The 115,343-nt window shown below is 70.8% G+C and carries 90 protein-coding genes, 1 tRNA gene, 3 rRNA genes and 1 pseudogene (2 of these 95 cut by a window edge); 56 read left to right on the top strand and 39 right to left on the bottom strand.

Features of this window, described 5'->3' with window-relative positions; translation table 11 throughout:
• A protein-coding gene (locus OG332_RS17575; RefSeq protein ID WP_327419270.1) for an ABC transporter ATP-binding protein crosses the window boundary here: on the bottom strand, nt 1-352 show its start. 413 nt of this gene lie to the left of the window's left edge; the window shows 352 of its 765 coding nt (coding positions 1-352); the start codon lies at nt 350-352; the stop codon falls past the left edge of the window.
• Nucleotides 353-765: 413 nt separating this feature from the next.
• On the opposite strand from OG332_RS17575, the gene OG332_RS17570 reads away from it, so the two are divergent.
• A tRNA-Leu gene (locus tag OG332_RS17570) sits at nt 766-847 on the top strand.
• Between the two features lie 146 nt (nt 848-993).
• Entirely contained in the window at nt 994-1,845 is an 852-nt protein-coding gene (locus OG332_RS17565) for a Bax inhibitor-1/YccA family protein (RefSeq protein ID WP_327414363.1), read from the top strand.
• A 118-nt stretch (nt 1,846-1,963) separates the two neighbouring features.
• Here OG332_RS17565 and OG332_RS17560 read toward each other — a convergent pair whose 3' ends face one another.
• The gene (locus tag OG332_RS17560; protein WP_319721871.1) at nt 1,964-2,194 is read right to left on the bottom strand and encodes a DUF4287 domain-containing protein; all 231 of its coding nucleotides are present in this window, start codon (nt 2,192-2,194) and stop codon (nt 1,964-1,966) included.
• A 101-nt stretch (nt 2,195-2,295) separates the two neighbouring features.
• Here OG332_RS17560 and OG332_RS17555 point away from each other — a divergent pair, with 101 nt between their 5' ends.
• Nucleotides 2,296-2,640 (top strand): hypothetical protein, encoded by a 345-nt coding sequence (locus tag OG332_RS17555; RefSeq protein ID WP_327414362.1) that lies wholly within the window; start codon nt 2,296-2,298, stop codon nt 2,638-2,640.
• Here the strand turns inward: OG332_RS17555 and OG332_RS17550 are convergent.
• The 3 genes from OG332_RS17550 to OG332_RS17540 all read right to left on the bottom strand — a co-directional run bounded on the left by OG332_RS17550 (nt 2,624) and on the right by OG332_RS17540 (nt 6,281).
• Nucleotides 2,624-3,439, bottom strand: a complete 816-nt coding sequence (locus tag OG332_RS17550) for a hypothetical protein (protein ID WP_327419269.1) — start codon at nt 3,437-3,439, stop codon at nt 2,624-2,626. The two genes, OG332_RS17555 and OG332_RS17550, sit on opposite strands and share 17 nt — an antisense overlap.
• Nucleotides 3,440-3,763: 324 nt before the next feature.
• Entirely contained in the window at nt 3,764-4,984 is a 1,221-nt protein-coding gene (locus tag OG332_RS17545; protein ID WP_327414361.1) for an acetyl-CoA C-acetyltransferase, read from the bottom strand.
• A gap of 262 nt (nt 4,985-5,246) precedes the next feature.
• On the bottom strand, nt 5,247-6,281 hold the full coding sequence (locus OG332_RS17540) for an SGNH/GDSL hydrolase family protein (protein WP_327414360.1): 1,035 nt from the start codon (nt 6,279-6,281) through the stop codon (nt 5,247-5,249).
• Between the two features lie 128 nt (nt 6,282-6,409).
• On the opposite strand from OG332_RS17540, the gene OG332_RS17535 reads away from it, so the two are divergent.
• Nucleotides 6,410-7,795, top strand: coding sequence for a cystathionine beta-synthase (locus OG332_RS17535; RefSeq protein WP_327419268.1), 1,386 nt, complete (start codon nt 6,410-6,412; stop codon nt 7,793-7,795).
• Nucleotides 7,796-8,133: 338 nt separating this feature from the next.
• Here the strand turns inward: OG332_RS17535 and OG332_RS17530 are convergent, their stop codons facing one another.
• Complete coding sequence (locus OG332_RS17530) at nt 8,134-8,469, bottom strand: hypothetical protein (protein ID WP_327414359.1); 336 nt, start codon at nt 8,467-8,469, stop codon at nt 8,134-8,136.
• A 170-nt stretch (nt 8,470-8,639) separates the two neighbouring features.
• Here OG332_RS17530 and OG332_RS17525 point away from each other — a divergent pair, with 170 nt between their 5' ends.
• Both OG332_RS17525 and OG332_RS17520 read left to right on the top strand, forming a co-directional pair.
• Nucleotides 8,640-9,803, top strand: coding sequence for an IS701 family transposase (locus tag OG332_RS17525; RefSeq protein ID WP_327419097.1), 1,164 nt, complete (start codon nt 8,640-8,642; stop codon nt 9,801-9,803).
• 243 nt (nt 9,804-10,046) lie between these two features.
• The gene (locus tag OG332_RS17520; protein ID WP_327414358.1) at nt 10,047-10,889 is read left to right on the top strand and encodes a MurR/RpiR family transcriptional regulator; all 843 of its coding nucleotides are present in this window, start codon (nt 10,047-10,049) and stop codon (nt 10,887-10,889) included.
• Nucleotides 10,890-10,892: 3 nt separating this feature from the next.
• Here the strand turns inward: OG332_RS17520 and OG332_RS17515 are convergent, their stop codons facing one another.
• Both OG332_RS17515 and OG332_RS17510 read right to left on the bottom strand, forming a co-directional pair.
• Nucleotides 10,893-11,345, bottom strand: a complete 453-nt coding sequence (locus tag OG332_RS17515) for an FAD-dependent oxidoreductase (protein ID WP_327414357.1) — start codon at nt 11,343-11,345, stop codon at nt 10,893-10,895.
• Between the two features lie 33 nt (nt 11,346-11,378).
• Complete coding sequence (locus tag OG332_RS17510) at nt 11,379-12,734, bottom strand: diaminopimelate decarboxylase (protein WP_327414356.1); 1,356 nt, start codon at nt 12,732-12,734, stop codon at nt 11,379-11,381.
• A gap of 104 nt (nt 12,735-12,838) precedes the next feature.
• Here OG332_RS17510 and hutU point away from each other — a divergent pair, with 104 nt between their 5' ends.
• The 8 genes from hutU (at nt 12,839) to OG332_RS17470 (ending at nt 22,653) form a co-directional block, all read left to right on the top strand.
• Complete coding sequence (gene hutU, locus OG332_RS17505) at nt 12,839-14,524, top strand: urocanate hydratase (protein WP_327414355.1); 1,686 nt, start codon at nt 12,839-12,841, stop codon at nt 14,522-14,524.
• 11 nt (nt 14,525-14,535) lie between these two features.
• A complete protein-coding gene (locus OG332_RS17500; protein ID WP_327419267.1) occupies nt 14,536-15,726 on the top strand; it encodes an allantoate amidohydrolase in 1,191 nt (396 codons plus the stop codon).
• Complete coding sequence (locus OG332_RS17495; protein WP_327414354.1) at nt 15,717-17,057, top strand: formimidoylglutamate deiminase; 1,341 nt, start codon at nt 15,717-15,719, stop codon at nt 17,055-17,057. The genes OG332_RS17500 and OG332_RS17495 overlap by 10 nt, the downstream gene beginning before the upstream one ends.
• A gap of 164 nt (nt 17,058-17,221) precedes the next feature.
• Nucleotides 17,222-18,400: an imidazolonepropionase gene (gene hutI, locus OG332_RS17490; RefSeq protein WP_327414353.1), complete on the top strand. Its 1,179-nt coding sequence runs from the start codon at nt 17,222-17,224 to the stop codon at nt 18,398-18,400.
• 113 nt (nt 18,401-18,513) lie between these two features.
• Nucleotides 18,514-19,191 carry an LPXTG cell wall anchor domain-containing protein gene (locus tag OG332_RS17485; RefSeq protein ID WP_327414352.1) on the top strand — a complete coding sequence of 226 codons (678 nt, stop codon included), beginning with the start codon at nt 18,514-18,516 and terminating at the stop codon, nt 19,189-19,191.
• 17 nt (nt 19,192-19,208) lie between these two features.
• Nucleotides 19,209-20,249 (top strand): hypothetical protein, encoded by a 1,041-nt coding sequence (locus OG332_RS17480; RefSeq protein ID WP_327414351.1) that lies wholly within the window; start codon nt 19,209-19,211, stop codon nt 20,247-20,249.
• Nucleotides 20,246-21,388: a hypothetical protein gene (locus tag OG332_RS17475; protein ID WP_327414350.1), complete on the top strand. Its 1,143-nt coding sequence runs from the start codon at nt 20,246-20,248 to the stop codon at nt 21,386-21,388. Before OG332_RS17480 ends, OG332_RS17475 begins: the two co-directional genes overlap by 4 nt.
• 14 nt (nt 21,389-21,402) lie before the next feature.
• On the top strand, nt 21,403-22,653 hold the full coding sequence (locus OG332_RS17470; RefSeq protein ID WP_327414349.1) for a hypothetical protein: 1,251 nt from the start codon (nt 21,403-21,405) through the stop codon (nt 22,651-22,653).
• A gap of 80 nt (nt 22,654-22,733) precedes the next feature.
• On the opposite strand, the gene OG332_RS17465 is transcribed toward OG332_RS17470, so the two are convergent.
• On the bottom strand, nt 22,734-24,254 hold the full coding sequence (locus OG332_RS17465; protein WP_327414348.1) for a peptide MFS transporter: 1,521 nt from the start codon (nt 24,252-24,254) through the stop codon (nt 22,734-22,736).
• 499 nt (nt 24,255-24,753) lie between these two features.
• Here OG332_RS17465 and OG332_RS17460 point away from each other — a divergent pair, with 499 nt between their 5' ends.
• Together OG332_RS17460 and OG332_RS17455 are read left to right on the top strand one after the other, a co-directional pair.
• Entirely contained in the window at nt 24,754-25,431 is a 678-nt protein-coding gene (locus tag OG332_RS17460) for a response regulator transcription factor (RefSeq protein WP_327414347.1), read from the top strand.
• A gap of 64 nt (nt 25,432-25,495) precedes the next feature.
• Nucleotides 25,496-26,761 carry an ATP-binding protein gene (locus OG332_RS17455; RefSeq protein WP_327414346.1) on the top strand — a complete coding sequence of 422 codons (1,266 nt, stop codon included), beginning with the start codon at nt 25,496-25,498 and terminating at the stop codon, nt 26,759-26,761.
• Between the two features lie 9 nt (nt 26,762-26,770).
• On the opposite strand, the gene OG332_RS17450 is transcribed toward OG332_RS17455, so the two are convergent.
• Nucleotides 26,771-27,301: a GtrA family protein gene (locus OG332_RS17450; protein ID WP_327414345.1), complete on the bottom strand. Its 531-nt coding sequence runs from the start codon at nt 27,299-27,301 to the stop codon at nt 26,771-26,773.
• 196 nt (nt 27,302-27,497) lie between these two features.
• Between OG332_RS17450 and OG332_RS17445 the strand changes: the two genes are divergently transcribed.
• Entirely contained in the window at nt 27,498-28,637 is a 1,140-nt protein-coding gene (locus OG332_RS17445) for a 5-(carboxyamino)imidazole ribonucleotide synthase (RefSeq protein ID WP_327414344.1), read from the top strand.
• Here the strand turns inward: OG332_RS17445 and OG332_RS17440 are convergent.
• Complete coding sequence (locus OG332_RS17440) at nt 28,610-29,851, bottom strand: RNA-guided endonuclease InsQ/TnpB family protein (RefSeq protein WP_327419266.1); 1,242 nt, start codon at nt 29,849-29,851, stop codon at nt 28,610-28,612. The two genes, OG332_RS17445 and OG332_RS17440, sit on opposite strands and share 28 nt — an antisense overlap.
• Nucleotides 29,852-30,012: 161 nt before the next feature.
• On the opposite strand from OG332_RS17440, the gene purE reads away from it, so the two are divergent.
• From purE to OG332_RS17425, 3 genes are all read left to right on the top strand, one after another.
• Entirely contained in the window at nt 30,013-30,552 is a 540-nt protein-coding gene (gene purE, locus OG332_RS17435; RefSeq protein WP_327414343.1) for a 5-(carboxyamino)imidazole ribonucleotide mutase, read from the top strand.
• Nucleotides 30,549-31,727: a dipeptidase gene (locus OG332_RS17430; RefSeq protein WP_327414342.1), complete on the top strand. Its 1,179-nt coding sequence runs from the start codon at nt 30,549-30,551 to the stop codon at nt 31,725-31,727. The genes purE and OG332_RS17430 overlap by 4 nt, the downstream gene beginning before the upstream one ends.
• 142 nt (nt 31,728-31,869) lie before the next feature.
• Nucleotides 31,870-32,940, top strand: a complete 1,071-nt coding sequence (locus OG332_RS17425; RefSeq protein ID WP_327414341.1) for a membrane dipeptidase — start codon at nt 31,870-31,872, stop codon at nt 32,938-32,940.
• A gap of 57 nt (nt 32,941-32,997) precedes the next feature.
• Here OG332_RS17425 and OG332_RS17420 read toward each other — a convergent pair whose 3' ends face one another.
• Nucleotides 32,998-34,341, bottom strand: a complete 1,344-nt coding sequence (locus OG332_RS17420) for a UDP-glucose dehydrogenase family protein (RefSeq protein WP_327414340.1) — start codon at nt 34,339-34,341, stop codon at nt 32,998-33,000.
• 206 nt (nt 34,342-34,547) lie between these two features.
• Between OG332_RS17420 and OG332_RS17415 the strand changes: the two genes are divergently transcribed.
• The gene (locus OG332_RS17415) at nt 34,548-35,720 is read left to right on the top strand and encodes an acyl-CoA dehydrogenase family protein (protein ID WP_327414339.1); all 1,173 of its coding nucleotides are present in this window, start codon (nt 34,548-34,550) and stop codon (nt 35,718-35,720) included.
• A gap of 200 nt (nt 35,721-35,920) precedes the next feature.
• On the opposite strand, the gene OG332_RS17410 is transcribed toward OG332_RS17415, so the two are convergent.
• Entirely contained in the window at nt 35,921-37,096 is a 1,176-nt protein-coding gene (locus tag OG332_RS17410; RefSeq protein ID WP_327419265.1) for a tyrosine-type recombinase/integrase, read from the bottom strand.
• A gap of 126 nt (nt 37,097-37,222) precedes the next feature.
• On the opposite strand from OG332_RS17410, the gene OG332_RS17405 reads away from it, so the two are divergent.
• Together OG332_RS17405 and OG332_RS17400 are read left to right on the top strand one after the other, a co-directional pair.
• Nucleotides 37,223-37,762, top strand: a complete 540-nt coding sequence (locus OG332_RS17405) for a hypothetical protein (RefSeq protein WP_327414338.1) — start codon at nt 37,223-37,225, stop codon at nt 37,760-37,762.
• A gap of 32 nt (nt 37,763-37,794) precedes the next feature.
• On the top strand, nt 37,795-38,010 hold the full coding sequence (locus OG332_RS17400; protein WP_327414337.1) for a helix-turn-helix domain-containing protein: 216 nt from the start codon (nt 37,795-37,797) through the stop codon (nt 38,008-38,010).
• Nucleotides 38,011-39,134: 1,124 nt separating this feature from the next.
• Here OG332_RS17400 and OG332_RS17395 read toward each other — a convergent pair.
• The 5 genes and pseudogenes from OG332_RS17395 to OG332_RS17375 form a co-directional block, all read right to left on the bottom strand.
• Nucleotides 39,135-39,701, bottom strand: coding sequence for an ATP-binding protein (locus OG332_RS17395; RefSeq protein WP_327414336.1), 567 nt, complete (start codon nt 39,699-39,701; stop codon nt 39,135-39,137).
• A complete protein-coding gene (istA, locus tag OG332_RS17390) occupies nt 39,701-40,969 on the bottom strand; it encodes an IS21 family transposase (protein WP_327414335.1) in 1,269 nt (422 codons plus the stop codon). Before istA (OG332_RS17390) ends, OG332_RS17395 begins: the two co-directional genes overlap by 1 nt.
• A 100-nt stretch (nt 40,970-41,069) precedes the next feature.
• Nucleotides 41,070-41,843, bottom strand: a complete 774-nt coding sequence (gene istB, locus OG332_RS17385; RefSeq protein ID WP_327411911.1) for an IS21-like element helper ATPase IstB — start codon at nt 41,841-41,843, stop codon at nt 41,070-41,072.
• Nucleotides 41,840-43,258, bottom strand: a complete 1,419-nt coding sequence (istA, locus tag OG332_RS17380; protein ID WP_327411910.1) for an IS21 family transposase — start codon at nt 43,256-43,258, stop codon at nt 41,840-41,842. The genes istB and istA (OG332_RS17380) overlap by 4 nt, the downstream gene beginning before the upstream one ends.
• Before the next feature lie 1,056 nt (nt 43,259-44,314).
• Nucleotides 44,315-45,942, bottom strand: a pseudogene (locus tag OG332_RS17375) (IS4 family transposase).
• Between OG332_RS17375 and OG332_RS17370 the strand changes: the two are divergent.
• The 4 genes from OG332_RS17370 (at nt 45,868) to OG332_RS17355 (ending at nt 50,105) form a co-directional block, all read left to right on the top strand.
• Nucleotides 45,868-46,371, top strand: coding sequence for a transposase (locus tag OG332_RS17370; RefSeq protein WP_327411595.1), 504 nt, complete (start codon nt 45,868-45,870; stop codon nt 46,369-46,371). The pseudogene OG332_RS17375 and the gene OG332_RS17370 sit on opposite strands and share 75 nt — an antisense overlap.
• Nucleotides 46,368-47,288 carry an IS3 family transposase gene (locus OG332_RS17365; protein ID WP_327411594.1) on the top strand — a complete coding sequence of 307 codons (921 nt, stop codon included), beginning with the start codon at nt 46,368-46,370 and terminating at the stop codon, nt 47,286-47,288. The genes OG332_RS17370 and OG332_RS17365 overlap by 4 nt, the downstream gene beginning before the upstream one ends.
• Nucleotides 47,289-47,641: 353 nt before the next feature.
• Nucleotides 47,642-48,745, top strand: a complete 1,104-nt coding sequence (locus OG332_RS17360) for a helix-turn-helix domain-containing protein (RefSeq protein ID WP_327414334.1) — start codon at nt 47,642-47,644, stop codon at nt 48,743-48,745.
• Nucleotides 48,746-49,022: 277 nt separating this feature from the next.
• A complete protein-coding gene (locus OG332_RS17355) occupies nt 49,023-50,105 on the top strand; it encodes an NDP-sugar synthase (protein ID WP_327414333.1) in 1,083 nt (360 codons plus the stop codon).
• Nucleotides 50,106-50,135: 30 nt separating this feature from the next.
• On the opposite strand, the gene OG332_RS17350 is transcribed toward OG332_RS17355, so the two are convergent.
• Nucleotides 50,136-51,449 (bottom strand): LCP family protein, encoded by a 1,314-nt coding sequence (locus tag OG332_RS17350; RefSeq protein WP_327414332.1) that lies wholly within the window; start codon nt 51,447-51,449, stop codon nt 50,136-50,138.
• A 106-nt stretch (nt 51,450-51,555) separates the two neighbouring features.
• On the opposite strand from OG332_RS17350, the gene OG332_RS17345 reads away from it, so the two are divergent.
• Nucleotides 51,556-52,092 carry an acyl-CoA thioesterase gene (locus tag OG332_RS17345; RefSeq protein ID WP_327414331.1) on the top strand — a complete coding sequence of 179 codons (537 nt, stop codon included), beginning with the start codon at nt 51,556-51,558 and terminating at the stop codon, nt 52,090-52,092.
• Between the two features lie 38 nt (nt 52,093-52,130).
• Here OG332_RS17345 and OG332_RS17340 read toward each other — a convergent pair whose 3' ends face one another.
• The gene (locus tag OG332_RS17340) at nt 52,131-53,624 is read right to left on the bottom strand and encodes an LCP family protein (protein WP_442816164.1); all 1,494 of its coding nucleotides are present in this window, start codon (nt 53,622-53,624) and stop codon (nt 52,131-52,133) included.
• A 176-nt stretch (nt 53,625-53,800) separates the two neighbouring features.
• Here OG332_RS17340 and OG332_RS17335 point away from each other — a divergent pair, with 176 nt between their 5' ends.
• Nucleotides 53,801-54,826, top strand: coding sequence for a glycosyltransferase family 2 protein (locus tag OG332_RS17335; RefSeq protein ID WP_327414330.1), 1,026 nt, complete (start codon nt 53,801-53,803; stop codon nt 54,824-54,826).
• Between the two features lie 95 nt (nt 54,827-54,921).
• Here the strand turns inward: OG332_RS17335 and OG332_RS17330 are convergent, their stop codons facing one another.
• From OG332_RS17330 to OG332_RS17315, 4 genes are all read right to left on the bottom strand, one after another.
• Entirely contained in the window at nt 54,922-56,631 is a 1,710-nt protein-coding gene (locus tag OG332_RS17330) for an LCP family protein (RefSeq protein ID WP_327414329.1), read from the bottom strand.
• A gap of 59 nt (nt 56,632-56,690) precedes the next feature.
• Nucleotides 56,691-58,430, bottom strand: coding sequence for an LCP family protein (locus OG332_RS17325; RefSeq protein WP_327414328.1), 1,740 nt, complete (start codon nt 58,428-58,430; stop codon nt 56,691-56,693).
• Between the two features lie 222 nt (nt 58,431-58,652).
• Nucleotides 58,653-59,945, bottom strand: a complete 1,293-nt coding sequence (locus tag OG332_RS17320) for an LCP family protein (RefSeq protein ID WP_327414327.1) — start codon at nt 59,943-59,945, stop codon at nt 58,653-58,655.
• 194 nt (nt 59,946-60,139) lie between these two features.
• The gene (locus tag OG332_RS17315; protein WP_327414326.1) at nt 60,140-60,892 is read right to left on the bottom strand and encodes a TIGR03089 family protein; all 753 of its coding nucleotides are present in this window, start codon (nt 60,890-60,892) and stop codon (nt 60,140-60,142) included.
• A gap of 140 nt (nt 60,893-61,032) precedes the next feature.
• Between OG332_RS17315 and OG332_RS17310 the strand changes: the two genes are divergently transcribed.
• Both OG332_RS17310 and OG332_RS17305 read left to right on the top strand, forming a co-directional pair.
• A complete protein-coding gene (locus tag OG332_RS17310) occupies nt 61,033-62,439 on the top strand; it encodes a peptidoglycan recognition protein family protein (RefSeq protein ID WP_327414325.1) in 1,407 nt (468 codons plus the stop codon).
• Between the two features lie 244 nt (nt 62,440-62,683).
• Entirely contained in the window at nt 62,684-63,676 is a 993-nt protein-coding gene (locus OG332_RS17305) for a DNA-3-methyladenine glycosylase family protein (protein ID WP_327414324.1), read from the top strand.
• A gap of 9 nt (nt 63,677-63,685) precedes the next feature.
• Here OG332_RS17305 and OG332_RS17300 read toward each other — a convergent pair whose 3' ends face one another.
• From OG332_RS17300 to OG332_RS17290, 3 genes are all read right to left on the bottom strand, one after another.
• On the bottom strand, nt 63,686-64,999 hold the full coding sequence (locus tag OG332_RS17300; protein ID WP_327414323.1) for a coenzyme F420-0:L-glutamate ligase: 1,314 nt from the start codon (nt 64,997-64,999) through the stop codon (nt 63,686-63,688).
• The gene (gene cofD, locus OG332_RS17295; RefSeq protein WP_327414322.1) at nt 64,996-65,955 is read right to left on the bottom strand and encodes a 2-phospho-L-lactate transferase; all 960 of its coding nucleotides are present in this window, start codon (nt 65,953-65,955) and stop codon (nt 64,996-64,998) included. Before cofD ends, OG332_RS17300 begins: the two co-directional genes overlap by 4 nt.
• A 108-nt stretch (nt 65,956-66,063) precedes the next feature.
• Nucleotides 66,064-66,642, bottom strand: a complete 579-nt coding sequence (locus OG332_RS17290; RefSeq protein ID WP_327414321.1) for a cysteine dioxygenase — start codon at nt 66,640-66,642, stop codon at nt 66,064-66,066.
• A gap of 647 nt (nt 66,643-67,289) precedes the next feature.
• On the opposite strand from OG332_RS17290, the gene OG332_RS17285 reads away from it, so the two are divergent.
• The 3 genes from OG332_RS17285 to OG332_RS17275 all read left to right on the top strand — a co-directional run bounded on the left by OG332_RS17285 (nt 67,290) and on the right by OG332_RS17275 (nt 72,932).
• Nucleotides 67,290-67,553, top strand: a complete 264-nt coding sequence (locus tag OG332_RS17285; RefSeq protein WP_003983763.1) for a WhiB family transcriptional regulator — start codon at nt 67,290-67,292, stop codon at nt 67,551-67,553.
• A gap of 244 nt (nt 67,554-67,797) precedes the next feature.
• Nucleotides 67,798-71,451 carry a glycosyltransferase family 2 protein gene (locus OG332_RS17280; RefSeq protein WP_327414320.1) on the top strand — a complete coding sequence of 1,218 codons (3,654 nt, stop codon included), beginning with the start codon at nt 67,798-67,800 and terminating at the stop codon, nt 71,449-71,451.
• The gene (locus tag OG332_RS17275) at nt 71,448-72,932 is read left to right on the top strand and encodes a DUF5719 family protein (RefSeq protein WP_327414319.1); all 1,485 of its coding nucleotides are present in this window, start codon (nt 71,448-71,450) and stop codon (nt 72,930-72,932) included. The genes OG332_RS17280 and OG332_RS17275 overlap by 4 nt, the downstream gene beginning before the upstream one ends.
• A gap of 56 nt (nt 72,933-72,988) precedes the next feature.
• Here OG332_RS17275 and OG332_RS17270 read toward each other — a convergent pair whose 3' ends face one another.
• Nucleotides 72,989-73,465, bottom strand: coding sequence for a metallopeptidase family protein (locus OG332_RS17270; protein ID WP_327419263.1), 477 nt, complete (start codon nt 73,463-73,465; stop codon nt 72,989-72,991).
• Nucleotides 73,466-73,558: 93 nt separating this feature from the next.
• On the opposite strand from OG332_RS17270, the gene OG332_RS17265 reads away from it, so the two are divergent.
• From OG332_RS17265 to OG332_RS17240, 6 genes are all read left to right on the top strand, one after another.
• The gene (locus OG332_RS17265) at nt 73,559-73,933 is read left to right on the top strand and encodes a DUF3499 domain-containing protein (protein ID WP_327414318.1); all 375 of its coding nucleotides are present in this window, start codon (nt 73,559-73,561) and stop codon (nt 73,931-73,933) included.
• A 78-nt stretch (nt 73,934-74,011) separates the two neighbouring features.
• On the top strand, nt 74,012-75,382 hold the full coding sequence (locus OG332_RS17260) for a phosphomannomutase/phosphoglucomutase (RefSeq protein WP_327414317.1): 1,371 nt from the start codon (nt 74,012-74,014) through the stop codon (nt 75,380-75,382).
• Between the two features lie 304 nt (nt 75,383-75,686).
• Nucleotides 75,687-75,872 (top strand): Trm112 family protein, encoded by a 186-nt coding sequence (locus tag OG332_RS17255; protein WP_319733427.1) that lies wholly within the window; start codon nt 75,687-75,689, stop codon nt 75,870-75,872.
• Nucleotides 75,873-75,965: 93 nt separating this feature from the next.
• Nucleotides 75,966-77,099 carry an SIS domain-containing protein gene (locus tag OG332_RS17250; protein ID WP_327414316.1) on the top strand — a complete coding sequence of 378 codons (1,134 nt, stop codon included), beginning with the start codon at nt 75,966-75,968 and terminating at the stop codon, nt 77,097-77,099.
• A gap of 40 nt (nt 77,100-77,139) precedes the next feature.
• Nucleotides 77,140-78,300 (top strand): mannose-6-phosphate isomerase, class I, encoded by a 1,161-nt coding sequence (gene manA / locus OG332_RS17245; RefSeq protein ID WP_327414315.1) that lies wholly within the window; start codon nt 77,140-77,142, stop codon nt 78,298-78,300.
• 72 nt (nt 78,301-78,372) lie between these two features.
• On the top strand, nt 78,373-79,296 hold the full coding sequence (locus OG332_RS17240; protein WP_327414314.1) for a cation diffusion facilitator family transporter: 924 nt from the start codon (nt 78,373-78,375) through the stop codon (nt 79,294-79,296).
• On the opposite strand, the gene OG332_RS17235 is transcribed toward OG332_RS17240, so the two are convergent.
• On the bottom strand, nt 79,272-79,658 hold the full coding sequence (locus OG332_RS17235) for a hypothetical protein (RefSeq protein WP_327414313.1): 387 nt from the start codon (nt 79,656-79,658) through the stop codon (nt 79,272-79,274). The two genes, OG332_RS17240 and OG332_RS17235, sit on opposite strands and share 25 nt — an antisense overlap.
• Nucleotides 79,659-79,949: 291 nt before the next feature.
• Here OG332_RS17235 and ahcY point away from each other — a divergent pair, with 291 nt between their 5' ends.
• Nucleotides 79,950-81,386, top strand: a complete 1,437-nt coding sequence (ahcY, locus tag OG332_RS17230) for an adenosylhomocysteinase (RefSeq protein ID WP_327414312.1) — start codon at nt 79,950-79,952, stop codon at nt 81,384-81,386.
• A gap of 138 nt (nt 81,387-81,524) precedes the next feature.
• The gene (locus tag OG332_RS17225; protein ID WP_327414311.1) at nt 81,525-82,145 is read left to right on the top strand and encodes a hypothetical protein; all 621 of its coding nucleotides are present in this window, start codon (nt 81,525-81,527) and stop codon (nt 82,143-82,145) included.
• Nucleotides 82,146-82,149: 4 nt separating this feature from the next.
• Here OG332_RS17225 and OG332_RS17220 read toward each other — a convergent pair whose 3' ends face one another.
• Nucleotides 82,150-83,082, bottom strand: a complete 933-nt coding sequence (locus OG332_RS17220) for an RDD family protein (RefSeq protein ID WP_327414310.1) — start codon at nt 83,080-83,082, stop codon at nt 82,150-82,152.
• Nucleotides 83,083-83,193: 111 nt separating this feature from the next.
• On the opposite strand from OG332_RS17220, the gene OG332_RS17215 reads away from it, so the two are divergent.
• The 4 genes from OG332_RS17215 to rrf all read left to right on the top strand — a co-directional run bounded on the left by OG332_RS17215 (nt 83,194) and on the right by rrf (nt 89,934).
• The gene (locus tag OG332_RS17215; protein ID WP_327414309.1) at nt 83,194-84,201 is read left to right on the top strand and encodes a stage II sporulation protein M; all 1,008 of its coding nucleotides are present in this window, start codon (nt 83,194-83,196) and stop codon (nt 84,199-84,201) included.
• 605 nt (nt 84,202-84,806) lie between these two features.
• A 16S ribosomal RNA gene (locus tag OG332_RS17210) occupies nt 84,807-86,331 on the top strand.
• Nucleotides 86,332-86,618: 287 nt separating this feature from the next.
• Nucleotides 86,619-89,741 (top strand): 23S ribosomal RNA (locus tag OG332_RS17205).
• A 76-nt stretch (nt 89,742-89,817) separates the two neighbouring features.
• Nucleotides 89,818-89,934 (top strand): 5S ribosomal RNA (gene rrf, locus OG332_RS17200).
• The 16S, 23S and 5S rRNA genes sit together here, the layout of an rRNA operon.
• A 101-nt stretch (nt 89,935-90,035) precedes the next feature.
• Here the strand turns inward: rrf and OG332_RS17195 are convergent.
• The 6 genes from OG332_RS17195 to OG332_RS17170 form a co-directional block, all read right to left on the bottom strand.
• On the bottom strand, nt 90,036-90,632 hold the full coding sequence (locus OG332_RS17195; RefSeq protein WP_327414308.1) for a Uma2 family endonuclease: 597 nt from the start codon (nt 90,630-90,632) through the stop codon (nt 90,036-90,038).
• A gap of 106 nt (nt 90,633-90,738) precedes the next feature.
• Nucleotides 90,739-92,049 (bottom strand): DUF58 domain-containing protein, encoded by a 1,311-nt coding sequence (locus OG332_RS17190; RefSeq protein ID WP_327414307.1) that lies wholly within the window; start codon nt 92,047-92,049, stop codon nt 90,739-90,741.
• Nucleotides 92,049-93,035, bottom strand: coding sequence for an AAA family ATPase (locus tag OG332_RS17185; protein ID WP_327414306.1), 987 nt, complete (start codon nt 93,033-93,035; stop codon nt 92,049-92,051). The genes OG332_RS17190 and OG332_RS17185 overlap by 1 nt, the downstream gene beginning before the upstream one ends.
• Complete coding sequence (locus tag OG332_RS17180) at nt 93,032-94,489, bottom strand: DUF4350 domain-containing protein (RefSeq protein WP_327414305.1); 1,458 nt, start codon at nt 94,487-94,489, stop codon at nt 93,032-93,034. The genes OG332_RS17185 and OG332_RS17180 overlap by 4 nt, the downstream gene beginning before the upstream one ends.
• 83 nt (nt 94,490-94,572) lie before the next feature.
• Entirely contained in the window at nt 94,573-95,208 is a 636-nt protein-coding gene (locus OG332_RS17175; protein WP_327414304.1) for a DUF4129 domain-containing protein, read from the bottom strand.
• A complete protein-coding gene (locus tag OG332_RS17170) occupies nt 95,208-96,455 on the bottom strand; it encodes a glycerophosphoryl diester phosphodiesterase membrane domain-containing protein (protein ID WP_327414303.1) in 1,248 nt (415 codons plus the stop codon). Before OG332_RS17170 ends, OG332_RS17175 begins: the two co-directional genes overlap by 1 nt.
• Before the next feature lie 261 nt (nt 96,456-96,716).
• On the opposite strand from OG332_RS17170, the gene mtrA reads away from it, so the two are divergent.
• From mtrA to OG332_RS17140, 6 genes are all read left to right on the top strand, one after another.
• Nucleotides 96,717-97,406 (top strand): two-component system response regulator MtrA, encoded by a 690-nt coding sequence (gene mtrA, locus OG332_RS17165; RefSeq protein WP_189747360.1) that lies wholly within the window; start codon nt 96,717-96,719, stop codon nt 97,404-97,406.
• Nucleotide 97,407: 1 nt separating this feature from the next.
• Nucleotides 97,408-99,363, top strand: a complete 1,956-nt coding sequence (gene mtrB, locus OG332_RS17160; protein WP_327414302.1) for an MtrAB system histidine kinase MtrB — start codon at nt 97,408-97,410, stop codon at nt 99,361-99,363.
• A complete protein-coding gene (locus OG332_RS17155) occupies nt 99,353-101,215 on the top strand; it encodes an LpqB family beta-propeller domain-containing protein (RefSeq protein WP_327414301.1) in 1,863 nt (620 codons plus the stop codon). Before mtrB ends, OG332_RS17155 begins: the two co-directional genes overlap by 11 nt.
• Nucleotides 101,216-101,335: 120 nt before the next feature.
• Nucleotides 101,336-102,127 carry a ComF family protein gene (locus OG332_RS17150; protein ID WP_327414300.1) on the top strand — a complete coding sequence of 264 codons (792 nt, stop codon included), beginning with the start codon at nt 101,336-101,338 and terminating at the stop codon, nt 102,125-102,127.
• Nucleotides 102,128-102,419: 292 nt separating this feature from the next.
• A complete protein-coding gene (hpf, locus tag OG332_RS17145) occupies nt 102,420-103,115 on the top strand; it encodes a ribosome hibernation-promoting factor, HPF/YfiA family (RefSeq protein ID WP_327419262.1) in 696 nt (231 codons plus the stop codon).
• 193 nt (nt 103,116-103,308) lie between these two features.
• Nucleotides 103,309-104,061 carry a response regulator transcription factor gene (locus OG332_RS17140; protein ID WP_327414299.1) on the top strand — a complete coding sequence of 251 codons (753 nt, stop codon included), beginning with the start codon at nt 103,309-103,311 and terminating at the stop codon, nt 104,059-104,061.
• Between the two features lie 35 nt (nt 104,062-104,096).
• Here the strand turns inward: OG332_RS17140 and OG332_RS17135 are convergent, their stop codons facing one another.
• Together OG332_RS17135 and OG332_RS17130 are read right to left on the bottom strand one after the other, a co-directional pair.
• The gene (locus OG332_RS17135; RefSeq protein WP_327414298.1) at nt 104,097-105,257 is read right to left on the bottom strand and encodes a winged helix-turn-helix domain-containing protein; all 1,161 of its coding nucleotides are present in this window, start codon (nt 105,255-105,257) and stop codon (nt 104,097-104,099) included.
• Between the two features lie 9 nt (nt 105,258-105,266).
• Nucleotides 105,267-105,926: a GNAT family N-acetyltransferase gene (locus OG332_RS17130; protein WP_327414297.1), complete on the bottom strand. Its 660-nt coding sequence runs from the start codon at nt 105,924-105,926 to the stop codon at nt 105,267-105,269.
• A 241-nt stretch (nt 105,927-106,167) separates the two neighbouring features.
• On the opposite strand from OG332_RS17130, the gene secA reads away from it, so the two are divergent.
• Nucleotides 106,168-108,975 (top strand): preprotein translocase subunit SecA, encoded by a 2,808-nt coding sequence (gene secA, locus OG332_RS17125; protein WP_327414296.1) that lies wholly within the window; start codon nt 106,168-106,170, stop codon nt 108,973-108,975.
• Nucleotides 108,976-109,234: 259 nt separating this feature from the next.
• Here secA and OG332_RS17120 read toward each other — a convergent pair whose 3' ends face one another.
• Nucleotides 109,235-109,693, bottom strand: coding sequence for an Rv3235 family protein (locus tag OG332_RS17120; RefSeq protein ID WP_327414295.1), 459 nt, complete (start codon nt 109,691-109,693; stop codon nt 109,235-109,237).
• 302 nt (nt 109,694-109,995) lie between these two features.
• On the opposite strand from OG332_RS17120, the gene OG332_RS17115 reads away from it, so the two are divergent.
• The 3 genes from OG332_RS17115 to OG332_RS17105 all read left to right on the top strand — a co-directional run.
• Entirely contained in the window at nt 109,996-110,496 is a 501-nt protein-coding gene (locus tag OG332_RS17115) for a DUF6912 family protein (protein WP_327414294.1), read from the top strand.
• Nucleotides 110,493-111,155: an HAD family hydrolase gene (locus tag OG332_RS17110; RefSeq protein WP_327414293.1), complete on the top strand. Its 663-nt coding sequence runs from the start codon at nt 110,493-110,495 to the stop codon at nt 111,153-111,155. The genes OG332_RS17115 and OG332_RS17110 overlap by 4 nt, the downstream gene beginning before the upstream one ends.
• A gap of 368 nt (nt 111,156-111,523) precedes the next feature.
• Nucleotides 111,524-115,343, top strand: partial view of an NAD-glutamate dehydrogenase gene (locus tag OG332_RS17105; RefSeq protein ID WP_327414292.1) — the 5' portion only. 1,160 nt of this gene lie beyond the right edge of the window; only the first 3,820 of its 4,980 coding nucleotides appear in the window; its start codon is at nt 111,524-111,526; its stop codon lies off the right edge, out of view.

Below are 115,343 nucleotides of genomic sequence, written 5' to 3'. Positions count from 1 at the left end.
GGAGCGTGATGTTCTCCAGGGCCGTCAGGGTCGGGAGCAGGTTGAAGGCCTGGAAGATGAAGCCGATCTTGTCCCGGCGCAGCTGGGTGAGCTGCTTGTCCTTGAGGCTGCCCAACTCGGTGTCGCCGATCCGGACGGAGCCGGCGGAGAAGGTGTCCAGGCCGGCGACGCAGTGCATCAGCGTGGACTTGCCGGAGCCCGAGGGGCCCATGATCGCGGTGAACTGTCCCTGCGCGAAGTCCACGGAGACGTTGTCCAGGGCGACCACCTGGGTCTCGCCCTGGCCGTACACCTTGGAGAGGCCGGTGGCGCGGGCGGCCACGGCCTGGGCGGTGTGCGGGGCGTAGTTCATGGTGGTCACGGGACGGCTCCTCGATCTGCGGTGCGGGGACGGTTCCATCCTCGCCGCGGGTACCCCCGCTCCGGATCAGCCGCCGAGCTTGTTTCCCGGCCCACTGGAGTCTGACGGAGGGGGTGTGCGCCTCCTCCTCTGGTATGACAGGAGCCCTGATCGGAGGGGCGGTGTCCCGGGGTGGCGGGCAGGGTGGCGCGCGGGGTGGCGCGGGCCGTCGAAATCCCGTCAATCCCGTACACGTGGTGATCGGCGCCCAGAACGGGCCGACCGTGCATTCTCGGGCCTGACGATCCCTCAAGCGCCAATAAAATCAGACAACATCGGATTGACGGCCGGTCAGCGGCGACGGCGTTCCGGATAGGCTCGGATCAAGCGTCGAAAGGCTTTTTCCACGGGGGCCGCCACGCCCTGCCCGGATGGTGGAATGCAGACACGGCGAGCTTAAACCTCGCTGGCCTTCGGGCCGTGCCGGTTCAAGTCCGGCTCCGGGCACTCCGCAGCTCTCGCGAGGCTCGCGCCTTTATCCCCTGCGCTTCGCCCTGCCTTCTTCTAAGATCCTCCTCCAGCAGTAGGGTGCTTTCTTTGCGAGCACATTACTCTTGTTGCAAGGCCGCGCTCGGCGGCCACGGAGGAGTGAGATGAGGAGCAGTAACCCGGTCTTCTCGCGACGGGGGTTCAGCCGCGACAACGGTGGCTACGCGGGCGTTGAAGCGCCGCAGCACCAGCAGGCCGGGACCAACCCGTACGCGACGAACCCGTACGCGACCGACCCGGCCACGGGTATGCCGCAGGCGCCGGCGCGCGCCAACGCGATGACCATGGACGACGTCGTGAGCCGTACGGCCATGACGCTCGGCACGCTCATCGTGACGGCGACCCTCTCCTGGGTCTTCCTGCCCGTCGACGCCGCCAACGTCAACAAGTCGTACGGCATCGCCATCGGCGCGATGCTGGTCGCGTTCGTCTTCGCGATGATCCAGTCCTTCAAGCGCAAGCCCTCCCCGGGCCTGATCCTGGCCTACGCGGCCTTCGAGGGCGTCTTCCTCGGGGTCATCAGCGCCGCCGTCAGCACCTGGCTGGGCGCCGGTGTGGTCGTCCAGGCCGTGATGGGCACGATGTGCGTCTTCGCCGCCGTGCTCCTCGGGTACAAGATGGGCTGGATCCGCGTCACCCGCCGCTTCTACGGCTTCGTGATGGCTGCGGCCCTGGGCTTCATCCTCCTGATGCTCACGAACACGCTCTTCGCGGTGTTCGGCGGCGGTGACGGCCTCGGCTTCCGCAGCGGCGGCCTCGGCCTGCTGTTCGGTGCCATCGGCGTCATCCTCGGCGCCTGCTTCCTCGCCCTGGACTTCAAGCAGGTCGAGGACGGCATCACCTACGGCGCCCCGCGCGAGGAAGCCTGGCTGGCGGCGTTCGCCCTCACCATGACCCTGGTGTGGATCTACGTGGAGATGCTGCGCATCTTCTCGATCCTCTCGGGCGACGACTAGCAGGACCCGCAGGCCGCCACGGCCTGCGCGCGGTACCCGCAGCACGGGGAAGGCCCTGCGAGCACACGGCTCGCGGGGCCTTCCCGCGTTCAGGGGGTACGGGGGTCGGGGGAGGGGTTCAGCCGAACCGGCGCGCGGCTCTGCGCAGGTCGTACTCGTGGATGATCGCCTTGGCCTGGCCGTACGACAGCTCGTGCGCGCCGCGGAGCCAGCTGACCTTCTCCTCGAACCGGACGAGTGAGGGGCCTTCGTCGACGGCGCGGAGCCAGTCGGAGACCTCACGACCGGTGGTCTGGGGGATTCTGTCGATCATGTTGCGGTGTGTCTGCTCGGAGAACTCTACGGACATGGGCGCCTCCGGAGGTATCGCCGTGCTGTTCTCTTCACGCCACCGTGCCGGAGAGTTCGCCCGTTGGCAATGGTGCCCGGGCGGCGCGTAAGGTCGGCCGGGTGCTTGATACTTCGCCCCTGACCGCCGTCGTGGAACGTTTCGCCGACCGGCTGCGGGCCGCGCCGCAGAGCCGCCTGCAGCAGGGAGCCGCCGCCGCGGCCCTGGAGCTGGCCCGCGAGCTCTCCGTACGGGCGCAGCAGCTGGAGACGCCCGGGCAGCCGCCGCGGGAGCTGCCGGACGCGGGCATCTTCGTCGTCGGGGACCAGGTGGCGGTGGCCGGCCTGGACCTCGCCGAGGCGCTGCGCGCCGCCGCCGACGCCCCGGACGGCGCGACGGCCCCGTCCGAGATGCTGGACGAGGCCGTGGGGCTGGTGGAGCAGGCGGAGATCAGAGCGATGCGATGACGCGGTCCGCGAGGATGTAGACGTTGCTGTCGGGGTCCTCGGAGTCACCGCAGGAGAAGGTCAGCGCGTAGGCGCCGGAGATGCCCGAGCCGCCGAGCAGGACCGGGGCGGTGCCCGAACGCAGGGCCTCGGCGAGGCGCTCCGCGGTCTCCCGGTGCCCGGGGGTCATGCACAGCGTCGTGCCGTCGGTGAAGACGTACACGTCGAGCGTGCCCAGCGGGCCGGGGCGGACGTCCGCGAGGGCCGTACGGGCCTCCGCGAGCTCCTCCAGGCGGTTGACGGTGCGCTCGTGGTCCGCGCCGGGGTGCGAGGCCTGGACCGGTACGAAGTCGGGGTGCGAGGGGTGGCGCCGGCGGGCGGCGGCCAGCTCGGCCGAATCCTCGGGGTAGCCGGGGAGCTCGTCGAGGGCGTCCTCGCCCAGGACGGGCTCCAGGCCCACCATGTCGGCCTGCCGGGGCAGGAAGACGGGGCTGTCCTCGCCGAGCCCGGCCAGGCCGCCCAGCAGCGACGGGGCGTCGGCGGCGTCACGGGCCTCCTGCGCGGCCCAGAAGGCGCGCGCCTCGGCCAGCTCGCGCTCGCGCTCCTCGGCGAGGGCTTCGGCCACGGCGGCTCGTATCTCCGCGGCGGGGGACTCCACGGCGCTGCGGGCGTGCGGGACGGTCGCACCGCGGTGGTGGACCGGCGCAGCCAGCTCAGTGCGCAGGGCGGTGACCTGCTTGCGCAGACCGTGGACGGCGTGCAGCGCAGCAGCGCCCACGGCCGCGGCAGCGGCCGTGGTCAGCAGCAGGGCAAGAGACATGGCGCTCACTGACTAACTCCTGAGGTGATTCGATCCCCCGACTTCCTACATCAGAGTGTCCCGACCTGGGAATGGCGTGCAGTGCATTACGTCACGAATTGGACAGGGCTTTGGTCACATCCGCACCACTCGTACCGCCGCTGACCTGCGCACATGCCAATCCCCCAGGAGATAGGTCACATCCTGGGGGAGATTCGGTCACGGGTCGGCCGCGAAGGGATTAGATCCGGTGTCAGTACGCCGCAAGGGATCCGGCCGGATCCCTTGCGGCGCCTGGGGTCCACTCTTGATCAGTTCGCTCTGGATCGGTTCGAACCAGCAGGTTTAGCTCAGGCGCTCGATGACCAGGGCCATGCCCTGCCCGCCGCCGACGCACATCGTCTCGAGGCCGAACTGCTTGTCGTGGAACTGCAGGCCGTTGATCAGAGTGCCGGTGATCCGGGCACCGGTCATCCCGAAGGGGTGACCGACGGCGATGGCCCCGCCGTTGACGTTCAGCTTGTCGAGGGGGATCTCCAGGTCGCGGTACGACGGGATGACCTGGGCCGCGAAGGCCTCGTTGATCTCGAAGAGGTCGATGTCGCCGACCGTCAGGCCGGCCCGCTTCAGGGCCTGCTTCGACGCCTCGACCGGGCCCAGGCCCATGATCTCGGGGGAGAGGGCGGTGACGCCGGTGGAGACGATCCGGGCCAGCGGGGTCAGACCCAGCTCACGGGCCTTGGTGTCGCTCATGATGACCAGCGCCGCGGCGCCGTCGTTGAGCGGGCAGCAGTTGGCGGCCGTGACCAGGCCGTCGGGGCGGAAGACGGGCTTGAGGCCCTGCACGCCCTCCAGGGTCACGCCGGCACGCGGACCGTCGTCGGTCGAGACGACCGTGCCGTCCGGGGTGGTGACCGGGGTGATCTCGCGGGCCCAGAAGCCGTTCTTGATGGCCTCTTCGGCGAGGTTCTGCGAGCGCACGCCGAACTCGTCCATGTCCTGGCGGGTCACGCCCTTGAGGCGGGCCAGGTTCTCGGCGGTCTGCCCCATCGAGATGTACGCGTCGGGGATCAGACCGTCCTCGCGCGGGTCGCGCCAGGAGGAGCCTTCGCTCTGCGCGACGGCGGCCGTACGGGTCTCCGCATCGCCGAAGAGCGGGTTGTGCGTGTCCGGCAGGCCGTCCGAGGAGCCCTTCGCGAACCGGGAGACCGTCTCGACGCCCGCGGAGATGAAGACGTCGCCCTCGCCCGCCTTGATGGCGTGCAGCGCCATGCGGGAGGTCTGCAGGGAGGAGGAGCAGTAGCGGGTGATCGTGGTGCCCGGCAGGTAGTCCATGCCCATCTGCACGGCCACGATGCGGGCCAGGTTGTGACCCTGCTCGCCGCCGGGAAGGCCGCAGCCGAGCATCAGGTCGTCGATCTGGCGCGGGTCCAGCTCGGGGATCTTGGCGAGGGCGGCCTGGATGATCGTCGCGGTCAGGTCGTCCGGGCGGACGTCCTTGAGGGACCCCTTGCCGGCGCGCCCGATGGGGGAGCGGGCGGTGGAAACGATGACGGCTTCGGGCATCGGGACTCCAAGGGGTGCGTCGTTGCGGGACCGCATGCGAAGTTACCGCCCCGTACGGTCGAGGTCACCGGCTGGGGGGTGTGATGCCGGTCGCTCCCGCGGGGTATGCGGTCACGGGCCGGGGTCGCTGCGTATCGACCGGCGCGGCGCCGCTGCTGGGGCCCTGCCCCAGACCCCGCGCCTCAAACGCCGGCGGGGCTGGATCGGAGACGCCGGCGGGGCTGGATCGGAGACGCCGGCGGGGCGGGACGGGGCGCAGCGGTCAGGCCGGGCCGGAGACGCCTGCGGCGGTCCCCGTGCCGGAGCCGGCCGCGGGGGTCGGGTCCTCGCCCGCCACCCGGCGCCGGCGGCGGTGCTTGAGCAGGACCCACGGGCCGCGGGCGGCCGTGACCTCCGTACCCGCCTGGCCCGCGGCGGCGGACGCGGCCTTCGCCACCGGAAGCATGTCCTCGTCCCGGGACACGTCCAGCCGGTCCGACTCCGGCCACAGGCCGAGGACCGCGCACAGCGTCGGCAGCACGGCCATGGCGGCGGTCGCGTACCCCTCCGCCGACGGGTGGTAGGAGTCCGGGCCGAACATCTCGCGCGGGTTCGCGGCGAACTCCGGGCCCAGCAGGTCACCCATGGAGACGGTACGGGCGCCCAGCGCGACCACTCCTATGGTCTGCGCGGCGGCCAGCTGGCGCGAGACCCGCCGGGCCATCCAGCGCAGCGGCTGGTACACCGGCTCGATCGTGCCCAGGTCCGGGCAGGTGCCCACGACGACCTCGGCCCCCGCCATCCGCAGCCGCCGCACGGCCGAGGTCAGGCAGCGCACGGACTGGGTCGGCGGCATCCGGCGCGTCACGTCGTTCGCGCCGATCATGATCACGCACACGTCCGGGGCGCGTCCCGCGTCGTTCAGCAGCAGCCCCACCTGCCGGTCCAGGTCGTCCGACATGGCCCCCGACAGGGCCACATTGCGCAGCTCCACCGGCCGCTCGGCCACCGCTGCCAGCCCGGACGCCAGCAGGGCCGCCGGAGTCTGCCGGGCGCGCCGTACGCCGAGTCCCGCGGCCGTGGAATCGCCCAGCATGCCCAGGCGCAGCGGGCCCGGGCTCTGCTCGGGGCCGCCGAACTCGCTCCCGTAGAGCCCGTCGGCGCGCGGCGGCTCGCCCAGCCCGGTGCCCACCGTCCGCTTGGCGAACTGCACCTCGGCCAGTACCAGCCCCACCGCGGCGGCCCCGACCAGTCCGAGTCCGCCCCCGCCGTACGCTGCCCCCGCCGCGATCCGGCGGGCCGTTCTCGCCCTGGACACCCTTCAGGCCACCTCCTCGGTCCTCATTGACCCCTACCTGCCCCGTACGCACGGTCGGCCAATCCCTTTACGCATACTCTGGCCGTGCCTCCCGGAGAACCCGTGGAGTCCCCTCCTTGGAGAACATGGTGCAATTCCACGACTCGATGATCAGCCTCGTCGGCAACACCCCGCTGGTGAAGCTCAACCGTGTGACCGAAGGCCTGCAGGCCACCGTCCTTGCGAAGGTCGAGTACTTCAATCCCGGCGGATCCGTGAAGGACCGGATCGCCGTACGGATGATCGAGGCCGCCGAGCAGAGCGGAGCCCTCAAGCCCGGCGGCACCATCGTGGAGCCGACCAGCGGCAACACGGGTGTAGGACTCGCCATCGTGGCCCAGCAGAAGGGCTACAAGTGCATCTTCGTCTGCCCTGACAAGGTGTCCATGGACAAGATCAACGTGCTGCGCGCCTACGGCGCCGACGTCGTGGTCTGCCCGACCGCCGTCGACCCCGAGCACCCGGACTCGTACTACAACGTGTCCGACCGCCTCGTGCGCGAGACCCCGGGCGCCTGGAAGCCCGACCAGTACAGCAACCCGAACAACCCCCGTTCGCACTACGAGACCACCGGCCCCGAGCTGTGGGACCAGACGGACGGGAAGATCACCCACTTCGTCGCGGGCGTCGGCACCGGCGGCACCATTTCCGGTACCGGCAACTACCTGAAGGAGGTCAGCGGCGGGAAGGTCAAGGTCATCGGCGCCGACCCCGAGGGTTCGGTCTACTCCGGCGGCTCCGGCCGCCCGTACCTCGTCGAGGGCGTCGGCGAGGACTTCTGGCCGACCGCGTACGACCCCGACGTCACCGACGAGATCATCGCGGTGTCCGACAAGGACTCCTTCCAGATGACCCGCCGCCTGGCGAAGGAGGAGGGCCTGCTCGTCGGCGGCTCCTGTGGCATGGCGGTCGTGGCCGCCCTGCGCGTCGCCGAGGGCCTCGGCCCGGACGACGTGGTCGTCGTCCTGCTGCCGGACAGCGGCCGCGGCTACATGAGCAAGATCTTCAGCGACGAGTGGATGGCGGGCCACGGCTTCCTGGAGGAGGCCGGACCGGCCGCCCGCATCGGCGACGTGCTGGACGACAAGGAGGGCGGCATCCCCTCCCTCGTCCACATGCACCCCGAGGAGACGGTCGGCCAGGCGATCGAGGTCCTGCGGGAGTACGGCGTCTCGCAGATGCCCATCGTCAAGCCGGGCGCCGGTCACCCGGACGTGATGGCCGCCGAGGTCATCGGCTCGGTCGTCGAGAAGGAGCTGCTGGCGGCGCTGTTCGCGCAGCGGGCCTCGCTGAGCGACCCGTTGGAGAAGCACATGAGCTCGCCGCTGCCGCAGGTCGGCTCGGGCGAGCCGGTGTCCGAACTGATGGCGGTGCTCGGCGAGGCCGACGCGGCGATCGTGCTGGTCGAGGGCAAGCCCACCGGTGTGGTGAGCCGTCAGGACCTGCTGGCGTTCCTCGCCAAGTCCTCCAAGTAGCCGGTTACGGGGCCGCGCGTGGCCTTCGCGCAAACGGTACGGGCATGACACGTGACGGCAGCACCGGCTTAACACGGCTCCGGCACAGTGGTGGTTGTCGGCAGGGAAGTCCGGGAGACCGGATCCCGGCCGGCACCACCGAACGGCGTACGCGTACCTCCGGAGCGGCTCCCGGACCGCGCGGACGCCACGGACGCGGACGGCCCTGACCCGGCCGTGTCCTTCGCGGGGACCGCCGTCGTCCCGCCCCTCGGGCGACCGAGGGTGCGGCGGTCCCCGCGCAACTCTTCCCGCCTCCGCCTCCGCCCCCGTCGGCGTCCGAGGCGCGGGCGCTCGGGCTAGGCCCGGTCGCCGGACCCCCGCCGGAACCGCTTGCCGGCGTGGATGAAGTTCACGCCCACGATCCCGGCCCAGGTGACCAGGAGGCCGCTCAGGTGGGCCTCCGCGACGGCGATGGCCGACAGCGGGACCGCCAGCACCAGGGTGATGATCGCGAAGCCGAAGCGTTCGCCGAAGTTGCCGTCCGCCGGCGGGGCGGAGGGGCGGATGTCTCCGCGGGCCGCGGCCAGGCGTTCCTCCGCGAGGCGCCGCCGGACCTGCGTGTCGACCTTCTCGACGAACGAGTCCACCAGTGCGGCCTCGTACTCCGGCCCCAGCTCCCGCCGGGCGTCCATCGTGGCGTCGAGTTCCTTCTTCAGCTCTTGGGCGTGGGCGTCCGTGCCCCCACGGTAGGAACCGCCGCGGGCCCCGGCACTGGGGCTAGTACTGCAACCGCATGTGGCGTGACGGTCGGTGAGGTTGCTCGTTGTTGTGACTGTGTGATGAATCGCTGACGGTTGAGCAGATCGAGTCGTGGTCCGAGGGTGTAGCGGGGTTGCATGCCCGGTTCGGGCATCGTTTTGGCAGGTCGGAGCCACGTGATCGGGCTCTGGACTACATGACGGGCCTGCTTGCGCCGCTAGAGAAGAAGAACGGGTGGACGCTGGCCGAGCAGGTCGGCCAGCTCCGCCCGGACGGTGTGCAACGCCTGCTCAACCACTCCGAATGGGACGAGAACGCGGTCCGCGACGATGTCCGGGACTTCGTCGTGGAGACCATCGGCGCCAAGGATGGCGTGCTCATCGGGGACGACACCGGGTTCCTGAAGAAGGGCACCAGGTCAGCAGGGGTCCAGCGGCAGTATTCCGGCACCGCTGGCCGCACCGAGAACTGCCAGATCGGCACCTTCCTCGCCTACGCATCCGCCAAAGGGCGGGCGCTGATCGACCGGGAACTCTACGTCCCGAAGTCCTGGACGGACGACCGCGACCGCTGCCGGGCAGCCGGGATCGACGACACCGTGCCGTTCGCCACGAAGATCGAGCACCTCAAGTGGATGCTGCAACGCGCCATCGACGCGGCTGTTCCCTTCGCCTGGGTGACCGCGGACGAGGCATACGGGCAGGTCAAGCACTTCCGCGCCTGGCTGGAAGAACGCCAGGCCGCGTATGTGCTGGCCACCAAGGTCAACGACACCGTGATCACCGCCGACGGCCGGGACGCCCGCGTCGACGAGCTGATCGCGGCCCTGCCGAAGCAGGCATGGAAGCGGATCTCCGCCGGAGCAGGCGCCCACGGCCAGCGGATCTACCACTGGGCCCGCGTCGCGATCCGGCCCGCCTGGGAGGGCGGATCCGGGCACTGGGTGCTCGCCCGCCGCAATCTGTCCGACCCCACCGACATCGCCTACTACGTCTGCTATGGCCCCGTCACTTCCCGGCTGAAAGACCTGGTCAGGACCGCCGGAGCCAGGTGGGCGGTGGAGGAATGCTTCCAGACCGCGAAGGGTGAATGCGGGCTCGATCACTACCAGGTGCGGCTCTACCGGGCCTGGTACCGGCACATCACCCTGGCCATGGCCGTCCTGGCCTACCTCACGGCCATCCGTGCCGCAGAAGCCGCAAAAGGGGCAGCGGAGATGACGAGCAAGACCTCATACCCCTCAGCGTCCCGGAGATCCGCCGGATGATCGGGCACGTCGTCGTCACGCCCCGCTGCCACAGCAACGAGCACCGTCTGCACTGGTCACGCTTCCGGCGCCGCAGCCAGGCCCGAGCCCGCCGCTGCCATTACCAACGCCGAGGCCACGACCCACACATGCGGTTGCAGTACTAGCCCCCCTATCCGGATCGCGGGCACGGCTTGCCCCGCTGCATAACCGCATGCAGAGTGCTCCGTGACTGAATGGCTCACCGGGGACGGAGGGGACGGCATGAGTGACAGCCCGGCCATGCGGCTGCAGAAGCTGTTCGAGGGGCACCGGCTGACGCCGACCCAGCGGCGGATCGCGCACTGCATGGTCCGCGGAGCGGCGGAGGTGCCCTTCCTGTCGAGCGTCGAGCTCGCCGAGCTGGCCGGGGTGAGCCAGCCGTCGGTGACGCGGTTCGCGGTGGCGCTGGGCTTCGACGGGTATCCCGCGCTGCGCCGGCACCTGCGCGAGGTGGCTCCCGCCGAGCGGGCCGAGGCCGCGCAGGAGGACTCGTACAACGAGTACCAGCAGGCAGTGCTCGGCGAGATCGAGAACCTGCGGCAGCTGGCCGGGATGCTCGCCGATCCCGCGCCCGTCGAGGAGGCGGGGCGGCTGCTCGCCGCCTCGACCCCGCTGCCGGTGCTCGGGCTGCGGGCGGCCTCCTCGCAGGCGCGCGGGTTCGCGTACTTCGCGGCCAAGGTGCACCCGGACGTACGCCTCCTCGACGAGGGCGGTTCGATGCTCGCCGACCGGATCGACGCGGCCGTCGGCGCGGGGGCCTCGGCGTTGCTGTGCTTCGCGCTGCCGCGGCATCCGCGGGAGGTGGCGGAGGCGCTGGAGCACGGGCGGGCGGCCGGGCTGACCGTGGTGACGGTCGCCGACTCGGCCTTCGCGCCCGTGGCCCGCCACTCGGACCTGCTGATCCCGGCGCCGGTCGGGACCGGGCTGGCCTTCGACACCGCGTGCGCGCCGATGTTGCTGGGCCGGGTGCTGCTGGAGGCGATGGCGGACGCCCTCCCGGACGCGCAGGCCCGCCTGGAGGCCTTCGACGCCCGAGCCGCCGCCCGAGGCCTGTTCGTGGAGTGAGCCTCAGCGGTGGTCGAGCTCCGCCAGCTCGGTGGCGAGGCGGTCGCGCAGCGCCGGGATGCGGGCGAGCAGCGGCAGCAGGGTGTTGCGCACGGCGAGCAGGGCCGGGTTCCGGGTGGTCGCGACCCGGGTCATCCGGCCGGTGAGGGCCACCACCCGCCGGGCGACGGGGCGGCGGCGGGCCTCGTAGCCGTCGAGGTTCCCGGTGGCCAGGGCGCGGCCGACGAGGTCGGCGGTGAGGGCGCCGCTTCGGTCGAGCTCGTCGAGGACCTCCAGGGTGCGGGCGTGCACGACGGCGGTGCGGGAGGTGTTGGCGCCCTCGGCCTGCCTGTCGAGGAGCACGAAGTCGATACCGGCCTCGGCCAGGGTCACGGCCAGGGCGAGGCCGGTGGGGCCGGCGCCGACGACGGCGACCTCGGTGCGGGCGGGGAGCGGGAGTGCGGCGGTGCGGGTCATGCGGGCCCGGGGAGGTCCCGCGCGGCGGCGGGGCTAGAGCAGGGCGTCGCCGAGCGCGCCGCCCGCCTCGGCCACGATGGCCTCGACGGACTGCGCCGGCCTGGCAAGGCTGAAGCGGACCTGGCCTCCCGGGTCCACGGTGAAGCCGTGGACCGCCGGGCGGGGCAGGCTGTTGTAGCCGTAGTGCGCGGTGAAGAAGTACGCGCCGGTGTCCGGGACGCCGATCAGATCGCCGGGGGCGAGCAGCGGGAGTTCCCGGCCCGTCGCGAGCAGGTCCCCCGCGAAGCAGGCCGGCCCCGCGACGTCCTGGGCGACCGGGTCGCCGGTCTTCGGCGCCCCCTTGGCGTCGTACGGCAGGATCCGCACCGGCCAGGCCGCCGGCGCGTACGCGGTGCGCGTCGCCAGCTGCACCCCGGCGTGGGTGAGCGCGATCGGCCGGGAGCCGCTGGTCTTGGTGTACTCGACCCGGGCCAGGACGAGGCCGTGCTTGGCCAGCAGGGACCGGCCGAACTCCGTGACCAGGCCGTACGCGCCGGAGAAGAGCGCGGGGACCGCCTCGCGCAGTGCGGTCACGTACGCGGCGAACCGGGGCGTCTCCTCGTCCGAGGCGAAGTTCACCGGCAGGCCGCCGCCGATGTCGAGCGTGTCGACCTGGCGGCGCCCGGCGGCCGCGTTGATCTCCTCGGCCAGCGCGTGCAGTTCCCGTACGCCTTCCGCGATCAGGGCCAGGGGGACGCCCTGCGAGCCCGAGTGGACGTGCAGGCGGGTGAGCCACGGCCGGTCCAGATATGCCCTCACGAGCCACTCGCGCGCGCCGGGATCGCGCAGGGCGACCCCGAACTTCGAGGTCGCCGTGGCGGTGGACAGCGCGTCGATGGTGCCGGCGCCGGTCTGCGGGTTGATCCGCAGGCCGATCGGCGCCGTGGTGGGTGCCTGCGCGACGAGCGCGTCGAGGCGTGCCAGCTCCTGCGGGTTGTCGGCGTTGACGGCGATGCCGAGGGCCAGGGCCTCGCGCAGTTCGGCGGCGGTCTTGGCGGGGGAGTCCAGGACGGTCCGCCCGGCGGGCACCCCGGCCGCCCGGGCCAGCGCCAGCTCGCCGGGGCTGGCCACCTCGCAGCCGAGCCCGGCGTCCGCGAGCAGCCGCAGCACCGGGACGAGCGGGGCGGCCTTGACGGCGAAGGCGTGCAGGACCGGGGTGCCGGGGGCCAGGGCGGCCGCGAAGGCGCCGGTCAGGGCGGCGGCGGAGGAGCGGATCCCGGCGGTGTCGAGCAGGCAGGTCAGCGGCTCCGCGGAGTCGGCCCCGCCCACGAGTCCCTGTTCGACGGCGGCCCGTACGGCAAGATCCCGGCGCGCGGCGGCGTCCTCGCCCACATCCGTGTTTGCAGCCATGTCCGCCATCCCATCATTCGACAGGGCCGGCCGCAGCTGTTGACTGAATCTATTCAGCGCGTCAGGATGTGAATGGAAATACCAACATCGGAGGAGGCACCGCCATGTCAGGACCCCGCCCCGTACGTGCCGCGCGAGGCACCGAGCTCAGCACCCTGGGATGGCAGCAGGAGGCCGCGCTGCGGATGCTCCAGAACAACCTCGACCCCGAGGTCGCCGAGCACCCCGACAAGCTCGTCGTCTACGGCGGCACCGGCAAGGCCGCCCGCGACTGGCGCTCGTACGACGCGATGGTCCGCACCCTCCAGACCCTCAAGCAGGACGAGACGATGCTCGTTCAGTCCGGCCGCCCGGTCGGCGTGATGCAGACGCACGAGTGGGCGCCGCGCGTCCTGCTCGCCAACTCCAACCTCGTCGGCGACTGGGCCAACTGGGAGGAGTTCCGCCGCCTGGAGCACCTGGGCCTGACCATGTACGGCCAGATGACCGCCGGGTCCTGGATCTACATCGGCACGCAGGGCATCCTCCAGGGCACCTACGAGACCTTCGCCGCCGTCGCCGCGAAGCTGCATTCAATCGGTAAGGGAGGGGTCAACGGCACCCTGGCCGGCACCATCACCCTCACCGCCGGCCTCGGCGGCATGGGCGGCGCCCAGCCGCTGGCCGTGACGATGAACGACGGCGTCGCGATCTGCATCGACGTCGACCCGCGCGCCATCGACCGCCGCATCGAGCACCGCTACCTGGACGTCAAGGCCGACAACCTGCGCCACGCCCTCCAGCTGGCCGTCGAGGCCCGCGACGCCCGCAAGCCGCTCTCCATCGGCCTGCTCGGCAACGCCGCCGACCTGCTCCCGCAGATGCTGGCCGAGGGCGCCCCGATCGACATCGTGACGGACCAGACCTCCGCGCACGACCCGCTCGCCTACCTGCCGACCGGCGTCGACTTCGACGACATGGCCGCCTACGCCGCCAAGGACCCGGCCGGCTTCACCACCCGGGCCCGCGAGTCCATGGCCAAGCACGTCGAGGCCATGGTCGGCTTCATGGACGCCGGAGCCGAGGTCTTCGACTACGGCAACTCCATCCGCGGCGAGGCCCAGCTGGCCGGCTACGACCGCGCCTTCGCCTTCCCCGGCTTCGTCCCCGCCTACATCCGCCCGCTGTTCTGCGAGGGCAAGGGCCCCTTCCGCTGGGCGGCCCTGTCCGGCGAGGCCTCGGACATCCACAAGACCGACAAGGCGATGCTGGAGCTCTTCCCCGAGAACGAGTCCCTGCACCGCTGGATCAAGATGGCCGGCGAGCGCGTCCACTTCCAGGGACTGCCCGCGCGCATCTGCTGGCTCGGCTACGGCGAGCGCGACAAGGCCGGCGAGCGCTTCAACGAGATGGTCGCCGACGGCACCCTCGCCGCGCCGCTCGTCATCGGCCGCGACCACCTCGACTGCGGCTCCGTCGCCTCCCCGTACCGCGAGACCGAGGCCATGCTCGACGGCTCCGACGCCATCGCCGACTGGCCGCTGCTCAACGCCATGGTCAACGTGGCCTCCGGCGCCTCCTGGGTCTCCATCCACCACGGTGGCGGCGTCGGCATGGGCCGCTCCATCCACGCGGGCCAGGTCACCGTCGCCGACGGCACCCCGCTGGCCGGCGAGAAGATCCGCCGCGTCCTCACCAACGACCCGGGCATGGGCGTCATCCGCCACGTCGACGCCGGCTACGACATCGCCGAGACGGTCGCCGACGAGCGCGGCGTCCGCGTCCCCATGCGCGAGGGCGACGACGCGTGACCTTCCACGAGATGTGGGCCGAGCTCGCGCCGATCGGCCGCAACGCCGACAGCGGCGGGTACCGCCGCTACGCCTGGAGCGGGGCCGACGCCGACTGCCGGACCTGGTTCCAGGAGCAGGCCGAGGCGCGCGGGCTCACGTACGAGACCGACCGCAACGGCAACCAGTGGGCCTGGCTCGGCGACCCCCTCGCGGGGGACGCCGTGGTCACCGGCTCGCACCTGGACTCCGTCCCCGACGGCGGGGCCTTCGACGGCCCCCTCGGGGTGGTGTCCTCCTTCGCGGCCCTGGACGAACTCCGCAGGAAGGGCGCGGAGTTCTCCAGGCCGCTGGCCATCACCAACTTCGGTGACGAGGAGGGCGCCCGCTTCGGGCTCGCCTGCGTCGGCTCCCGGCTCGCCGCCGGGCAGCTGACCAAGGAGAAGGCGTACGAGCTCCGCGACGCCGACGGCATCGGCCTGCCGCAGGCCATGGAGGCCGCCGGATACGACCCCGAGGCCATCGGGGCCGACCCCGAACGGCTCGCCCGCATCGGCGCCTTCGTCGAACTCCACGTGGAACAGGGCCGCGCCCTGGACCTGTCCGGTGACCGCGTCGGCATCGCCTCCGCGATCTGGCCGCACGGCCGCTGGCGGTTCGACTTCCGCGGCGAGGCCAACCACGCCGGCACCACCCGGCTGGTCGACCGCCGCGACCCGATGCTCACGTACGCGGCGACCGTCCTCGCGGCCCGCACCGAGGCGGCCCTCGCCGGGGCCGTGGCCACCTTCGGGAAGATCTCGGTCGAGCCCAACGGGGTCAACGCCATCCCCTCCCTCGTGCGTGGCTGGCTCGACTCCCGGGCCGCCGACCAGGCCACCCTCGACACGGTCGTCACCGCCATCGAGAAGGCCGCCCGCGAGCGCGCCGACCAGGACGGCATCGACCTCGGCATCGTCCGGGAGTCCTTCACCCCGGTCGTCGAGTTCGAGCACGCCCTGCGCGACGAGATGAACCGGATCCTGGGCGGGGCCGTCCCCGTCCTCGGCACCGGGGCGGGACACGACGCGGGAATCCTCTCCGCGGACGTCCCGACCGCCATGCTGTTCGTACGGAACCCCACCGGCGTCTCCCACTCCCCGAAGGAGTTCGCCGCCGAGGACGACTGCGTGGCCGGCGTCCTCGCCCTCGCCGACGTACTGGAAGGCCTGGCATGTCGTTGACGACGTACTGGCTGGAGCACGCCTGGCTCGGCACCCGTGTCGAGCCAGGCGTGGCCCTGGAGGTCACCGAAGAGGGGCGGATCGGCGCCCTGCGCACCGGGGTCGGGACCCCGCCGCCCGGCGCGGAGGTCCTGCGCGGCCTGACGCTGCCGGGCCTGGCCAACGCCCACAGCCACGCCTTCCACCGGGCCCTGCGCTCCACGGTCCAGGTCGGCTCCGGCACCTTCTGGACCTGGCGCGACCTCATGTACAAGGTCGCCCAGAACCTCACTCCCGACAGCTACTTCGCGCTCGCCCGCGCCGTGTACGCCGAGATGGCGCTGGCCGGCATCACCAACGTCGGCGAGTTCCACTACGTCCACCACGCGCCCGGCGGCGCCGCCTACGCCGACCCGAACGCCATGGGCGAGGCCCTGATCGAGGCCGCCGCCGCGGCCGGCATCCGGATCACCCTCCTGGACACCGCCTACCTGTCCTCGGGCTTCGGCGAGGCCCCCAACACCCACCAGCTGCGCTTCTCCGACGGCACCGCCGAGGCCTGGGCCGAACGCGCGAGTGCCCTCAAGCCCCGCGAGCACGCCCTGATCGGCGCCGCGATCCACTCGGTCCGCGCCGTGCCCGCCGACCAGCTGGCCACCGTCGCCCGCTGGGCCGAGGAGCGCGGGGCGCCGCTGCACGTCCACCTCTCCGAGCAGACCGCCGAGAACGACGCCTGCCAGGCCGCCCACGGCCGCACCCCGACCCAGCTCCTCGCCGACCACGGGGTGCTCGGCCCGCGCACCACCGGCGTCCACAACACCCACCTCACCGACGCGGACATCGCCCTCCTCGGCGGGACCACCACCGGCACCTGCATGTGCCCCACCACGGAACGCGACCTCGCCGACGGCATCGGCCCGGCGACCCGCCTCCAGCACGCGGGCAGCCCGCTCTCGCTCGGCAGCGACAGCCACGCCGTGATCGACCTGCTGGAGGAGGCCCGCGCGATGGAGCTGAACGAGCGCCTGCGCAGCCGTACCCGGGGGCATTGGACGGCGAACGCCCTGCTCGCCGCCGCCACCGCCGACGGCCATGCGGCACTGGGCCTGGGCGACGCGGGCCGCCTGGAGGCGGGCGCGCTCGCGGACTTCACCACGATCGCGCTGGACTCCGTCCGGACGGCGGGGGCGCCGGCGCGCCTCGGCGCGGAGACGGCGGTGTTCGCCGCCACGGCGTCGGACATCCGCCACACGGTCGTGGCCGGCCGCCACATCGTCCGCGACGGCGCCCACACCCTGGTCGAGGACGTCCCGACCGCCCTGTCCGACGCCATCGCCGCCCTCCGCTCCTGACCGTGCCGCCTGCGGCGGGCCTTCTCCCCCACCCCGCCCTTTCACCGTTTCTCCCCCAGCTACCGCTGGGCGGTGTCCCCAGGGCTCTGCCCGGGGTCTGGGGCGGAGCCCCAGGAAACGGCGCAAGGGCGGGTGGGGGAACGAACCCTCTGAGAGGAACCCCCATGACCACAACTGCCATCACCAACATCGGCAGCCTCGTCACCAACGACCCGTCCGTCGGCGACGGCTCGCCCCTCGGCCTGATCGAGAACGCCACCATCGTCATCGACGGCGACAAGGTCGCGTGGGTCGGCCCCGCGGCACAAGCTCCGGCCGCCGACACCGCGTTCGACGCGACCGGCCGCGCCCTGATCCCCGGCTTCGTGGACTCCCACTCGCACCTCGTCTTCGCCGGCGACCGCACCGCCGAGTTCAACGCCCGCATGTCCGGCCGCAGCTACTCCGCCGGAGGCATCCGCACGACCGTCGCCGCCACCCGCTCCGCCACCGACGCCGAGCTCGAAGCCAACCTGGTGCGCCACCTCGACGAGGCCCGCCGCCAGGGCACCACCACCTTCGAGACCAAGTCCGGCTACGGCCTCACCGTCGCCGACGAGGCCCGTGCCCTGCGGATCGCCGCCGCGCACACCGAGGAGGTCACCTACCTCGGCGCGCACATCGTCTCCCCGGACTACGCCGAGGACCCGGCGGCGTACGTGGAGCTCGTCACCGGCGAGATGCTGGCGGCCTGCGCCCCGTACGCCCGCTGGGTGGACGTCTTCTGCGAGAAGGGCGCCTTCGACGGCGACCAGGCCCGTGCGATCCTCACCGCGGGCGCCGCCGCCGGCCTGATCCCGCGCGTGCACGCCAACCAGCTGTCCTACGGCCCCGGCGTCCAGCTCGCCGTGGAGCTGGAGGCCGCCTCCGCCGACCACTGCACCCACCTCACCGACGCCGACGTGGACGCCCTCGCCCAGGCCGCGGGGACCACGGTCGCCACCCTGCTGCCCGGCGCCGAGTTCTCCACCCGCGCGGTGTGGCCCGACGCCCGCCGCCTGATCGACGCGGGCGCCACCGTCGCGCTGTCCACGGACTGCAACCCCGGCTCCTCCTACACGAGTTCCATGCCGTTCTGCATCGCCCTCGCCGTGCGCGACATGCGGATGACCCCGGACGAGGCCCTGTGGTCGGCCACCGCCGGCGGCGCCCGCGCCCTGCGCCGCGAGGACATCGGCGTCGTGACCCCCGGAGCCCGCGCCGACCTGGCCCTGCTGGACGCCCCGAGCCACGTCCACCTCGCCTACCGCCCGGGCGTCCCGCTCGTCTCGGCCGTCTGGCAGCGGGGCCGCAGGGTGCACTGACGAACGGTCAATCCGGGGCTGTCCTTTGTCTTCCCTCCGTAAGACCCCGGGCGTACCTTGAGCCACCAATCTGATGTGTCGTCAGCTATTTGTGGCCCGAGGGGAAGACGAAGGTGTCCGACCGCAAACGCTCCACCGCGCTCGCGCTGGCCTCCGCGCTGGCCGGATCGGCGGTCCTGCTGGCCGCCCCCGCAGCCCACGCCGCCGTCGTCGACGTGGCGTACGACTGCAAGACCCCGATCGGGGACAAGTCGGCGATCTCGCCCATCGACATCAAGGCCGTCAAGGACGGCGAGGCGTACAAGCTGACGATGTCCTTCCAGAAGGGCGTCTCGTCCAGCCCCATCGAACTGGGCAAGGGCGCGATGAGCCCCAGCGCCGTCATCCTCGTCGACGGCGCCGAGAAGGTGTCCGTACCGGTCTCCGGCCCGCCCAACCCCGAGGCCGCGCCCGCCGACACACCCATCAAGATCACGGACCTCTCGGGCACCTACACGCCCAAGAAGAGCGGCAAGGTCACCTTCACCGCCGGCGTGCTCACCATCAAGGCGATGGGCACCACGACCACCTGCACCCCGGGCAACAGCCCCGGCCCGTCCCTGGAGCTCGACGTCACGGCCGCCGGCGGCGCCACCGCCCAGTCCGGCGGCGGCTCGGGCGAGGACACCCTCCCGCAGACCGGGCCCACCGACTCCGCCCTCGCCCTCGGCACCCTCGGCGCCACCGTGCTGCTCTCCGGCGTCGCCGGCGTGCTCTGGCTGACCCGGCGCGGCCGGCGGGCCCGGTCCTGAACGGAGCGCCCCCGGCCATGCCCGTGCTCCACGCCCCCCACCGCCTCCAGCGCGCCGGCCTGATCCTGCTCGCCGCCACCGCGCTGTACTCGGGTCCCGCTCAGCCCGCGTACGGCGCGGCCGCCGACGAACCGGGCTGGACCGCCGAACCCGCCGCCGGTCAGGCCGTCCCCCGCACCGGCGGCGCCCGCCCGTACTCCACGCGCCCGTACTTCTACATGGCGGGCACCGCCGGCACCGTGCTGGAGGACCGCCTCGCCCTGGCCAACACCACCGACCAGGAGCACACCGTCACCCTGCGCGGGGCCGACGCCTACAACACCGCCGACGGGGCCTTCGCGGTGCGCTCCGCCGCCGGGTCCACCGGTGCCGGCGCCTGGATCACCTTCGGCGCCGGGGCCACCGTGAAGATCCCGCCCCACACCCGCGCGGTGGTCCCCTTCACCGTCACCGTGCCGCCCTCGTCCCCGACCGGCGACCACCCCGCCGCCGTGGTCGCCACCGAGGCCGGCCGGGAGGTGGGCGTACGGGTCCACCTGCGGGTCGGCGGCCCCGCCCTGGCCGCCCTCACCGTCGAGGACGTCGCCGTACGGGGCCGGGGCGCGGCCGCGGTCGTGGCGTACACCCTGGTCAACCGCGGCAACGTCGCCCTCGCCCCCGAGCTGTCCCTGCGCGCCGAGGGCCTCTTCGGCGAGGTGCCGGGCCGTGGCGCCCGGGCCCTGCCCGTCGAACTGCTCCCGGGCCAGCGGGTCGAGCTGACCGAACCCTGGCCCGGGGCCCCGGTGCTCGACCGGGTCCGCGTGAGCGTCACCGTAACCGCCCCCGGCGGCGCCCGGGCCGAGGGGAGCGCGGCCGCCTCGTTCGTGCCGTGGCGGGCCGCCGGCTGGACGGGCCTCGGCCTGCTCGGCCTCGGCGGGTCCACGCTGGCCGCGCTGTTCCTCGTACGGGGCCGGCGCACCCGGCAGGACCCGCCCGGCGGCGAGGAGACCGGAGGGACCTCCGTGCGGCCCGACCCGACCCCTGCACCGGAACACGAACTGACGGGAGCGTCCAGGTGAGCGCCATGGTCGGCGGCAAGGTCCGCGGCAAGGCCGGCCCCACGGTCCGGTTCCTCCTGGCGGGGCTGGCGGGGCTGGCGGTGTGCGCCCTCGCGCTGTTCCCCGCGGCCCCGGCCGCGGCCGACGAGGGCAAGCCCACCGTCGCCCTCTCGCTCCAGGAGGCCGCCAAGGGCACCGAGATCACCGTCACCGGCACCGGCTGGCGGGCCAAGACGCTGGTGATGCTGCTGGTCTGCGGGCAGAACATGATCGGCGGCACCAACAGCTGCGCCAACGCCGACGGCGCCGCCGTCTCCGTCGCCGACGACGGACGCTTCGCCGCCCAGCTGGCCGTGGTCGCGCCGCCCAAGCCCTGCCCCTGCGTCGTCAACGTCACCTCCGTCAACGGCGACCAGTCCACCGTCGCGGCCCCCCTGAAGATCACCGACCACCCGGTGGCCGAACTGCCCGCCGAATCCGGGACGGCCCGCCTCGCGATGCTCACCGGGGTCCGGCTGGAGGGCGAGGACGGGGTGTTGACCTGGTTCGGCGCCCCGCCGAGCCGGAAGTTCAAGGTCACCGTCGGCAATCTCGGCTCGGCCCCGGTCAAGGACCCGGTCTTCCAGCTCGGCACCGCCCACGGGGTGTTCGCCCCGCTGTGGGAGGAGGTCCGGTGGAAGGGCACCATCCCGCCGGGCGGCAAGGCGGAGATCGCACTCGACGTCGCCCTCACCGCAGGCGCCCACGGCGATTACACGATCTCCCTCAAGTACGGCGAGACCGTCGTGGCCAGCCAGCCCTGGGGCGTGGACCGTCCGTACGGGGTGCTGCTCTTCTGGGGCCTGCTCCTGCTCGTGATCCCGGCCGCGGTCTTCCGCATCGGCATGGCCGTCGTCGACAAGGTCCGGCCGCGCGCCGTGCCCGCGGCCGGCCGCCACCGGGGGGCCCGGCCCGCGGAAGCGGCATCGGCCGTGACGGCCCGGCTGCCCCGGCTGCCCGCCCTGCGCCCGGCCGCGACGGCCCGCTCCGCGCAGCCGGTGGAGCCCCCTTCGACCACCACGGCGGTCCTGCCGTGGTTCACCCCGGACAGCGCGCCGGAGACAGCACCACAGACGTCCGCACCGTCTGAGAACCGTTCGACGACGAAGGGACCATTGTGAAGACCCAACGGAGGGTGAGCGCGGCCGTGGTCGCGCTGCTGCTCGGCGGCGCGGGCATCGCCATCACGGCTTCTCCCGCCCAGGCCGCCGAGGCCACGTTCAAGGTCAAATGCGTGCCGCCGGCCGGTGGCGGGGACCCGGTGGAGGGCGAGACCACCGCCAAGATCACCGCCCCGGCCACGGCCAAGGTGGGCGACGAGGTGGACGTGGCCTGGGAGACCGTCAAACCGGCCTCGAACAACACAGACCTGATGGACATCCCGAAGGACGCGGTCCAGCCCACCGGCTGGATCACCGTGGGTGGCGGCGGGGCGGGCGAGCTGAAGGTCGTCGGGGAGAAGAAGAACCCGCCGATCCCCAAGAAGGCCCCCATGGTCATGTCCACCATGAAGGGCAAGCTGAAGCTCACCAAGGCCGGCAAGGTCACCCTGACCCCCGGCAAGTACGACGTCGCCGTCACCTTCTCCTTCGGCACGTTCGTCACCAAGTGCGCGCCGACCGGTGAGGTCAAGGGCGGGGCCACCATCGACGTGTCGGCCGGCACCAGCGGCGGGGCGACCAACGGCGGGGCCACGAACGGTGGCGCCGCCAACGGCGGGGCCGATGGCGGGACCACAGCGGGAGGCGGCGGCCAGACCGACTTCCCGGGCAAGCCGGTCGAGGTGGCCTTCGACTGCGGCCCGGTCGTCCCCGGCGGCATCAAGACCCCGGTCACGATCAACGCGAAGAAGAACGGCGGCAGCTACGACCTGACGGTCAAGACCGCGAAGGGCGCGATGGCCGCGCCCATGGCCCTGCCCGCGGGAGCCCTCAAGCCCTCGATGAACGTGAAGCTGGGCGGGGCCGACAGCGGCACGGTCAAGGTCTCCGGCCCGGCCAACGCGGACCCGATCCCGGACAAGGCCCCGGTCAGCCTCAGCGACATGACCGGCACCTACAAGCCCGGGAAGACCGGCAAGGTGACGCTGAGCCCGGACCAGCTGACGATCGACGTCACGATGGCCCCGGGCGCCACGCCGATCAACGTGCCCTGCAAGGCGGCCAGCAGCGGCGTCTCGCTGGAGCTGGACACCACCGCCCAGGCGGGCGGCTCCGGCTCCTCGACCAGCACCACCGGCAGCACCACCTCGGGCGGCCTCGCCGAGACCGGCGCCGAGGACGAGGGCGGCATCAAGGCCCTGGCCCTGGTCGCCGGCACCGTGATCCTGCTCGGCGGCGCGGTGTTCACCTTCACCCCGTGGCGCCGCCTGCGCGGCACCCGGTAACCCGCCCGGAGACAGCGGAACGGCCCGGCACCCCTTTTTTCGGTGTGCCGGGCCGTTCCGTCGTACGGAGCGCGAACGCGTCAGCCCATGCCGTCCATCAGCTGGTTGACCTTCTTGCGGTACATGAAGATCGCGAGGCCGGCGAGTACGGCGGCGGTCGCCTGGAAGAGGATCACTCCGACGCCGTTCAGCTGCACGTCGGCCAGACCCAGCAGACCGGTGACGCAGTCACCTGCGGTGACGGCCAGGAACCAGACGCCCATCATCTGGGAGCCGTACTTCTGCGGCGCCATCTTCGTGGTCACCGACAGGCCGACCGGCGACAGGCACAGCTCGGCGAGCGTGTGCATCAGGAAGATGAGCACCAGCCACCACATGGTGACCTTGGTGTCGTTGCCGGCGGTCTGGCCCAGCGGCAGCGCGAAGACGAAGAACGAGGCACCGACGATGATCAGGGCCACCGAGAACTTCACGATGGTGCTGGGCTCGCGGTTGCGGCGGGCCATAGCCACCCACGCGGCGGCGAAGACCGGGGCCAGGGCCACCACGAAGAGCGGGTTCAGCGACTGGAAGATGGTGGTCGGGACTTCCCAGCCGAACAGGGCGCGCTCGGAGTTCTTGTCACCGAAGAGCGAGAGCGTCGAACCGCCCTGGTCGTAGATCATCCAGAAGACGGCGGCGGCCACGAAGAACCAGATGTAGGCGCTCATCCGGGTCTGCTCGACGGTGGACAGGTCCTTGTCCCGCTTGATGCGCACGAGGACGGCGACCGGGATGAGCAGACCGGCGATGGTGATCGGGTACAGCGCCCACTTGATGGTGAACATGTCCGCGGCGACGACGGCGCCGTAGAAGACGGCGATGGCGGCCAGGACGGCGAGGGCCTTGACGATCACGGCCTTGCGCTCGGCCGGGCTCAGCGGGTTCGGGACGATGCTGCTCTGCGGGCTCAGGGTGCGGCCGGCGAGCAGGTAGACCACGAGGCCGATGCCCATGCCGACGGCGGCGAGCGCGAAGCCGAGGTGCCAGTTCACGAGCTCGCCGACCATGCCGATGCCGATCGGGGCGAGGAGGGCACCCACGTTGATGCCGATGTAGAAGATCGTGAAGCCGCTGTCGCGGCGAGGGTCGTCCACACCGCGGTACAGGTGACCGACCATCGTGGAGATGTTGGCCTTCAGCAGACCGGAGCCGACCGCGACCAGCAGCAGACCGCCGAAGAACGCCATCTGGCCGGGCAGCGCGAGCGACACGTGGCCGGCCATGATCACGCCACCGGCGATGGCGACCGTCTTGCGGGCGCCCCAGACGCGGTCACCGAACCAGCCGCCGGGCATGGCCATGAGGTAGACCATGGCCACGTAGACGGAGTAGATCGCCGTAGCCGTCGCAGCAGTGAAGCCGAGGCCGCCGCCCTGGCTGCCGGTCGCGGCGTCGACGCCGCCGGAGACCAAGTACAGGACGAGAAGCGCACGCATGCCGTAGTAGGAGAAGCGCTCCCACATCTCGGTCATGAACAGCGTGGCCAGGCCGATCGGGTGGCCGAGGAGGGTCTTCTCGTGAGCGGGGCTCGGAGAAGCCGTCGTCAGGCTGGAAGCCATGGTCGATCCTTGCTTGCTCGGGACGCTTGGCTTCGTGAGCTCATCCGCGCCCGGTGGGGGGTGGCCGGCACCGGCGGACGGATCTCCCACCCACGCCTCAGGGTCTCGCCCCCCATGGGGTTGGGGGCGAAGGGAACATCCGTAACCGGGATCCACGCCCGCCCGCGCATCCATCGCGCGAGGGGCCCGGCCCAGAGGTCATTCACTGTCGTCGAGCCCGGAACAGGTGAGTCCCAACAAGACTGCCTGTCCGGTCAGGACAGCAATAGAGACCCTCGGCTCGCTTTTCGGCACAAAGGTCCCTGAGGTAATGCATCAGGCGTCTCGCCACCATACGACACGACACTGTGGCATATGAAAGGACTTGAGAGATGGATCACAAGGCGAGTCGGGAACCGTCCGGCCATATTCGAAGGCGCTTAGTAGTTCATAAGCCCAGTTCGGAAGGGGTGTGCAGGCAGGCCCCTCGATTCAGTCGCCGCGGACTACCATCACCCACATGACGCGTGTACTGCTCGCCGAGGACGACGCATCCATCTCGGAGCCCCTGGCCCGCGCCCTGCGCCGGGAGGGGTACGAGGTCGAGGTCCGGGAGGACGGCCCCACCGCCCTGGACGCGGGAATGCAGGGCGGCGTCGACCTCGTCGTCCTGGACCTGGGCCTGCCGGGCATGGACGGGCTGGAAGTCGCCCGCCGGCTGCGGGCGGAGGGGCACGGCTTCCCGATCCTGGTCCTCACCGCCCGCGCGGACGAGGTCGACACGGTCGTCGGCCTGGACGCCGGCGCCGACGACTACGTGACCAAGCCCTTCCGCCTGGCCGAACTGCTGGCCCGGGTCCGGGCCCTGCTCCGCCGCGGCGCCAACGAGGCCGCCCAGCCCCCCGCCACCCACGGCGTGCGGATCGACGTCGAATCGCACCGCGCCTGGATGGGGGAGGACGAGCTGCAGCTCACGGCGAAGGAGTTCGACCTGCTGCGCGTCCTGGTCCGCGACGCCGGCCGGGTCGTCACCCGCGACCAGCTCATGCGCGAGGTCTGGGACACCACCTGGTGGTCCTCCACCAAGACCCTCGACATGCACATCTCCTGGCTGCGCAAGAAGCTGGGCGACGACGCCGCGAACCCCCGCTATATCGCCACCGTCCGCGGCGTCGGCTTCCGCTTCGAGAAGAGCTGACCCCCACCCGCAAGAGCCCCGGCCCCGGCCCGCCCCGGACCGGCGCTAGGGCATGCTCTAAGGCATGCGCCGCCGCCTCATCAACTCCACGCTCGCCGTGGTGCTCGTCGTGATCGCCGTCTTCGGCGTCTCCCTCGTGATCGTGGAGACCCGGACCATCACCAGCAGCGCCCAGGACCGCATCGAGTCCGAGGCGCTGCGACTGGTGGGCATCGTCGAGGCGAACGTCCTGGAGCACAAGCCGGTCGATCCGGTCGCCCTCGCCGAGCAGCTGGACGCCGGCCACTACGCCCGCATCACCATCCCCGGCCAGCCGGCCGTGGAGGTGGGCGCCCCGATCCCCGACAGCGTCATCCGCGGCACCGCGCGCGGCGAACAGGGCGAGGTCGTGACGGTCGAGGAGTCCCGCTCCACGGTGACCAAGGAGGTCGGGCGGACCCTCGCGGTGGTCGGCGCGGTGGCGCTGCTGGCCGTCGTGGCGGCCGTACTGCTCGCCGTCCGCCAGGCGAACCGGCTGGCCTCCCCGCTCACCGACCTCGCCGAGACGGCGGAGCGGCTCGGATCGGGCGACCCGCGCCCCCGGCACAAGCGGTACGGGGTCCCCGAGCTCGACCGCGTCGCCGACGTCCTGGACTCCAGCGCCGAGCGGATCGGCCGGATGCTGACCGCCGAGCGGCGCCTCGCCGCGGACGCCTCGCACCAGCTGCGGACCCCCCTCACCGCACTGTCCATGCGGCTGGAGGAGATCACGGTCACCGACGACCTGGAGACCGTGCGGGAGGAGGCGACGATCGCCCTCACCCAGGTGGAGCGGCTCACGGACGTCGTGCAGCGGCTGCTCACGAACTCGCGGGACCCGCGGACGGGCTCCGCGGTCCCCTTCGACCTGGACGAGGTCGTCAAGCAGCAGGTGGAGGAGTGGCGGCCCGCCTACCGCAGCGCGGGCCGGGCCATCGTGCGCTCCGGGAAGCAGGGCGTGCGCGCCGTCGGCACCCCGGGCGCGGTCTCGCAGGTGCTGGCCACGCTGGTGGAGAACGCCCTGATGCACGGTGGCGGCACGGTCGCCCTGCGTACCCGCGTCGTCGGCAACCAGGCGGTCCTGGAGGTCACGGACGAGGGGCCGGGGGTCCCGCCGGACCTGGGCAACCGGATCTTCGAGCGGGCCATCAGCGGCCGCAACTCCACCGGGATCGGCCTCGCGGTCGCCCGGGACCTCGCGGAGGCGGACGGGGGACGCCTCGAGCTGCTCCAGACGCAGCCGCCGGTGTTCGCGCTGTTCCTCAGCCGGACGGCGCCGGAACGGGCCGAGCAGGAGACGACCGTGCGCTAGGAGTGCGTACTAGTTGTTCGCCGGCTCCGGCGCGGGCAGCGGCTCCGGCCGGCGCTCCGGCCTGGGCAGCGGCGCGGGCCCCGGCACCGGCTCGGCGGCCTCGGGCAGGGCCTTGAAGACCCAGGTCCGGTACGACCAGAAGCGGAACACGGTGGCGGTGCCGATGCCGATGAACTTGAAGACGTTGCTGGCCACCGAGCCGTCCCAGCCGAAGCCGTAGGTGGCGGTGTAGAGCACGCCGTTCTCGATGACCAGGCCGATGCCGCTGAACGCGGCGAAGAGGACCAGCTCACGGGTGCGGCCGCTCTGGGCACGGTCCCGGTAGGCGAAGTAGCGGAAGCCCAGGTAGTTCGTGGCGATGGCCACGACGGTGGCTATCACGCTCGCGCGCACCACCTGCAGGTCGGTCGTGTGCCGGATCAGGTTGAAGACACCCAGGTTGACCAGTACACCCAGACCACCGACCGCCCCGAACTTGGCGACCTCTCGCACGAGAGCGCGTACGCGTTCGAGAGCAGATCCGTTCCCCGGCGTGCTCATCAGAAGGTCAGTTCCTGTCGGTCACCGCCCCGCTAAGGGCGTCCGGTGTTCTCCGTCAACCCGCCCATCGTAAGTGTCCCCCCACAGCCCCGTCTGTGCCTTCGGACACCGTGCGACGCACGGCACACCGGCAGGTCCGGGCGGGCCGTGTCCATGCGGGTCCTGATGGCCGAATACCGGCGGATACCCTGGAGGAGTGACGTTCCCGGTAGTCGGCATGGTCGGCGGCGGTCAGCTCGCCCGCATGACCCACGAGGCGGGCATCCCCCTCGGCATCAGATTCAAGCTCCTCAGTGACACCCCGCAGGACTCGGCGGCCCAGGTCGTGAGCGACGTCGTCATCGGCGACTATCGCGACCTGGAGACGCTGCGTGCCTTCGCGCGCGGCTGTGACGTGATCACCTTCGACCACGAGCACGTACCCATGGAGCACCTACGGGCCCTGGAGGCGGACGGCATCCCCGTCCGCCCGGGGTCCGACGCATTGGTGCACGCCCAGGACAAGGGGGTGATGCGCGCCAAGCTCGACGAGATCGGTGCGCCCAGCCCCCGCCACCGGATCGTGAGCGATCCGGCGGACGTGGCGGCCTTCGCGGACGAGGTGGGCGGGTTTCCCGTCATCCTCAAGACCGTGCGGGGCGGGTACGACGGCAAGGGCGTGTGGTTCGTCCGCACCCCCGAGGACGCGGAGGCCCCCTTCAAGGCGGGCGTCCCGGTCCTCGCGGAGGAGAAGGTCGATTTCGTCCGCGAGCTCGCGGCGAACATCGTCCGCTCCCCGCACGGCCAGGCGGTGGCCTACCCCGTCGTCGAGTCCCGCCAGGTGGACGGGGTCTGCGACACGGTGATCGCCCCCGCCCCGGACCTCTCGGAGACCCTGGCGGGCGAGGCCCAGGCCCTCGCCCTGCGCATCGCCAAGGAACTCGGCGTGACCGGCCACCTGGCCGTGGAACTGTTCGAGACCACCGACGGCCGGATCCTGGTCAACGAACTGGCGATGCGCCCGCACAACAGCGGCCACTGGACCCAGGACGGTGCCGTCACCTCCCAGTTCGCCAACCACGTCCGCGCGGTCCTGGACCTCCCCCTGGGCGACCCCCGCCCCCGGGCCCGCTGGACGGTCATGGCGAACGTGCTGGGCGGGGACTACCCCGACATGTACGCCGCGTACCTGCACTGCATGGCGCACGACCCGCAGCTGAAGATCCACATGTACGGCAAGGACGTGAAGCACGGCCGCAAGGTCGGCCACGTCAACACCTACGGCGACGATCTGGACGATGTGCTGGAGCGCGCACGCCACGCAGCCGACTACCTCAGAGGAACGGTCACCGCTTGACCTCGTTCCCCTCTCCTGGCGGAGGGGGGAACTCCTTCCCTCGCGGGTCGGGTTTTCTGCTTCACTGACCGCTGCCTCTCAGGGGTGTTCCGTTGAGGTCTTCCACCGTCTCCACAGACTGTCACCGCCAGCCCGGCGGTCAGAAGGTTCACGGCTGCGTTCTCGTCCCGGTCGTGGGTCGTCCCGCAATTCCCGCACGTCCATTCACGGACGTTCAGGGGCATCGTCGTGGCGATCGCCCCGCAGGCCGAGCACAGCTTCGAGCTGGGGAACCATCGATCGACGATGATCAGCTCGCGTCCGTACCAGGCCGTTTTGTACTCCAGCATCGACCGCATCTCGCGCCAGGCCGCATCGGCGATGGCACGGGCGAGCTTGTGGTTTTTCAGCATGTTGCGGACGGTGAGGTCCTCAATCACGAGCGTTTGGTTTTCGCGCACGAGTCGAGTTGTCAGCTTGTGCAGGTGATCGCTGCGGCGGTCTGCGATCCGGGCATGGATACGGGCCACCCGGGTGCGGGCCTTTGCCCGGTTGCTACTTCCTTTCTCTTTCCGGGCCAGCGCCCGTTGGGCCTTGACCAGGCGTGCCCTGTCGCGGCGCTCACGCTTCGGGTGTGGGATCTTCTCCCCGCTGGACAGGGTCACCAGGGCCGTCAGACCCACGTCGATGCCGACAGCGGTGGTGGTTGCGGGCATGGGCTCGGGGGTGTCCACGCACAGCAGGGAAACGAACCAGCGTCCGGAGCCGTCCCGAGAAACAGTGACCGTCGACGGCTCCACGCCCTCCGCCAGAGGACGGGACCACACCACATCCAACGGCTCGGCCATCTTCGCCAGCGTCAGTCGGCCGTCGGCGTAGCGAAACGCACTGCGCGTGTACTCGGCCGAGGCGCGCGACTTCCGCTTCGACTTGAACCGGGGGTATTGCGACCGCTTTCCCCAGAACTCTGTGAACGCGCTCTGCAAGTGGCGCAGCGCCTGCTGGAGCGGAACCGAGGACACCTCGGCCAGGTAAGCCAGCTCCTCGGTCTTCTTCCAGCCGGTGAGCATCACCGACGTCTGGCCGTAGCCCACCCGCTCCCTGCGGGTTGTCCACGCCTCGCTGCGGGCACTGAGGGCCAGGTTGCAGACCTTCCGCACGCACCCGAACGTCCGGGACAGCTCCAATGCCTGCGCGTCAGTCGGACAGAAGCGGTATTTAAACGCCCGCTTCACAGAAGTAGCCCCCACGACGCGGACGCTAGGGGCCGTGACGATCCGAACACAAGCCCAGGCCAAGGCATCGCGCAGCGACATGCCGTCACGGCAGCACCGTGGGGTGGCAACGCGTTTCTTCTCCAGCCCGCAGGCTGGGGTTTCCAAGCAAGGAGTGATAGATGAGCACCGCGAGTACCCTCAGCCCCGTCATCGGCATCGTCATGGGCTCCGACTCGGACTGGCCCGTCATGGAGGCCGCCGCCCAGGCCCTCGACGAGTTCGAGATCCCCTACGAGGTGGACGTCGTCTCCGCGCACCGGATGCCGCGCGAGATGATCGCGTACGGGGAGCAGGCCGCCGACCGAGGCCTGAAGGCGATCATCGCGGGCGCGGGCGGAGCCGCCCACCTGCCGGGCATGCTCGCCTCGGTCACCCCGCTGCCCGTCATCGGCGTGCCGGTGCCGCTGAAGTACCTCGACGGCATGGACTCGCTGATGTCGATCGTCCAGATGCCCGCGGGGGTTCCCGTCGCCACCGTCTCGGTCGCCGGGGCGCGCAACGCGGGTCTGCTGGCCGTCCGGATGCTGGCCGCCCACGACAAGGACCTCCTCGCCCGGATGCGCGACTTCCAGCAGGAGCTCAATGACCAGGCCACCGAGAAGGGCAAGCGGCTGCGTACGAAGGTCGCGAACGCGGAGTCCTTCGGGTTCGGCAAGTGAGCGCCGCGCAGCGTCTGGACGAGGCGCGCGAACTGCTGGCCGAGCACCCCGTCGTGGACGGCCACAACGACCTGCCCTGGGCGCTGCGCGAGCAGGTGCGCTACGACCTGGCGCAACGGGACATCGCGGGCGACCAGTCCGCCCACCTGCACACCGACATCCCGCGGCTGCGCGCCGGCGGGGTCGGCGCGCAGTTCTGGTCCGTGTACGTCCGCTCCGACTACGCCGGTGACGAGGCCGTGAGCGCGACGCTGGAGCAGATCGACGTGGTCGCCCAGCTGATCGACCGTTACCCCGGCGACCTCGTGCGGGCGCTGACGGCGGACGACATGGAGGCGGCCCGCGCCGACGGCCGGATCGCCTCGCTGATGGGCGCCGAGGGCGGCCACTCCATCAACAACTCGCTCGCCACGCTGCGCGCCCTGCACCGGCTGGGCGTGCGGTACATGACGCTCACGCACAACGACACGATCGACTGGGCGGACTCGGCGACCGACGAGCCCCGGCACGGCGGCCTGAGCGACTTCGGCCGCGAGGTCGTCCGGGAGATGAACCGCGTCGGCATGCTGGTGGACCTCTCGCACGTCGCCGCGACGACGATGCGGGACGCCCTCGCGGTCTCGGCCGCGCCGGTGGTCTTCTCGCACTCCTCGGCGCGGGCGGTCTGCGACCACCCGCGCAACATCCCCGACGACGTGCTGGCGCTGCTGCCGGCCAACGGCGGGGTGGCGATGGCCACCTTCGTCCCGAAGTTCATCCTCCCGGCGGCGGTCGAATGGACCCTGGCCGCGGACGAGAACCTGCGGGCGCACGGTTTCCACCACCTGGACACCACCCCCGAGGCGATGGCCCTGCACCGGGCCTTCGAGGCGGAGCGCCCGCGCCCGGTGGCCACGGCCGCCACGGTGGCCGACCACCTGGACCACATGCGCGAGGTGGCCGGGGTCGACCACATCGGCATCGGCGGCGACTACGACGGCACGGCCTTCACCCCGTCCGGGCTGGACGACGTGGCCGGCTACCCGAACCTGGTCGCCGAGCTGCTGGCGCGCGGCTGGTCCAGGGCCGACCTGGCGAAGCTGACCTGGTCCAACGCGGTACGGGTGCTGCGCGACGCGGAAGCGGTGTCGCGTGACCTCTCGGCGTCCCGGGGCCCGTCGAACGCGGTGATCTAGCAGGGGCACGGCGGATGTGGTGACCGGGTGTGACCTGCGTGTTCACCCGAACGCCACATCCGCCGGGCGTCCCTGCCGTCCCCCATGTCACGGTGGCACCATCCCATCTCTCCCTGCTGCCGCCGAGACCGGAGCGAACGCCATGGCCGACCTGCAGGACGAACCCCACTCCGTGGGCATCGGAGCCGAAGACCTCCCCGCACCCGACATGGCGGCGGGCGCCCTCGACCGGGCCGTCGCGCTGCTGTCCGTCCATCCCGTGGCGGACGGGTGCAACACCTTCGTCTGGACCCTGCGCCAGAGCCCGTACCACGACATCGACACCCCCGACACCGGTGTCGACACCGACATCCCGCGGCTGCGTGCCGGGGGAGTGGGGGCCCAGTTCTGGTCCCTGCTCGTACCGCCGGGCCGGCCGCGCGGGGACACGACCGGTGACCAGGCGGTCTCCGACACCCTGGAACAGATCGACGTGGCGCTGGCCTTCGTGCGCCGCTACCCCGACAGCCTGCGCCTGGCACTCAGCGCCGACGACATGGCGGACGCCCGCAACCGCGGCCGGATCGCCTCGTTCCTGGGCCCCGTGTCCGGCCGCACGCTGACCGACTCGCTGGGCGCGCTGCGCGCCTTCCACACGCTGGGCGTACGGATCCTCGCGCCCGCGGGAGCGTCCTGGGCGCAGGACGACCTGACGGCCTTCGGCCACGAGGTGGTCCGGGAGGCGAACCGGCTGGCGATGATGCTGGACCTCACCGGCTGCCCGCCGGCGGTCGCCTGCCAGATCGCGGGGGCGTCCAAGTCCCCGACGATCATCTCGAACACGGCGGCGGCCGCGCTGAACCCGCATCCGGCGAACGTGCCCGACGAGGTGCTGCTCGCACTGGGCGAGGCGAACGGGCTCGCGATGGTCACCTTCGACGCCGCGCGCACCGGGGACTCCCTGCACGCGGTCGCGGACCACCTCGACCACGTACGGGCCGTCGCGGGCCCGCACAGCGTCGGCCTCGGCGCCGCCTTCGGCACCGAACCGCAGGGCCCCCACCCGGCCGGTCTGACCGACCCCTCGGGCTACCCGCGACTGATCGCGGAACTCCTGGAACGAGGCTGGCCGGAATCCGACCTGGCCCTCTTGACCTGGGGCAACGCCCTCCGCGTGGTCCGCGACACAGAATTCACGGCCCGCCGCGCGAAGGCCGGCCCCGCCGGCGCTTGAGGCGCGGGGGGCTGGGGGCTGCGCCCCCAGCAGCGGAGCCGCACGCGCCCACGGCGATCAGGCGCGGGGCCGCCCCATGGCCCGGTACGTCCACCCGGCGGCGCGCCACCGCACGGGATCCAGCGCGTTGCGACCGTCCAGCACCAGCCGGTCCGTCACGACGCCCGCGAGCTCCGCCGGGTCCAGCTCCCGGAACTCGCGCCACTCGGTGAGGTGGAGGACGACCTCCGCCCCCCGGGCCGCCGCCAGCGCGGAGTCCGCGTACCCCAGGGTCGGGAAGACGCGCCGGGCGTTGTCCATGCCCTTGGGGTCGTAGACGGTGACCTGCCCGCCCTGGAGGTGGATCTGTCCGGCCACGTTCAGCGCGGGCGAGTCCCGTACGTCGTCCGAGTCCGGCTTGAAGGTGGCGCCGAGCACCGCGACCCGCTTGCCGAGGAACGACCCGCCCACGGCGTCCCGCGCCAGCTCGACCATGTGCCCGCGCCGGCGCATGTTGATGGAGTCGACCTCGCGCAGGAAGGTCAGCGCCTGGTCTGCGCCCAGCTCACCGGCGCGCGCCATGAAGGCCCGGATGTCCTTGGGCAGGCAGCCGCCGCCGAAGCCGATCCCGGCGCGCAGGAACTTCGCGCCGATCCGCTCGTCGTAGCCGATGGCCTCCGCCAGCTTCACCACGTCGCCGCCGGCGGCCTCGCAGACCTCCGCCATCGCGTTGATGAAGGAGATCTTCGTCGCGAGGAAGGAGTTGGCGGCGGTCTTGACGAGCTCGGCGGTCGGGAAGTCCGTGACGACCAGCGGGGTGCCCTCGGACATCGGCGTCTCGTACACCTCGCGCAGGAGCTTCTCGCCGCGCTCGCCCTGGACGCCGATCACGATCCGGTCGGGGTGCAGGGTGTCCTGGACCGCGAAGCCCTCCCGCAGGAACTCCGGGTTCCAGGCGAGCTCCACGTCCTCGCCCGCGGGGGACAGCTCGGCCAGCTTCGCGGCCAGCCGCTGCGCCGAGCCCACCGGCACCGTGGACTTGCCGACCACCAGGACGGGCCGGGTCAGGTGCGGGGCCAGCGAGGCCATCGCGGAGTCGACGTAGGACATGTCGCACGCGTACTCACCGTGCTTCTGCGGGGTGTTCACGCACACGAAGTGGACGTCGCCGAACTCCCCGACCTCCTCCCAGGAGGTGGTGAACCGCAGCCGCCCGGTCGAGCCCGGCAGCCCGGCCACGTGCTGGGCCAGCAGTTCCTCCAGCCCGGGCTCGTACATCGGCACCCGGCCCGACGCCAGCATCTCGATCTTCTCGGGCACCACGTCCAGCCCCAGCACTTCGAACCCCAGCTCCGCCATCGCCGCGGCGTGGGTCGCGCCGAGGTATCCGGTGCCGATCACTGTGATCCTGAGGGGGGCCATGGGTGCTCCAGAGGTGCGGGGCCGTTTGCGGCCACTGAGCATAGTCGGGCCCACCAGCGGGGACGTTCCCCAGGAGCCCACCGCTGTCGACGCCGCTGTCATGCAACTCACGTAGGCCGTCCATATCGCCATCCGTGACCGGGCCACTAAGCTTGGGTTACTTAACGGTAGTTAGCATCACGCATCACCCTGGGGAGTGAGAGATCTTGGCGGGTTCTGCCGACTTCGACCTGTACCGCCCGGCCGAGGAGCACGACATGCTCCGCGAGTCGGTCCGCTCGCTCGCCGAGGCGAAGATCCTGCCGTTCGCCGCCGCGGTCGACGAGGAGTCCCGCTTCCCGCAGGAGGCCCTCGACGCCCTGGTCGCCAGCGACCTGCACGCCGTCCACGTGCCCGAGACCTACGGCGGCGCGGGCGCCGACGCCCTCGCCACCGTGATCGTGATCGAGGAGGTGGCCCGCGTCTGCGCGTCCTCCTCCCTCATCCCGGCCGTCAACAAGCTCGGCTCGCTCCCGGTGATCCTCTCCGGTTCCGAGGAGCTCAAGGCCAAGTACCTCGGCCCGCTCGCCAAGGGCGACGCGATGTTCTCGTACGCGCTCTCCGAGCCGGACGCGGGCTCCGACGCCGCCGGCATGAAGACCCGCGCCGTGCGCGACGGGGACTTCTGGGTCCTCAACGGCGTCAAGCGCTGGATCACCAACGCGGGCGTCTCCGAGTACTACACGGTCATGGCCGTCACCGACCCGGAGAAGCGCTCCAAGGGCATCAGCGCCTTCGTCGTGGAGAAGGGCGACGAGGGCGTGTCCTTCGGCGCCCCGGAGAAGAAGCTCGGCATCAAGGGCTCCCCGACGCGCGAGGTCTACCTCGACAACGTCCGGATCCCCGCCGACCGCATGATCGGCGCCGAGGGCACCGGCTTCGCCACCGCGATGAAGACCCTGGACCACACCCGCATCACGATCGCGGCCCAGGCGCTCGGCATCGCGCAGGGCGCCCTGGACTACGCCAAGGGCTACGTCCAGGAGCGCAAGCAGTTCGGCAAGCCGATCGGCGACTTCCAGGGCGTGCAGTTCATGCTCGCGGACATGGCCATGAAGATCGAGGCCGCCCGCCAGCTGACGTACTCGGCTGCCGCCCGCTCGGAGCGCGTCTCCGCCGGAGGCGCCCACGAGGACCTCACGTTCTTCGGCGCCGCGGCCAAGTGCTTCGCCTCCGACGTGGCCATGGAGGTCACCACGGACGCCGTCCAGCTCCTCGGCGGTTACGGCTACACCCGTGACTACCCGGTGGAGCGCATGATGCGCGACGCGAAGATCACCCAGATTTATGAAGGTACGAATCAGGTTCAGCGGATCGTGATGGCGAGGAACCTTCCGTAGCAAGGTTTTCGCAGGTCAGCGGCCCACTCGGCCGATCCGGCAGCCCTGATCGGCTTCCGGTCCGTTCGGGTCCGTTCCGGGGTGTTCCTGGGCGTCATGCTGGGGAAATCCTGGGCTGACACTGGGTTGGAAACATGTGCTGACCTGCACAAACGACAAGGCCCCCGGCATGATGCCGGGGGCCTTTCGTGTGGGTCGGATCAGGCGACTTCATCCCGCTCGGTGGGGTCGTCCGCGCCGGGGGTCAGCATGCTCGCGATGGCTGCGCGCCCGCGCTGCTCGGCCCCTTCGAAGATGTAGTGGTAGTGCTCGCGGAGCACGTCCGTGCTGCTGTGTCCCATCCAGTCGGCCACGTCGTTCTCAGGCACGCCCGCATAGAGCAACCGGGACCCGTAGTAGTGCCGCATGGAGTGCGGCTTGCAGTAGGTCACCTCGCCCTTCGTCAGGGCGACCAGCCAGATTTGCCGGTAGAAGTACGACGCGTACAGGTACCCGGTCCGGGTTACGTTCGGGAACAGCAGACGCTCAGGGCCCCACACGCCGTGGTTCTTGATGTGCCTGCGCAGCTCGAACGCCACGTTCGGCGGAAGGGGCACAACGCGCCCCGGCTCCTCTTCATCCCGGGCCTTGACGTGCCGCCGCTGTAGCGCGCTGTTCTTCCCCGACTCGGATTCGCCGTCCTCCGCCATCTGGAAATCGACGCGCAGGACCTCGGCCTGAAAGTCGATCTGATCGCGCGAGACCGCCATGGCCTCACCGATGCGGAGACCGCATCCCGCCATGAGCCAGAGCATCGCCCGGTACCGGGGCGGGGCCCCGTTCAGCATTGCCAGGACTTCCCGGGTGGTCAGCCGCCGGGCATTGCTCTTGTGCTCGCGTATCTCCTTGGCGCGGCTGCCTGCGTGCCGGATCTTCTTGCATGGATTGCGCCCGATGATCTCGTTGACGACGGCCCAATCCATCATCCCGGAGAAGAACGAGAACCGCTGACGACGTGTGCGGGCAGAAAGCTTGCGGTCCTGCTCCATCCACAAGAGCCACTGCTCAATGTCCGCGACCTTCAACGACACGATGGAGCGAGCCTTGAAGAACGGTTCCAGCGTCGTGTTCTGGATGGAGCGGTACTGCTTCCTGGTGCTGTTCGTCAGCTTCCTTTGAGTCGTCCACTGCTCCCACACGGCCGTCACGGGCTGCTTCCCGAGCTTGTCGTCCAGGTAGGTCCCGGCGTCTAGCTCCTGCTCCTTCCGCTTCCGGTGGTCGTCGGCGCGCTTCTTGGTCTCAAACGACTTCTGGCGCTGCTTCCCGTCCGGGTTGTACCAGAAGGCTGTCCACTTCTTCGCGTCGTCCTTGGAGCGCGCTACCCATGCTCTCGCCACGTCTGAGCCGGCCTTTCCCGTCGTGGGCCCCACCTGCCGTGGCTCGCCCTCGGCCACAGTTTTCGCATGGTCCACCCTGGGTTGTCAACACAGGGTGGACCACACCCGGTGGTGTATGGTCGGGGTATGCGAGAAGACGAGAGCGGATTCGAGGTCACTCAGCAGCAGGGGGGCTGGGTGATCCGGATGTGGTGGCCGGAAGGCCCGATTACGGGGGGACCGCAACGCATGACCGTGGAGCCAGCCGAGGGCGCCGAGCCGCGCGACGTCGTGCGCGGTATCTCCACGACCGTGCTCCGAAGGCTCGACCTCGCGGCGGCGGTGAACTTGGCCAAGATGGCGCCGAAGGCCCAGCAGACCCTGGAGAACGCCACGCGAGAACTGGATGCCGGAGGGGAGGCCGCTGGCCGCCTCCTGGCGACTGAAGGCGTCTCGGACCGATACCTGGCACTGCTGGCGGCGACGTACGCCGCCATGGCCGAGAGTGGCGCCCCTGCGCCGGTCCCGTGGCTCGCGAGACTGATCGAGCGTCGCCCAGAGACGATTAAGGACCACTTGAAGAAGGCGCGCCGGGACGGCTACCTCGGCACCGTGGCTGGCAAAGCCGGGGGAGAGGTTACCGATAAGGCCAGGGCAGCGCTGAAATCCATGGCGAGCGCCCAGTAGCCCGGTCCCCAGTTTCAGAAATTCATATCTCGATGGCCCCGAGGCGACTCGGGGCTTTCTCATATTCGGAGGTCATGTTGGTGAAGTTGTTGACGGTTGTCGAGGTGGCCGAGTTCCTGAGCAAGTCCCGAAGCTGGGTATATGAAAACTGGCGTGAAGAACAGATCCCGTTTCGCCGGGTTGGTCAATCCCTTCGGTGCCGTCCGAGTGACTTGGACAAGTGGCTGGACGCTCAGTGGGCTGAGTGAGCTACTGCGGCTGCTAGGGCCAGTCTCCGGCCCCCATTGCGTGTAAACGCTTTGGGGGCCTCTTCATGACCTCCGCTGGAAACCGCCACCCCACCGGCGGTACAACTCAGCCATCACCCAATCAGGAGAGGACACGCCCGACCCGCATGGCTAACCGCTCCGATGCCGCTAAGGCACGACACGGCACATGGGTCTTCACCCTGGCCACGGCCGAGGCTCCCGGGGCCGACGCTCTCAAGACCCACAGGCTCACGCGCAAAGACGCGTGGCCCAACTTCACTCGCTTTCTCATAGCGGTTGGTACGCGGTGGGGGACCTGGGGCGAGGAAGTACGGCCGTCCCTCGACCGAATCCAGGAGGCGACCGGTATCGACCGGTCGAAGTCCCATCGATGGCTGAACGCAGCTGTAGACCTCGGCTACCTCTCCGTGGCCCGTCAAGGCTCCCGAGGGGTTGCCACGACCTACCGAATCGCCATCCCTGGTGAGAAGGCAGAGAAAGCCCCTCAGGGCCCTTATGGGACCCCTCGGGCATCGAGGCCGGCTGAGGAGCCCGAAAGGCGTTCTGCGGCCATTCCAGATCCGCCTAGCGTGGCTGCTCCGAGTGAGACCCGCACGCTCGGTTGGGATGACCTGAGTGTGGACGCTCAGGGTGTGTTCTTCTGGCCTCCCGCCGAGCGGGAGCAGCTTTGGAAGCCGGAATACGGCTGCTACGACGCCGCCCTTAAGGCGGCCATGGCCCAAAACCCCTACCTGCCCGTGTAACTCCCTGCCCCCCTGGATCGCAGGGGGTGCCACATGGGATAGAGGAATAGTGCCGCTGTGTCATAACAGCGGTGCTGCTGTCTCACAGCTACGCCTTGGCTGTTTCACATTCCTGGGCTTTCTAAGACGTAACTAGTAACTAAGAACTACAGACCCCTTCGGGGTCTGTTAGCTACTCGCAAGCTCGTAGCTATCCCCTGGCCGGTCAACAGGTCCGGACAGTCAGGCTCCCTAACGGGGCCTGACTACAGCGAAGGCAGAAAGCGCAGCTGCGAAGCGAGCGAAGCGAGACAACAGGATCTCTTCGGCTAGGAAGCCTACGAGATCTTGCAACGGCCAAGGCGAGAACCGGCCTTCAAGTCATGGCTCCCGAAAGGGTGCCCGCTTGACCAGCTCGTCCTGGAGGCGGCCGGTCTGGTGGGCGGCGGCGAGGCGGTCGACCCACTGGGCGGCGGTGGCGAACGCGACGCGGTGGCCGGCCTGGCAGGCCCGGACCGCGAGGCCGGTGGCGAGGTGGGTCTTGCCGGTGCCCGGCGGGCCGAGGAAGACGGCGTTCTCCTTGGCCGCTATGAAGTCCAATGTTCCCAGGTGGGCGAGTTGTTGGCGCGTCAGGCCGCGCAGATGGGTGAGATCGAGTTCCTCGATGGTCTTGATGGCGGGGAAGCGGGCGGCGCGGATGCGGCCCTCGCCGCCGTGGCTGTCGCGGGCCGAGACCTCGCGTTGCAGGCAGGCGACCAGGTACTCGGTGTGGGTCCAGGACTCGGCCTGGGCACGTTCGGCCAGGCGCTCGGCGGCGTCCAGGAGGGCGGGTGCCTTCAGGGCGCGGGCGAGGAAGGCGAGGTCGGCGGCGGTCTGCCGGCCGGTTCGGGTCGCCTGGCCGTCCGTCCTCGCCCTGTCGGCCGTGGTCTTCGTGGCGGTGCGGGTCATCAGGTGTCCTCCTTTCCGGCGCCGCCCTCGATGAGGGTGAACATGCGGTCGTAGGTGCCCAGTTCGCGTTGCTCGACCTCGATGCCGAGGCTGTCCGGGGCCAGGACCGCGGCCCGGGCGGCGGCCGCGCGGGCCGCCCGCTGGTGGATCACTTCGCCGCGCAGAACTTGGGCCGCGGCGGCGTGGTCGGGGTCGGTGATCGACTGGTGTTTGGCCCAGCAGCGGGCGTGTCGGGCCACGATGTCGCTGCCGGCGATGACGGTGACCTCCTCGTTGTCGGCGCGGACCATGACCCTCTTGCCGATGGCGCCGGGGTGGACGGAGTAGTCGTTGGTGTCGACGCGGATGTAGTGGTCTCGGCCGATACGGGTGTGGAAACGCCACCAGTGCGGCGGGGTGACCGGCGGGATGGCGAGCATCGCCGCGCGGTCGGCCTCCCAGCGGTCCACCGGCCGGGCGGCGATGACGCGGTGCTGGCGCCGGTTGGCGATCTGCAGCCAGGCGGTCAACTGGGTGTTGAAGCCGTCCGGGCCGGTGAAGGTCCGCCCGGGCAGAAAGCTGGTCTCCAGGTAGCCGTTCGCCCGCTCGACCAGGCCCTTCGCCTCCGGGTCGCGGGGCCGGCAGAGGTGAACCTTCACGGCGAGAAGTCCGGCGAACGCGGCGAACTCGCTGGTCAGCCTGCCCTTGCCGATCCCGGCTTCGTTGTCCCAGACCAGCATCTTCGGGACGGCTCCCCAGCCGTCGGCCAGCAGGCGCCAGTGTCCATCGATCAGGTCGCCGGTCTGCCGGGAGGGCAGCATCCGGGCCGTGATCACCCGCGAATACCCCGAGACGATGACCAGGACCGGAGGCCGGCCGGACTGACCGTAGCCGAGCGGGATGTCCACCGGTGGGAACCACAGGTCGCACTGGGCGAGCTCGCCGGGCTGGTAGACCGTCCGCGAGACCGGGTCGACCGGCAGGCAGGACGGCCGGAGCTCGCGCACGCGCTCCTTGAGGATCGTCAGCCCGCGCTCCCAGCCGATCCGCTCGGCGATGACGGTGGCGGGCATCGTCGGGGTCTGTTTCAGCAGCTCGCGGATGGCGGGCTCGAACGCGTCCACCGCCGAGCCCTTCAGCGGACGCTGGTAGACGGGCGGCCGGTCGGTGGCCAGGGCGCGTTTCACCGTGTTCTTCGAGATGCCCAGATGCCGGGCGATCGCCCGGATCGGCATGTGCTCGGCCCGGTGCAGTCGCCGGATCTCAGCCCAGTCCTCCACGGAAATCACCCTCTCCTCCTGACCCTCAATGAAGATCAGGATGATCTGTCGGCGTACGGGCTGTAGTGCAGAGGTGTGTACGGGCTGATGTGCAGAGCTTGATCCTGTGTCAGCTGGCCGCAGTGATGCCGCCTTCGATGGCTGTGAGGCGGTTCTTCAGGCGGTAGCTGGCGCCGTTGATGGCGAGGATCTCGCAGTGGTGGAGTAGGCGGTCGATGATGGCAGTGGCCAGGACGTCGTCGCCGAAGACCTGACCCCACTCACTGAAACTCTTGTTCGAGGTCAGCAGGGTGGAGCCCTTCTCGTAGCGCTTGGAGAGCATCTGGAAGACGAGGTTTGCCTCGTCACGCTCCAGCGGGAGGTAGCCGACCTCGTCCACCACGAGAACGTGAGGCCGCAGGTAGGTGCGGAGTTTGCTGGCCAGGCGGCCGATGGAGTCGGCGGCCTTGAGCTGGCGGACCATGTCGTCGAGGGTGGTGAAGTAGATCGAGTAGCCGGCCCGGCAGGCGGCGACAGCCAGCGCGACGGCGATATGTGTCTTGCCGACCCCGGGCGGGCCCAGCAGCGCGACGTTGGACTTGGCCTCGACGAACGCGAGGGTGGCCAGGTCCTTGACCTTCCTGGGGTCGAGTTCGGGCTGGTAGGAGAAGTCGTACTCCTCAATCGTCTTGTGGTGTGGCAGGCGGGAGACCCGTAGCGCGTGGCGGAAGCGGCGTTCTTCACGGACGGCAAGTTCTTCTTCCAAGACCAGGTCGAGGAAGTCGAGGTAGGCCATCGACGCGGCGTCGGCCCGGCCGACGTGCTCGGCCAGGGCCTCGGTGAGGTGGGGCAGGCCGAGTTTGGTGGCGGTGGTGCGGATCCGGGCGGTGACCAGCTCGCTCAACGCATGTCCTTGGGGTCGATGGGGGCGGGGTTGAACGGGCGGGTGCCGGCGATCTGGTCGTAGAGGGCCAGCGGGCGGGTGCCGACGTGGACTTGCGCGGCTCTGGCCCGGGTCAGCAGCGAGATCAGACCGCCCGGTTCCTCGGCGCCGGAGCGGGCCGGCCTGCTCACGGGTGGCGGAAGGTCGGTGGTGGTGGCGCGGGTGTGTCCGTCGGGCAGGGCCTTCCAGTGGGCCTCATCCACGATCCTCGCGCTGCGTCCGACCGCGCGGGAGTGCACGGCCAGCAGCGTGATGCCCTGCGCGTCGGGCACGGTGGAATGCAGGGCCACGGTGCCTGCGGAGGCTCTGACCTCGACGAGCTGGCGGTGGCGGACCTTGGTGGCGGGCACCGAGTAGAGGTTGGCGTCGAAGGCGACCAGGCAGTCCTTGGCCACGTGTCGCAGGTGCCGATCGGCCACGATGTAGGGCTTGGCGGGCAGCGCCCGCAGCGCGGCGTGATCCCGCTTGGCCCGCACGCCGATCACCTCGCCGTGGGTGCGGTGCGTACGCGCCCGGCGCTGGGGCACCCAGGCCATGAACGCCCCGTCCATGTCATCCAGGCTGGAGAAGGACCGCCCCGCGAGCACATGATCGCGGACGATGAGGACCTGGCGCTCGACGCGGCCCTTCCCCGTCGGCCGGTAGGCGGCCAAGACGTCGATGTCGAAGTCGTAGTGCCCGGCGAACGCCACGGCCTCCGGATGCAACGGGACCGCCTCGCCCGGGGCGACGTGACGGCGCACGACAGTCTTGGTCCGGTCGTAGACGATCACCCCGGGCGCCCCGCCGAAGTGCGCGAACGCCCGCCGGTGGCACTCGAAGAACGATGCCAGATTCTGGCTGGTGGTGAAGCAGCAGAACGGATCTCGGGAGTAGGACAAGGTCATGTGGAAGGAGTAGACCTTCGGGATGCCGACATGGGCCAGGATGTTGCCCTCGTCGCCCCAGTCGACCTGGGCCTGGGCGCCGGGCACCACCTCGAAGCGGCGGTGCAACTTCGCCAGCTCGCGCGGGGTATATCCCAACTCCTCGGCGATGCGGGGTCGGGCCTGCTGCACGTACATCTTGACGCGCTGGTAGTGGTGCGGGAAGGCATACTGCTCGACCAGACGCTCATGGATGACCGCGGCCTTCAGCAGCACCTCAGCCCGTAGCCACGCATCAATCACATGCGCCCACGGCTTGATCACCTGGTTGCCGAGATCCGAGCGCGGCGCCGGAGCCGGCGGAACCGGAGGACCGTCGCTCTCCAGATACTTCTTGACCGTACGCCAGTTCAGACCGGTCTCCCGAGCGATCTCCGAGATGCTCGCGCCCGCCTCATGCAGAGCCCGGAAACGCCGCAGCTCCAGCCACCGCCCCGGTTCCAGCAACATCCGACAGGCCCTCCTCGACGCTTCACAAGATCAGCGTCAGGCTCCTCTCATCGAGCCGGGCCCCACCCCGACACGCCGAGTCACCTCTGTAGATCAACCCGTACGCACCTCTGCATCAGAGCCCGTACGCCGACAGCTGGCATGCGAAGGGCGGCCCCGCCCTCCCGCCACGTGGCTGAACCCGGCCAAGTCGGAGAGGCGGCCGGGGTCCTCTCGCTCTGGTCGCCCTGCAGGCCCCTGGCCTCGTCCTGTCGTCGGCGGCTGCGCGCCCCGACCTCGCGCTGCGATCCAGGGCGCGTCTTGAACTGCCGGAGACCGTCGGCAGCCCGCATTCACGGGCGGGCTGCTGCTGAGTCTCACGGTGGCCGAATCATGGTTCTGGATCGCTGCCGTCGGCTTCGCGCTCATGGCCGCCGTCTACACCGTGACGGGTGTTCGCCGGCTCCGCACACGCCGCAGCCCCGCTTCCTGATCCGTACGAGCAGGCCGTAAAGCCGCCGCCGCGGCGGCGCGTGCCGCGGCTGCCTTCTCGATCAGAGGTTGAGCTCGGCCGTCAGACGCTCGACGGCACCGGGCCACGCCGAGGCCCTTGCGCGTGAGCGCGCGGGTGATCCTGGGGGCCCCATACGTGCCGCCCGACCGGTGTGGACCTTCTCGATCAGGAGCTGCTCGTCGCGGAGTCGGCGGGCCGACTCCGGCCTGCTCTTGCGGGCGAAGTACGTCGACGGCGACAGTTCGAGAACCCGGCATACGGGGTCGACCCGGAGAACTTCTCCACAACAGGTGGTCGATCACCTGCTCGGCCTCGTCCGGGGACGGTCGATCTCCGGGGCGAAAACACCGAGGCGGCTTTGAGGATCCCGTTCGACCGCTTCAACTCGGCGTTCTGCTTGCGTTCGCCGTGTTCGGCCGAGAGTGAGCCGATCGTCACGCCCGCCGCGGCCTTGTGGTGGATGCCCAAGTCCTTCGCGACGTGCGCAATAGGGCGGCCGGTGGTGCGGACCTCGCGGATCGTGCGCTCGCGAAGTTCGTCAGGGTATTTCCAAGACCACGGAGTTATGGCTTGTCCGGCGCTGTCAACAGGGGCGGGGACAGGGGCTTGTGGAGGTTGGGGTGGTCCACTCGGGGTCGAGGGTGTAGAGGCCCCGGCCGGTGCGGCGGAGGATTCCTTCGCGGACCCAGCGTCCCAGTTCTGCGCGTAGTCCTTGGGGATCCTCCAGTCCGATACCGCGGGCGATTTCACATGCGCGCCAGGTGCGGTGGGGATCGGTTCGCAGGAGTTGCAGTGTGCGGTCGCGGCGTCCGTCGGGGCCTGGGCCAGCGGAGGGGTTCACGGTGACACTGATGCTGGTGATCCTGGATGCGCCCAGGACTTGTGCCTGGTGGGGCGGGGCGGCGTAGCGGGAGATCGGGCATTTGACGCGGCGTGGGTTGACGCGGGCCCGGCGGGGTGGGAGCAGATCGTGCAGCAGGGCCGGTGTGATTCGTCCCGGTCCGGTGTCGGGCAGTACGTCGGCTGCGGCGATGAGCTGGTCTTTTGCGGTCTCCAGGGCGACGGTGAAGGAGGCGCGGTCCGGGTCGGTGCCGGGGAGGGTCTCGACGGCCTCGGCCATCGCGCGGCGCAGTGCCTGGTAGACGGTCAGGTGAGCCCAGAGTTCTTGTTGGATCCCGGTCGCGTCCTGGGATCGCAGCACCAGGCCGTGCTGCAGGGTGTGCCGAAGCGAGTAGAACGCGGACTCGATCTCCCATCGCTCGTGGTAGAGCTCCACCAGCTCTGCGGCGGGGTAGCGACGGTGATCGGTCAGCGTGGTGGCCAGTCGGTAGTGGCCTTCCAGCCTCAGCCCTTTGGCGGTCGTCACCGCGATGTGCGCATCGATGATCCTCAGCCGGGTCCCGTTGATCCTGGTCAGGAATGACCCGTCCGGCAGTAGTGCCCAGCGTGCGGGTGTCCGGGTTCCCTTGAGGCGTACCAGCAGCTGGGCGCCGGTGGCCGCGGCCTTCGCGAGGAAGTCGTCGGAGTCGAAGCCCCGGTCGTTGAGCAGCAGCATCCTGTTGTCCAGCAGTGGTAGCAGCTGCTCGGCGTAGCCGGTCTCCTTCTCGGGCGTCGGTCCGAAGACCGCACCGAGCAGGGCCCGGGTTCCGGTCTCGCACAGCACCATGATCTTCAGCATCGGATATCCGTCCGTGCCGTAACGATGCTTGTGTTTGCCCAGCCAGGCGCAGACTCGCGGCCGGTCAGGGGCCTTGGTGGAGCTGCAGCCGTCGAAGGCGACTGTGCGCCAGCACCTGTATCGCACCCCTGGTGTGATCGGCTGTGCCACGGGACCGGCCAGTGTCTCGAAGAGCAGCCGCAGCGGCGCGGCGCCCAGCCGCCGGCGCACCTCTCGCAGCGCCTTCTCCGACGGACGCGGTGGAAGGAGCCCGCGCAGGCCGCAGGTGAGTTTGTCCCACACCCGCATGTAGCCCAGCTGCGGGAAGAGAACCAGTGCCAGCACGAAGTAGACACCCACCCTCGACGGCAGCAGCCTCAGCCTCCGCTGGGTTCCGCCAGTACGTTCCAGCACGTCATCGACCAGTTCAAAGGGCAGGTGCCGGGTCAGCTCGCCCAGATGCCCCGGAGCGAAGACCCCGTCGGCGACGGTGATGGACGACGTGAGCGTGACGGTGGAACACTGAACGGGCAACGGGGCTCCTTCAGGCGGGAAGACCTTGGTCGGCTTCCTCGCTCTACCAGGAGTCCCGTTGCCCTGACCGGCACTTCTCCCAAATACCTCGCCCCTGTTGACAGCGGCCGACAAGCCATAACTCCGTGGTCTTGGAAGTATCCGCTGGAGTTGCGTGAGCGTGCGGTACGGATGTACCGGACCGCCGAGCCGAAGCCCGTGATCCGCCGCATGGCCGAGGAACTCGGCGTGCACCACGAGGCTCTGCGCAACTGGATCCGGCAGGCAGAGGCCGACGCCGGCGAACGCGACGACGTGCTCACCACTGGCGAGCGGGAGGAGCTTGCCGCCCTGCGGAAGGAGAATGCACAGCTCAAGCGTGCGAATGAGGTCCTGCGGACGGCCTCGGCTTTTTTCGCGGCCCAGCTCGACCCGACCCGGCCCAGGTGACGGCGCTCGTTGACGAGCACCCGTATCTGGGGGTCGAGCCCGTACTCCGGGAACTGAACATCCCCTCCTCCACCTACTACCGGTGGCGCCAGGCCGAGACCGAACCGTGCGAACGGCGCCGCCGGGATGCCGAGCTGACCAGCAGGATCCGGCAGGTCCACGAGGAGTCCGGCGGGATCTACGGCTCACCCCGCGTGCACGCCGTCCTCAAGCGTGAGGGCGTCCACGTCGGCAGGAAGCGCGTCGAGCGGCTCATGCGCCAGGCCGGCCTGGCCGGGATCAGTCCCCGCCGGGGCAAGGGTTTCACTCGCCGTGACCCGGACGCCGATCTGGCCCCTGACCTGGTGCAACGCGACTTCACCGCGGCCGGGCCGAACCGGCTGTGGGTTACCGACCTGACCATGATCCCCACCGGGGAGGGGCCGTTGTGGCTGTCCGCGATCCGCGACGCGTTCTCCCGCCGGGTGGTGGCCTGGGAGACCTCCGCCCGCGCCGACGCCGATCTGGTCCTGACCTCGCTGGAATACGCCCTGGCCAGCCGCGAGGTCGCCCCCGGAGAGCTTATTCACCACGCCGACCACGGCTGTCAATACACGTCCGTGAAGCTCACAACACGCCTGGTCAGGGCCGGGATCCAGGCTTCCATGGGCTCGGTCGGCGACTCGTACGACAACGCCCTCGCGGAGAACCTGTGGATGGTCATCAAGACCGAGTGCATCCGCGGCCGCGTCTTCGCCACCAGGGCCGAGGCGAACCTCGCGCTCTTCGAGTACATCGACGGCTTCTACAACCCCCGCCGCATCCAGAAACGGCTCGGCTACCTCAGCCCCATCGAGTACGAGGAGAAGCACTACGCCAACCAGGCAGCGACCGAACAAGTGAACCTGAAACCACGTCAACCCACCCTGACCAGCTAGTCAGCCCCTCCCGCAGTGCGGGGGAACCTCAGATCACTGATCGCGTCATCGGCGCTCTCCGTCTGCCTTGACGCATCGAGCGTGCCAGTAGGCGACGTGGGGCGGCCCGTCTTTCTGGGCGAGCATCCCCCGGCGGGCAACCTGGTGAAGGGGAATCGGCATGCGGCATGCAGGGCATGTCTCACGCTTCTTGGTGTAGGTCGCGTACTCGAACGTGTCCGCCTCTGGCGTCGCCACGGTCGCTCACCATCCCTCGAAGAGATCGTCTTCCGGCGCCCCTTGGAGTGCCCTCGAATACCTTCGTCCCGTCCAACTGCCCTCACTAGGGGCATTGGTGGGGGCAAGATGGGCCCGTGGACATCGGGGAGTTGATCAGGGACCTACGTGAGGGGCGAGGATGGTCACAAGCCAAACTCGCGACCGAAATCAACCGCCAGTACGGGACGACCCTCACTAGGGAGTATGTGAGTCGCTGGGAGCGGGGGAAGGTGGAGCCGCGCGGCTTCTACCTCGCGGCACTGTCGCGGGTGCTCGACGTGCCCCTAGCCGTCCTTGAGGGTGAAGTGGACCGACGTACCTTTCTGACTGATGTTGCCGGGGCCTCGATAGCCCCTGTCGTGGCCTCAGACCTGCTGTCCGCAGGATTCGCCGCCCGGTTGTCCGGCGGCCCTTCAGCGGACGACTGGGAGGCCAAGCTAGCCACGTACGGGACCGAATACATGTCGATGGGCGCGGCCGACATTCAGCGGCGTGTATCGCGTGAACTGGTGATCGTGCAGCAACAGCTAGAAGAGCCCCGGCTCTGGTCCGTCGCGGCCCGGCTGATGACGCTGTACGCGAAGACCTTCCCGGGGTCGGATGGCACCAAGGCTGTGCACTGGTATCGCATGGCGGCCAAGTCGGCGGATGAGTCCGGAGATGCCGACGCACGCGTGTGGGTGCGTGGTAGAGCGGCTATTGCCCTCGGCTACGAGGGCGCATCTCTGCCCATCGCAGACGTGCTGGCCGACCAGGCCCTAGCGGTCACTGATCGGCCGTCTCTCGGCCTGCTGAATGCCGTGTACGGAAAGGCGCACGCAGCCGCCCTGAGAGGCGACAGGGCTACTGCCCTGGCCCTTGATGAGCGGGGCCGCCGGATGTTCGACACGGCCGGTTCATACGAGCAGACCTCGGACTACGCGGTTCCCTGGTGGCGGCTAAACGTCTTCCGATCCCTGCTGCTGGCCAGGCTCGGAGACGAGAGGGGAGCGGCGGAAGCGCAGGAACAGGCGACAGCCGAGCTTCCGCCGAGCCTGCCCCGCTTCGCGACGCACCTTGAACTTCACCGTGGCCTCATGCTCGCGCGGTCCGGAGACCGAGCCGGGGCAGTGGCCTACGCTGAGGCCGCGATGTCAGCGCTGCCGCCGGAGAAGCACAGCCTTACCCTGCGGATGCTGGTGAACGAGATCAAAGCCTAGGAAGCCCCTGACCAGGGCCGACGTGTTGGCGATCATGGGGGAATCCTGGGGTGACCCCCTCTGTAAGGGGTGTCCCCGCTGGTCAGGGGCGCGTGTGCCGTAAAGCACGCAGATTTATGAAGGGACGAACCAGGTCCAGCGGATCGTCATGGCCCGCAACCTGCCGTAACGTCCTCCCAGGCCGGAGGCGGATGCGCACATCCGTCTCCGGCCTTTGCACGCCCCGGATGGGCTAAATTTGGACCTTCGTACGCCGGAATCGGTTGGGGAGAACGCAATGACGGAAGCGATCCTGCTGGTCGGCGGACAAGGGACGCGCCTGCGTCCGGTGACGGTGAACACGCCCAAGCCGATGGTGCCGACGGCCGGAGTTCCCTTCCTCGCCCACCAGATAGCCAGGGCCGCCGCCGCCGGTGTCACCCACATCGTGATGGCCACCTGCTACCTCGCCGAGGTCTTCGAGCCCTACTTCGGCGACGGATCCGCCTTCGGCCTCACCCTCGAGTACGTCGTCGAGGACGAACCCCTCGGCACCGGCGGAGCCATCCGCAACGCCGGCCGGCGCCTGACCGGCGGCCCGGACTCCTCCGTCCTCGTCTTCAACGGCGACATCCTCACCGGCCTGGACATCGCGGGTCTCGTCGAGGCGCACGAGGCGGCCGACGCGGACGTCTCCCTGCACCTGGTCCGCGTCGAGGACCCGCGCGCCTTCGGCCTGGTCCCCACCGACTCCGAGGGGCGGGTGCTGGCCTTCACCGAGAAGCCGCAGACCCCCGAGGAGATCATCACCGACCAGATCAACGCCGGCTGCTACGTCTTCCGCCGCAGCGTGATCGACTCCATCCCGGCCGGCCGCCCGGTCTCCGTCGAGCGCGAGACCTTCCCCGGCCTGCTCGCCTCCGGGGCCAAGCTGCACGGCGTCACCGAGAACACCTACTGGATGGACCTCGGCAAGCCCGAATCCATCATCCAGGCCTCCGCGGACCTGGTCCGCGGCGTGGTCCCCTCCCCGGCGGTCCCCGGACGCCGCGGCGAGTCCCTGGTGCTGCCCGGAGCCCAAGTGGCGGCCGGGGCCAAGCTGTCGGGGGGCACCGTCGTGGGAGCGGGTGCCCGGATCGAGGCCGGAGCGGTCGTCCAGGGCACCATCGTGCTCGACGGGGCGGTCATCGGCCAGGACGCGCAGGTGAGCGCCAGCCTGATCGGCGCAGGCTCCGCGGTGGGCGCACGGACCGTGCTGGACGGCGCCGTCATCGGCGACGGGGCCGTGGTGGGGGCCGACAACGAACTGCGCTCCGGGGCCCGGGTGTGGTGCGAGGCCCGGCTGCCCGCCGCCGCCATCCGCTTCTCCCCGGACGCCTGACCGGGGTCCGGGGAGGGGGCGCCGCCGCGGTCAGTTGCCGCGGACGGTGACCTTCTCGTCGTTCTGGATCTGCTTCACCAGCTGCTGCACCTTCGCCTTGTCCCAGACGAGGTTGCCGCCGCGCTGCCCGGAGATCGGCATGTTCATCGACACGCCGTCACCGCCGTTGACGCCCTTCATCGCGAAGAACATCCGGCCCATGTCGTACAGGCCCATGTCCTTGTCGACGATGAGCGTGTCCAGGCCGGCGCCGAGCAGCGGGTAGAGGTCGAACGGGTTGAGGACCGTGGACGGGGTCGCCGCCTGGCTGGCCAGCGCCGACAGGAACTTCTGCTGGTTCTTCGTCCGCTGCAGGTCCGACTCGGCGAAGGCGTAGCGGGTCCGTACGAAGGCCAGCGACTGCTCGCCGTTCAGGGTCTGCTTGCCCGCCTTGAAGTCGGCCCCCGACTTCTCGTCCTTGAAGCCTTCCTCGATGTCCAGCTCCACGCCGCCCAGCGCGTCCACGATGTTCGCGAAGCCGGCGAAGCCGATCTCCGCGTAGTGGTCGATGCGCAGACCGGTGTTGTGCTCCACCGTCCGCACGAGCAGCTCCGGGCCGTCCTCGGCGTACGCCGCGTTGAGCTTGACCCGGCGCCCCTGGGCAGGGAACTTCTTGCCGGACTGGGAGCCGACGAACGAGGGGATCTCCACGTCAGAGTCGCGCGGCAGCGAGATCATGGTGTTCCCGCTGGAGCACTTCGCCAGGATCATCATCGAGTCGGTCCGCTTGCCCTCGGCCGAGCCCGTGTGGAGCTTCTTCTTCTCCTCGTCGGACATGCCCTCGCGGCTGTCGGAGCCCACGATCAGGTACGTCGTGCAGTCGCCCTCCTTCGGGCGCTCGATGACCTTGGACAGGTCCACCTCGCGGCGCACCTTGGAGTCCGCCCAGAAGTAGGTGGAGACCGTGGTCACCAGCAGGGCGGAGACCAGCACGATCGAGCCGATCTTGATCCGCTTGCGCCAGTCCGGCGCCGGACCGGGCGCGCGACCGGGGCGGCCGGGTCCCGAGGGTCCGCCGGGACCGGCCGGACCGCCCGGGGCTCCGCCGGAGGGCGACCCGTAGACCTGGCCGGTGTTGTAACCGCTGTCGTAACCGCCGTACGTGTCGTGGCCGCCGGCCTGCTGCGGAGGTACGCCGTGCGCGGGCGGCGGACCCGCCGGGCGCTGCGGGCGCGGGGGCTGCGCGGGCCGCGGCGGCTGCTGCGGCTGCCGCTGGACGTGCCGCATCCGCCGGGCGCCCTCGGGCTGCGGCTGGGCGCTGCCGCGCCCGTAGCCGTCGTCACGACCTTCTGGCCAGTCATTCATGCGCCCTAGGATGCCTGCCCGGGCGGGCCGACCGACAGCCCGGGGTGGGATCCGTACCGGGGCTGTTGCGAAGCTGATGCCTCTGATACGGCTCTAAGGTGTCCGTATGACACAGATACCGGGCGAGCTGCCCGGGAAGCCGACCGCGGCCTCCCGTACGACCCTCAGCCACATCATGACCGCGAACGACACCAACCTCCTCGGCACGGTGCACGGTGGCGTGATCATGAAGCTGGTGGACGACGCGGCGGGCGCCGTGGCCGGACGCCACTCCGGCGGCCCGGCGGTCACCGCCTCCATGGACGAGATGGTCTTCCTCGCGCCGGTGCGCGTGGGCGACCTCGTCCACGTGAAGGCGCAGTGCAACTGGACCGGCCGCTCCTCCATGGAGATCGGCGTACGGGTCCTTGCGGAGCGGTGGAACGAGTCCACCCCCGCCACCCAGGTGGGCACCGCCTACCTCGTCTTCGCGGCCGTGGACGCCGACGGCAAGCCCCGCCAGGTCCCGCCCGTACTCCCCGAGACGGAACAGGACGAGCGCCGCTACCAGGAGGCCCAGATCCGCCGCACCCACCGCCTCGCCCGCCGCCAGGCGATCAAGGCGCTGCGCGAGGAGCGGGCGGCCCAGGGCTTCGACGACTGACGACCCGGCCATGACCGGCCCGGCTCGGGCGGGTTCGGCTATGTCCCGCAGACCACCTGGTCGCCCGTGACCACCCCGAAGGCGCCCTGGTACGGGTCCTCCGCGCGGACCGGCACCACCTTGCGGTAGTCCGAGCCGGCGGCGACCAGCACCGTCCGGCCCTGGCCCGCCACCGCCCGCAGTTCGCTGCCCGGCAGGGCGGTCGCCACCGACCGGGCGGAGCGGTCCCAGCGCGGGTCGTACGTGATCACCGTGCGCTTGACGTCGCGGCTGGCGCCGTTGCCCGGGGCCCGGGTGGTGTCGAAACCGGTGGCGCGCAGCGCCGCGTCGACCCGCCCGCCCAGCCCGTCGATGCGCGTCCCGTTCTCCACCTGGACCCGGACCTGCTGCGGGGGCACGTCCACGGGGACCGCCGCGGGCCGGCCGGCGCCGGTCTTCCCGGGCCGCGGCGGAGCCAGCGGCCGGTCCTCCCGCAGGGCCTCGAACAGCTTGGCCGCCTTCGGCTCGTCCCACTTCACGGTGGATCCGATGCCCTTGAGGCGGAACGAGGGGTCGCCGACGGGCACCGAGGCGAACTCCGACGAGGACGGGGTGAAGTCCCGCATCGCCTGCCCGAGCGCCAGCATCTGCTCCGAGCCGAAGTCCTTGTCGGCGCGCACCGAGCCGAGCAGGGTGGAGCTGACTTCCTTGAACTTGACCGGGTTCAGCAGCACCCCGCCGCCGGTCGCCTGCTTGATCAGGGCGGCGATGAACCGCTGCTGGCGCTGCATCCGGCCGAGGTCGGAGGCGCCGTCGACGTGGCGCGAGCGCACGTACTGCAGGGCCTGGCCGCCACTGAGGCGGTGGGTGCCGGGCAGCAGGTCGAGGCCGGTGTTCGGGTCGCGCATCGTCTTGGCCGTGCAGATGTCCACGCCGCCCATCGCGTCGACCGTCTTCATGAAGCTGGTGAAGTCGACCTCCAGGTAGTGGTCGATCTTCACCCGGGTCATGTTCTCGACGGTCCGCACGGTCAGGTTGGGACCGCCCTCCGCGTACGCCGCGTTCAGCTTCAGGGGGTGGGCCCGGTGCGCCTTGCCGGTGACCAGGTCACGGTGCGCGGGCACCTCGGCGTAGCTGTCGCGGGGCAGGCTGATCACGCTGGCCCGCTCCTTGTCGGCCGACAGGTGCAGCAGCATGATCGTGTCCGTGCAGTGGCAGGGTGCCCCGCCCAGGCGGTACTCGCGCTTCTCCTCCGGGGAGATCTTCTCCCGGCCGTCGGTGCCCACCAGCAGGAAGTTGAGGCCGTGTCCGGCCTGCGGGCGGTTCTTCATGTCCTTGAACGGGTCCACCCGCTCGATCCCGGTGTCCAGGCCGGTCATCACGGCGTGCCCGACGGCCCCGGAGCCCAGCACCACCACCGAGAGCCCGGCCGCGAGCCGCACCCCCCACCGGGGGCGCTCGCCCCGGCGCCGTGCCGGGCCGCCACCACCGCGCCGTGCGCGCTGCGGCTGGGACGGCCCTGCGGGACGGGTGGGACGGTGCGGCTGGGGCACGGTGGACACCTCCGCGGGAGCAGCTGGGAGAACGGTCGGGAGTCGAGTCGGATTCAGCTGATTCGACAGAACAGTAGGCCCATACGATCAGCCTTTGTCCCTACCGATCACTCGGCGCGCACCTGGTTCCCCCGTACGCGGTAACGTGACACCGATACCCGACCTTGAAGGACGACATGCCCGCCCAGCAGCCCGCAGTCTCGGTGATCATGCCGGTGCTCAATGAGGAGCACTACCTCCGTGATTCCGTCCGCCACATCCTGGAACAGGAGTATGCGGGCGAGATGGAGGTGGTGATCGCACTCGGGCCGTCCACGGACCGCACCGACGAGATCGCCGCCGAACTCGTCGCCGAGGATCCCCGAGTCCACACCGTCCCGAATCCCACCGGCCGGACCCCGGCGGCGCTCAATGCCGCCATCAAGGCCTCGCGTCACCCGATCGTGGTACGCGTCGACGGCCACGGCATGCTCTCGCCGAACTACATCGCCACCGCCGTCCGCCTCCTGGACGAGACCGGTGCGCAGAACGTCGGCGGGATCATGCACGCCGAAGGCGAGAACGACTGGGAAGAGGCCGTCGCCGCCGCGATGACGTCGAAGATCGGCGTCGGCAACGCGCCCTTCCACACCGGCGGCCAGGCGGGACCGGCCGAGACCGTCTACCTCGGTGTCTTCCGCCGCGAGGCGCTGGAACAGCAGGGCGGATACAACGAGGAGTTCATCCGCGCCCAGGACTGGGAGCTGAACTTCCGCATCCGCGAAGCCGGCGGCCTGATCTGGTTCTCGCCGGAGCTGAAGGTCCAGTACCGCCCCCGGCGCTCCGTCAAGGCCCTGGCCAAGCAGTACAAGGACTACGGGCGCTGGCGGCACGTGGTGGCCCGCTACCACTCGGGCTCCATCAACCTGCGCTACCTGGCCCCGCCGACCCTCGTCTGCGCGCTCGCCGCGGGCTTGGTCGTGGGCGTGACGGTCACCCCGCTCGGCTTCGCCATCCCGGCCGGCTACCTCGCGGCGATCGCCGTGGGCTCCGTGCCGGCCGGCAAGGGGCTGCCGCTGAAGGCCCGGGCACAGATCCCCGTGGCCCTCGCGACCATGCACCTGTGCTGGGGCTTCGGCTTCCTGACCAGCCCGCGGGCCCTGGCGAACAAGCTCATCGCGAGCCGCCGCCCGGCCGTGCACCGGGACTCCTCGCAGGTCTGACCCGCGGGTCCGGACGTACGAAGGGGCCCGGCGCGGAGACTGTTCACACAGCCTCCGCGCCGGGCCCCTTCGCCTGCTCAGGGGGGGCGGGGCCGTTACCAGGTGAAGCCCGGCTGGATCGGCATGCACGCCTTGTCGTTGTCGCCGTTGAGCGCGTGGGCGGACGTCGGGGCCACGGTCGGGGCGGGCGGCAGCGGGGTCGGAGCGTCCCCGGTCCGCCAGTCCTTGCCGACGAACAGGACGATCCCGGAGACCTCGGCGGACTTCTGCACCGAGGCGGCCGGCAGGCCGAGCGCGGTGGCCACGGCGGACGCGTCGGCCGCCTGGCCGTCAGCGGCGAAGCGGACCACCGTCGTGTCCTCGGCCCCGGTCTGGGTGTCGGCGCCGGCCTTGGTGAAGCCCTTGGCGGCGAGCAGCGCGGCCACGTCGTTCGCCCGGTTCTTGACCCTGGCCTGGGCGCCGTCCTTGCCGGCGGTGGCGTTGCGGACGCTGACCGCGATCTTCGCCGGCGCGGAGGCGGGGGCGGTGGTCGGGGCGGTGGTCGGCTGCGGGGCGGTAGAGGACGGGGCACCGCTCGCGCCCGGCGAGGGAGAGGCGCCGCCCGTCGGGTCTCCCGAGCCCTTGCCGTCCAGCGCGATGTCCTCGCGGACCATCCGGAAGAGGTCCTCGGCCTCGCCCGCCATGGGCTCGACGCGTCCGTCCAGACCGGGCTTCGTGCTGTAGACCCAGGGCATGGTGGTCATGGTGATCCGCCCCGGCGGAACCTTCTTGAGCTCCATGCTGAGGTCGTACAGCTTGTCGATCTTGTTCAGGCCGGTGTCCACGACCATGGCCTCGATCGCCGCCTGAGCCAGGCTGTTGAGCTTCACCGGGTTGGTGAGCTTGGCGTTCTTGCGGAACTCGCGGGCCATCGAGTTCATGTACTGGTGCTGGGCGTGGGTGCGCCCGATGTCGGTGCCGTCCTCGAAGCCGTAGCGGGTGCGCAGCCACTGCAGGGCCACCTCGCCCTGGATGATGTTCTCGCCCTTCGGCAGCTTCAGGCCGGAGCCCTTGCCGTCGCGGGTGCGGGAGTGCACGTTCTGCTCGACGCAGACCGGGACGCCGCCGATGGCGTCCGCCATGGACACCACACCCTTGAAGTCGATCATCATGAAGTGATCGATGGGGATCTTGGTCAGCTCGGTCCACGCGGCGACGGTGCAGCCCGGTCCGCCGCGCTGCAGGGACTCGTTCGTCTGGACGAGCCCCTTGCTCGCGGGGTGCACCTTGCCGTTCGGCTCGGTGCACTTGGGCATCATCAGCATCGTGTCGCGCGGCATCGAGACCACGGACATGTTGCTGCGGTCGGCGGACAGGTGCAACAGCATCTGCACGTCCGCGAGGGGCGGGCCGTCGAAGGTGTCCGTGGCCCCGCCCAGAGCCTGGTTCTCCGCGTCGTTGCGCGCGTCGGAGCCGATGAGCAGGATGTTCAGCGGGGTCTGCCCGAAGGCGTTGGGCTTGGAGCCGCCCAGTTTGGTCTCGCCGAGGTTCAGCGCGTCCGTGTGGATGTTGCCGTTCAGATGGCGGTAGTACAGGTATCCGGCCGCCGCCGTCCCGAGTATGAGCAGGGACAGGACGGAGGCCACCCAGCGCAGCACGCGCCGCCGGCCCCGTCCGGCGGGGCGCTGGCGGGCGGCCGCACGCCGGACAGCCCTGGAGCCGCCCCGCGGTGCGGGCACCGCGTCGGGTGCGTCCGCCCCGCCCTCGGATATCTCCCCGGTGGCCTGGGCGGTCGCCCCCTCCCCCCGCACGCTGCTGTGCCTCACACGTCCCCCTCAAGATCCTTCTTGGTCATCAGTGTGCCGGTATGACCGGCTGCGTCCTGCTATTTGGCGCAGACCGCCTTGTCGGCCTGGGCCTGCTGGACGTCGTCGGACAGCGCCGGCACGTCAGGGGCCGCCGACAGCGGGGCTCCCGGCTCCTTGAAGTCCGGACCGAGCGTCAGCTTCATCGGGGCCTTCGCCGCCGCGTCCGCCGTCCCCATCTTCAGCGCGGTGGCGGGCAGCCCCATGGCGTCCGCCAGTGCCCGGGCCTGGTCGGCCTGGTTGGGCGCGTACTCCAGCTGCGTGGCCCCGACCTTCGCCGGGGCGTTGCCCTGGTTGCTCGCCTTGGACATGCCCTTGGTGTTCTGGAGCCAGTTCAGGGTCGTGGAGGCGGCGCCCTTGGGCCCGCCGCCGTTGTAGACGCTCACCCGTACGTCGCCCGCGGGCGCCCGGTTGCCCTGGAGCAGTGCGTCCTGCTTGGCCTTCGCGTCCGCGTCGGCCGCCTCCTTCGCGGCCTGCTCCTTCTTCTCGACCTCCGTGAGCGAGATGTCCCCCCGGATCATCTGCAACAGCGGGTCGGCCAGGGACTTTTCGACGACGACGGTCGCCTTGCTGCCCTCCGGCTCGGCCGGGTTGTCCTTCACGGGCAGGGTGGTGAAGGTGACGTTCTTCGTGTCGATGCTCTTCAACTCACCCGCCAGGTCGGTGAGTTTGGCGATGGACCCGATCCCCGAGTCCACGCTCAGCGACTTGGTGGCCGCCTCCGCGAGGGACAGGAACTTCTTGGGGCTGGTCAGCGTCTCCTTGGACTTCATCTCACGCATCATCGAACCCAGGAACTGCTGCTGGATCCTGATCCGGTCGAGGTCGCTGTTGTTGCCGAAGCCGTGCCGGGTGCGGACGAAGGCGAGGGCCTGCTCGCCCTCCAGCCGGTGTTCGCCGGGGCCCAGTTTGAGATGGGAGCCTTCCTCGTCGTTCACGGCCTTGGCCAGGCACACCGGTACTCCGCCGACCGCCGTGCTCAGCGTCTTGACGGCGTTGAAGTCGGCCATCATGAAGTGGTCGACCTCGATCCCGGTGAGTTCCTTGACCGTGCGCATGGTGCAGCCCGCGTCGCGGCCCCCTTGGCCCAGGCTGGTGTTGAAGCGGGTGCCCGTGGCGGGCGCGATCGTCTTCGTGGAACCGTCCGGCTGCTTCGTCGGGCAGGCCGGGATGTTGGTGATCAGGTCGCGGGGGATGGACAGCGCGGTCGCGTTCGTCCGGTCCTTCGAGACGTGGAACAGGATCGTGGTGTCGGCGTGGCCGACGCTGTCCTTGTCCCCGTAGCCCTCGTTGCCCGCACCGCTGCGCTTGTCGGTGCCGATGACCAGGATGTTGATGGGCTGGTCCTTCTTGAAACCGCCGGTGCCCGCGCCCGCGACGTCGGTGACGCTGAGGTTGCCGTTCAGGTGGTCGTAGTAGAGGTACGCCGCCGCGGCGCCGCCGACCAGCAGGAAAGCCAGCGTCCCGCTGGTGATCAGCAGCGCCTTCTTGCGGCGTCCGCCGCCACCGCCGCCCTTGCGGGAGCGGCCGCTGCGGCGCCCGCCGGGCGGGCCGTCGCCGCGGCGCGGCTTCGGTACGCCGGGGGATGGGGCGGTGGGAGCGGCAGGGGCCGAGGCCGATCTACGGGGCGCGGCGACCTTGGGCCGCTGCTGCGCAGCGGAGTCGCCCAGTTGCAGTTCGTAGTTGCCGGTGCGGGGGTTGAGCACCCACTGGTCGGCGGGGTCGATCTCGTCCGCCCGTCCACGGCTTTGCGCATCCACGGTTGCTCGAATCCTCCGTCGGTGCCTCGCGACGCGCCTCCCCCAGGCGCCCGGTCAACGATCCGGCTGCTGGTGCCCTGTCTCTGGTCCGGCCGGGCACCGGATCGCTCACCCTATCCGCCCTGTTCGGCTGCAAACCATGCTGGTGACAAATTCCACTCCCCTTATAACGGGGTGAACCACCCATCCCACTCGGTTCGGTCACCGGCTTTTGGGATTGCTTTACCGGCAGTCGGCGTTCTCCGCCGTGGTGCCGGTAAAGGTGGGGACGGGAACGGGGGGTGTCGTGGTTCCCCCGGGGGTCGCGCCCGCCGTCGCCCCGGCGGTCGTGGCCGGTTCGGTGCCGTCCGCTGGCGCGTCGGTCGGTGCGGCCGTGGGCGCGTCCGTGGAGGCCGGAGCGGGCGGGAGCGAGGGGTTGGGCGGGGGAGCGGGAGTGGTCGCGGGCTCGGGCGGGGCGACCGTCACCGGCTGGTCCGTCCGCAGCTGCTCGAACAGCCGTGCCGCGTCGGGCTCCGCCAGCTCGTCCCGGTTCGGGTCGGCGGGGTAGGGCCGGCGGGGCACGGTCAGGAACTGCACCTGCCCGGTGGGTACGTCCCGTATGCCCCGCACGAGTTCGTACAGGTCGCGCAGTGAGGCCAGCCCCGGGTCTGTGGTCACCGAGGAGGTCGCCGCGTCCAGCAGCGGATACAGCCGCGCCGGATTCAGCAGAACCCCGTTGCTCTTCACCTTCTTGACGAGCGAGCCGAGGAACTGCTGCTGGCGCTCCATCCGTTCGGTGTCACTCCCGTTGCCCAGGCTGTACCGGGCGCGGACGAAGCCCAGCGCCTGCTCGCCCTGGAGGGTCTGCCGCCCGGCGGCCAGCTTCAGCTTGGCCTCGGAGTCGTCCACCGGCTCCTTGAGGCAGACCTCCACCCCGCCGATGGCGTCGACCATCTTCTTGAACCCGCCGAAGTCGATCACCATGTGGTGGTCGATCCGGATCGCCGTGAGCTTCTCCACGGTGCGGATCGTGCAGGCGGCCCCGCCCCACTGGAACGCCCAGTTGAACTGGGCGAACCGTTCGCCGGTGCGGCTCCCGTCCCCCTTCAGGCAGGGCGGGATCTCCGTCATCAGGTCCCGCGGTATCGACACCGCGGTCGCGCTCCTGCGGTCCTGCGGCAGGTGCAGCAGGATCGTGGTGTCCGAGCGCTCGGTCCCCTCGTCCTGCCCGTACGGGGCGTTGGCCTTGCCGGAGCGCGAGTCCGAGCCGATCAGCAGGATGTTCTGGGAGCCGGTGGCGAGGTGCGCCGGGCGGTCGCGCTCGTAGCGGCCCAGCTCGGCCGTCGCCGAGGTGTCCTCGGTGATGTTCCCGTCGAGCTTGTTGTAGAGCCACCAGCCGGTGGCCGCGCCCGCCAGGACCAGGAGCGCGAGGCCGAGGCCGATCCAGCGCAGCAGTCGGCGCCTGCGGTTGCGCGGGGGCCGTCCGGCGCCCCCGGCCGCATCGGTGACGCCCGGTATGCCTGCGCTGCCCGTCACTGGCGTCCGTCCCCTCGCCGCTACGACCTCAGGCCCGGCCGTACGGGTGGGTGCGGCCACTGCCGATCCTGCCCCCGGGTCGCCGAAGCGGCCTGGGGGCGGGGTCGCGTCTAGAGCCGTCCGGGTGACAAATCGCCCGTTCTCCCGGTTGAGCAGTGTGGGTGACGGGCGCCGGTGCCGGCCCCTTGACGCCGCTAGACGGTGTGGGTGACGCGCTCGCTCTCGACCCGCTGGGCCAGCGCTTGCGCCGACAGCCGGTCCAGATTCCGGCACAGCACCACGGACCCGCCCGCGGCCAGCGCGGCGTAGAGCCCGGCCGAGAGCCCGTCCCAGGTGTCGTAGCCGCGCCCGGTCAGCACCCGCGAGTCCGCTCCGAGGCCGAGCTTCGCCGCGTCCTCGCGGGCGCGGGCGGTGAGCGCCGCGTACGAGAGCTCCTCGCCTCCGACGACCAGCCCGGGGCCCTCGGCGTCCACCGGCACGAAGGGGGCGAAGCGGTCGCCCTGGCCGGGCACCTCCACCGCGTAGTCCGCGTACCCGGCCGGCGGCGCCTGCGGGAACCGCCCGCCCAGCGGCCGCAGCGCGAGCGCCACCCGCTCGCCGCCGCACGCCAGACCCTGCTCCAGCGTGTCCGGCCCGCTGACGACGAGGTCCGCGCCGGCCGGATCGCCGCCGATCTCGGCCACGACCCCGACCGAGGCGCAGGCGAGCAGCCAGACGGCGCTCTGCCAGTGCGCCGGGAGCAGCAGTGCGAGCCGGTCCCCGGGCTCGGCGCCCAGATCGCCCTGGAGCAGATTGGCGGTCTTGGCCACCCAATTGGCGAAGGTCGCGACGGACAATTCGACGCGCTCGCCGGTGGCGTCGTCGTAGAAGGTGACGAGCGGACGGCCCGGATCGGCGGCGAGCGCGGATCGCAGCAGGTCGGCAGGGGTGCGGTCAGTGGCGTTCACCCGGCACAGGGTACGCGGGCCCGTCCCCCGTACGGGGGCCGCCGGCTCCACCGTACGGGGGAGGGGTACACGGCCCGTCACCGGACGCACCGTCAGTTCTCGGATGGCGCCGGGCCGTGCGGGTGCTCACCATCCTTTTCATGCGTGGATTCCTTGCTTCCTCGATCGGCGTCGCGACGGCCGCCGCACTGGCCCTGCCCCTCGCGCTTCCTCCTCAGGCCCTGGCCGCTCCTGCCACGGGCGCGGTCGCTCCCGTGACCCCAGGCGGGTCCACCCAGTCGCTGCCGCTCGCCCCCCTGGGACCCGCGGCGGACCGCACCCCCGGCGTCCCCGGCATGAGCGCCTCGCCCCGCGGACCCGAGACGCAGGGCCTGGCCGCCCGCGAGGTCAAGACGTTCTCGCTGGTCGGCGTCGTCTGGGACGACGCCGGTACCGAACTCCACGGCCGGGTCCAGGTCCGTACCCGCTCCGCCCGGACCGCCACCTGGTCCGACTGGCAGGACGTCGAGATCCACAACAGCGAGCACGCGGCCGACCCCGGCGCGGCGGAACGCGCGTCCGGCCGCGTCCGCGGCGCCACCGCCCCGCTGTGGGTCGGCGAGTCCGACGCCGTCGAGGTCCGCGTCCAGGCGGAACCCGGCGACGCACCGGCCACCAGCCCGGGATCCCGGCTGCCCTCGGGCCTGCGGATCGAACTCGTCGACCCCGGCGCGGAAGTGCCCGTCAGGGCCGCGGACGGCAAGAACGGCGGCCCCGTCGGCGACGACAAGGGCGAGGTGGCGGCCCCCGGCATGACGATGGAGATGGCCGAGTCCTCCGCGGCGAACGTGCCGCACGCCGCGCTCGGCGCCGACGAGATCACCGAGCTGGACAAGGCCGACTCCACCGCCGACGCGGTCTACGCGAGCGACGGCGAACTGACCGCGGCGGCCGCCCCGTTCATCGGCCCGCGCCCGCGGATCGTCACCCGCAAGGGGTGGGGCGCGGACGAGTCCCTGCGCGAGAAGGCCTTCGTCTACACCAGCACGGTGAAGGCGGCCTTCGTCCACCACAGCGCCTCCGGCAACAACTACGCCTGCAAGGACGCCCCGGCGGTGCTGCGCAGCCTGTACCGCTACCACGTGATCAGCAGCGGCTGGCGCGACCTCGGCTACAACTTCGCCGTCGACAAGTGCGGCACGGTCTACGAGGGCCGCGCGGGCGGCGTCTCCAAGGCGGTGCTCGGCGCCCACACCATGGGCTTCAACACGAACAGCATGGGCGTCGTGGTGCTCGGCAGCTACGCGTCCGCGGCACCCCCGGCGGTGGCGGTCGACGCGGTCGCCCGCCTCACGGCCTGGAAGCTCGGCCTCTTCGGCCGTGACCCGCGCGCGAAGACGACCCTGACGTCGGGCGGCGGCAACCGCTACCCCAAGGGCAGGAAGGTGTCGATGAACGTCATCTCGGGCCACCGCGACGGCTTCGCAACGGAATGCCCGGGCAAGAGGCTGTACGGCAAACTCCCGACGACGCGCACGAACTCGGCAAAACTCCAAGGCCGCCCCTAGCCTCCGGCGGTCCGCAGTTTCCATCAGACGGCCCGGCCCCCGGACCTCGGCCCCCGGACCTCGGCCCCCGGACCTCGGCCCCCGGACCTCGGCCCCCGGACCTCGGCCCCCGGACCCCCGCGCCTCAAACGCCGGCGGGGCTGTATTTCAGCCTCGCCGGCGATCGAGGCGCGGGTCCGGGCGGAGCCCGGCGGGGTTCGGGGCGGGGCCCCGGGAGGGTGGGCGGCAGGGCTACGCTCGACGCATGGCCGACCGTTTCGATCCCCTCACCCGTACCGCAGTGCGCGGCGGCCGCACCGACGTCCCCCCGGGCCGGGGAACCACCGCCGGCGCCGGCGCCAAGGAACGCCTGTGGACCCCCGAAGGTCCCCTCGACCTCGGCCTCACCCTCGGCCCCCTCAGACGCGGCCCCGCCGACCCCACCTTCCGCACCACCCCCGACGGCTCGGTCTGGCGCACCGCCCGCACCCCGCAGGGCCCGGCCACCCTCCGCGTGGCCCGCGCGGGCGAGCAGGTGCACGCCGAAGCCTGGGGCCCAGGCGCTGACTGGTTCCTCGAACAGCTCCCCGTGCTCCTCGGCGCCGGCGACGACCCGGCCGCCTTCGTCCCCCGCCACCGCCTCGTGCACGCCAGCCACCGCCGCCGCCCCGGCCTGCGCCTCACCCGCACCGGCATGGTCCTGGAGTCCCTGGTCCCCACGGTCCTGGAGCAGAAGGTCACCGCCGACGAGGCCTACCGATCCTGGCGCCGCCTCGTCCGGCAGTACGGCGAGCCCGCGCCCGGGCCGCAGGACCTGTACGTCGTGCCCGACGCCCGCACCTGGGCCATGATCCCGTCCTGGGACTGGCACAAGGCCGGGGTCGACGCGAAGCGCTCCGCCACCATCGTCCGGGCCGCCCGCGTGGCGAACCGCCTGGAGGAGGCCGCCGCCATGGGCCCGGCCGAGGCTGTGCGACGGCTGGAGGCCGTCCCCGGCATCGGCCCGTGGACCTCCGCCGAAACCCTCCAGCGCAGCAACGGCGACCCCGACGCCGTCACCACCGGCGACCTGCACCTCCCCGGCATCATCGGCTACGCCCTCGTCGGGGACCGCGACACCGACGACGCCGCCATGCTGGAGCTCCTCGCCCCGTACGCCGGGCAGCGCCACCGCGCCGCCCGGCTCATCCTCCTCGCGGGCCACGCCCCGCCCCGCCGCACGCCCCGCATGCCGCGCGGCGACATCGGCCGGCTCTGACCCCGGGGTTCACCGCACCCGGATGAAGTCCTCCGCCGACCGGACCGCCCGCCCGGCCGGCGCGGCGGCCGGGTGACCCACCGCCACCGCGCCCATCGGGTCCCAGTCCTGCGGCAGCCCCAGCACCTCCCGCACCACGTCCCGGCAGAACATCGTCGAGGACACCCACGCCGAGCCCAGCCGCTCCCCGGCGAGTGCGACCAGCAGGTTCTGAACGCCCGCGCCCATGGCGACCACGAACATCTCCCGCTCGGCCGCGTCCCGCCGCGCGTGTCCGTAGTGGTGCGCGCCGTCGGTCACCAGGCACGGCACGACCAGGTAGGGGGCGTTGCGCAGCACGTCCCCGCGCCGCACCCGCTTGGCCACGGACTCCTCGGACTTGCCGTCCGCCCGCAGGTCCGCGATCCACGCGTCCCGCATCGCGTCGAGCAGCTCCGTCCGCGAGGCCTCGGACTCCAGCAGTACGAACCTCCACGGCGTCGTGTGGTGCGGGGCCGGGGCCGTCACGGCCGCAGCCACCGCCCGCCGCACCGCGCCCGGGTCCACCGGCTCCGCCGTGAAGGCCCGTACGGTACGGCGCTGCGTGACGGCTTCCCGTACCGCCTCCGAGGTGCCCAGCCGGAACATGTCGTCGGCGGGGGTGCGCACCAGGTCCCGCGCCGAGGCGCCCTCGCCGAGGACGTGGGCCAGGCCGCGCACCACGGCCACGGGCAGCCCGGCCGCCTTGCCCTTGACCAGGTCGCCGGCGGCGGCCAGTTCGTCCGCGGTCGCCACCACCGTCGCGCCGAGCGGATTGCCGTGCGCGTCCCTGCCCCCGCGCAGGTCGTCCAGGACCCGTACCCCGGCCGAGCCGATGGCCACGTCGGTGAGCCCGGTGCGCCACGGCCGCCCGAAGGTGTCGGTGACGACCACGCCCACGTCCACGGAGAGGATGTCGCGCACCCCCGCGCGGATCGCGGCGGCCGAGGCGTCGGGGTCCACGGGCAGCAGCAGCACGGTGCCGGGAGTGGTGTTGGAGGCGTCCACCCCGGCGGCGGCCATCACCAGGCCCTGCCGGTTCTCGACGATGCGCAGGGGGCCCCGGCGCGCGACCACCCGTACGGTCTCGGCGTCTATGGCCTCCTCGCGCGAGTCCGCCTCCACGATCCGGCCCTCGGCCTTGGAGACGATCTTCGAGGTGACGAGCAGGACGTCCCCGTCGCGCAGGTCGGGCGCGGCCGTCGTGATCAGCTTCGCCAGGTCGTCTCCTGGCGTGACCTCCGGCATCCCGCCGACGGCCCGCACCTCGTACGAGGGAGCGTGCCCCGGGGTCGGCTCCGTCACCGGGAGGCCTCCGCCAGTTCCAGCGCGGCCCGGGCCATCTCGGCGGTGGCCTCCAGGTCGGTCATCATCAGCGGCACCGCGCGGCAGGTGATCCCGGCGGCCTCCACCTCGGCGACGGCGTCCGCGTCGGCGGTGTCCACCAGCCAGCCGTCGAGCAGGCCCGTCCCGTAGTGCAGGGCCACGGCCGCGGCCGTGGCCTCGACGCCGACCGCGGCCAGCACCTTGTCGGCCATCCCGCGCACGGGCGCGCCCCCGACGATGGGGGAGAGGCCGATCACGGGCGCCCCGGCGGCGGCCACCGCTTCCCGGATGCCGGGCACGGAGAGGATCGTCCCGACCGAGACCACGGGGTTCGACGGCGGGAAGAGGATCACGTCGGCGGCGGCGATGGCCTCCAGTACGCCGGGCGCGGGCTTGGCCTGTTCGGCGCCGACGGGTACGACGGCCTCCGCGTCCACCGCGGCGCGCAGCCGGACCCAGTACTCCTGGAAGTGGACGACCCGCCGCTCTCCCGTCCCGGCCTCGGTGATCGCGACGTGGGTCTCGACCCGGTCGTCGGACATGGGCAGCAGCCGCACCCCGGGCTGCCAGCGGTCGCAGAGGGCCTCGGTGACGGCGCTCAGCGGGTAGCCCGCGCCGAGCATCTGCGTACGGACGATGTGGGTGGCGAAGTCGCGGTCGCCGAGGCCGAACCAGGTGGGTCCGACCCCGTACGCCGCGAGCTCCTCCTTGACGGTGAAGGACTCGTCGGTGCGGCCCCAGCCCTGGTCCTCGTTGATGCCACCGCCGAGGGTGTACATCACCGTGTCCAGGTCCGGGCACACCTTGAGCCCGAACAGGTGGATGTCGTCACCGGTGTTGCCGATGACCGTGATGTCCGCGTCGGGCACTGCCGACTTGAGTCCGCGAAGGAACCGGGCGCCGCCTATACCGCCGGCCAGAACAACAATGCGCATGCGGACAGTCTGTCAGCCGGAGGCTGTCGCCGAGGGGTGGTGGTCGGTGGGGGCACCTCCCAGCGGTAGCTGGGGGAGGGTGGGACTGTCAGCGGGGCGCCGGGCGGGTCAGGCGGGTACGGACTCGGATTCGGCCGGGGAGCAGCTGTGCATCGGCATCTCGGTCAGGCCGGGGAAGTACACGTGCAGGCTGACCGCGCCGTCGAGGGCGTCGTTGACGACCTCGTGCGCGAAGCCGGGGGCGAGGACGCGCTGGGATCCGGGGCGGTGGGTGAGCCGTCCGCGTGAAGTGTGCTCGGTGAGCTCGCCTTCGAGCACGGTCAGGACGCCGGAGGAGGCGCCGTGGTCGTGCGGGCCGCTGCCCTGGCCGGGGACCCAGCTGAGCAGCCAGACCTCGTAGCCGGGGCCGGTGCGCAGCCGGTGGTACCAGCGGGTGGTGGCGTCGTACTGGACGAGGTGCTCCCAGGAGGCGCGGTCCTCGGCGATGGAGCGGGCGAGGCCGACGAACTCGGCGACGGTGGTCGGGTGTTCGCGGGCGGGCTGGAGGAGGTGCTGGACGGCGAGGATGTCGCCGGCGATCTGCAGGTCGCTCTCGACGGGCGCGGCGGCCGCGACGGGCGCGGGAGCGGCGGAGGAGGCGGGTGCGGCGGGTGCGGCGGTGGGGGTGGCGCTGTGCGTGCTGTTCATCGTGGGGGTTACCTCGACGGATGTCAGTCGTGCTGGCGGTTGCGGTGGGGGCGGGCCGGAGCTCACGGGAGCCGGGGCTCCGGGGGCATCAACAGCTGCAACAGCAACAGCGAACCTGGGCAGCGCACAGGAACCCACGAATGGGGGTCCGGGTGGTGGCTGCGGGCGCTGACATGCAAACAAGGAGAACGGGTGGAGGGTCGGACTGTCAACCCAATGCCCGGTTTGAGGCAAAAGTTTCACCTCATCCGGTTACTGTGCACGGAGAAAGGTTTGTGCAGTTCGCGGTAGGGGATGTGGCGCTGTGCCAGGGCTCCCATCGGCCGGCACCTAAACCAAGACGCGCCATCTCGTGACCGGAATGTGATCTGCGCCGCTTCTCCGACCGGATCGCAACCCCGCCCGTGGATGGCACGTGAATAACGGGTGAAGGCGGGAGTCTCGCGACACCTGATGCATGTGTCACGATTTTTGGCGATATGAACACTTTCTGCATACGCTTGGTTCCGCAGAGTGAATAAGGGGCCCAATAGCAGATCCCGGCTTGACTGCTCCGGAGCCGCGCACTTGTAATTTCACTCGTGTCGTTACGTAGCGATCAGTAACGGCATCACCACGGGGACGCACAGACAGAGCGAGGGGCGCACATGACCGAGCTGTTTCAGGAACTGCTGGTCGAGGAGGCGGACGAGGAGCTCGGATGGCAGGAGCGCGCTCTGTGCGCCCAGACCGACCCCGAGTCCTTCTTCCCCGAGAAGGGCGGCTCGACCCGCGAGGCCAAGAAGGTCTGCCTCGCCTGCGAAGTCCGCTCCGAATGCCTTGAGTACGCCCTCGCCAACGACGAGCGATTCGGCATCTGGGGCGGTCTGTCCGAGCGCGAGCGCCGCCGGCTGAAAAAGGCAGCGGTCTGAAACGGCCGAGGCACCACCGGCCCGGCACCCACCGCACCACGCACGACATATCGAACGAACGAAAGACATCACACACAGCACGGCAAACGGTCCGCCTCCTGCACCTTCCCCGCAGGAGGCGGACCGTTGTGTTGCCAGCCGTTAGGGTGGGGCGCTGTCCAGCAGCCTCCGAGGGCACACCACCCCCGGACCCTCCCCCCGGCCCCGTCCGGAGGGACCCCCAGGCCGGAGGGCCAGTAGCGCGATGTCCCTGCACAGCCAGTCGGCGGCCTCCCACCAGGCCCCCGCCACACCCGAGTTCCCCCGGCACGTCGTCACCGCGGTCCTCGTCGCCCATGACGGCGCCCGCTGGCTGCCCCGGACACTCGCCGGCCTCCTCGGCCAGGAACGCCCCGCGCAGAACCACATCGCCGCCGACACCGGCAGCGCCGACGAATCCGCGCGGCTGCTCACCGAGGCCCTCGGCGACGACCGGGTCCTGCACCTCGCCCGCCGCACCGGATTCGGTACGGCCGTGGACGAATCCGTCCGGAGCGCGGGCACCCTGACCCCCGAGGACCTCCCGTACCTCAAGCGCCCCAGCGGTTGGGACCCCGTCAGCCGCACCTGGCGCGACGACACGTACGAACTCCCCGAACTCCCCCACGGCGAACCCGTCCAGTGGCTCTGGCTCCTGCATGACGACAGCGCCCCCGAACCCGACGCCCTCACCGAACTGCTCCGCGTCGCCGAGGAGAACCCCGACGCCGCCGTCATCGGCCCCAAACTGCGCGGCTGGTACGACAAGAAGCAGCTCCTCGAAGCCGGCGTCACCATCGCCCGCAGCGGCCGCCGCTGGACCGGACTCGACAGACGCGAACAGGACCAGGGCCAGCACGACCAGGTCCGCCCCGTCCTGTCCGTCTCCACCGCCGGCATGCTGGTCCGCCGCGACGTCTACGAGGACCTCGGCGGCTTCGACCGGCGCCTGCCCCTGATGCGCGACGACGTCGACCTGTGCTGGCGCGCCCAGAGCGCCGGCCACACCGTCCTCGTCGCCCCCGACGCCGTACTGCGCCACGCCGAGGCCTCCGCCCGCGAACGCCGCACCGTCGACTGCGCCGGCCGCACCACGGCCAGCCCGCACCGGGTCGACAAGGCCGGCGCCGTCTACACGATCCTTGCCAACAGCTCCGGCCGCGCCCTGCCCTACGTGCTGCTGCGCGTCCTCCTCGGCACCGTCCTGCGCACCCTCGGCTACGTCATCGGAAAGGCCCCCGGCCAGGCCGTCGACGAGATCACCGGCCTCCTCGCCACCCTGCTGCGCCCCGGCCGGCTCCTCGCCGCCCGCAAGGCCCGCCGCCGCCCCGCCGTCCCCGCCGCCGACCTGCGCCCGCTCTTCCCCCCGCCGGGAGCCTCCCTGCGGGCCAACGCGGAACAGCTCGCCGGCTACTTCGGCGGTGACCGCGACACCGACGTCGCCCCCGCCGGCCGGCACGGCGGAGGCAGCATCCTGACCGCCCCCGGCGAGGACGGCGACTACGCGGTGGCCGAGGAACGCTTCGCCCGCCTCAGGCGGATCGCCCGCAACCCCGCGCCGGTCCTCTTCGGCCTCCTCCTGCTCGTCTCCCTCGCCGCCTGCCGCGGCCTCGTCGGCGGCGGCTCCCTCATGGGCGGCGCCCTGCTGCCCGCCCCCGACAGCGGCTTCGACCTCTGGCGCGCCTACACCGACGGCTGGCAGCCCGTCGGCACCGGCTCCACCGCCTCCGCGCCCCCCTACCTGGCCGTCCTCGGCGTCCTCGCCACCCTCCTGTTCGGCTCCACACAAGCCGCCCTGACGCTGCTGCTCGTCGGCTCCGTCCCGCTCGCCGGCCTCACCGCCTACTTCGCCTCCCGGCCGCTCGTCGAGTCCCGGCTGCTGCGCGCCTGGGCCGCCATCGCCTACGCCTTCCTCCCCGCCGCCACCGGAGCCCTCGCCGGCGGCCGCCTCGGCACCGCCGTCCTCGCCGTCGTACTGCCGCTCATCGCCCGCTCCGCCGTCGCCGCCTTCGCCCTCGGCGGGGGCGGGGGAACCGCCGACAAGCCGGGCAGCTGGCGCGCGGTGTGGACGTACACGCTCCTGCTGACCCTGACCACCGCCTTCACCCCCGTGGTCTGGCCGCTCGCCGCCGTCCTCGGGACCGCCGCGCTCGTCCTGCGCCGCGCGCACTGGAAGGCGTACGGCCCCCGGCTGCTCGCCACCCTCGCCGTCCCGCTGCTCGTGCTCGCCCCGTGGTCGATCGGCCTGCTCACGCACCCCGGCCGCCTCCTCCAGGAAGCCGGACTGCCCTTCGGAGCCGGCTCCGCGCGCGCCCTCGACCTGCTCGGCATCAGCCCCGGCGGCCCCGGAACCGGCGCCGGCCTGCTGTTCGCCGGCATCGTCCTCGCCGCCCTGGCCGCCCTGCTGCGCACCGACCGCCGGTTCGCCGTCCGCACCGCCTGGGCCGCGGCCCTCGCCGCGCTGGTCCTCGCCGTCCTCGCCAACCGGACCGCCTGGGCCGGCCCCGCCACCCTCGTCTACGGACTCGCCCTCCTCGCGGCCGCCGCGCTCGGCGCGGACGGCGCCAAGGAGCGGGTCGCCGCCCGCAGCTTCGGCTGGCGCCAGCCGCTGGCCGCACTCATCGCCCTCGCCGCCGCCGCGGGCCCGCTCGCCGCCGCGGCCACCTGGATGATCGCCGGCGCCGACGGCCCGCTGGAGCGCCGCGACCCGGTACAGGTCCCGGCCTTCGTCGCCGACGCGGGCGGCGACGACAACCAGACCCGCACCCTGATCCTCGACCTGGACCCGCCCGCCACCGTCTCCTACAGCCTCGTCCGCGGCTCCGGCGGCCGCCTCGGCGACGCCGAGATCACCGCCCGGACCGGCGGCGACCCCCGCCTCGACAAGGTCGTCTCCAACCTGGTCGCAGGTTCCGGCGCCGACCAGTCCAGTCAGCTCAGCGCCTACGCCATCCGCTTCGTCATGTTCCGCCCCGGTGGCCCCGAAGAGATCCGCCGCGTCCTCGACGCCACCCCGGGCCTGAGCCGGCGCCACCAGCAGGACGGCACCGCCCTGTGGGGCGTCGAGCCCTGGCTGCCCCGCGCCGTCATCGTCTCCGGCAAGCAGGGCGAGGCGCCGATCCCGGTCGCCGCCGGACCCGTCGAGGCCCACGGAAAGATCCCCGAGGGCGAGACGGGCCGCGTGCTGCGCATCGCCGACCGGGCCGACGCCGGCTGGCAGGCCATCCTCGACGGCAAGCCCCTCAAGGCGAAGAAACTCGACGGCTGGGCGCAGGGCTTCGAACTGCCCGCCGCCGGCGGCCGCCTCGACCTCGTCCACGAGGACTCGCTCCTGCAGACCGCCTGGTACTGGGCGCAGGGCCTGCTCGCCCTGGTCCTCCTGGTGATGGCCCTGCCGGGCCGCCGCGCCCAGCTCGACGACGACCTGCCCGAGGAAGAGGCCGCGATCCCGTCCCAGCCCGGCCCGGGCGAGGCCGGCGAGGGCCGTCGCGCCCGCCGGCTGCGCGCCGAGGCCGAGCCCGCCCCCGTACCGGTGGAGACCGCCGCGATCGCCGATCCGTACGCGCAGATCCCGGCGCAGCCGGTGTACGGGGAGGAGACGTACGCCTACCAGGCCTACGGCGACCAGGGCGGCTACGCGTACGAGCCGCAGCCCCAGCAGCCGCTCCCGTACGAGCAGTACCCGGCGGCGTACGACCAGCAGGGACCGTACGACCAGCAAGGACCGTACGACCAGCAGGGACAGCAGGGACAGCAGGCCTACGAGGCCCCGTACCCGCAGCAGTACCCGTACGAGCCGTACGAGCAGTACGACCCCCACGCACCGCACGATCCCCACGCACCGCACGACCCGCGTCCTGACGGGAGCCCCCAGCAGTGAAGCAGCGCGCACCCCTGACGCTGGCCGCCGTGACCGCGGCGCTGGCCGCCCTCACCGGCATCGCCGCCCTCACCGCCCCCGCCGCCGACGGCGGGACGGCCGACGGCAAGGCGGCGGCCGCGGCCCGGATGCCGGTGGAGCGGTCCCTGCTGGTGTGCCCGGGGCCCAGCTCCTCGGACATCGCGGAGACCACGTACACGGCCTTCACCCCCGGCGGCCCCGCCGGAGAGGGCAAGGGCTCGGCCCGGCTGCTCGGCGCCACCAAGGACGCCAAGCCGGTGCTGGAGCCCAAGGAACCGGGCAAGCCCGTCGGGGCCACCGCCAGCGGAGCCGACGCACCCGCCCTCACCGGCAGCGCCGACGGGGTCCTCGCCCCCGGCTGGACGGCGCAGCTGACCACCAAGGTCTCGGTCGGCCGGGCCCGCGGCGTGCTCGGCGTCGGCTGCACCGCGCCTGGCACCGACTTCTGGTTCCCCGCGGTGAGCACGGCCAAGGGCCGCGAGGACTACGTCCACCTCACCAACCCCGACGACGCCGCCGCCATCGTCGACATCAAGCTCTTCGGTCCGGACGGACTGGCCAAGCCCGAGGGCGGCGCCAGCGAGAACATCCGGGTCGACCCCAAGTCCACCAAGACGGTCCTGCTCTCCTCCCTCGTCCCGGGAGTCCAGCTCGCCGACGCCATCGCCCACGTGACGACCCGCGCGGGCCGGGTGGGCGCCTCGGTGCAGGTCGCCGAGGAGGGCGTGGGCGCCGACTGGCTGCCGGCCTCCACCGACCCGGCGGGCTCGCTGGTGCTGCCGGGCATCCCGGCGGACGCCGCCTCCGTACGGCTCGTCGCCTTCGTGCCGGGCGAGGAGGACGCGGACCTGAAGGTGCGCCTGGCCGCACCGGGCGGCGCGATCAGCCCGGCGGGCAGCGAACAGCTGCACGTCAAGGCCGGTATGACCGCCGTCGTGGACCTCAAGGACGTCACCCGCGGCGAGCCCGGTTCGCTGCTGCTGGGCCCGGCCGACGCCAAGAAGGCCGCCCCGGTCGTCGCGGCGGTACGGGTGGTCCGCGGCAGCGGCGCCAAGCAGGAACTCGGCTTCGTCCCGGCCGCCGGGCCGGTCGGCACACGGGCGACCGTGGCCGACAACCGGCCCGACGAGAACGCGACCGTGCTGTCGCTGACCGCCCCGGGAGCGGACGCGAAGGTCAAGGTGACGGCCTCGCCGGGCACCGGCGGCGGCGAGCCGGCCTCCCAGGAGGTCACGGTCAAGGCGGGCACCACGCAGACGCTGTCCCTGGCCCCGGCCGGCGGCAAGGGCTCCTACGCGCTCACCGTCGAGACCCTCTCGGGCGGCCCGGTCCACGCGGCCCGCACCCTGTCCCTCCCGGACGAGGGCATCGCGATGTTCACCGTCCAGCCCCTGTCGGACGACCACTCCACGGTCGCCGTCCCCCGGGCCGCCCAGGACCTCTCGGTCCTGACCAGGTAACCCGGCTCCGCCGGGCGACGAGGCGGGGGGCCTCCCGGTCCCCCGCCCTCCTCAGGTCAGTCCTGCCCGTAGCGCGGATCCACGGTCTCGGGCGACAGCCCGAGCAGTTCCGCCACCTGCTCCACCACGATCTCGTGGACCAGCATCGCCTTCTCGTCCCGCGTCTTGGTGCGGATCTCCACCGGCCGCCGGAAGACCACGACCCGGGCCGGCCGCCCCTCGCGGGACTCCGACACCGCGCCCAGCGGCACCGCCTCGTCGTTCCAGCCGCCGTCCGCACCGCCGGGCGGCCCCGGGACGTCACCGACCAGGAACTCCACCTCGGCCAGCTGCGGCCAGCGCCGCTCCAGCCGCTCCACGGAATCCCGTACGAGGTCCCCGAACATCTCCGACCGGCTCGCCGACAGCGGCACTTGAGGAGGGGCCACCGGCCCGCGCATCCCGCGTCCGTGCCGGTCCCGCCGGCGCGGACGCGGCTCGGTGGGGGCCCCTGCGGGGGGCTCGCCGGGGCAGGGAGGCAGAGGGGTGTCCATCACCCCCGCAGGGTAGCTCCGAGCACGACACGGGGGAGTGCGCGGCGGTGGAGTCGTCGCGGCCCGGTCAAGAGTGCGGTACCGTCCAACGTCGTGAGCCTTGTACGTCGCTGTTCGCGCACCGCGTGCGGCCGCCCTGCCGTCGCGACACTGACGTACGTCTACGCCGATTCGACCGCAGTTCTCGGCCCGCTCGCCACCTACGCCGAACCCCACTGCTACGACCTGTGTGCCGAGCACTCGGAGCGCCTGACCGCCCCGCGCGGCTGGGACGTCGTCCGCCTGTCCGACGGCTCCGGTCCGTCCCGCCCCAGCGGCGACGACCTCGAAGCCCTCGCCAACGCGGTCCGCGAAGCCGCCCGCCCGCCCGGCCGCGCGGCCGGGGCCGGCGGCTCCGGCCAGGGCGGCCCGGTCACCGGCGAGACCCGTCGTGGACACCTGCGCGTCCTGAGATCGCCCGATTCCTGACGCTCCGATCGTCTGAAACGGAGCTCCTGGTTCAAGGTAGGTTTTGCTGAACCGCACAGAACCTCAGGAGGGCAGGCAGTGGCCGCAGATCTTTCGAACATCGTCAAGGCGTATGACGTGCGTGGTGTCGTGCCGGACGAGTGGGACGAGTCGTTGGCGGAGCTGTTCGGTGCCGCGTTCGTGGAGGTGACGGGGGCTTCGGCGATCGTGATCGGTCATGACATGCGTCCGTCGTCGCCGGGTTTGTCGGCGGCGTTCGCGCGGGGTGCGGCCGTGCGTGGTGTGGATGTGACGTTGATCGGTCTGTGCTCGACGGACCAGCTGTATTACGCGTCGGGTTCGTTGGATCTTCCGGGTGCGATGTTCACGGCTTCGCACAATCCGGCGAAGTACAACGGGATCAAGCTGTGCCGGGCGGGTGCGGCGCCGGTGGGTCAGGACACGGGCCTGTCCCAGATCCGTGAGCTGGTGGAGAAGTGGTCGCAGGCGGGCGCTCCCGCGGTCGCGGCCGGCACGGTTGCGGGCACGGTGACGGAGCGGGACAGTCTTCCGGGCTACTCCGCGCACCTGCGGGGTCTGGTGGACCTGACGGGGATCCGTCCGCTGAAGGTGGTCGTGGACGCGGGCAACGGCATGGGCGGCCACACGGTTCCGACGGTGTTCGAGGGTCTGCCGCTGGATCTGGTCCCGATGTACTTCGAGTTGGACGGCACGTTCCCCAACCACGAGGCCAATCCGCTGGATCCGAAGAACATCGTGGATCTGCAGGCGCGTGTGCTGGCGGAGGGTGCGGATCTGGGCATCGCGTTCGACGGTGACGCGGACCGCTGCTTCATCGTGGACGAGCGGGGCGAGGGTGTGTCCCCGTCCGCGATCACCGCTCTGGTGGCCGCGCGTGAGCTGGCCCGCAACGGCGGGTCGGGCACTGTGATCCACAATCTGATCACCTCCTGGTCGGTGCCGGAGGTGGTGCGGGAGAACGGCGGCACCCCGGTCCGTACCCGTGTCGGGCACTCCTTCATCAAGGAGGAGATGGCGAGGACGGGTGCGATCTTCGGTGGTGAGCATTCGGCGCACTACTACTTCAAGGACTTCTGGAACGCGGACACCGGCATGCTCGCCGCGCTCCACGTGCTGGCGGCCCTGGGTGGTCAGGACGGTCCGCTGTCGGCCCTGGTGGCTTCGTATGACCGGTATGCGGGTTCGGGTGAGATCAACTCGACGGTCGCGGACCAGGCGGCCCGTCTGGCGGCGGTGAAGGCCGCCTACGGCGGCCGTGACGATGTGACGGTGGACGAGCTCGACGGTCTGACGGCGACGGGCGAGGACTGGTGGTTCAACGTCCGCGCCTCCAACACCGAGCCCCTGCTGCGCCTGAATGTGGAGGCCCGTGACGCGGCCACCCTCGCGAAGGTCCGCGACGAGGTCCTGGCCCTCATCCGCGCCTGACCGCATTCCGGCCCCGGCCCGGACCGCGCTCCGCGCAGTTCGGGCGGGCCGGCGCCGGCCCGGCTCTCCCGGCCTTCCGCCGTCACATCCAGCCCTCGCGCCCGTCGCGTTTCAGCGCCGGCCGCCCAATCCAGCCCCGCCGGCGGTTGAGGCGCGGGTCCGGGCGGAGCCCGGTGCCCGGCGGAGCCGGGGTCCCCACGGCGGGCACCAACGAGGACACTCCAGCCCGCACCGGAGGTGACTCGGCGGTACGCTGACCTCGCCCCACCCCAGAACCATCCGCATGCCCGAAGGGAACCGCCCCATGCCGCTCGAAGCCGGCCTCCTGCAGATCCTCGCCTGCCCCGCCTGCCACGCGCCCCTCGAGGACAAGTCGGCCGACGAGACGGCCCCCGAGCTGATCTGCACCGGCCAGGACTGCGGCCTCGCGTATCCGGTCCGTGACGGCATCCCGGTGCTCCTGGTCGACGAGGCCCGCCGCCCCGCCTGATCCACCGCACCAGCGCACCGCCCGCGCCGCGAACGCGCAGACGCTGAGACCGATTCCGCAACCCTGGATCCGTCAACACCGCCGGAGGCCGCCATGCTCGACGAGTCGCTCCTCGACGCACCGGACGATCTCGCCCGCGTCGACCGCCGGGGCCTGCTCCGCGGCGCGGCCGAGGCCGGGGCGAGAGTCCGCACCGCGGCCCGGCACGCGAACGAGGCGGGCCTCGCCGACCTGCGCCCCGACGGCCGCCCGCGCGCCGTCCTGATCGCCGGGCCCGGCACCGCCGCCACCGGCGTCGCCGACCTGCTGGGCGCCCTCGCCGGCGCGTCCGCGCCCGTGATCCGGCTGGACCCCACCGGCGTCGCGCACGCCGCCGGCGCACTGCGCTGGGCCCTGCCCGGCTGGGCCGGCTCGGTCGACCTGCTGCTCATCGCCACCACCGACGGCACCGAGCCCGGCCTGGCCGTCCTCGCCGAGCAGGCGTACCGGCGCGGCTGCACCGTCGTCGCCGTCGCCCCGGAGCGCTCACCGCTGAGCGAGGCCGTGGACGGCGCGCACGGGCTCCTCGTACCGATGGCCAAGGCCCCGTACCAGGAGTACGACGAATCCGCGGCCGCCGGCCCGGGCGCCCTGTGGGCGCTGCTCACGCCCCTGCTGCTGCTCCTCGACAAAGTCGGCCTGATCACCGCGGCCCCCGACACCCTGCAGCTCGTCGCCGACCGGCTCGACCGCACCGCCGAACGCTGCGGGCCCGCCATCGCCACCTACTCCAACCCGGCCAAGACCCTCGCCGCCGAGCTCGCCGACTCCCTCCCGCTCATCTGGAGCGAGGGCACCGGCGCCGCCCCCGCGGGCCGCCGCTTCGCCGCCACCCTCGCCGAGCTCGCCGGCCGCCCCGCACTGTCGGCCGTGCTCCCCGAGGCGCTGCCCGCCCACGGCATCCTGCTCGCCGGGGCCTTCGCCGCCGGCGCCGACCCCGAAGACTTCTTCCGTGACCGGGTCGAAGAGCCCCAGGCCCTGCGTGCCCGCATCGTCCTGCTGCGTGACCGGCCGGCCGGCGGCCTCACCGCCGCCCCCGCCGCACGCGAGCTCGCCCTCAGCCACGACACGGCCATCAGCGAGCTCGAACCGGAGGAGGGCGTCGAGCTGGAGCAGCTCGCCGAACTCCTCGCCGTCACGGATTTCGCCACCGCCTACCTGGCGTTGGCTTCCGGGGGACACGGCTGAGGTACACGCACACGCCCCGGCTCTATCCAGGAAGACGACGATGGACCGCCTGACGAACACGATCCGCCCCTACGCCTGGGGATCGACCACGGCCCTCCCCACGCTCCTCGGTGTCGAACCCACCGGGGAGCCCCAGGCCGAGCTGTGGATGGGCGCCCACCCCGGCGCCCCCTCCCGCCTCGACCGCGGCGCCGGCGAGGTGGCCCTCTCGGACGTCATCGCGGCCGACCCCGAGGGTGAGCTCGGAGCGGCCACCGTCGCCAAGTTCGGCCCCCGGCTGCCCTTCCTCCTCAAGATCCTCGCCGCAGGCGCGCCGCTCTCCCTCCAGGTCCACCCCGATCTGGCCCAGGCGAAGGCGGGCTTCGAGGACGAGGAGCGCCGCGGGGTCCCGATCGACGCGGGCCACCGCAACTACAAGGACCCCAACCACAAGCCCGAGATGATCTGCGCGCTCACCGCGTTCGACGGGCTGTGCGGCTTCCGCCCGCCGCTGGAGGCCGCCGAACTCCTCGCGGGCCTGGACGTGGACAGCCTCAAGCCGTACGTCGACCTGCTGCACGCGCACCCCGAAGAGGCGGCCCTGCGCGAGATGCTCACCGCCGTACTAACCGCGGACCGCGCCGAGATGGCCCACACCGTCCACGAGACCGCGACCGCCGTCGAGCGCCTCGGCGGCCCGTACGCCCCGTACTCCACCCTGGCCCACCACTTCCCGGGCGACCCGGGAGTCATCGCGGCCATGCTGCTCAACCACGTCCGACTCCAGCCCGGCGAGGCGATGTTCCTCGGCGCCGGCGTCCCGCACGCCTACATCGACGGCCTCGGCGTCGAGCTGCTGGCCAACTCCGACAACGTGCTGCGCGCCGGACTCACCCCCAAACACGTGGACGTGCCCGAACTGCTGAAGATCGCGAAGTTCGAGCCGGGCGACCCGAACGTCCTGCGCCCCGAAGGCGACGGTGGCGAGGAGGTCTACGAGAGCCCGATCGACGAGTTCCGGCTCTCCCGCTTCCTCCTCGCGCCCGGCGGCGTCTCCCGCGTGCTGTCGCTGGACGCCCCGCAGATCCTGCTCTGCACGGCCGGTTCCGCGATGGTCGGCGAACTGCCGCTGACGCCCGGCGAATCGGTTTTCGTACCGGCGGGCGAAAAGGTCGAACTGTCTGGAAGCGGGACGGTCTTCCGTGCCACCGTGGTGGTCTGACGCCGCGTCCCTCCCGGCGGCTGCAACAATGTGCGGCTGGTAGTCAGTGGCTAGGAAGGACATCCTGCACCCATGAGCGCGTCGGGCGGTACCAGGGCGATCGTGGCGGCACTCGCCGCCAACCTCGCCATCGCTGTAGCCAAATTCGTGGCATTCCTCTTCAGCGGCTCCTCGTCGATGCTCGCGGAAAGCGTCCACTCGCTGGCGGACTCCGGGAACCAGGGGCTGCTGCTCCTCGGCGGAAAGAAGGCCAAGCGCGAGGCAACCCCGCAACACCCCTTCGGGTACGGGCGAGAGCGCTACATCTACGCCTTCCTCGTCTCCATCGTGCTCTTCACCGTCGGTGGCATGTTCGCCATCTACGAGGGCATCGAGAAGATCAACCACCCGCACCCGATCGAGGCCTGGTACTGGCCGGTCGGCGTGCTCGTCTTCGCGATCATCGCCGAGTCCTTCTCCTTCCGCACCGCGATCAAGGAGTCGAACGAGATCCGGGGCAAGCAGACCTGGACCCAGTTCGTCCGGCGGGCCAAGGCCCCCGAGCTGCCCGTCGTCCTCCTTGAAGACCTCGGCGCGCTCGTCGGCCTGGTCCTGGCCCTCGGCGGCGTCGGCCTCGCCCTGCTGACCGGCAACGGCGTCTGGGACGGCATCGGCACCCTGTGCATCGGCGTCCTGCTCATCGTGATCGCGATCGTCCTGGCCGCGGAGACCAAGTCCCTGCTGCTCGGCGAGGCCGCCGGCGTCGAAGAGATCGAGAAGATCAAGACCGCGCTCGTCGACGGGGACGTCGTCACCCGCGTCATCCACATGCGGACCCTGCACCTCGGCCCGGAGGAGCTGCTGGTCGCCGCCAAGATCGCCGTCGAGGGCCACGACACCGCGACCGAGGTGGCGGACGCGATCAACGCCGCGGAGGCCCGCATCCGCGAGGCGGTCCCGATCGCCCGCGTGATCTACCTGGAGCCGGACATCTACCGTCCCGAAGCCGCCAAGTAGCCACGGACGCGCGAAGGCCCCCGCGAGCACCGGCCCGCGGGGGCCTTCGCGCCACCCGGCCCGGCGGGTGCCGGCCCTCGGTCCGAGGCGCCGGGTACGGGGGCACCCCACGCAGACTGCGCCGGCGCCGGCTCCCTGCGGCGCACCACGAGCGCCACGATCCCCGGCACGCCCTCGGCCGGGAACACGAAGGCGCCGACGACCCGGAGGCCGCCCGCGACGACGAGGCCCGTCGGCTCCACGACGGCCTCGCCGGCGGAGTGGACCGTCCCGCCGAGCACCGGCACCCCGCCCGCCGCCGGCAGCGGCAGCAGCAGCACGATCGCCCGGATGCCCCGTCTCCGGCCCCGCCTGCGTTCCACCGGCATTCTCCCGTGCGTGAACGGCGGATCAAATGTCGGAAAGGCCCCGAAAGCGCCAATCGGAGGGCCTGGCTCACCACACGCCTTCTTCCTCGTCTGACTGGGGCTCACTCCGCCGATCGGTGTAGATTCGTGGTCAGTGTCAGGCGTCGCTGCTGATGGCGGGTCGGGCGGTCCTTGCGACCGGCCGAGGGGAGAGAGGACCCCCGACGGACTGTGCTCGGTGTCCCGTCCCCAGGACGGCGCACGGACCAGCCGTACCCACCTCTCGAACCATGAGGAGCAGCACCCATGGACTTCAAGGTCGCAGACCTGTCCCTTGCCGCGTTCGGCCGCAAGGAGATCACCCTGGCCGAGCACGAGATGCCGGGCCTGATGTCGATCCGCCGCGAGTACGCCGAGGCGCAGCCGCTGGCTGGCGCCCGCATCACCGGCTCGCTGCACATGACGATCCAGACCGCCGTCCTGATCGAGACGCTGGCAGCCCTCGGCGCCGACGTCCGCTGGGCCTCCTGCAACATCTTCTCCACCCAGGACCACGCGGCCGCCGCCATCGCGGTGGGCCCGAACGGCACCCCGGAGAACCCGCAGGGCATCCCCGTCTTCGCCTGGAAGGGCGAGACGCTGGAGGAGTACTGGTGGTGCACCGAGCAGGCGCTGACCTGGCCGAACACCCCCACCGGCGGCCCGAACATGATCCTCGACGACGGTGGTGACGCCACCCTCCTCGTCCACAAGGGCGTCGAGTTCGAGAAGGCCGGCGCGGCCCCGGACCCGTCGACCGCGGACTCCGAGGAGTACGCCCACATCCTCACCCTGCTCAACCGCACCCTCGGCGAGTCCCCCCAGAAGTGGACCCAGCTCGCGTCCGAGATCCGCGGTGTGACGGAGGAGACCACCACGGGTGTCCACCGTCTGTACGAGATGATGTCCGAGGGCACGCTGCTGTTCCCGGCGATCAACGTGAACGACGCGGTGACGAAGTCGAAGTTCGACAACAAGTACGGCTGCCGCCACTCCCTGATCGACGGCATCAACCGTGCCACCGACGTCCTCATCGGCGGCAAGACGGCCGTGGTCTTCGGCTACGGCGACGTCGGCAAGGGCTGCGCCGAGTCCCTGCGCGGCCAGGGCGCCCGTGTCATCGTCACCGAGATCGACCCGATCTGCGCGCTGCAGGCGGCGATGGACGGCTACCAGGTCGCCACCCTGGACGATGTCGTCGAGAGCGCCGACATCTTCATCACGACCACCGGCAACAAGGACATCATCATGGCCGCCGACATGGCCAGGATGAAGCACCAGGCCATCGTGGGCAACATCGGCCACTTCGACAACGAGATCGACATGGCCGGCCTCGCGAAGATCGACGGCATCGTCAAGGACGAGGTCAAGCCGCAGGTCCACACCTGGAAGTTCCCCGACGGCAAGGTCCTGATCGTGCTGTCCGAGGGCCGTCTGCTCAACCTGGGCAACGCGACCGGCCACCCGTCCTTCGTCATGTCGAACTCCTTCGCGGACCAGACCCTGGCCCAGATCGAGCTCTTCACCAAGCCGGAGGAGTACCCGACCGAGGTGTACGTGCTGCCGAAGCACCTCGACGAGAAGGTCGCCCGCCTCCACCTCGACGCCCTCGGCGTCCGCCTGACCACCCTGCGCCCGGAGCAGGCCGCCTACATCGGCGTCCAGGTCGAGGGCCCGTACAAGCCGGACCACTACCGCTACTGATCAACCCCCGATCAGCTCCTGATCAGCCTCTGATCAGCGGCGGCATCACGTGAAGCAGGCCCCCGGCACCCGTGCCGGGGGCCTGCCCCGTATCCCTCGATCCCCCCGACGCCCTCGATCCCAAGAAGTGTGCGCACCATGCCCCGCGGCCGATACTCGCTCCACGACCCGCACGACCACACCCCCCTCGGCGAGGAGCACTTCCACTGCGCCCCCGGCCCCTCGGGCTGGCGCTACGTCTCCCAGCTCACCGCGCCGAACGGCGACCACCGCGGCTCCGTCGACCTCGCGATCGACGAACTCGGCCGCCCCATCCGCCTCGAAGTGAACGCCGCGAGCTGGCAGGTCCGCGGCGCCGCCATCGACGGCGTCACCTGGGTCCGTACGGACCCCACCGGCACCGAGGCCACCGAGGGCAACATCGCCGCCCCCGGTTTCACCGGCACCTCCCCGGCCTTCCTGGTCGCCACGGCCCGCCTGCTGCGCCTGACCCCAGGAGCCCCCGCCACCCGCGTCCGGCTCCTCGCCCTCACCGACCCGGTCCTGGCCCCCCGTACGGTCGACCAGGCGTGGGCCCTGCTGGCCCGCGAGGAACACCCCACCGACAGCGGCCCGCTCCTTGTGGACGAGTACCAGGTCAGCGCCCTGGACACGGGCGAGGTCCATACGATCCACATCGCCGGCGACGTGGTGCTCTCGGCCCCCGGCATCGAGCTCGAGCACCTGGAGACGCCGCCCTCCACCTTCGAGGAGCACTGACCCCTCAGGCGGGCGGCGCGAACCCCCCGGCGCGCGGCGCCTCCACGGGGGCCACGGGCGCGGGAGCCACGTAGGGAGCCGGCGTCGGAACGGGCGTCGCAACGGGGGCCGGAACGGGCGTCGGCACGTACCCGGCAGGAGCGGGGGCCGGCGCAAAGGCGGGGGCCGGCGCGGGGGCGGCGGCAGCGGCGGACCGGAACGCCTTGGCGGCGTCCCGCGACTGCCGCTCGTGCACCACGGCCATCAGGAACGCGGCAGCGGGCACCCCCGCCGGTGCAGGCGCCCCCGTGCGCGCCACCAGATCGTCCGCGAGCCTCGCCGCCATCGCGGCGCCCACCTGCGGATCCAGCTGGTTCATCCGCGTCAGGTACTGGCGAATCGCCAGCCACAGACCGTCCGGCACCGCCGACAGGTCCAGCCCGGTGAACCGCCCGGCCAGCCACGGCGGCGGCGGGGGCACCGGCATCACCCGGGCCCCCGGCACCCGCTCCCGGACCACGAGCGTCCCGGCGAAGACGTCCCCGACCCGCCGCCCGCGCGCCGAGACCAGCGAGGCGATGCACGCCACCGTCCCGAAGGTCAGCAGCAGCTCCACGACTCCCATGGCCCCGCGGACCAGCGCATGCCGGAACCGGATCGGGCCGCCGTCGTCGCGCACCACCCGCAGCCCGCAGGCGAGCTTGCCCAGGGACCGCCCGTGGGACAGCGTCTCCACGGCGATCGGCACGCCGACCAGCAACAGGAGGAAGCTCGCCACTCCCACGGCCGCCTGGGCGGCGTCGTCGAGCGAGGCGGTCGCGAGGGCCAGTCCGACCGAGAGCAGCACGTACCCGGTGACGTACACGACCAGGTCGAGGAGGATCGCCAGCCCGCGGCTCGGCAGCCTCGCGGGCCGCAACCCCAGGACGACCGCGTCCCCCGTCACCAGATCGCTCACCGCAGCACCTCTCATGTGACCTGCCCCGCCCCAACGGCATCCAGTCTGCCAAGCTGACCACACGAGGAATAGGCAGCAGCAGGTGACCTGGGGCAGGGGAGCGGCAACCGGATGGATCTCGACGTCTTCGTGACGGCACACCGCGCGGAATGGGACCGCCTGGAGCAGCTCCTGGGCCGCGGCCGCAAGCTCACCGGTGCGGAGGCCGACGAACTCGTCGCGCTCTACCAGCGCACCTCCACCCACCTCTCCCTCATCCAGTCCAGCACCCCCGACCCCATGCTCACGGGCCGGCTGACCCAGCTGGTCGCGCGCGCCCGCGCCACGGTGACCGGCACCCGCCGGGCCGGCTGGCGCGACGCCGCCCTCTTCTTCACGGCGGCCTTCCCGGCCGCGGTCTACCGCAGCCGCCGCTGGTGGATACCGACCGCACTGCTCTCCACGGCGCTCGGCGTGCTCATCGGCTGGTGGATAGCCACGCACCCCGAGGTCCAGGGCGCCATCGCGGCCCCGGCGGACCTGAAGGCGCTCACGCAGCCGGGCGGCGAGTACGAGACGTACTACTCCAGCCACCCCGCGGGCTCCTTCGCCGCCAAGGTCTGGACGAACAACGCCCAGGCGGCGGCGATCTGCCTCGTCCTCGGCGCCTTCCTCGGACTCCCCGTGCTGTGGATCCTGTTCCTGAACATGGCCAACCTCGGGGTCGGCCTCGGCCTGATGGCCTCCGCCGGCCGCCTCGACGTCTTCCTCGGCCTGATCCTCCCGCACGGCCTGCTCGAACTGACGGCCGTCTTCGTGGCCGCGGGCACGGGCCTGCGCCTGGGCTGGACGGTCATCGATCCGGGCCCCCGCACCCGCCGCACCGCCCTGGCGGAACAGGGCCGCGCCGCCCTCGGCATGGCCATCGGCCTCGCGGTGGTGCTGTTCGTCTCGGGCCTGATCGAGGGCTTCGTGACCCCGTCGGGCCTCCCCACCTGGGCCCGCATCACCATCGGCGTCGTCGCCGAGGCCGCCTTCCTGCTCTACGTCTTCGTCCTGGGCGGCAGGGCCTCCCGCGCGGGCGAGGTGGGTGACGTCGAGGCCGCCGACCGGACGGCGACGCTCCCGACCGCGGCCTGATGTGCGTACGAGCCCGCTGAGCTGCTAGTCTCCTCGTCGTCCCGCGAAGACCGTTGACACGGAGCGCGCGGGGAGGTAGATTTGAACGGTTGCCTCGAACTGGACAAGTTCGGCAGCGATGGTTTAACCTATCTCGCGTCCCCACCAAGGAATTGAATTCCAGTGGGGCGTAGCCGACTCCTCATTCAGGAATCCAAGCCGGGAAATCCGGTGGAGAACTTCTGATAGAGTCGGAATCGCCGGAAAGAGAAAGCGCGAAAGCGCAGGAACTGGAAAGCATCGAGGAAGTCGGGCCCGAAAGAGTCTGATAGAGTCGGAAACGTAAGAACACAGAACGAAAAGCCCGGAGGAAAGCCCCAGCGAATGTAGCTGCGGGTGAGTACAAAGGAAGCGTCCGTTCCTTGAGAACTCAACAGCGTGCCAAAAATCAACGCCAGAAGTTGATACCCCGTCCACTTCGGTGGATGAGGTTCCTTTGAAAAAGACCTGTCGGGCCTTCGGGTGCTGGCAGGCAATTACACAGCGAGGACGTTGTGGCGCGTCGGTCTTATTCCGACATGACGTGCCCGCTCTAAGTGATGTGTGCACCCGATTACGGGTAAACATTCATGGAGAGTTTGATCCTGGCTCAGGACGAACGCTGGCGGCGTGCTTAACACATGCAAGTCGAACGATGAAGCCCTTCGGGGTGGATTAGTGGCGAACGGGTGAGTAACACGTGGGCAATCTGCCCTTCACTCTGGGACAAGCCCTGGAAACGGGGTCTAATACCGGATACCACTCCTGCCTGCATGGGCGGGGGTTGAAAGCTCCGGCGGTGAAGGATGAGCCCGCGGCCTATCAGCTTGTTGGTGGGGTAATGGCCCACCAAGGCGACGACGGGTAGCCGGCCTGAGAGGGCGACCGGCCACACTGGGACTGAGACACGGCCCAGACTCCTACGGGAGGCAGCAGTGGGGAATATTGCACAATGGGCGAAAGCCTGATGCAGCGACGCCGCGTGAGGGATGACGGCCTTCGGGTTGTAAACCTCTTTCAGCAGGGAAGAAGCGAAAGTGACGGTACCTGCAGAAGAAGCGCCGGCTAACTACGTGCCAGCAGCCGCGGTAATACGTAGGGCGCAAGCGTTGTCCGGAATTATTGGGCGTAAAGAGCTCGTAGGCGGCTTGTCACGTCGGATGTGAAAGCCCGAGGCTTAACCTCGGGTCTGCATTCGATACGGGCTAGCTAGAGTGTGGTAGGGGAGATCGGAATTCCTGGTGTAGCGGTGAAATGCGCAGATATCAGGAGGAACACCGGTGGCGAAGGCGGATCTCTGGGCCATTACTGACGCTGAGGAGCGAAAGCGTGGGGAGCGAACAGGATTAGATACCCTGGTAGTCCACGCCGTAAACGTTGGGAACTAGGTGTTGGCGACATTCCACGTCGTCGGTGCCGCAGCTAACGCATTAAGTTCCCCGCCTGGGGAGTACGGCCGCAAGGCTAAAACTCAAAGGAATTGACGGGGGCCCGCACAAGCAGCGGAGCATGTGGCTTAATTCGACGCAACGCGAAGAACCTTACCAAGGCTTGACATATACCGGAAAGCATTAGAGATAGTGCCCCCCTTGTGGTCGGTATACAGGTGGTGCATGGCTGTCGTCAGCTCGTGTCGTGAGATGTTGGGTTAAGTCCCGCAACGAGCGCAACCCTTGTCCTGTGTTGCCAGCATGCCCTTCGGGGTGATGGGGACTCACAGGAGACCGCCGGGGTCAACTCGGAGGAAGGTGGGGACGACGTCAAGTCATCATGCCCCTTATGTCTTGGGCTGCACACGTGCTACAATGGCCGGTACAATGAGCTGCGATACCGTAAGGTGGAGCGAATCTCAAAAAGCCGGTCTCAGTTCGGATTGGGGTCTGCAACTCGACCCCATGAAGTCGGAGTTGCTAGTAATCGCAGATCAGCATTGCTGCGGTGAATACGTTCCCGGGCCTTGTACACACCGCCCGTCACGTCACGAAAGTCGGTAACACCCGAAGCCGGTGGCCCAACCCGTAAGGGAGGGAGCTGTCGAAGGTGGGACTGGCGATTGGGACGAAGTCGTAACAAGGTAGCCGTACCGGAAGGTGCGGCTGGATCACCTCCTTTCTAAGGAGCACAGTACCGATTGCAGACAAATGTTCTGCACGGTCAGCTCATGGGTGGAACGTTGATTAGTTGGCACGGTTTCCGAAACCTTCTGTAAGTACTGCCCTTGGGCGTGGAACACAGGAATGGTGGAGGGGATCGTGCTTGGCACGTTGTTGGGTCCTGAAGGTACGGCCGTGAGGTCATGTCTTCAGTGCCGGCCCCAGTGAACTTGTTCTCCTTGAGGGAGCAGGGTGATGGGTGGCTGGTCGTTGTTTGAGAACTACACAGTGGACGCGAGCATCTGTGGCCAAGTTTTTAAGGGCGCACGGTGGATGCCTTGGCACCAGGAACCGATGAAGGACGTGAGAGGCCGCGATAGGCCCCGGGGAGCTGCCAACTGAGCTTTGATCCGGGGGTGTCCGAATGGGGAAACCCGGCAGTCGTCATGGGCTGTCACCCATGCCTGAACACATAGGGCATGTGGAGGGAACGAGGGGAAGTGAAACATCTCAGTACCCTCAGGAAGAGAAAACAACCGTGATTCCGGGAGTAGTGGCGAGCGAAACCGGATGAGGCCAAACCGTATGCGTGTGATACCCGGCAGGGGTTGCGCATGCGGGGTTGTGGGAATGAGCTTGATCGGTCTGCCGGCCGGTCGGCGAGTCAGAAACCGTTGATGTAGTCGAAGGACATGCGAAAGGTCCGGCGTAGAGGGTAAGACCCCCGTAGACGAAACATCAGCGGCTTGCTTGCTCATCTCCCAAGTAGCACGGGGCCCGAGAAATCCCGTGTGAATCTGGCGGGACCACCCGCTAAGCCTAAATATTCCCTGGTGACCGATAGCGGATAGTACCGTGAGGGAATGGTGAAAAGTACCGCGGGAGCGGAGTGAAATAGTACCTGAAACCGTGTGCCTACAAGCCGTGGGAGCGTCGCCGTTGTTCTTCGGAGCAACGGTCGTGACTGCGTGCCTTTTGAAGAATGAGCCTGCGAGTTAGCGGTGTGTAGCGAGGTTAACCCGTGTGGGGAAGCCGTAGCGAAAGCGAGTCCGAATAGGGCGATTGAGTTGCACGCTCTAGACCCGAAGCGGAGTGATCTAGCCATGGGCAGGTTGAAGCGGAGGTAAGACTTCGTGGAGGACCGAACCCACCAGGGTTGAAAACCTGGGGGATGACCTGTGGTTAGGGGTGAAAGGCCAATCAAACTCCGTGATAGCTGGTTCTCCCCGAAATGCATTTAGGTGCAGCGTCGTGTGTTTCTTGCCGGAGGTAGAGCACTGGATAGGCGATGGGCCCTACCGGGTTACTGACCTTAGCCAAACTCCGAATGCCGGTAAGTGAGAGCACGGCAGTGAGACTGTGGGGGATAAGCTCCATGGTCGAGAGGGAAACAGCCCAGAGCATCGACTAAGGCCCCTAAGCGTACGCTAAGTGGGAAAGGATGTGGAGTCGCAGAGACAACCAGGAGGTTGGCTTAGAAGCAGCCACCCTTGAAAGAGTGCGTAATAGCTCACTGGTCAAGTGATTCCGCGCCGACAATGTAGCGGGGCTCAAGCGTACCGCCGAAGTCGTGTCATTGCAGCAATAGGGCCAACGCCCGCTGTGATGGGTAGGGGAGCGTCGTGTGCCGGGTGAAGCAGCAGCGGAAGCTAGTTGTGGACGGTTCACGAGTGAGAATGCAGGCATGAGTAGCGATACACACGTGAGAAACGTGTGCGCCGATTGACTAAGGGTTCCTGGGTCAAGCTGATCTGCCCAGGGTAAGTCGGGACCTAAGGCGAGGCCGACAGGCGTAGTCGATGGACAACCGGTTGATATTCCGGTACCCGCTTTGAAACGCCCAATATCGAATCAGGCGATGCTAAGTCCGTGAAGCCGTTCCGGACCCTTCGGGGAAAGGAAAGTGGTGGAGCCGACGAACCAGACTTGTAGTAGGTAAGCGATGGGGTGACGCAGGAAGGTAGTCCAGCCCGGGCGGTGGTAGTCCCGGGGTAAGGGTGTAGGCCGAGGGGTAGGCAAATCCGTCCCTCATTAAGGCTGAGACCTGATGCCGAGCCGATTGTGGTGAAGTGGATGATCCTATGCTGTCGAGAAAAGCCTCTAGCGAGTTTCATGGCGGCCCGTACCCTAAACCGACTCAGGTGGTCAGGTAGAGAATACCGAGGCGTTCGGGTGAACTATGGTTAAGGAACTCGGCAAAATGCCCCCGTAACTTCGGGAGAAGGGGGGCCATCACTGGTGATCGGATTTACTCCGTGAGCTGGGGGTGGCCGCAGAGACCAGCGAGAAGCGACTGTTTACTAAAAACACAGGTCCGTGCGAAGCCGTAAGGCGATGTATACGGACTGACGCCTGCCCGGTGCTGGAACGTTAAGGGGACCGGTTAGTGCGCTTTCGGGCGTGCGAAGCTGAGAACTTAAGCGCCAGTAAACGGCGGTGGTAACTATAACCATCCTAAGGTAGCGAAATTCCTTGTCGGGTAAGTTCCGACCTGCACGAATGGCGTAACGACTTCTCGACTGTCTCAACCATAGGCCCGGTGAAATTGCACTACGAGTAAAGATGCTCGTTTCGCGCAGCAGGACGGAAAGACCCCGGGACCTTTACTACAGTTTGATATTGGTGTTCGGTTCGGCTTGTGTAGGATAGGTGGGAGACTGTGAAGCGGCCACGCCAGTGGTTGTGGAGTCATCGTTGAAATACCACTCTGGTCGTGCTGGATGTCTAACCTCGGTCCGTGATCCGGATCAGGGACAGTGTCTGATGGGTAGTTTAACTGGGGCGGTTGCCTCCCAAAGGGTAACGGAGGCGCCCAAAGGTTCCCTCAGCCTGGTTGGCAATCAGGTGTTGAGTGTAAGTGCACAAGGGAGCTTGACTGTGAGACCGACGGGTCGAGCAGGGACGAAAGTCGGGACTAGTGATCCGGCGGTGGCTTGTGGAAGCGCCGTCGCTCAACGGATAAAAGGTACCCCGGGGATAACAGGCTGATCTTCCCCAAGAGTCCATATCGACGGGATGGTTTGGCACCTCGATGTCGGCTCGTCGCATCCTGGGGCTGGAGTCGGTCCCAAGGGTTGGGCTGTTCGCCCATTAAAGCGGTACGCGAGCTGGGTTTAGAACGTCGTGAGACAGTTCGGTCCCTATCCGCTGTGCGCGTAGGAATATTGAGAAGGGCTGTCCCTAGTACGAGAGGACCGGGACGGACGAACCTCTGGTGTGCCAGTTGTCCTGCCAAGGGCATGGCTGGTTGGCTACGTTCGGGAGGGATAACCGCTGAAAGCATCTAAGCGGGAAGCCTGCTTCAAGATGAGTATTCCCACCTCCTTGAGAGGGTAAGGCTCCCAGTAGACGACTGGGTTGATAGGCCAGATGTGGAAGCCCGGTAACGGGTGAAGCTGACTGGTACTAATAGGCCGAGGGCTTGTCCTCAGTTGCTCGCGTCCACTGTGTTAGTTCTGAAATAACGAACAGCTGTGTTCATGCCAGCGTTCAAATTTCATAGTGTTTCGGTGGTCATAGCGTTAGGGAAACGCCCGGTTACATTCCGAACCCGGAAGCTAAGCCTTTCAGCGCCGATGGTACTGCAGGGGGGACCCTGTGGGAGAGTAGGACGCCGCCGAACAATCATTGTGGGAAGCCCCGCACCAAACCCTCGGGTTCGGTGCGGGGCTTTTCTGCGTTTACCGGCAGGGTCGCTTGGTGCGACCGACTGACTCAGGGGCTTCACCAGTCGGCGGGGTAGCTCTTGAGGCTGCTCGTGTCGAGCGTCCAGCGGCCGGCGGTGACAGTGTCCCCGAAGGCGTAGGGGACCGTTTTGCGGTAGCGGATGCCGTCGGGCCCTGCTGAGGGGTCGGTGTGCACGGTGACGGTCTTCTTGTCCTTGCGGGGGTCTACCACGACATACACGGGGACCCCCATCCTCGGGTAGTCGTGCAGCTTGTCGCGGATGTCAGTGAGCGAGTTCGTGCGGGAGAGGACTTCCAGCACCATCAGGACGTCGCGGGAGTGGACGACCTTCGCCGTGTCGTCGGTGGCTTCTTCCGCGATGACCAAGAGATCGGGGACTTTGGCCAGGCCGGTCTGGGGATCGCCCATGTTCGTGTCGTTGAGCGCCATGACCTCTGGCGTCTGGGCCTCGATCTGGCGGCGCAGTCGCGCCACGTTGAGCCCGTGGGGAGCCGTGGGGCTCATCATCGTGAGGAAGATCCGGCCGTCGGTCGTCTGCACCTTCCACGAGTCCTCCTGGTGCTCGGCCAGCTCCGCGAGCTGCTCCGCGAAGTCGTGCATTCGGCGCATCTGCTCGGGGGTGAGGTCGGCCATGGTGTCCTCCTGGTGGGTGCCCGACCAGCGTATTCAGCCCGACGAGCTGAAGGCCTTCAGCTCGTCGGCTGCACCGTGAGGAGAACGGACAGTGGCGGGCGGCAGGCTACAGGCGGCCGGCGGCCTTGAGGGCCAGGTAGGCGTCGGCCAGCGCCGGGGCCAGGGTGTCCGGGGTCGCGTCGACGACGTGGACGCCGTGCCGGGAGAGCTGGTCGGCGGTGCGGCGGCGCTGGGCCTGGGCCTGGGTGCCGGCCGCAGCCTCGTAGACCGCGTCCACGCTGCCGCGGGACTTCGTCATCTCGGCGACGTACGGGTCGGCGACGGAGGCCAGCAGAACCGTGTGGCGCTGGGTGAGCCGGGGCAGCAGCGGGAGCAGGCCCTCTTCGATCGGGGCCGCGTCCAGGCTCGTCAGGAGGACCACCAGGGACCGGCGCGGGGCGCTGCGCAGGACGGTGGAGACCAGGGTGCGGGCATCCGTCTCGACCAGTTCGGGTTCGAGGGGGGCCATCGCGTTGACGAAGGACGGGAGGATGTCGGCCGCCGCGCGTCCTTGGACCTGGGCCCGGGGGCGGCGGTCGTGGGCCAGCAGGTCCACGCGGTCGCCGGCGCGGGTGGCCAGGGCGGCGAGGAGCAGGGCCGCGTCCATCGCGGAGTCCAGGCGGGGGGCGTCGCCGACACGGCCCGCCGAAGTGCGGCCGGTGTCGAGGCAGATGAGGATGTGCCGGTCGCGTTCGGGCCGCCAGGTGCGGACGGCCACCTTGTGCTGGCGGGCGGTGGCGCGCCAGTCGATGGAGCGGGTGTCGTCGCCGGGGACGTAGTCGCGGAGGCTGTCGAACTCGGTGCCCTCACCGCGCGTCAGGACGCTGGTACGGCCGTCCAGTTCGCGCAGCCGGGCCAGCCGGGAGGGCAGGTGCTTGCGGCTGGTGAAGGGCGGCAGGACCCGGACCGTCCAGGGGGACACGTGGGTGCCCTGGCGGGCCCACAGGCCCAGGGGCCCGTACGAGCGGATCGTGACGCGGTCCGCGCGGCGGTCGCCGCGGCGGGTGGGGAGCAGACGGGTGGTCAGCCGGCGGCGTTCGCCCGCGGGGACGACCACCTCGTGGCGGGAGGCGGCGCCCTCCGTGCCGGGGAGCCAGCTGCTCGGGGGCCAGGCGTCGCGGACGCGGGCCCGTAGCGTGCGGCTGCCGGGGTTGGTGACGGTGAGGTGGACGTCCGCCGGTTCGCCGAGGCGGACCGAGGTGTCCCCCGAGCGGGCCAGCACGAGGCTGCGGACCGGCGCCGCCAGGGCGTAGTCGACCGCGCAGGCCAGGGCGATCGGGCCGTTGACCGCGAGCATTCCCGTCCAGCTCGGTTCGAGGACGCCGACCGGAATGCTGCCGAGGGCCGCCAGCAGGGCGGCGCGTCCGGTGAGGGCCATCAGCGGGGGACGGGGACGTGGGAGAGGATCGCCGTGATGACGGCGTCGGCGGTGACTCCCTCCATCTCCGCTTCCGGGCGCAGCTGGACGCGGTGGCGCAGTGTCGGGAGGGAGAGGGCCTTGACGTCGTCGGGGGTGACGTAGTCGCGGCCGGTGAGCCAGGCCCAGGCGCGGGCGGTGGCGAGCAGGGCGGTCGCGCCGCGGGGGGAGACGCCGAGGGTGAGCGACGGCGATTCGCGGGTGGCGCGGCAGATGTCGACGACGTAGCCGGCGATCTCGGGGGAGACGGAGACCTTGGCGACGGCCTCGCGGGCGGCTTCGAGCTGGGCCGGGCCGGCGACCGGGCGGATGCCGGCGGCGTGCAGGTCGCGGGGGTTGAAGCCGGCTGCGTGGCGCGTCAGGACGCCGATCTCGTCCTCGCGGGAGGGCAGAGGAACCGTCAGCTTGAGCAGGAAGCGGTCCAGTTGGGCTTCCGGGAGGGGGTACGTGCCCTCGTACTCGACCGGGTTCATGGTGGCGGCGACGAGGAAGGGCTCCGGCAGCTTGCGCGGGGTTCCGTCGACCGTGACCTGGCGTTCCTCCATCGCCTCGAGGAGGGAGGACTGGGTCTTCGGGGGCGTGCGGTTGATCTCGTCCGCGAGGAGGAGGTTGGTGAAGACCGGGCCGTTCTGGAAGGAGAACTCGGCGGTGCGGGCGTCGTAGACGAGCGAGCCGGTGACATCGCTCGGCATCAGGTCGGGGGTGAACTGGACGCGCTTGGTGTCGAGTTCGAGGGACGCGGCCAGGGCCCGTACGAGGAGGGTCTTCGCGACGCCGGGGACGCCTTCGAGGAGGACGTGGCCGCGGCACAGGAGCGCGACGACGAGACCGGTGACGGCCGAGTCCTGGCCGACCACGGCCTTGCCGATCTCGGTGCGGAGCGCTTCGAGGGAAGCGCGGGCGCTGTCCGCGGTCGCAGCCGTGGACTCGGTGGCCGGGTACGTCATGACGTACGGACCTCTCTTTCGAGGGCGTCGAGGTGGTCGGCGAGCGCGACGAGTGCCGCGTCGTCGGAGGGGGTGGTACCGAAGAGGAGGGCGGTGACGTCCCAAGTGCCGTCCGTGAGCCGGGCGGAGACCGCCGGGGCGAGGGCGGCGGGGTCGTGGGCCCGGGTGTGCGGTACGCCGGTGAGGGCGGCGAGGCGTTCGCGGGTGGCGGCGCGCAGCACGGTGGCGGCGCGGTCGCGGGCGCCTGCCTTGCGGTACAGGCGGGCTCGGCCCTCGGTCGCCTCGGAGGCGCGGATGACGACGGGGAGCTTCTCGGTGACGAGGGGGCCGAGGCGGCGGGCGCGCCAGAGGGCGGCGACGACGGCGGCGAGGAAGAGCTGGAGCAGGGCCCAGGACCAGCCGTCCGGGACGAGTTCGAAGAGGCTCTTGTCCTCGGAGGCGCCGGTGTCCGGGTCGGAGTCCGCGAGGGACGGCATGTACCAGACGAGTTCCGGTCGTGAGCCGAGGAGTTGGAGGGCGAGGGAGGCGTTGCCTTCCTCGGCGAGGCTCTCGTTGAGGAGGACCGTCTCGGATCCGAGGAGGACGGTGTCGCCGCGGGTCCCCGCCAGGAGGGTGAGCAGGGTGGGGTGGCCGCCGCTGGGGTAGCAGGCGGTGGCTCCCGGGAGGGTGGTGGTGTAGCGCAGGCCGCCGCCGGTTGCTGCGCGGCCGGCGGAGGCCCCGGCGGGCAGGGTGCAGGCGGGGTCGAGTTCGTCGGGGGCGGCGTCTCCGGCGGTGCGGACGCCGGGGGAGAGATAGGGGAGGCTGTGGCCGCCGGGGGCGAGCAGGACGGTGCGGCCGCCGGAGAGGTCGATGGCGGAGCGGATGGTGCGGCGCTGGGTGGCGCCGAGCCGGTCGGGGTCGGTGACCAGGAGGGTGGTGCGGGGGCCGGCCGCGTCGGCGGCCTCGGTGGCGGTGGTGACGACGCGGGTGGTGACGCCGCGGGCCTTGAGGAGCTCGGCTACGGCGCGGCTGCCGAAGGGGTCGGCGGAGCGGGGGTCCAGGTAGCCGTGGCGGGTGCCGGAGTTGAGGGCGGCCAGGATGGTGACGCCGATGGCCAGGACGGCGGCGGTGGCGAGGATGCGGCGGGTGCGGTGGGCTTTGCGGGTGCGGGCTGATGTGCCGTTGCCGTTGCCGTTGCCGTTGCCGTTGCCGCTGCCGTTGCCGTTGCCGTTGCCGTTGCCGCTGCCGCTGCCGCTGCCGCTGCCGCTGCCGCTGCCGCTGCCGCTGCCGTTGTCGCCGTTGCCGGCCGTGCCGCCGTTGCCCGCCGTGCCGCCGGTGTCGTTGTCCGTGCCGGGGGCGGTCGGCGGGGTGGGGCCGGGCGCGCGCCGGGGCGTTTCCTCGGGCGCCGAACGTGGCGGGGGGTCGGAGGGCCGGGCCGCATTGCGTTCGACGCCCTGCGGGGAGCGCCCCGGCACACACCCGTCCCCGCCTGAGCCCGCGGTGGGACGGCCCGGTGTGGTTTCCGCGCCCTGGGGGCTTGGGGGCCCGTCGTGGGGCGTCATGGGGTGGGTCCCGTCAGGAGGGGCTTGGTGTGGGTGAGGGTGAGGTCGAGGGTGCGCAGGCGCGTGTACGTGTCGGCGTCGGCGGTGCGGCCGCCGTAGGTGACGTCGTCGAAGGTGCGGGCGGCGGCGCGGAGGTCTGCGGCGTGGTCGGGGAGGGACGCGGCGGCTTCGGCGGCCGCCTCGTCGGCGGTGCGGCCCGGGCGGGGGTCCAGGAGGGTGCGCTCCTCCAGGGAGCGGACGACGGCGCGCATGCGTTCCTGGACGGCTTCGGTCCAGCGGCCGGCGGCGGCGTGGGCGTCGGCGGCCTTGCGGTGGTCGGCGGCGCTGCGGATGCCGTCGTCGAAGAGGGTGCCCGGGGAGGTGGCGGTGCGGCTCGGGGATCCCAGGCGCCACCACAGGGCGGCTATGGCGAGGGCTGCCAGGAGGACGACGGCGATCAGGCCGACGGCGCCTCCGGGGGTTGCCCCGGAGGCGGCGCCGAAAAGGTCGTCGAGCCAGTCGAAGAACGCGCGTGTCGCGCGGTCCACCAGGCTCGGGTCGTTCTCGTGGTACATCGGCTTGGACAGCTCGCGCGAGGCCGCCTCACGGGCGGCCTCGCGCGGTGTCGTCACCGGCGGGACCTCCGCGCGCATCACCCGTAGTTCTCGACGCCGGCCGCCCGGGCGAGCTCCAGGTCGAGGCCCTCGCGCCGGATGCGCTGGTCGACGTAGAGGAGGACGGTGACGCCGGACTGGATCGGCATGACGATGGTCTGCGCGATGATCAAGCCGATGGCGGAGAAGATCAGCGTGCCCCAGGCGGTCTGGGCGCTGCCGTCCTCCAGGGCGTCGAACCCGCCGCCGAAGGCGAGGAGGCCGATCAGCTGGAGCGGGCCGACGATCATCAGCCCGACCACGAACGCGATGACGCCGGTCAGCAGCGTGATGCCGAAGACGCGCCACCAGGAGCCCTTGACCAGCTTCGAGGACCGGGCGAAGGCCTTGAAGACGCTGCTCTTCTCCAGCATCAGGGCGGGCGAGGCCAGGCTGAACTTGATCCCCAGCCAGACGAGGAGCGGGAGCCAGGCGACGAAGCCGAGGATGATCAGGCCGGTGCTGTCGGCGGTGATGCCGGGCAGGACCAGGACGGCGCCGATCAGGATGGCGCCCAGGGCCAGCAGCAGGGTGAGCCCGATCAGGCGCAGCAGCTGGGGGCGGGCCTCGCGCCAGGCGGTGGAGACCGAGGAGCTCTGGCCGAGCACGGCCCGGCTGAAGACCATGGTGAGCATCGCGGTGACCACGATGGTGCCGAGGATCTGGATGAACTGGGTCACCACCGTCACCGACAGGGTGCTGCCGACGCTGTCGAGCATCTGCTCGGGCGTGACGTCCTCGTTCGGTGCGAGGACGACGTCCTCCAGCATGTACTTCTGCACGAGCACGCTGATCACCTGGACGACCGTGACCACGACCAGGGTGATGGGCAGCACCGAGCGCCAGTGGGTGCGCATGGTGGCGACCGCGCCGTCGAGGATCTCGCCCAGGCCCAGGGGGCGCAGGGGGATCACACCGGGCTTGGCGGCCGGGGGGCTGCCCCATTGGCCGGGTCCGCCCGGGTAGCCGTACTGGGGGCCGTTCTGGCCTGCGTACGGGGTGTCCTGGCGCTGTCCCCAGCCTCCCGCGGCGGGCTGCGGGGGTGCCGGCGGGGTTTCGGGAGCCGTGGTGCCCGGGTTCGACCACTGGCCGGGCGGCGGCTGCTCGGCGGACCACTTCGGGTCGCCGGCCGGCCGGCCGGGCTGCTGCGCGCCGCCGTCGGTGCCCGGCTGGGCGGCGGGGGTTCCCGGCCGCTCGCCGTCGGACGGAGAGGATCCGGGCGTAGCCCAGCCCGGAGAGTCGTTCATCGTCGCTCCTTCACGTGCACCTGCGGCGGCGGGGGCGCCGGTCGCTGCCATCGTGCCACGTGGGGGTCCCGAACGGAGTAGGGGATTGTGAGGCCCCCGTAACCCTGGCCGTCCCCCCGGAGGTCCGGCAGCCCTTACCTTCAATTGTCGCCCGGATCCGGGGCAGACTGGTCGACCTGATCTCCACGCAGGTCCGAGGGGCGATTTCCAGCCCTTTTGGCTGTGGGACAGCTCACCGCCGGGTAACGATTAGCTAATGGGATGATGTCAACCATGAAGGGACGCGTCCTTGTCGTCGACGACGACACCGCGCTGGCCGAGATGCTCGGCATTGTGCTGCGTGGAGAAGGTTTTGAGCCGTCGTTCGTAGCGGACGGTGACAAGGCACTTGCTGCCTTCCGGGAGGCGAAGCCGGACCTGGTACTGCTCGACCTCATGCTGCCCGGACGGGACGGCATAGAGGTGTGCAGGCTGATCAGGGCCGAGTCCGGTGTGCCGATCGTGATGCTCACCGCCAAGAGCGACACGGTGGACGTGGTCGTGGGCCTGGAGTCCGGGGCCGACGACTACATCGTCAAGCCGTTCAAGCCGAAGGAGCTGGTGGCCCGTATCCGGGCCCGTCTGCGCCGGTCGGAGGAGCCCGCACCCGAGCAGCTGGCCATCGGTGACCTGGTCATCGACGTGGCCGGGCACTCGGTCAAGCGGGACGGTGCCTCGATCGCCCTGACCCCGCTCGAGTTCGACCTGCTGGTCGCCCTCGCGCGCAAGCCCTGGCAGGTGTTCACCCGCGAGGTGCTGCTGGAGCAGGTCTGGGGCTACCGGCACGCGGCGGACACCCGCCTGGTCAACGTGCATGTGCAGCGTCTGCGCTCCAAGGTGGAGAAGGACCCGGAGCGCCCCGAGATCGTCGTGACGGTGCGCGGTGTCGGCTACAAGGCCGGACCCAGCTGAGGTGCAGTCCGGCACGTCCGCCGCGTCCGGCCGTGGCCGCGGCGGTTCCCGCTGGCGCAGCCTCTGGGCCGGCCGGCCGTTCCAGGCCGGAGCGCCCGGCAGCCCCGTGCTGCGGCTGTTCGTACGCCTCGTACGCCGGCCGCTGGTTCCGGCTGTCCGGCTGTGGCGCCGCAACATCCAGCTCCGGGTGGTCGCCGCCACCCTGCTGATCTCGCTCTCCGTGGTCCTCGCCCTGGGCGTCGTCGTGATCGCCCAGGTCAGCAGGGGGCTGCTCGAGGCCAAGGAGCAGGCGGCGCAGAGCCAGGCGGCGGGCGGGTTCGCGGTCGCGCAGGAGAAGGCCAACGCACCCGCCACCGTGGACGGGCCCGACGCCGTCGACAACAAGGTCGGCCGGGACGCCAGCACCTGGATGAACTCCCTCGTCAAGCAGCTGGCCAGTGGCGGCCAGACCGCCTTCGAGGTCGTCGCGCTCGGCGCCGGCACCGGGGAGCAGACCCTTCCCGGGACGCAGGGCGTCAAGGGCGCCCGCGCCTCCGGCAACGTCGATCCGACGGCCAGCGTGCCCGTGAAGCTGCGCCGGGCCGTCAACCACGCGACCGGCGCGTTCAAGACCTTCTCCGAGATCCGCTACACGGCGGGGGCCGGGGACAAGGCCCCCGAGCCGGCGCTGGTCGTGGGCAAGCGGCTCACCGACATCAACGGGGACCCGTACGACCTGTACTACCTCTTCCCGCTCACGCAGGAGGAGGAGTCCCTCAATCTGATCAAGGTCACCATCGTGACCGCGGGCCTGTTCGTCGTCGTCCTGCTCTGCGGCATCGCCTGGCTCGTCGTGCGCCAGGTCGTGACCCCCGTACGGATGGCCGCCGGGATCGCCGAGCGGCTCTCGGCCGGGCGGCTCCAGGAGCGGATGAAGGTCACCGGCGAGGACGACATCGCCCGCCTGGGCGAGGCCTTCAACAAGATGGCGCAGAACCTCCAGCTGAAGATCCAGCAGCTGGAGGAGCTGTCGCGGATGCAGCGCCGGTTCGTCTCGGACGTCTCGCACGAGCTGCGGACCCCGCTGACGACGGTACGGATGGCGGCCGACGTCATCCACGACGCCCGGGTCGACTTCGACCCGATCACCGCGCGCTCCGCCGAGCTGCTCGCCGGGCAGCTCGACCGGTTCGAGTCGCTCCTCTCCGACCTGCTGGAGATCAGCCGCTTCGACGCCGGGGCCGCGGCCCTGGAGGCCGAGCCGATCGACCTGCGGGACGTCGTGCGCCGCGTCATCGACGGGGCCGAGCCGCTCGCCGAGCACAAGGGCACGCGGATCCGGGTCCTCGGCGACACCCAGCCGGTCATCGCCGAGGCCGACTCGCGGCGCGTCGAGCGCGTGCTGCGCAACCTCGTCGTCAACGCCGTGGAGCACGGTGAGGGCCGCGACGTGGTGGTCCGGCTGGCGTCCGCGGGCGGGGCCGTGGCCGTCGCCGTACGGGACTACGGCGTCGGGCTGAAGCCCGGCGAGGCCACCCGCGTCTTCAACCGCTTCTGGCGGGCCGACCCGGCGCGGGCGCGCACGACCGGCGGGACCGGCCTCGGACTGTCCATCGCGGTCGAGGACGCCCGGCTGCACGGCGGCTGGCTGCAGGCCTGGGGCGAGCCGGGCGGCGGCTCGCAGTTCCGCCTGACCCTGCCGCGCACGGCCGACGAGCCGCTGCGGGGCTCGCCCATCCCGCTGGAACCCGAGGACTCACGGGCCAACCGGGCCAGGGCCGCCGCCGAGGCTGCGGGCCGGACGGCGGACCGACCCGCCCCGGAACCCGGCGACCGGTCGCCGATACCGCCGCGGTCGCCGGTCACCGGAGCGCTGCCGGTGCCCGCCGACCCGACGGCCCTGCCGGGCAACGGGGCCCGGGTGGTGGCCCGCCCGGCCGACCAGGCACAACAGGAGGACCGAGCCGATGGACGCTGAGCCCGAGAACGCGCGGCCCGGGGGCGTGCGGGTACGGGGCCGGCGGCTGCGCACCCTGCGGGCGTACGCCTTCGGCACGGCCGGGCTGCTGCTGGCCGGCTGCGCCTCCATGCCCGACCACGGCGAGATCCGCCCGGTGCAGGCCTCGCAGGGCGTCGACTCCCAGGTTCGCGTCTTCGGCGTGCCGCCCGCCGACAAGGCGAGCGCGGCCGACATCGTCGACGGCTTCCTGGAGGCGATGACCAGCGACGATCCGCAGCTGGAGACCGCCCGCAAGTACCTCACCGAGGAGGCTGCGAAGAGCTGGAAGCCCAGCTCCGCCGTCACCGTGCTCTCGTCCGGCCTCGACCGGGTCTCGATCCGCGGCGAGAAGGACCCGGACGGGCCGCGCTGGAAGGTGACCGGCACGAAGCTCGCGACCGTGGACGAGCGCAGCGCGTACCAGCCGCAGACCGGCGGCGAGAAGTACGAGGAGTACCTCCAGCTCGTCCAGGACGAGGACAAGCAGTGGCGGATCTCGCAGCCGCCCAACGGCCTCGTGCTCAGCGAGTCGGACTTCCAGCGCATCTACATGCCGGTCAACAAGTACTACTTCGCGGGCGGCACGCTCGTCGCCGACCCCGTCTACGTGCGCCAGCGCACCGATCCGGACTCGCGGATGGACCCCACCACGCAGACGGTGCAGTCGCTGCTCGCCGGGCCGTCCAGATGGCTCGGCCCCGTCGTCGAGTCCAGCTTCCCCAGCGGTACGGAACTGCGCGAGGGCACCAAGTCCCTTTCGTACGACGGCCAGAACACGCTGCGGGTGCCGCTCAACGACAAGGCCGACAACGTCGCCCAGCCGCAGTGCAAGAAGATGGCCACCCAACTCCTCTACACGGTCAAGGACCTGACGGGCTCCCGGCTCGACCAGGTCGAGATCCTGCGCTCCGACGACAAGTCGTCCTCGCTGTGCTCGGTGACCGAGTTGAACGCGGCCGCGATCGCCAACCGGCCGCGGATCCCCGACTACCAGTACTTCGTCGACAACGAGAAGCGGCTGGTCCGGATGAAGCTGGACGTGACCAGCGAGGAACCGCCGCGGGCCGAGGCGCTGCCGGGGCCGCTGACCACCCTGCCCGCCTTCAAGGTCGGCTCGGCGGCCGTGACCTACGACGAGCGGCGCGCGGCCGTGGTCTCCCAGGACGGGCACGGGCTGTACGTGGTGCCCCTGGTGGGCGGCGGGCCCATGCCGCAGCCGCTGCCGGTCGGCAAGGGGAGCACGCTGACGGCGCCCAGCTGGGACGCGGCCGGTGACCTGTGGGTCGCGGACGGCGATGCGCAGCACCCGGGATTGTGGCGGGTGCCGGGCGGGGCCGGGACCCCGGAGAAGGTGCAGGTGGCCGGGCTGGACGGCGGGCGGATCGCCTCGTTGAAGGCCTCTTCCGACGGGGTGCGGATCGCGCTGCTCGTGGAGAAGAACAGCCGCAAGAACCTGTACGTCGGGCGGATAGAGCGGCCCGACGCCAAGGGCGACGCCTCGGCGGTGTCGGTGCGCGAGCTGCGCCCGGCGGCCCCGCAGATGGCGGACGTGACGACGATGAGCTGGGCGCCGCACGGGCGGCTGCTCGTGGTGGGCCGGGAGAGCGGCGGGGTGCAGCAGGCCCGCTACATGCTGGCGGACGGCTCGATGGTCGCGGCGAGCCTGCCCGGGGCGGCCGGGCTGTCCGCGGTCGCGGCCGCGGCGTCGGAGGACGAGTCGAAGCCGAAGCCGGTCGTCGCCTACTCGGAGGACGGGATCGTGTATCTGCCGCCGGGGGCGCAGTGGCGCACGGTGGCGGCGGGCGGCCAGGCTCCGGTGTACCCGGGCTGACCTGCGGCCAGGCTCCGGTGTACCCGGGCTGACCTGCGGCCGCGGGCTCGGTTGCGGCTCGGATCGCCGGCTCCGTCCACAGGGGTGGCGGGCTCCGTCCGCCGCCGTCACTGTGGAGGGGTGCGCGGTTGGTGGCAGGAGCTGGCCGGGCTGGTCCTGCCGGTCGACTGTGCCGGCTGCGGAGCGGTCCGGGTGTTGGTGTGCGCGGGCTGCCGGGAGGCGCTGAGCGGGGCCGGTGCGGGGCCGGTGCGGCCTTCTCCGCGGCCCGAGGGGCTGCCGGTGGTGCACGCCGCCGCCGTCTACGAGGGGGGCGTACGGGCCCTCCTGCTGGCCCACAAGGAGCGCGGGGCGCTGCCCCTGGCCGGGGTGCTCGGCGAGGCTCTCGCTGGGGCCGTGCTGGCGGGTCGGCCATGCGATGCGGGCGGCCCGGTCCGTACGGGGCCGCCTCCGGTGGAAGTGGCCCTGGTGCCGGTGCCGTCGGCGCGGCGGCAGGTCCGGGCGCGCGGGCACGATCCGGCGCGCAGGATCGCCCTGGCCGCCGCGGGGCGGCTGCGGCGGGCCGGTGTTCCCGCGCGCGTGGCGCCCGTACTGAGGCTGCGGCGGGTCGTAGCGGACCAGGCGGGGCTCGGGGCCCGGCAGCGCCGGGAGAACCTCGCGGGGGCGCTGGCGGTGTGCCGGGACGGGGCGCGGCTGACGGACGGGGCCCGGATCGTCATCGTGGACGACCTGATCACCACCGGGGCGACGCTGGCGGAGGCGGCCCGGGCGGTGCGCGCCGCGGGGCTGGCCGAGGGCCCGGGGGACGTGCCGCGGGCAGCCGTGGTCGCCGCGCCCGCGGACTCCTTCCGGTGGCTCCCCGGGGCGGTGCCCCGCCGACCTGCGACGCGTACTGGTCAAAAATCCCGTGAATAGATTTGGAACTGGCGGGGAAGGCCCATCGTTGCAGGTAGTAAGAGGGAACAGCCACCTGACTGGAAGTACATTCCGGTAGCGGGTGCCGACAACCGCCATAGAGGGATATGTTCGGTTGTAAGGAACTCAGGAGGCTGTCTCCCGACTCCGAAGTCGGTGGGTGTTGATCTTGCCGATGGGGGAGGAGGAGGTGAAAGCCGCCAAGTCCGAGGCTCCGGCCTTCACCGGAGTCTGGTGCGAAAGGGAGACGCTTCGCCCCGTCGGGCGGAGCTATCCGGGAACGGAGTTCTGCGTGGACATCGTCGTCAAGGGCCGCAAGACCGAGGTGCCCGAGCGGTTCCGCAAGCACGTGGCCGAGAAGCTGAATCCCGAGCGGATCCAGAAGCTCGACGCCAAGGTGATCAGCTTGGACGTCGAGGTGTCCAAGGAGCACAACCCGCGCCAGGCCGACCGTTCCGACCGCGTGGAGATCACCCTGCGTTCGCGGGGCCCGGTGATCCGGGCCGAGGCCGCCGCCGCCGACGCGTACGCGGCGCTCGACCTCGCTCAGGACAAGCTGGAGGCCCGGCTGCGCAAGCAGCACGACAAGCGTTACACCCGCCGTGGCAACGGCCGGCTCTCGGCGGCAGAGGTCGCCGACGTCGTGCCGGGCGTCGCCTCGCTCAACGGCAGCGGCCAGGTGGTCACCGAGGAGAAGACGGACGGGGTTCCGATCACTCGGATCGGGTCCATCGAAGTGCAGGGCGAAGGCCCGCTCATCGTCCGCGAGAAGACCCACTCGGCCGCACCCATGTCGCTCGACCAGGCTCTGTACGAGATGGAGCTGGTCGGCCACGACTTCTATCTGTTCGTCGACTCCGAGACGAAGCTGCCCAGCGTGGTCTACCGACGTCACGCATACGACTACGGCGTCATCCACGTGAACCCCGACGGTGCCTCCAGCTCGGAGGAGCCGCGAGGCGGCGCCGGCGGCGCGCTCGGCGGCTGAACCAACCATTCGTTGCCCCCGCGCAGACGCTCCGGCGTCCGCGCGGGGGCACCTGCATGACGGGTATTGCGCCAGGCGGGTCTTCGACGGCCCCCCGCGCCGTGGCGCGGGCATGGAATCATGGCGGGCAGTCAACCGGCCACGGTGTGTGTCCGGTTGGCCCAGCAGCTCAGCACATGCAGGGGGAGGAACGATGGCGGACAGCTTCGGGCCGGTGCGCGGGGACGACGGCGCGGGCTGCCGCGGCGCGGACCCGTCGGCGGAGCCCGCCGGCTCGCCGGCCGGCGAACCGATCCGGGTGCTCGTGGTCGACGACCACGCACTCTTCCGGCGGGGTCTGGAGATCGTCCTCGCGCAGGAGGAGGACATCCAGGTCGTCGGCGAGGCCGGGGACGGCGCGGAGGCGGTGGACAAGGCGGCCGATCTGCTGCCGGACATCGTGCTGATGGACGTGCGGATGCCCCGGCGCGGCGGCATCGAGGCGTGCACCTCGATCAAGGAGGTGGCCCCCTCCGCCAAGATCATCATGCTGACGATCAGCGACGAGGAGGCGGACCTCTACGACGCGATCAAGGCGGGCGCGACCGGGTACCTCCTGAAGGAGATCTCGACGGACGAGGTGGCCACGGCGATCCGGGCGGTGGCCGACGGCCAGTCGCAGATCAGCCCTTCGATGGCGTCGAAGCTGCTCACCGAGTTCAAGTCGATGATCCAGCGGACCGACGAGCGCCGGCTGGTGCCGGCGCCGAGGCTGACGGACCGGGAGCTGGAGGTCCTCAAGCTGGTGGCCACCGGCATGAACAACCGTGACATCGCCAAGGAGTTGTTCATCTCGGAGAACACCGTGAAGAACCACGTCCGCAACATCCTGGAGAAGCTGCAGCTGCACTCCCGGATGGAAGCCGTGGTCTACGCGATGCGCGAGAAGATCCTCGAAATCCGCTGACCCGCACCGACCGGGCCCTGCCGCCCGCACGAGGCCTAGAGGGCGGCGAGCTCCGCCGTGACGGCCGCCGCCTGCGCGGGCGAGCCCGCGCGCTCGATCCGCACGTCCTCGCAGCCGACCCACTCCGCCGCTTCCCGCAGGGCCTGCGCCATCGGGCCCGCGGCCTTCGGTGAGGTCAACGAGAGCTGCCGGGCGACCAGCGTGCGGCCCTCGCGGGCCGGGTCCACCCGGCCCTGCAACCGGCCGCCCGCCAGCAGCGGCATCGCGAAGTACCCGTGTATCCGCTTCGGCTTGGGGACGTACGCCTCCAGGCGGTGGGTGAAGCCGAAGATCCGCTCCGTGCGGGGGCGGTCCCAGACCAGGGAGTCGAAGGGCGACAGCAGCGTCGTGCGGTGGCGGCCCCGGGGGACCGTGGCGAGGGCGGCGGGGTCCGCCCAGGCGGGCTTGGACCACCCCCCGACCTCGACCGGGACCAGCCCGGAGTCGGCGATCACCGCGTCGACCTGCTCCCCCTTGAGGCGGTGGTAGTCCGCGATGTCGGCGCGGGTGCCGACGCCCAGGGACCGGCCGGCCAGGGCGACCAGGCGGCGCATGCACTCGCGGTCGTCCAGGTCGTCGTGGAGCAGCCGGCCGGGAACGGCCCGCTCGGGGAGGTCGTAGACCCGCTTCCAGCCGCGGCGCTCGCTGCACACCACCTCGCCGGTGTCGAGCAGCCACTCCACCGCGATCTTGGTCTCGGACCATTCGAACCACTCTCCGCCGTTCTTGGCGCCGCCCAGCTCGGTGGAGGTCAGCGGGCCGTCCGCCTTCAGCCGGTCCAGGACCGCCCGCGTCGAGTGCTGCTTGTCCTCGAGGATGTGCCAGCGGTGGCCGCGCGCCCGGTTGGCCCGGCGGCGGAAGGCGAAATGCGGCCATTCCTCGATGGGGAGGATGCAGGCCGCGTGCGACCAGTACTCGAAGGCGTGCCGGTCGGACCAGTACGCCCGCTCCACGGTGTCGCGGCCGACGGCGCCGAGGCGTGCGTACGGGATCAGCTCGTGCGAGCGGGCCAGCACCGAGATGGTGTCCAGCTGTACGGCGCCCAGGTGGCGCAGGACTCCGCGCACTCCTCCGCGGCGGTCGGGTGCCCCGAGGAAGCCCTGTGCGCGCAGGGCGATCCGGCGGGCCTCGTCGGCGGAGAGGGAGAGCGAAGTCATGTCCGCAGCCTAGGCGGGGCCACTGACATCGATACTCGTAGCGGGTTCCGGTGGTCGTGGCTCTGCCACTGACTGACGCCCTGCCGGGTTGTCTTCCCGCTGTACAGCGGGAAGGTACGGCAGCCGCGAGGGAAGGCCGAGGTCGGAGGGGAGCAGGGCGCCGACCCAGCAGTCGCGCGAGGTGCCCCGCTGCTCGATGCCGGCCCGCAGGACCCCCTCGACCTGGAAGCCGGCCTTCTCGGCCACGGCCTTCGAGCCCTCGTTGCCCAGCTCGGCGCGCCATTCCAGCCGTGTGACGCCGAGATCGGTGAAGGCCCAGCGGGCGACGGCCGTCACGGCCTCGGTCATGTAGCCCTGTCCGCGGTGCTCCTTCACCGCCCAGTAGCCGATCTCGTACGACTCCGCGCCGTGGACGTGCACGCCGACGGCCGCGACCAGCGGGCCCCCGGCCCCGAGGCGGACGGCGAAGGGGTAGCCCGTGTCCTCGCGCCAGCCGTTCGGCACGAGCTCGTTCACGAAGGCGTGCGCGTGCGCGCGCTCGTAGGGGGAGGGGACCAGGGTCCAGCGCTGGATGGCCGGGTCCTGCGCGGCCGCGTAGACCTCGTCCTCGTCGGCGGGGACGAAAGGCCTCAGTACCAGCCGGTCCGTGGTGAGTGTGATGGGCTCCATGAACGGATTCTGCTGCCGCCGGAGCGTCCGGAGCGAACCCTTTCCGGGAATCCCCCCGGGGGATGCGGCACCTTCCGTGTACCCCGTACGTTCTCAATCCGGGCACACGTGCCCCCACGGGAACGGCGGACCTCCCGACGCGGCCACGTCCTCGCTTACGATGGCCGTTGCGGTGGGGCCCACCTGCCGTGCCCGTGGTACGTACAGTGCCCAGGCCCGACCGGCAAGGAGACAAACCTCGGTGTCCGTCTTCAACAAGCTCATGCGTGCAGGCGAAGGCAAGATCCTGCGCAAACTGCACCGCATCGCGGACCAGGTCAACTCCATCGAAGAGGACTTCGTCAACCTCTCCGACGCCGAGTTGCGAGCGCTCACGGACGAGTACAAGCAGCGCTTCCAGGACGGCGAGAGCCTGGACGACCTGCTGCCCGAGGCCTTCGCGACCGTACGCGAGGCGGCCAAGCGCGTTCTCGGCCAGCGGCACTACGACGTCCAGATCATGGGTGGCGCGGCCCTGCACCTCGGCTACGTGGCCGAGATGAAGACCGGTGAGGGCAAGACCCTCGTCGGCACGCTTCCCGCGTACCTGAACGCCCTGTCCGGCAAGGGCGTCCACCTGATCACGGTCAACGACTACCTCGCCGAGCGCGACTCCGAGCTGATGGGCCGGGTGCACAAGTTCCTCGGCCTGGAGGTCGGCTGCATCCTGGCGAACATGTCGCCGGCGCAGCGCCGCGAGCAGTACGGCTACGACATCACCTACGGCACGAACAACGAGTTCGGCTTCGACTACCTGCGCGACAACATGGCGTGGTCGCAGGACGAGCTCGTCCAGCGCGGCCACAACTTCGCCGTGGTCGACGAGGTCGACTCGATCCTCGTCGACGAGGCCCGCACCCCGCTGATCATCTCCGGCCCCGCCGACCAGGCCACGAAGTGGTACGGCGACTTCGCGAAGCTGGTGACCCGCCTGACCAAGGGCGAGGCCGGCCAGCCGCTGAAGGGCATCGAGGAGACCGGCGACTACGAGGTCGACGAGAAGAAGCGCACCGTCGCCATCCACGAGACCGGTGTCGCCAAGGTCGAGGACTGGCTCGGCATCGAGAACCTCTACGAGTCGGTGAACACCCCGCTCGTCGGTTACCTCAACAACGCGATCAAGGCCAAGGAACTCTTCAAGAACGACAAGGACTACGTCGTCATCGACGGCGAAGTCATGATCGTCGACGAGCACACCGGCCGTATCCTCGCCGGCCGCCGCTACAACGAGGGCATGCACCAGGCGATCGAGGCGAAGGAAGGGGTGGACATCAAGGACGAGAACCAGACCCTCGCCACGATCACCCTGCAGAACTTCTTCCGCCTCTACTCGAAGCTGTCGGGCATGACCGGTACGGCCATGACCGAGGCCGCCGAGTTCCACCAGATCTACAAGCTCGGTGTCGTCCCGATCCCGACCAACCGCGACATGGTCCGCAAGGACCAGCCGGACCTGATCTACCGGACCGAGGTCGCGAAGTTCTCCGCCGTCGTCGACGACATCGCGGAGAAGCACGAGAAGGGCCAGCCGATCCTCGTCGGTACGACGTCGGTCGAGAAGTCCGAGTACCTCTCCCAGCAGCTCTCCAAGCGCGGCATCCCGCACGAGGTGCTCAACGCCAAGCAGCACGACCGTGAGGCGACGATCGTGGCCCAGGCCGGCCGCCGCGGTGCGGTCACCGTCGCCACGAACATGGCCGGCCGCGGTACGGACATCAAGCTCGGCGGCAACCCGGACGACCTCGCCGAGGCCGAGCTGCGCCAGCGCGGCCTGGACCCGGAGGAGCACATCGAGGAGTGGGCGCACGCCCTGCCCGAGGCGCTCACCCGGGCCGAGGCGGCCGTGAAGGCCGAGTTCGAAGAGGTCAAGGACCTCGGCGGCCTGTACGTGCTGGGCACCGAGCGCCACGAGTCGCGCCGCATCGACAACCAGCTGCGCGGCCGCTCCGGCCGACAGGGCGACCCGGGCGAGTCCCGCTTCTACCTGTCGCTGGGCGACGACCTGATGCGCCTGTTCAAGGCGCAGATGGTCGAGCGCGTCATGGCGATGGCGAACGTGCCGGACGACGTGCCGATCGAGAACAAGATGGTGACGCGCGCGATCGCGTCGGCCCAGTCGCAGGTGGAGACCCAGAACTTCGAGACGCGCAAGAACGTCCTGAAGTACGACGAGGTCCTCAACAGCCAGCGCGAGGTCATCTACGGCGAGCGCCGCCGCGTCCTGGAGGGCGAGGACCTGCAGGAGCAGGTGCGCTTCATGATGGACGACACCATCGACGCGTACATCGCGGCCGAGACGGTCGAGGGCTTCGCGGAGGAGTGGGACCTGGAGCGGCTGTGGAACGCCTTCCGGCAGCTCTACCCGGTGAAGGTCACCATCGAGGAGCTGGAAGAGGCCGCCGGCGACCGCGCGGGCATCACCGCCGAGTTCATCGCGGAGTCCGTCAAGGACGACATCCACGAGCAGTACGAGACGCGCGAGAAGACGCTCGGCTCCGAGATCATGCGCGAGCTGGAGCGGCGCGTGGTGCTGTCGGTGCTCGACCGCAAGTGGCGTGAGCACCTGTACGAGATGGACTACCTGCAGGAGGGCATCGGCCTGCGCGCGATGGCCCAGAAGGACCCGCTGGTCGAGTACCAGCGCGAGGGCTTCGACATGTTCAACGCCATGCAGGAAGGCATCAAGGAGGAGTCCGTCGGCTACCTGTTCAACCTGGAGGTCCAGGTCGAGCAGCAGGTCGAGGAGCTTCCGGTGCAGGACGCGGCGCCGTCGCTGACGAAGGAGCCGGCGGCGGCCGGGGCCGGCCGTCCGGAGATCCGGGCGAAGGGGCTGGAGGCTCCGCAGCGGCCGGACCGGCTGCACTTCTCGGCGCCGACGGTGGACGGCGAGGGCGGTGTCGTCGAGGGCGACTTCGACAGTGACTCCGTCGGTGGTGAGGGTGACGGGATGACGCGGGCGGAGCGGCGCAAGGCGGCGAAGGCCGCCGGCGGGCGGCGCCGCAAGAAGTGACCCCTCCGGGTCGCTGATCTCTCGGCCGGGGCCGGACACCGTGGGTGGTGTCCGGCCCCGGCCGCGTTGTGGGAGGGCGGGTGCGGCGCCGCCCCGGGGGCGTGCCCCCGGGGCGGCGCGCCTCGCACGCCGGCGGGGCTGGATTGTGCCGGCGAGGCCGGGAGGGGCCCTGGCGGGGCTCAAGGTCCGGGGCTCCGCCCCGGACCCCGCGCCTCGCACGCCGGCGGGGCTGGAACGGGCCCTGGCGGGGCTGGGGCCGCTAGGGGAGGGGGCCCTGGAGTTCCACCGCTGCGCAGCGCCAGCGGAGGTCCGGGCCTTGTTCCAGGCGGAAGGCCATGGCGGTGAGGCGGTCGCCCGTGGCGATGCGGGCGAAGGCTTCGATGACGCCCGGGCCGGGGGTGAAGCGGCCGCACTGGCGGATGACCGGGCGGAGGCGGTCGCGGAGAGGGTCGCGGCGGGGATCCGCGGGGGCCAGGGTGACCAGCTGCTGGTAGGCGGGGCCGACGGTGTGGCCGAGGAGCGAGTGGACCGGGCGGCGGCCGCTGACCACCGCGAGGAGGTGTTCGGCGAACCAGTGGTGCGGGCCGAGCCGCAGGGTCCGCGGGGGGCCTGCCGGGCGCCGCGGGTCGCGCCGTCCGGCGGGCCGGGTCCGGGTCTGGCCGCCCGGCCGGCGGCGGCTCCCGTCGTTGCCGATCGTGCCGCGCGTCGTCGTGTCCATCGCGATCTGCCCCCGAACAGGCCGGGCCCGGAAGGGTACCGGGCGGTAACTTGATGGGGATCTTCTACGGCCGCCGGACACGCTCCGCAACCACGCGGAGGGCCGGCCGGGCCGCTGCCCCGGTTCACCTATCCGAGTGGGCGCCGACCCCTTTTCGGGCCCGGAGAGCGCGCGTCCGGGGAGCGGGGTGGACGGACGCGGGTCCTGGTCCGGCACCTCGATGGGGTACGGACTCCGTCACCCTGCCGGACCCTCCGAGTCGTATCCTGGGGGAGTTTTCCGACTACTGAAAGCAGCCGGCCATGCGTGTGTACGTCCCCCTGACCCTCCCCGGGCTCGCCGAGGTGCACAAGGCGGGTGAGCTGGGCCCCGCCCCGCTGCGGGCGTACGCCGTCACCCCCGGGCTCCGCGAGTGGTACGTGTCGGACGACATCGAGGAGCTGGAGTACGCGGCCCTGAACCGGGCCGCGGCCGCCTCCCTGCGGCTGCTCGCCGCGGACGCGGGTGCGCCGCGCCGCCGCGTCGTCGTCGCCCTCGACGTCGACGACAAGGCCGCCACCGCCACCCCCGGGGTCGACGAGGCCACGCTCGGCCAGGTGATCCTGGCCGCCGCCGTGCGGCTCACGGTGGCCGCCGCCGTGCACGTGGACGCCGATGACGCCGACGAGGACGTGGCCGCCGCCGCGCAGGCCATCGCCGCCGCCGACGGCGGGGACGCGGACGCGCAGTTCATCGTCGACGGAGCCGAGGACCACGAGCTGCTGTGGTTCGGCGTGCAGGAGATTCCGGGGTTGCTGAAGTGACCGAAAAGCACATCGTCTGGGACTGGAACGGCACCCTCCTCCACGACATCGACGCCGTCATCGTCGCCACCAACGCCTCCTTCGCCGAGCTCGGCTTCGCGCCGATCACCCTGGAGACCTACCGCGACCTGTACGTCGTACCGGTGCCGAAGTTCTACGAGCGCCTCATGGGACGGCTGCCCACCGACGAGGAGTGGGTGGTCATGGACGAGGCCTTCCACCGGCACTACTGGGCGGCTGCCGAAGACGCCGGGCTCGCCGACGGCGCCCGGGAGCTGCTCCAGGAGTGGCAGCGGGACGGACTCACCCAGTCCCTGCTGTCCCTCGCGCCCCACGAGAAGCTCATACCGCTGGTCCGGACCCACGGCATCGACCACCACTTCCTGCGCGTCGACGGGCGGATCGGCCCCTCCCACACCTCCAAGGCGGGACACCTCGTACGCCACTTGGCCGCCCTGGACGGGACGGGTGTGACGGCGGGCCGTACGGTCCTCATCGGAGACGCCGTGGACGATGCCCTGGCCGCCGCCCACGTCGGTGCCCGGGCGGTCCTCTACACGGGTGGTTCGCACAGTCGTAGCAGTCTGGAATCAGCCGGTGTGCCGGTCGTGGACACCCTGGCCGAGGCCGTAAGGACAGCTCGCGGGCTGTCCGAATAGTGACTGGACAGCCCGCTGCACGGACAGCCGGGTCACGTCGCTGGCCAGACTGTCAAAGTTTCACCCCAAGATTTATACAGATGCAGCGAATGACGACCTGGGGGTAGGTCGGGATAGCCTTGTACCCGTGATCAGCGCGATAGTCATCGGGGGCACTGGAGCCTCCGGCCTGCGCCCGGCGCACGACCGTGCCCGGGCCTTCGCTGATCCCCGCCACCGGGACCTCCAGCCGATCTTGGCTCATTCCCTCCCGGTCGGCTCTCTCGACGGCATAGCGTCGATCCCGGACGGACTCCCCGCCTCGCGGAGCTATGTCGTTCCTTCCTTCACCTACGTCACGCAATGGCGCGCGACAGGAGCCAGAGGACATGCAGACCAAGCTGGACGAAGCAAAGGCCGAGCTGCTCGCACGGGCGGCCCGGGTAGCTGAGCACAGCCCGGCCGGGGGGCTACTTCCGACTGGGTCCGAGCAGGGAGAGCGTCCAGAGCAGGACGCGGTGCTCTCCTACCTCCAGCGCTACTACCTGCACACGGCACCCGAGGACCTCACGGACCGGGACCCGGTCGACGTGTTCGGAGCCGCGCTCTCCCACTACCGGCTCGCCGAGAACCGGCCGCAGGGCACCGCGAACGTGCGCGTGCACACCCCCACGGTCGAGGAGAACGGCTGGACCTCCAGCCACTCCGTCGTCGAGGTGGTCACCGACGACATGCCCTTCCTCGTGGACTCCGTGACGAACGAGCTGTCCCGCCAGGGCCGCGGCATCCACGTCGTGATCCACCCGCAGGTCGTCGTCCGCCGTGACGTCACCGGCAAGCTGATCGAGATCCTCGGCCCCGACTGCGACGCGCACGGCCCCCGTACCTCGCGCCCCCACGACTCCCTCGTCGAGTCCTGGATCCACGTCGAGATCGACCGTGAGACCGACCGCGCCGACCTCAAGCAGATCAACGTCGACCTGCTGCGCGTCCTGTCCGACGTCCGGGAGTCCGTCGAGGACTGGGAGAAGATGCGCGACGCCGCGCTGCGCATCGCCGAAGGCCTGCCCGAGGAGCCCACCGCCCCGGACCTGCGCGAGTACGAGCTCGAAGAGGCCCGTGAGCTGCTGCGCTGGCTCGCAGACGACCACTTCACCTTCCTCGGCTACCGCGAGTACAACCTCGTCGACGGCGACGCCCTGTCCGCCGTGCCCGGCACCGGCCTCGGCATCCTGCGCTCCGACCCGCACCACAGCGGCAAGGACGACGGCCACCCGGTCTCGCCGTCCTTCAACCGGCTGCCGGCCGACGCCCGCGCCAAGGCCCGCGAGCACCGCCTGCTGGTGCTGACCAAGGCCAACAGCCGCTCCACCGTGCACCGCCCCTCGTACCTCGACTACGTGGGCGTCAAGAAGTTCGACGCCGACGGAAACGTCGTCGGCGAGCGCCGCTTCCTCGGCCTGTTCTCCTCCGCCGCGTACACCGAGTCCGTGCGCCGCGTCCCGGTCGTCCGCCGCAAGGTCTCCGAGGTCCTGGACCGGGCCGGCTTCTCGCCGTCCAGCCACGACGGCCGCGACCTGACGCAGATCCTGGAGACCTACCCGCGCGACGAGCTGTTCCAGACCCCGGTCGACCAGCTGCAGTCCATCGTCACCTCCGTCCTGTACCTGCAGGAGCGCCGCCGGCTGCGGCTGTACCTGCGCCAGGACGAGTACGGCCGCTACTACTCGGCCCTCGTCTACCTGCCGCGCGACCGGTTCACCACCGGCGTCCGGCTGCGCCTGATGGACATCCTGAGGGAGGAGCTCGGCGGCATCAGCGTCGACTTCACCGCCTGGAACACCGAGTCGATCCTCTCCCGCATCCACTTCGTCGTCCGCGTCCCGCAGGGCACCGAGCTGCCCGCCCTGACCGACGGCGACGTCGAGCGCATCGAGGGCCGCCTCGTCGAGGCCGCCCGCTCCTGGGCCGACGGCTTCCAGGAAGCGCTGATCGCCGAGTGCGGCGAGGAGCGCGCCGCGGAACTGCTGCGCCGCTACGGCACCTCCTTCGCCGAGGGCTACAAGGCCGACCACTCGCCGCGCGCCGCCGTCGCCGACCTGATCCACCTGGAGCGGCTCGCCGCCAGCGACCGTAAGTTCGCGCTCTCGCTGTACGAGCCGGTGGGCGCCGCCCCCGGCGAGCGCCGGTTCAAGATCTTCCGCACCGGCGAGCAGGTCTCGCTCTCCGCGGTCCTGCCGGTGCTGCAGCGCCTCGGCGTCGAGGTCACCGACGAGCGCCCGTACGAGCTCCGCCGCTCCGACCGGGTCAGCGCGTGGATCTACGACTTCGGCCTGCGGATGCCCCTGCCCACCGGGAACGGCGACGCCACGGCGACGAACTACCTCGGCGACGACGCCCGCGAGCGCTTCCAGGACGCCTTCGCCGCGGTCTGGCAGGGCGACGCGGAGAACGACAACTTCAACAGCCTCGTGCTGAGCGCCGGCCTCACCTGGCGGCAGGCCGTCGTCCTGCGCGCCTACGCCAAGTACCTGCGACAGGCCGGCTCCACCTTCAGCCAGGACTACATGGAGGACACCCTCCGCAACAACGTCCACACCACCCGGCTGCTGGTCTCGCTCTTCGAGGCCCGGATGTCGCCCGTCCGCCAGGCCGCCGGCAGCGAGCTCGTCGACGCCATGCTGGAGGAGCTGGACGGGGCCCTGGACCAGGTCGCCTCGCTCGACGAGGACCGCATCCTGCGCGCCTTCCTCACCCTCATCAAGGCGACGCTGCGGACCAACTTCTTCCAGACCGGCAGCACGGGCGAGCAGCACTCCTACGTGTCGATGAAGTTCGACCCGCAGGCCATCCCCGACCTCCCCGCGCCCCGCCCGGCCTTCGAGATCTGGGTGTACTCCCCGCGCGTCGAGGGCGTCCACCTGCGCTTCGGCAAGGTCGCCCGAGGCGGCCTGCGCTGGTCCGACCGCCGCGAGGACTTCCGTACGGAGATCCTCGGCCTGGTCAAGGCGCAGATGGTCAAGAACACCGTCATCGTGCCGGTCGGCGCCAAGGGCGGCTTCGTCGCCAAGAACCTCCCCGACCCGTCGGTGGACCGCGACGCCTGGCTCGCCGAGGGCATCGCCTCGTACAAGATCTTCATCTCGGCGCTGCTCGACATCACCGACAACATGGTCGCCGGCGAGGTCGTGCCCCCGAAGGGTGTCGTCCGCCACGACGAGGACGACACCTACCTCGTCGTCGCCGCCGACAAGGGCACCGCGACCTTCTCCGACATCGCCAACGGCGTGGCGGAGTCCTACGGCTTCTGGCTCGGCGACGCCTTCGCCTCGGGCGGCTCGGCCGGCTACGACCACAAGGGCATGGGCATCACCGCCCGCGGCGCGTGGGAGTCCGTCAAGAGGCACTTCCGCGAGCTCGGCCACGACAGCCAGACCCAGGACTTCACCGTGGTCGGCGTCGGCGACATGTCCGGTGACGTCTTCGGCAACGGCATGCTGCTCTCCGAGCACATCCGCCTGGTCGCCGCCTTCGACCACCGGCACATCTTCATCGACCCGACCCCGGACGCGGCCACCTCGTACGCCGAGCGCCGGCGCCTGTTCGAGCTGCCGCGCTCCTCGTGGGCCGACTACGACAGCTCGCTGCTCTCCGCGGGCGGCGGCATCCACCCGCGCAGCGCGAAGTCCATCCCGATCAACGCGCACGTCCGCGAGGCCCTCGGCATCGAGGCGGGCGTCACCAAGATGACCCCCGCCGACCTGATGCAGGCCATCCTCCAGGCCCCCGTGGACCTGCTGTGGAACGGCGGCATCGGTACGTACGTCAAGGCGACGGCCGAGACGCACGCCGACGTCGGCGACAAGGCCAACGACTCGATCCGCGTCAACGGCTCCCACGTGCGGGCCAAGGTCATCGGCGAGGGCGGCAACCTGGGCCTGACCCAGCTCGGCCGCATCGAGTTCGCCCGGACCGGCGCAGACGGCGAGGGCGGCAAGGTCAACACCGACGCCATCGACAACAGCGCGGGCGTGGACACCTCCGACCACGAGGTGAACATCAAGATCCTGCTCAACGCGGTCGTCGCGGACGGCGACATGACCGTCAAGCAGCGCAACAAGCTGCTCGCCCAGATGACCGACGAGGTGGGGCACCTGGTCCTGCGCAACAACTACGCGCAGAACACGGCGCTCGCCAACGGCGCGGCCC

Source organism: Streptomyces sp. NBC_01233, assembly GCF_035989305.1.
Classification (GTDB): domain Bacteria; phylum Actinomycetota; class Actinomycetes; order Streptomycetales; family Streptomycetaceae; genus Streptomyces.
Note: the sequence above shows the minus strand (reverse complement) of the source record. Positions and strands in the feature narration are given on the sequence as shown.

Bases quoted from the DNA above. Each gene is read 5' to 3' on its own strand.
- OG332_RS17565 (WP_327414363.1), top strand. From the start codon at position 994: ATGAGGAGCAGTAACCCGGTCTTCTCGCGACGGGGGTTCAGCCGCGAC.
- OG332_RS17560 (WP_319721871.1), bottom strand. From the start codon at position 2,194: ATGTCCGTAGAGTTCTCCGAGCAGACACACCGCAACATGATCGACAGA.
- OG332_RS17550 (WP_327419269.1), bottom strand. From the start codon at position 3,439: ATGTCTCTTGCCCTGCTGCTGACCACGGCCGCTGCCGCGGCCGTGGGC.
- OG332_RS17545 (WP_327414361.1), bottom strand. From the start codon at position 4,984: ATGCCCGAAGCCGTCATCGTTTCCACCGCCCGCTCCCCCATCGGGCGC.
- OG332_RS17530 (WP_327414359.1), bottom strand. From the start codon at position 8,469: ATGGACGCCCGGCGGGAGCTGGGGCCGGAGTACGAGGCCGCACTGGTG.
- OG332_RS17520 (WP_327414358.1), top strand. From the start codon at position 10,047: ATGAGTGACAGCCCGGCCATGCGGCTGCAGAAGCTGTTCGAGGGGCAC.
- OG332_RS17515 (WP_327414357.1), bottom strand. From the start codon at position 11,345: ATGACCCGCACCGCCGCACTCCCGCTCCCCGCCCGCACCGAGGTCGCC.
- OG332_RS17510 (WP_327414356.1), bottom strand. From the start codon at position 12,734: ATGGCTGCAAACACGGATGTGGGCGAGGACGCCGCCGCGCGCCGGGAT.
- hutU (WP_327414355.1), top strand. From the start codon at position 12,839: ATGTCAGGACCCCGCCCCGTACGTGCCGCGCGAGGCACCGAGCTCAGC.
- OG332_RS17500 (WP_327419267.1), top strand. From the start codon at position 14,536: ATGTGGGCCGAGCTCGCGCCGATCGGCCGCAACGCCGACAGCGGCGGG.
- OG332_RS17495 (WP_327414354.1), top strand. From the start codon at position 15,717: ATGTCGTTGACGACGTACTGGCTGGAGCACGCCTGGCTCGGCACCCGT.
- hutI (WP_327414353.1), top strand. From the start codon at position 17,222: ATGACCACAACTGCCATCACCAACATCGGCAGCCTCGTCACCAACGAC.
- OG332_RS17480 (WP_327414351.1), top strand. From the start codon at position 19,209: ATGCCCGTGCTCCACGCCCCCCACCGCCTCCAGCGCGCCGGCCTGATC.
- OG332_RS17465 (WP_327414348.1), bottom strand. From the start codon at position 24,254: ATGGCTTCCAGCCTGACGACGGCTTCTCCGAGCCCCGCTCACGAGAAG.
- OG332_RS17460 (WP_327414347.1), top strand. From the start codon at position 24,754: ATGACGCGTGTACTGCTCGCCGAGGACGACGCATCCATCTCGGAGCCC.
- OG332_RS17455 (WP_327414346.1), top strand. From the start codon at position 25,496: ATGCGCCGCCGCCTCATCAACTCCACGCTCGCCGTGGTGCTCGTCGTG.
- OG332_RS17450 (WP_327414345.1), bottom strand. From the start codon at position 27,301: ATGAGCACGCCGGGGAACGGATCTGCTCTCGAACGCGTACGCGCTCTC.
- purE (WP_327414343.1), top strand. From the start codon at position 30,013: ATGAGCACCGCGAGTACCCTCAGCCCCGTCATCGGCATCGTCATGGGC.
- OG332_RS17425 (WP_327414341.1), top strand. From the start codon at position 31,870: ATGGCCGACCTGCAGGACGAACCCCACTCCGTGGGCATCGGAGCCGAA.
- OG332_RS17420 (WP_327414340.1), bottom strand. From the start codon at position 34,341: ATGGCCCCCCTCAGGATCACAGTGATCGGCACCGGATACCTCGGCGCG.
- OG332_RS17405 (WP_327414338.1), top strand. From the start codon at position 37,223: ATGCGAGAAGACGAGAGCGGATTCGAGGTCACTCAGCAGCAGGGGGGC.
- OG332_RS17400 (WP_327414337.1), top strand. From the start codon at position 37,795: ATGGCCCCGAGGCGACTCGGGGCTTTCTCATATTCGGAGGTCATGTTG.
- OG332_RS17395 (WP_327414336.1), bottom strand. From the start codon at position 39,701: ATGACCCGCACCGCCACGAAGACCACGGCCGACAGGGCGAGGACGGAC.
- istA (WP_327411910.1), bottom strand. From the start codon at position 43,258: ATGTTGCTGGAACCGGGGCGGTGGCTGGAGCTGCGGCGTTTCCGGGCT.
- OG332_RS17370 (WP_327411595.1), top strand. From the start codon at position 45,868: ATGCCCCGGAGCGAAGACCCCGTCGGCGACGGTGATGGACGACGTGAG.
- OG332_RS17355 (WP_327414333.1), top strand. From the start codon at position 49,023: ATGACGGAAGCGATCCTGCTGGTCGGCGGACAAGGGACGCGCCTGCGT.
- OG332_RS17350 (WP_327414332.1), bottom strand. From the start codon at position 51,449: ATGAATGACTGGCCAGAAGGTCGTGACGACGGCTACGGGCGCGGCAGC.
- OG332_RS17345 (WP_327414331.1), top strand. From the start codon at position 51,556: ATGACACAGATACCGGGCGAGCTGCCCGGGAAGCCGACCGCGGCCTCC.
- OG332_RS17335 (WP_327414330.1), top strand. From the start codon at position 53,801: ATGCCCGCCCAGCAGCCCGCAGTCTCGGTGATCATGCCGGTGCTCAAT.
- OG332_RS17310 (WP_327414325.1), top strand. From the start codon at position 61,033: ATGCGTGGATTCCTTGCTTCCTCGATCGGCGTCGCGACGGCCGCCGCA.
- OG332_RS17305 (WP_327414324.1), top strand. From the start codon at position 62,684: ATGGCCGACCGTTTCGATCCCCTCACCCGTACCGCAGTGCGCGGCGGC.
- cofD (WP_327414322.1), bottom strand. From the start codon at position 65,955: ATGCGCATTGTTGTTCTGGCCGGCGGTATAGGCGGCGCCCGGTTCCTT.
- OG332_RS17290 (WP_327414321.1), bottom strand. From the start codon at position 66,642: ATGAACAGCACGCACAGCGCCACCCCCACCGCCGCACCCGCCGCACCC.
- OG332_RS17285 (WP_003983763.1), top strand. From the start codon at position 67,290: ATGACCGAGCTGTTTCAGGAACTGCTGGTCGAGGAGGCGGACGAGGAG.
- OG332_RS17280 (WP_327414320.1), top strand. From the start codon at position 67,798: ATGTCCCTGCACAGCCAGTCGGCGGCCTCCCACCAGGCCCCCGCCACA.
- OG332_RS17270 (WP_327419263.1), bottom strand. From the start codon at position 73,465: ATGGACACCCCTCTGCCTCCCTGCCCCGGCGAGCCCCCCGCAGGGGCC.
- OG332_RS17255 (WP_319733427.1), top strand. From the start codon at position 75,687: ATGCCGCTCGAAGCCGGCCTCCTGCAGATCCTCGCCTGCCCCGCCTGC.
- OG332_RS17250 (WP_327414316.1), top strand. From the start codon at position 75,966: ATGCTCGACGAGTCGCTCCTCGACGCACCGGACGATCTCGCCCGCGTC.
- manA (WP_327414315.1), top strand. From the start codon at position 77,140: ATGGACCGCCTGACGAACACGATCCGCCCCTACGCCTGGGGATCGACC.
- OG332_RS17240 (WP_327414314.1), top strand. From the start codon at position 78,373: ATGAGCGCGTCGGGCGGTACCAGGGCGATCGTGGCGGCACTCGCCGCC.
- ahcY (WP_327414312.1), top strand. From the start codon at position 79,950: ATGGACTTCAAGGTCGCAGACCTGTCCCTTGCCGCGTTCGGCCGCAAG.
- OG332_RS17225 (WP_327414311.1), top strand. From the start codon at position 81,525: ATGCCCCGCGGCCGATACTCGCTCCACGACCCGCACGACCACACCCCC.
- OG332_RS17215 (WP_327414309.1), top strand. From the start codon at position 83,194: ATGGATCTCGACGTCTTCGTGACGGCACACCGCGCGGAATGGGACCGC.
- OG332_RS17195 (WP_327414308.1), bottom strand. From the start codon at position 90,632: ATGGCCGACCTCACCCCCGAGCAGATGCGCCGAATGCACGACTTCGCG.
- OG332_RS17190 (WP_327414307.1), bottom strand. From the start codon at position 92,049: ATGGCCCTCACCGGACGCGCCGCCCTGCTGGCGGCCCTCGGCAGCATT.
- OG332_RS17185 (WP_327414306.1), bottom strand. From the start codon at position 93,035: ATGACGTACCCGGCCACCGAGTCCACGGCTGCGACCGCGGACAGCGCC.
- OG332_RS17175 (WP_327414304.1), bottom strand. From the start codon at position 95,208: ATGCGCGCGGAGGTCCCGCCGGTGACGACACCGCGCGAGGCCGCCCGT.
- OG332_RS17170 (WP_327414303.1), bottom strand. From the start codon at position 96,455: ATGAACGACTCTCCGGGCTGGGCTACGCCCGGATCCTCTCCGTCCGAC.
- mtrA (WP_189747360.1), top strand. From the start codon at position 96,717: ATGATGTCAACCATGAAGGGACGCGTCCTTGTCGTCGACGACGACACC.
- OG332_RS17155 (WP_327414301.1), top strand. From the start codon at position 99,353: ATGGACGCTGAGCCCGAGAACGCGCGGCCCGGGGGCGTGCGGGTACGG.
- OG332_RS17140 (WP_327414299.1), top strand. From the start codon at position 103,309: ATGGCGGACAGCTTCGGGCCGGTGCGCGGGGACGACGGCGCGGGCTGC.
- OG332_RS17135 (WP_327414298.1), bottom strand. From the start codon at position 105,257: ATGACTTCGCTCTCCCTCTCCGCCGACGAGGCCCGCCGGATCGCCCTG.
- OG332_RS17130 (WP_327414297.1), bottom strand. From the start codon at position 105,926: ATGGAGCCCATCACACTCACCACGGACCGGCTGGTACTGAGGCCTTTC.
- OG332_RS17120 (WP_327414295.1), bottom strand. From the start codon at position 109,693: ATGGACACGACGACGCGCGGCACGATCGGCAACGACGGGAGCCGCCGC.
- OG332_RS17115 (WP_327414294.1), top strand. From the start codon at position 109,996: ATGCGTGTGTACGTCCCCCTGACCCTCCCCGGGCTCGCCGAGGTGCAC.